Here is a 114,213-nt window from a genome sequence, read left to right as displayed (position 1 = left end):
AACTACCACTGGATTCACATCCCGGTCGGCTATCTGTACTGCATCGACAACCCACGCACCGATTGGCGCTTCCGCACCGAGCCGGACCCCGGCCTGAATGGCCGCTCCCTGATCTACCCGCGGGGCAAGACGCTCGGGGGGTGTTCCAGTATCAACGGGATGCTTTACATTCGCGGCCAGGCCCGGGATTACAACCAATGGGCCGAGATAACCGGCGAGGACGCCTGGAACTGGGATAACTGCCTTCCCGATTTCATGCGTCACGAGGACCATTATCGTCTTGATGATGGCGGCGATGCTGACCCGGAGCACCACAAGTATCACGGCCACGGCGGCGAATGGCGTGTGGAGCACCAGCGCCTGAAGTGGAAAGTGCTGGAGGACTTCGCTACCGCCTGCGTTGAGGCTGGCATACCGCGTACGCGGGATTTCAACCGCGGCGACAACGAGGGTGTTGACTACTTTGAAGTAAACCAGCGCTCCGGATGGCGCTGGAACACATCCAAAGCATTCCTCAGGGACGCCGAAAAGCGCCCCAACCTGACCCTGTGGCACTCAACCCAGGTGCTGGGCCTGGAAACAGAGAACTCCGGCTCAGGGCCCCGCTGTGTCGGCGTCCGGGTCGAGCGCTCCGGCGGCGATGACGTCATCGCCCGGGCAAAACGAGAAGTCATCCTGTCCGCGGGCGCCATTGGCTCACCTCAGCTGCTCCAGCTTTCCGGCATTGGCCCTGCCGACCTTCTGAACGAGCACGGAATTGATGTGGTTACCGACCTTCCTGGCGTTGGGGAGAACCTCCAGGATCACTTGCAGATCCGGTCCGTGTACAAGGTAAAAGGCGCCACAACCCTGAACACCATGGCCAACTCCCTGATCGGAAAGGCCCGAATCGGCCTGGAGTACCTCCTTACCCGCTCCGGTCCCATGAGCATGGCGCCCTCGCAGCTTTGCCTGTTCACCCGCAGTTCCGAGGAGTACAAACACGCCAACATCGAGTACCACGTTCAGCCCCTGAGCCTGGACGCCTTCGGCCAGCCCCTGCACAACTTCCCGGCCATCACCGCCAGCGTCTGCAACCTGAACCCCACCAGCCGTGGCACTGTGCGCATCCGCAGTAACGATCCAAAGCAGGCGCCGGCCATCTCGCCTAATTACCTGAGTACGCCGGAAGACCGCAAAGTGGCTGCCGACTCTCTGAGGGTGACGCGACGTATTGCCGAACAACCGGCCTTCCAGCAGTACCAGCCCGAGGAATTCAAACCAGGCCTTGAGTACCAGACCGACGACGAACTGGCCAAGCTCGCCGGAGATATTGGCACTACGATCTTTCACCCGGTGGGAACAACCCGCATGGGGCGGGCCGATGATGACCAGGCAGTAGTTGACCCGCACCTTCGGGTCCGGGGCGTGGCCGGACTGCGCGTGGTAGACGCGGGCGTGATGCCGACTATCACCAGCGGGAATACCAACTCCCCAACCCTGATGATTGCGGAAAAGGCCGCCCGCTGGATTCTGGCCGGTGAGTGAGTATTGAACTGGTTGCAGTTTCCAGGTTTTTGACGGTGATCAGGCTGCTAGACTTGGCAGCCTGTTTCATTTGCAAAGGACTGACTCATCATGACGCTTGCCACCTGGTTGGCCGTTGTCACCATCTGCGTTCTGGGCGCCATGTCACCGGGCCCGTCATTGGCCCTGGTTCTCAAACAGACGCTTACCGGCGGTCGACGCAACGGCGTCATTACCGCCCTTTCCCACGGCATCGGTGTCGGCATCTATGCCTTCCTTAGCATTCTCGGGCTGGCCGCCATCATCACCGCCTCGCCAACGGCGTTTTCAATCCTGCAGTGGGGCGGCGCCCTGTATCTCGCCTGGCTGGGAATGAAAGGGCTGATGGCAAAACGGCAGCCGGATGACGAACTGCCCGAGCCGCCTACCACCAAGAGTGCCGCCCGCGACGGCTTTCTGATTGCCTTCTTCAACCCGAAAATCGCCGTCTTCTTTCTGGCGCTTTTCAGCCAGGTCGTGGGCACCGACACCAGCCTGATGGCCAAGTTCGGCTACGCCGCAACCGCCCTTGTCATTGATACCAGCTGGTACCTGATTGTTGCCTGGCTTTTCTCCAACCCGAAATGGCTTACCCTGCTCAGGCAGAAGGCCGTGTGGTTCGAGCGTATCTTTGGCGCCATTCTGCTTGGCCTGGCCGGCCGCCTGGTCCTCGGTATTCTGAACGGCAAATAACCGGCTCAACCCGCCAACTGAACAATCTCATCGTACTCGCGAGTCTGAACCACCTGCTCGGCAGCCGGTTGTGAGGCCAGGCTGCAGGCCTCATTGACCATGGCATCGGCTACCGTTTGCGCCTCAATGCCCCTGTACTTATCCAGGGGACCAATCAACAGGCGGTTGACCAGCGGCATCGCTTTTATCCCCAAAGCCTCGGCGGTTCGCTGTTCCTTCCGGTCGCCCAGCAACAGACTGGGGTGATAAATGGACAGGTAGGGATAGTCGAGATCTCTCAGGGCGTCTTCAAGCTCGCCCTTCACCCGGTTATAGAAAATGGTCGACGAGGATGAGGCGCCGATGGCGGACATCAGGATAAACGCCCTCACACCCTGGGAGCGGCCCAGCTCCCCCGCTTTCAGAGGGTACCCCAGATCCACCTTGCGGAACTGGTCCTGCGAGCCGGCTTTTTTGATGGTGGTGCCCAGGCAGCAGATAATCACATCGACATCGAAGAGTTCGGAGTGATCCTCCAGGCGATCAAAATCGACTTCATGCTGTGCCAGTTTGTCATGCAGCGTAGGCAGCTTGTGCCGCACCAGTGCCACCACCTGTGACACCTCGTCCCTGCCCAGCAAACCCTGCAGCACCTTGCCACCGGTCAAACCGGTAGCACCCAGCAACATCACCCGCATATCAGCCCTTCCCCAGATTCATCTGAACCTATCCTACCAAAGACCCATCGAAACGGGTTTATTGTCGTATGTAACACCTGAACGCCCCATGTTGCACTTATTCCTTGCAGACCAACAACAGGAGAACAACCATGACAACAGCCTCCACTACCTTACGGGACCTTAAAGGCCTCGGCCACACTCCCTCGAGCCTTTCCGAATCCGCCCTGATCATGATCGACTGCCAGAACACCTATCGCGAAGGCATCATGAAACTTGAAGGGGTCGAGAACGCTCTGGAAGAAGGGAAAAAGTTGCTGGAACGAGCCCGGGCACTGGGCATCCCGATTTTTCACATCCGGCACGATGCCGGCCCCGGCTCTCCCTATGACATTAACGATCACATCGGGGCCATAGCCGATATCGTGGCGCCCATCGAGGGCGAGCCGGTGATAACCAAGAACTTCCCGAACTCGTTCGTGCAGACGGATCTTGATGAGCAGCTCAAAGCCAAAGGCGTGAAGAACATCATCCTTGCGGGCTTCATGACCCACATGTGCGTCAACTCGACCGCTCACGGCGGCTTCAATCTGGGGTACGCGCCCACGGTCGTTGCCAGCGCGACGGCATCCCGTCCGTTGCAGGCGGCCAACGGCAAGGTACTGTCCGCCCAGGAAGTGCACGATGGCGCCCTGGCGTCCACGCGGGACCTTTACGCGGCGGTGGTCGACAATATCTCCGATGTGCCGGACTGACCACACCTAAAAAAGCACCGGGCATGGCCCGGTGCAAAGACTGACAACAGATCGTCAGGTGGACGTAAATACTGCAAGCTTAATCGCTGACCGGACTCTCTTTCATGGCGGCGCTCATTCGCCGACGCAGCAGTGGACCAATCAGGTAAGGCAGAATCAGTCCCAGGCCTGCAACGATCCAGAGCCCCATTGCCAGCGGGCTTGCCCAGAGCACACTCCAGTCGCCATCCGAGAGCACCAGGGCATGGCCAAGGTTCTTTTCCATCTCCGGCCCCAAGAGCAGGCCAAGGATGATCGGCACCAGCGGTATTTCCAGCTTGCGCAGAAAGTAGCCGGCGACGCCGAAAGCCACCATGAAGTACAGATCGAAAGTGCTGTGGCTGATCGAATAGATGCCAACGAACGCCACCATGGTAACGATTGGCAGCAGATACATCGGCGGCACCGACAGCAGCTTCACGAAAAAGCCCACCAGCGGAATGTTCAGCACCAGAAGCAGGACGTTACCGATCAACAGGGCGGCGATCACGCCCCAGACGATGTCCGCGTTCTGGGTAAACATCAGCGGTCCCGGCGTGATATTCAGGGAAATCAGCATGGCCAGGAGAACCGCCGTAGTACCGCTTCCGGGAACCCCCAGGGTGAGCATCGGAACAAGGGCACCAGAAGATGCGCCGTTGTTACCGGCTTCCGGCGCAACAACACCCCGGATGTCGCCCTCTCCGAATTTGCCCTTCCTGCCAACAACCTGTTTCTCCAGGGTGTAACTGATAAAGCTGCCCAATGAGGCACCGGCCCCGGGCAAAACGCCGGAGATAAAGCCAAGCACACCACCACGCAGCTGGGTCGGGATCGTCATCACCAACTCTTTCATGGTCAGTGTCAGTTTGCCCACGTTCATCTTGTCTCGCCCCCGGCCCATGCGGGATTCCACAAAGAACAGAAGCTCGGAGATGGCGAACAGCCCGACAATGGCCAGAATGAAATCGATACCCTCATACAACTCCAGCACACCAAAGGTGTAGCGCTGGGTCCCGGTCGAGATGTCGATGCCCACTGTGGAGATCATGATCCCCAGGGTGGCGGCGACCACGGTTTTCACCGGGTTCTTGCCGGTGATTCCGCCCAGCGTGGCAAAGGCCAGAAGGAACAGGGCAAAATACTCGGCCGGCCCAAAGGTAAGGGCAAACTTTGCCAATACCGGCGCCAGCATGATCAGACCGATAGTGCCAATCAGACCCCCAGCGAAGGAGGCAATTGCAGAAACTGCGAGAGCGTCGGCTGCCCGGCCCTTCTGAGCCATGGGATACCCATCCAGACAGGTCATCATCGCCGGTTCATCACCCGGAATGTTCAGCAGGATCGAGGAAATCCGGCCACCGTACATGGCACCGGCGTACACTGCTGTCAGCAGGATCATCGCGGTTTCCGGCGGCAGGCCAAGGGTGAAAGCCAGGGGAATAAGAATGGCGACACCATTCGCAGGCCCCAGACCGGGCAGACATCCAATCAATGTGCCCACGAACGCACCGAATAGCGCAAACATCAGGTTGTAAGGGGTCAACGCAACGGCAAACCCCTCCATCAAGAAGCCAAGCGTTTCCATCAGTGCACCTCCAGCAAGCCGGCCGGCAGACTCAGGGACAGGCCATAGTTGAACAGCACGAAGACCACGACGGCACTCAACAGACCGGTGAGAAATGCCGGCCTTGGCGCTGCGCCCATGCGCCAACTGAGGGTACCCACAGCCAGGGTAGTGGCAATGACGAAGCCGAGGGGCTCCAGCAGCAACGTGTAGACCACAAGAACCACCAGCGAGATCACAAGCTCAAAGGCTGATTTGCCGACTGGCCACTGGGCGTCCGGATCCGGCTTGATCATCAGGTAGAGGCTGCCTGCCACCAGAACAACCGCGAGCATGGTGGGAAAGGTTTCCGGGCCCACGGTCTCGGCACCACCGAATGGCTCGGGCCACTGCTGGGCGGCCCAGCCATAGGCAACGGCGAGAACGAGCAGACCCAGACCGAGAATACGATCACCGAGACTGGTCATTTGAGGAGCCCTATTTCACGTGAGAGGTTCTCAATGTCCTGCACCTGGTCGCGAACAAACTCGTCGAACTTGCTCGCCGGCGGGTGGAACGGAATCAGGCCATTGCTCTTCATAACCTTTTTCCACTCCTCACTGGCGTAGAGAGTATCGACAGCCTCAACCCAGTAGGACTTGGCTTCCTCACTGGCGCCTTTGGGCATATAAAAGCCACGCCAGTTTGGACCAACTGCATCAATGCCCTGCTCCTTAGCTGTTGGAAGGTCGCTGAATCTTCCGGGCAGACGTTCCTCGGAGAGCACTGCGACGACCCTCAGGTCACCAGACTCAAGAAAGCCGGTGGCTTCCGAAATATCTCCGGTGAACGCGTCCACCTGTCCACCAACAACCTGACTCATAGCCTCGCCGCCATTGTTGTAGGAGAGGTACGGTATCGAGGGGAGCTTGTCGGCACCCGCTGCCTTGGCAGCAATCAGCACCTTGAGATGGTCCCAGCCGCCACGTGCGCTGCCACCGGCGAACTTCACAGACTTCGGGTTGGCCTTTACGGCATCCATCAGGGCATTGAGGGACTGGTACTCGGAGTCCTTGCCAACGGCAATGATGCCGTAATCGGCACCGAGCGCACCGACCCAGGTCACCATATCGGCGTTCATACCGGGGAACTGCCCCTGGGCGAGGCGGGTGGTGGTGGCAGTGGACGCGGCAACGAGCAGCTTATTATCGTCGGCCCGCTTGCTCACCGTGTGCGCATAGGCGACGCCGCCACCGGCGCCCGCCATGTTGACGGTCTGCACACTGCCATCCACAAGGGCAAGATCCTGCAACACGTTACCGACACTGCGGCAGGTGAAATCCCAACCGCCGCCGGGATCGGCAGGGGCGAGACATTCCACTTTTCCGGAGGGCTGCCAGGCCATGGCAGACATGGAGACGGCCGCAGCCGCCACAAAAGACAGGGTTCGCTTGATCATCATGGTTGTCACCTCATCAACTTGTTTTTGTGATCACTCCTGAGGCAGGACCGTGTTGGCCGGGTCCCTGGCTGTTGCAGGCCAGAGGAGCGATTGCAGGCAGGTTAATAGGTGAAACCCGAGACCCGGAAGCTTGTGCACGTAACGCCTTTAAAGGGCTTAACGGGCATTTTGTTCATATTGATTACGGGCAACCCGGGCGATCATGCAGTACCCTGACAACCAAACGACAACAAGCCATGACCAACCGTGTTTCGAAAAACCAAACTCAAAACCCGAATGATCCTTACACTGGGTCTGCTGGGCGCGCTGCAAACCATGCTCATTGGTGGCTTTGCCGGCTATTACCTCAGCGATTCCCTGTACGATGAGATCGGCCAGCGGGCACTGATGGTCGCGAAGACCGTGGCCGCCACCCCCGCCGTGATTGATGGCGTGCGTTCCCGGGATGTAAACGGACTGAACCGCCTTGCCACGCGCCTGACCGATACCAACCAGGCCTTGTTTATTGTCATTGGCGATCATGAAGCCATTCGCCTGGCCCATCCGGACGCAAGCCGCATTGGCCACTCGATGGGTGACGATGATGGCGACTTCGGCCGCAAGGCCTTGGTGGAAGGAAACGCTTATGTGGCCCTGGCCAGAGGCAGTCTTGGCGAATCCATGCGCGGTAAGGCGCCCGTAACCGTTCCGGAGACCGGAGAGATCGTTGGAATCGTGTCGGTCGGCTACAGCGTTGAGCAGGTCGAAGCTACCATTCAGCGCTACAACCTGGTGCTCTATGGCGTGGTCGGGCTGATGCTGCTGGTCACCATCCTGTCGGCCATTGTCATCGCCGGTCGATTCAAGCAGGCCATCTTCGGGCTGGAACCGGAGGAAATCGCCCGGTTGTTCCGGGAACGGGAGGCAACGCTCCAGTCCGTGCGGGAGGGAATCATTGCCGTTAATCGGGACGGGATGATCACCACAGCAAACCGCGCGGCCTATGAAACACTGGATTTGCCAACCGACGATCCTCTTGCCGGCCGCCCGATTCTGGAGGTTCTTCCGGAAAGCAGCCTGATGTCGGTACTGGAATCCGGTCACCCGGATTTCGACCGGGAGATCTGGCTGCGTGGTCGCCAGATGGTAGTCAACCGGTTACCCGTTCGACAGGGCGACGAGATCATTGGCGTCGTTGCTAGCTTCCGGCTGCGCAATGAACTGGATCAGGTAAGCCGACAACTGACGCGGATTCAGCAATATGCGGATACCCTGCGCAGCCAGACCCACGAATATTCGAACAAACTCCACACCATTGCCGGGCTTATCCAGATCGGGGCTACCGAAGAAGCCTTGAATCTGATTGGCAGTGAAGTGAGTGACCATCAGGCGCTTATTCACCTGCTGCTGGAGGCCGTGCCTGACCCGGTCATCGCCGGTTGCCTGCTCGGAAAATACAATCGCGCCCGGGAAATGGGATTAAGACTGGATATCGATCCCGACAGTCAGATGGCAGATTTGCCCGCCGCCCTGCCCCGGGATCAGCTCGTCAGCGTACTTGGTAACCTCATCGATAATGCCCTGGACGCTACACGTCTGGAGGCAGGTGCCGGTGGGCGAGTGCAACTCTCGATGACTGATCTCGGCCAGGAGCTGATTTTCGAAGTCCAGGATCAGGGACCCGGCATCCCGAAGTCTGAAAGACAGCGGATTTTCGAGAAGGGGGTCAGCAGCAAGGAAGGGGAAGCCCGCGGCTATGGCCTGCATCTGGTGCAACAGTTTCTTGTTTATTGGGGCGGCTCGGTAACCGTCGATAACATCCCGGAAGGCGGCAGTCGCTTTACCCTATACTTACCGAAGAAGCCCGAGCGGAGGTTCGAACATTGACCACCATTCGTCTGCTGATTGTTGAGGATGACCGGAAAATAGCCGAAATACAGCGACGCTTTGTTGAGCGGCTGGAAGACGTTGAGCTGTGCGGCATCGCCCATACGCTTGCCGATGCCCGGGACCAGATTGAAATACTGGCACCCGACCTGATTTTGCTTGACGTTTACTTTCCCGATGGCAATGGTCTTGAACTGCTTCGGGAACTGAGGGCTGAAGACAGCGGTAGCGATGTCATCCTGATTACCGCCGCCAAGGAGGTCGAAACCCTGCGCAGCGCTTTGCGAGGTGGCGTTTTCGACTATATCCTGAAGCCGCTGGTATTCGAGCGCTTGCAGGAGGCCGTGAACCGCTACCGTGAGCACATGGCGCGCTTGTCTTCACTGCATCATGTCGCGCAGAAGGAGGTGGACGCCCTGCTGCCAAGAACGTCCAACGAAACTGTCCAGAGTATGGATCAGCGATTGCCCAAGGGGATTGATGGACTGACCCTGGACAAGATCCGGGCGGTGATGGCGAGCGGTCACCACCTGAGTGCCGAGGAAGTCGGAGCGGCCATCGGCGCCTCCCGAACAACTGCACGTCGTTACCTGGAATACCTGGTGGGTACTGAAGAGCTGTCCGCCGAAGTGACCTATGGTACTGTCGGCCGCCCGGAGCGGCGATACTGTGCCCCACCCCCTTCTTCACGAGTAACAACGGAGTTCTGATTGAAGGCGCTGATTCTCAGTCTTGCAGCACTCATGTTCCTGACCGGCTGTCAGGAATCCCCCACGGGTCGGAACCGGCTGGCCCTGGTTCCCGACGCTGTTCTGGCGGACATGGGGCAGCAGAATTTCGAGCAGATGAAACAGCAGAACGCCTTGATCACACGGCCTGATGTCAATCGGCTCGTCCAATGCATCACGGAAGCCCTGGTGGTCGCCGCCCAGACGGAGTATCCGGAAGCTCCTATGCCCCAATCCTGGGAGGTAACCGTCTTCGATAACCCCACGCCAAATGCTTTCGCCCTGCCCGGAGGGAAAATCGGCGTGCATTCAGGCCTGCTGGAGATCGCGGAGAATCAGGCGCAACTGGCCACGGTCGTTGGCCACGAAATTGCCCACGTTCTTGCCGATCATGGCAATGAACGGCTGACCCAGGAACTGGGTCTGCAAGCCGGCATGCTACTGATCGGCCTGTTCACCGAGAGCGAAATTGCAGAGGACCAGATTCAGCAGGCCCTCGGCATCGGTGCCCAACTGAGCATCACCCTGCCGTTCAGCCGTGCCCATGAGGAGGAGGCGGATCTGATGGGTCTGGAAATCATGGCCCGAGCCGGCTTCGAACCGGACCAGAGTGTTCGCCTCTGGCAGAATATGGCGCGGGCTTCAGGCGCACAACCGCTGGAATTTCTTTCCACCCACCCGAATCACGATACCCGCATTGCCTCGCTGCAGAATCAATTGGCGGCTGCCCGCTCGGTTTTCGAGACCGTTCCGCCGGCCAACTGCCAGATCTGATCAGGTCGCGCTCACCGTATAATTGACTATCATCAAGTCAAGCGGCGCGTTAATACTGAGGCAGATTCCATGGTGGAACGCTTGCCACATCCGGACGGCTTCCGGCTAATTCTCACCCCCAACCGCTCCCTGAGCTGGCATGGCAATGTCAGAATCTGGGCCGCCCTGTTCGTGCTTTCAGCCCTCATAGCCACGGGATTCACGCTCATAGGCGCCTGGGTAATCATCCCGTTTGCCGGGCTGGAACTTGTCGCGCTTGCCTGCGGCATCTACCTCACATCCCGGGCATGCCAGCGGCAGGAGGTTCTCTCCATTAGCCGTGACGACATTCATCTGGAGAAGGGCAGAAAACGCAAGCAGGCAGAATGGACGCTCCCCACCCGCTATGCACGGCTTCGGATCCAATCACCGCCGCATCCGTTCACGCCGGCCAAACTGTCACTCACCCATCGGGATACAGAAGTATCAATTGGCGGCTTCCTGAACATTGAAGACACCGAGAAGCTCATTGGCCTGCTCGAACAGAACGGCCTGATGATCGAACACAAAGAGCCCGATCCGCAGATCGGGCTCTGGTTCTGATATTTCCGCGCAACGCTGGATGTTTACTCGTAGCTGGACGCAATGCGGGCGATCTCTCCGGCTTCACGGGCCTGATCCAGAGCCCGTTGAAGATCTTCGATCACCGCCGGATCGGTATTGTTGCTGAATGCCAGATACATGGGCGTTTCCCGGAACACCAGCACGGGCTTCAGCCCGGTAATCCCGTGCTCCTCTTCCGCCACCAGAGGACCAACCAGACCATCGGTTACCCAGAGATCCGCCTGGCCCAGGGTGAGACGACGGGTATTCACGTCCCCGGAAATACCCATGATTACGTTGAAACCCTGATCGACCAGATACTCGGACATCACATCGCCCTTGTAGCCTGCGATTCTCAGGTCTTTGGCATCTTCCAGAGAATCCAGTGTGATGTCGGAATCCGGTGCAGCAAAGAGTGTCCACTTGATGGATGCCAGAGGCCCCACCCATTGAAACTGGTCTTCCCGCTCGTCGGTTCGTGCGGTGCAGAAAAGTCCATGATTTTCCCTGTCCTGAACCCAGTTATAGGCGTAGCTCCAGTCCCGCATTTTCATGACATAGTCGTAGTCGACCCGGGAAAGCATGGCTTTCACCATATCCGTGCAGATGCCGGTAATGTCCTCTTCGTTGTGGGCAAAGCCTTTTCCGGTTTCAGAGGCGTTATAGGGAGGGTAGTTTTCGGTAAAGATGTACAGACGCTCGGCTGCAAGGAGCGGTTGACCGACGGCAGACAGCGTTAGCGCGATGATGCCGGTTTTTATGCCTTTGATTACCTTCGAGGAGAGCGATGCAGTTTCTGTGGGCATTCTCTAGTCCTTTTCGACGATTCAGCTGGAACGGAAGTCAGGCGGCCGCAACGGGAGGCCAGAAATCAGAAATATGGTTGCAAAAGCGACACTCTGGCATTTAATGTCAGCCATTGTGGTTGATTATGCCAGCAAAGCCCATGATTGCGTTTCCTGCGGGAAAAGTCAGTGACAAAACGTATCTGAAAGCCCGCCGCCTTTTAGCAACCCTTTATGCAGTGCCGGGCATACCTAATCGGTCTTCAGTGTTGGCGGCGGTGCTGACGACCTTCGACCCGATCACACGCAGGCTGCCCTGCTTACACACTACGTTGAGAGGGGTGCGGGAGACCACATCACCATCGGCCGTCACCGTTTTTGGTTTGCCGGTATGCACCAGACAGCGCTGGCTTTTGATATGGACCAGGGTGCTGGTGCGTTGCGGAGCCTGCCTGTTCAGGCGGACCATCAGAAACGTGAACAGAAGCTGAAGAATTGGTCGTGGCCGGATGGCGATGATATCCAGCTGACCATCGCTGGCCGACGCCTCGGGAATCTCGTTGCCGCCCCCGAAAAAAGCGCCACTGGCCACTGCAATGGAAAGCCACCGTCCCTTGACCACACCCCGGTCGCATCGGATGGTTGCCCGGAAACCTCTTTTTGCGTTCAACCGACGCAGCAATTCCACACCGTAGCTGAAACGCCCGAGGATTTTTTTCTCAGCGCCACGGGACTCCCTCGCAGGCAAGGTCCCCATGCCGATATGGGCTACATTCAGGAAGATGCCATCGCCATAGTCTGCAACGTCGACCGTTTGCGTGATGCCGCTGGCAATCAGCTCGCACAGGGCTTGCGGCTGGTCAGGAAGGCCGAGATTCCGCGCAAAGTCGTTGGCCGTTCCAGAGGGCAGAATGGCCAGCGTGGCACCTGTCGCCCGGCAGACGGCAGCCGCACGGTTCACTGAGCCATCACCCCCTGCAACGATAACGATATCCCGGTCACCCAGATTCTCGGTCCAGTCAGCCTCTTCAAAGTCATGGCAGTGAGGATCCCGGATACCCGCGGATGCCAGGTGCTCCAGCCAGAAGTCCCGGCCTCGCTCACCATCACCCGCTCTGGAATTGCAAATCAGCCAATAAGCCATGGCGCTTGTCTCTGCTCTCCTGCTCCAGCACAATCCTTGCGACCATTCCCTCACAATAATGAACAACAAGGCAAGCGCGATGGATTTTGTCAGAACCCCGGAGAAACGCTTTGAAAGACTGCTGGACTATCCCTTTGAGCCCCACTACCTGGAGGTAGGCGGTCTGCGAATGCACTACGTGGATGAAGGTCCCTCAGAGGCAAGCCCGATTCTGATGATGCACGGGGAACCTTCCTGGTCCTACCTCTACCGTCACATGATTCCGATCTGCGCGGCGGCCGGACACCGGGTTATCGCACCGGACCTGATCGGTTTCGGCAAATCCGACAAACCCACGGCGATCAACGACTACTCCTACCAGCAACACATGGACTGGATGCAGTCGTTTTTGGATCAACTGGACCTGAACAATATCACTCTGGTCTGCCAGGATTGGGGGTCTCTGTTAGGGTTGCGGCTGGCCGCAGAGAATCCCGACCGGTTCCGGGCCATCGTGGTCGGCAACGGCATGCTGCCCACCGGCGACCAGAAAGCGCCGCCAGCGTTCAAAATATGGAAGAACTTCGCCCTGCACAGCCCGTGGTTCCCCATCGCGCGGATCATAAACACCGGTTCCTTCCGCAAGCTGGGCCCCGATGAAATGCGCGCCTATGATGCGCCCTTTCCGGGCAAGAAATACAAAGCCGGCGCCCGGGCCTTTCCCCGACTGGTACCGGTGCATCCCAACGACCCCGCCAGCGAGGCCAACCGCAACGCCTGGAAGGTGCTTGAGCGTTGGGAGAAACCCTTCCTGACCACCTTCAGCAACGGGGATCCGATAACCCGGGGCGGCGATGCGTATATGCAGAAGCGGATCCCGGGCGCCAAGGACCAACCCCACGTGACCCTCAAAGGCGGCCATTTTCTCCAGGAGGATTCACCCGTGGCCTTCGCCCGGGCGATCAATGATCTGCTCGCTACCCTGTCCTGAATATTGCAGTCCGGAGAGTGGCAATCTCAGTCCTGGCCAACCGGCACCCGCGGCCGGTAATGCCAGGACGACCAGCTGTACAGGCCCAGTGCGATCCAGATCACCACGAAACTGATCAACTGAACGTCACTCAGTGGCTCGCCGAAAACCAGCAGGGCAATGAAGAACTGCAGGGTCGGGTTTATGTACATCAGAAAACCGACGGTCGCCAGCCGCAGACGTCGGGCAGCACCGGCAAACAGCAACAACGGGATGGCAGTCACAATACCGCTGGCCATCAACAGCGCGCCTATATAAGCGCTATCTCCGAAGTGGGACATACCCTCCCTGGCAAGCCAGCCAAAGGTCAGCAGGCCAACCGGCAGCAGCAACATGGTTTCGACAAACAATCCGGATAATCCATCCAGCATCACCTGCTTTCGAACCAGGCCATAGGTGCCAAAACTGATCGCCAGAGCTAGGGAAATCCAGGGCAGCTCACCGAGGATCACCAACTGGATCAGAATTCCGACGCCGGCAAGTACAACGGCCGCCATCTGCCATGGCCCCATGCGTTCACGAAGCACCAGCATCCCGAGCGCCACATTCACCAGCGGCGTCAGGAAATAACCCAGACTGGCCTGGAGAACATGGCGGGTTTCCACGGAATAAATGTAGATGCCCCAGTTGGCGGCAATGAGCACGGCACAGGCCAGCACCCGCCAGAGCTGGGTGGGATTCGCCAATGCCGCTTTAACCGCTGGCCAGCGACGCAGGCCACTGATAACCACAGCCAGAAAAACGCAGGACCAGATGATCCGGTGTATCAGAATCTCGAAGGCAGGCACGCCCTCGAACAGGGCAAAGAACAGAGGAAAACAGCCCCAGATGGTGTAGGCGCCCAGACCATACCAGACGCCTTTGGTCACTTCCGTCATGTGTCAACCACCCCTGGGAACATTGGCTAAGCCGGTTTTTTCTGGGTGACTACCAATGCCACGCCAACGATGGCGATCAGGCCGCCCATCATGGCGAGCCCGCCCAGACGCTCATCGAACAGCAGATAGGCCTCAAGCGCGGTAACCGGTGGCACCAGATAGAAAAGGCTGGCGACCTGGGAAGCTGCGCCCTGGCGGATCAGCCACATCAACAGAAGAACGGCACCGGTGGACAAACCGATGACAAGCCAGGCCATGGAAAGCTGCAGCTGCAGGCTCCACTCGACTTCCCGGGTTTCGAGAGCAAAGGCTCCAATGGCAAACAGGACGGCCGCTGCCGCAAACTGGATCAGGGTGCCCGCCACCAGATCCGCATTGGTGCCATACCGCTTCTGATAGACGGTCCCCATGGATATACCGGCAAGTGCAAAAACGGCCCAAAGCAGACTCCAGGGGGAATACAACGAGTCTGAACCGTTGACGCCAAATTTTTCCAACAGCACAAGGGCAACACCGACCAGCCCCAGAGTCAGGCCGACCCACTGCCGGACACTCACGGACTCCTTGAGAATCACGACGGCAGCCGCCGCCGTCACCAGCGGTTGCAAACCAACGATCAACGATACAATCCCGGACGCCATACCATCCTGGATCGCGTAAAAGACCCCGCCGAGGTAGCAGCCATGCACCAGCATCCCGGTGACCGCAAGATGCCCGGCTCCCCGCCAGCCCGGCCAACGGGTTTTCATAACCCACGCCAGCGCCCCGAGTACCACCAGCGTCAGCAACATGCGGATCAACAGAAGCGTAAACGGCTCCGCAAACGGCAGGCCGTACTTGGCGCCGATAAAACCGGTACTCCACAACCAGACAAACAGTGCGGGCACGAAAAACGAGAAGAACAGTGAGCGCATGAACCTCAACCGGATTCGATGTATTTATAAGCCTTCTACTTTATAAGTTAGCAGGCAAACAAAACAGATACAGAAATCCGGTTTCGTGACCAGTACAGTTTGTCAGTCTTTCGTGTCCGGCAGCCTTACCTCGATATCAGGTTCCGAGTCATGCCAGCGGCCCTCCCAGGACACATCGGGCGAGGCACCGGGCCTTGGCGTAATGGTGATGGATATGGTTCCGAAACTGGTTGGTGCGGGACCAAACCGGATTGGCTTTTCCTGAGCCAGCCAGCGCGGAGGAATACCGGCCCCGAGAATGAGGCGATCACCTTCCTCCCGGACAAAGCAGTTACGCACCATTAACACCCACTCTGCGGACGCCCAGACATGATGGCCATCGCCCATGCAGCCGCCGCCGGTCGCAGGATGGATCGCTTCCGGCCACTGTCCCGTTGGTGAGGCCAGCCCGGCCACCGCATCCACCAACTCCAGGAACCGCGGATCACCCGCGCGCAGCAGCACCTGCGCCACGTGCAGGGTCAGGTAGGCGTTCAGGCCCGAATGAATCATGTCCTGATAGAAGGCGCCTTTCACAAAGCATTTTTCGAGCAGAAACTCGACGCAGTCGAGCAATCTGCGATCATCCGGTTCACACAATTGCGTGGGATATCCCATCGCCAGAGAGCCGATGGCGCCGGCATCCAGACGGCGATAGGGCGAAGCTGGCATTCCCGGTCGCTTCAGTCGCTGCTCGCAGGTTGCCAGGCTGCGGTCAACGGTCTGGCTGAACTCACGGGCACCGGCACCGAAATGCTCACTGGTTTCCCGGTCAACCGGGGCAAGCATTGCTTCCGCCGCCTTGAGGCCGGCAATGCCCCAGAAATCGTCCCAGTAGTAATAATCATTGGGCCCCAGGTGCTCGGCACTGAATCCGGCGGGCAGCAGACCGGCATGGGGCTCATCAATAGTGTCGCTGAGACGTTTGTTCTCGATCCAGCGGGCGCCCTTGCGCACGGGCTCCTGCCATTCATGGTGCAGCGGCCGACCGGTCAGTTCATGGAACCGTCTGAGAATCCAGAGCACCTCACCGTTGGCGTCCCACTCCCCTTCCTGAGAGCGGAAATAGCCGCTTTTGAGTTGTCGTGCCGGAAACTGGTAAAGCGCTCGCTCGGCCCGGTCGGTCAGACCTGCGCATAGCAAGGCATGGATGATGAAGGCGGCATCGCGAAACCAGAACCGTTTGTAGGTGTAGGGCCCGGGGTAAACATCTTCGGGAGAATGAAGCACCAGTGAGTGAATAGCCGCCTGATAGAGAAACTGCCAGTTCTCGTCCGGACACTCCAGCCGGGCGTACTCCCCAATGGCGCTGTCCCAGCCATCCGAACCGATGGTCGGCGCCGACTCATCCTTCAGCGGAATCCTTACCGTCAGTTCCGACTCTTCGCCGGCCTGAAGCGCGAACAGAGCCGCGGCTGTCACCATTCCGACATCGCATTCGCCCCGGCTCTGGTCTTCCTTATCCTGCAGGTGAATGCGAACATCGCCCCGGCGATAGTCTGACACGTGATGGCTTTCCGCGGGTCGACTGAAAAAGACCGCCTGCCGGCCATCCACGCTCCATGCATCACGTTGGCCTGACAGGCCAACCCGATTGATAAAACTGATCCCCTCGGGGTTGGCCGGACGCAGCGAAAGCACCAGTGACCCGGATGTCTCCGACCGCGCCTTCAGGACCATCTCACACACCGGCCGGCCCTTTTCCACCACCACCCGGGAACGACTGGTCAGGCTCAGACCGTTCAATTCGGATTCGGTCACGACACAGGGGCCATCCTCGAATTCCTGGCGCTGCCGGGCCGTGTTGCTTCGAGAAGGTAAAAGACATCGGCCGTCGTCCGCCAGGACCCAGGCATCCAGTGACCAGCCGTCGTGGAACGGCGTCAGCAATCCACGGGGATCCACAACCGGCAATTCATCCACATCCGGCTGGCCAATCGCCGTCCAGTTGCGGTTACTGAGGTTGATATGAGTGATCGAAAATGCGCGGGGAATGAAGGCCGGATCCATAGGGTCAAACTGACGCTCTACCCAGTAGGGCCAGACCCAGTCCAGGTTGTGCTGGATAACACGGCTGTTGATCAGCCCCCGAGCGTGGAACACCACGCCGGCTCGAAGCAGCTCGATGGGCTCTCCGACTTCCGATGGCTGGGCAAAACTGTGCAGCTTACCGAGCAGCGCAATCGGATCCAGGAAACCATGACGATGGGCAACACGCTTAACCACATAACGCCAGGGCAGCCACTTCATCCAGCTCATTCGTTTGCCTCCTGTTCCTTTGGTTCGGTTTCAACTTTGTAACGGGCCAGGGCCCGGCGCGCGAGACGATTGAGAAACACCACGGCCAATACCGTGCCTACGAAACCGGCACCGTAGATGGCCCACTCCAGGGGCGTACGGCCGGTTTCCCGCACCCCCAGCGTAGAAAGGTCGGCGGCCAGCGAACCCAGGTACACGTTGTGCAAGGAAAAGGGAATCACGCCCAGAAAGGTGCCGGCAACAAACCCGCCGAAGGAAAAGTTGGTAAGACCGAACAGAAAATTGGACAGCTTGCCCGGAAAGAAGGGAATCAGACGGGTGAGCAGCACTATTTTCCACCCATGGGGCGCCATTTCATTGCTCACCACAGACAACCGGGCGCGACTGTGAATATAGACCCGGGCATGCTCGCCCAGAAAATGCCGGGCAATCAGGAAGGCGATGGCCGAGCCCAGGGTGGTGCCCACCACCACATACGCTGTGCCTTCCAGCACACCGAACACGAAACCGGCACCGGTGGTCAGCAGCACTCCCGGCAATAGCAGCACCATGGCAAGCACCATGATGCCAATAAACAGGAAAGCCGCCCACGCGCCCTGGGTATCGAACCAGCGCAACAGGTCAACCACCTGCTGATGAACCCCGAACGCGTAGAGCAGACCGACTATCAGTCCGACACCGGCTATGCTGCCGCCCATCCACAGGAAGGGCGATTTCTTCCAGTTCCTCATGCCCACACCCTACCCTGTGAAGACGCCCGGGCTCAAAGTGCGGGCAGGCTCATCTCCGGGTCAGGCGCTGCTGAGAATCGACTGAAGCTTCTGAGTCAGGTCTACTGCCTCTGCGCCCAGCGGCGTGAGGTAGCCGCCGTCTTTCTGGCTGATCAGCCCCTTGGCGTGCAGGCTTTCGGCCGCCCTCACCGTCTCCGGGGCCGCCGAATGAGCATGTACCTTGAGCCCTTCCTGGGTGGAAGTAGAGGGAAACTGGCCCAGCAGATTGAGTTCGGCAAGATGATCAACAGAGAATGGCATGGCATTTCCTCGTATTATTGTCGGGGTTACCTTCAGCATAGCCGATTCACACCATGAAGCTTTCGAGAATTCTCAGCAACCAGAATGGCGTCAGTCGTCGTCAGGCCAGGCTCCTGATCGCCTCGGGTCGGGTTGCCGTGAATGACGTTGCCTGCGGGGATCCTGCTGCCGAAGTGGACCGCTTTTCCAGTGTGAAGGTCGACGGTGAGATCGTTCAAAAGGCGGAACCCGGCCATTACCTCATGCTGCACAAGCCGGCGGGCTTCCTGAGCGCCACCCTCGATCACACGCACACAACCGTGATGGAACTGGTAGCACCGGAACTGCGCGAAGATTTACACATTGCCGGACGGCTAGACCGGGCCAGCACCGGGCTGTTGATTCTCACCAATGATGGCCGCTGGTCTCGCCAGCTCACCGAACCGCGCATCAAGATCCCGAAAGTCTATCGGGTCTGCACCGCGTACCCGATTTCTCCGGACACGCCTCAACGATTCGCGGAAGGGATCTGGTTCGAGTATGAGCAACTCACCACCTCACCCGCTCAACTCGACCTGTTGGGCCCCTGCGAAGCCAGGGTGACCATCTACGAAGGCCGTTACCACCAGGTAAAGCGGATGTTTCATGCCGCCGGTAACCGCGTAACTGCGCTGCATCGGGAGCGAATGGGGAAGATCCGATTGGACGATTCCCTGGCACCCGGCCAATACCGCCCTCTTACTCCGGAAGAAATCGACTTGATGCAGGCTTGATCTGTCTCACGAGACTTTCGCACGCATCGACTATCCTTGTATGGCGTTCCAGAGAAACAGGGATGGTTCAGAGTAATGCCAAGCCAGACGAACGATTTTTATCCGCGGCCACTTCGTCACCTCAGCAGCTACCTCTCGGGGCTGGTGCAGGGAAAGCTATGGCTGAAGGTTTTGATCGGCATGTTCCTGGGTTTGATCACGGGCACGCTCCTCGGTCCCTCCGTGGGACTGGTGGAACCGGACACCGGCACCTTGATTGGCAACTGGCTGGCTTTCCCCGGGCAATTGTTCCTCGCCACGATCCAGATGATTGTGATCCCCCTGGTGATTGCCTCGGTAGTTCGCGGACTCGCCGCCAGCGAGGACCTGGAACAGCTGCGCAAGCTCGGACTGAGGGTAACCGGTTTCTTCGTAGTCACCACGGCCATGGCGGCATCGATAGGTCTCTGGATCGGCGACCTGATCAACCCGGGCAGGATGATGATGGGCCTTGGCACTCCGGCGGCAACACCCCAGGACAGCGCGCCGGTTGCCAGCATGCCTGGTGTCGACGAGCTGCCCAAGACCCTGATCGGCCTGTTACCGGGCAACCCACTGGACGCGATGGTTGAGGGCCAGATGCTCCAGGTGGTGATCTTCTCGATCATTGTCGGCATCGCCCTGGTAAGCATGGCCCCGGAAAAATCCAGGCCCATGCTGGACCTGCTCGACTCCCTCCAGCAAATCTGCATGACCGTTGTCCGCTGGGCGATGCGCCTGGCGCCGGTTGCTGTGTTCGGCCTCATGGCCCAACTGACAACCACGCTCGGATTCCGCGCAATGCTGGGCATGGCTTCCTATGTCGCAACCGTTATTGTGGGTTTGCTGGTGTTGTTGGGCGTTTACATGCTGATCCTGAAGCTCCTCGCTGGCCAATCCCCCGTTCGCTTTCTGAAAGACACGCGGGATGTGCTTTTGCTGGCCTTCTCCACATCCAGCTCGGCGGCCGTCATGCCCCTGTCCATCAGAACGGCCGAAGACAAGCTGGGGGTGCGGCCCTCAGTTTCCCAGTTCGTGATTCCCCTGGGTGCCACCATCAACATGAATGGCACGGCACTCTATCAGGCCGTGGCTACCATTTTTCTGGCACAGGTCTATGGTATTGATCTGAGTATGGGAAGCATGGCGCTTGTGGTTGCCATGGCCGTGGGCGCTTCAATCGGCTCCCCGGCCACGCCTGGGGTAGGCATTGTGATCCTTGCGATGGTACTCCAGACCGTAGGCATTCCGCCCAGCGGCATTGCGCTGATCATGGGCGTGGACCGGATTCTGGATATGTGCCGCACCGCGATCAACGTGACGGGAGACCTGGTGACCTGCCGGCTAATGGAAAATCTGGCGGGAAAGCGACTTCCGCCCGAACCAGTTCCCGAGGAAACTTAATGAGCGGACGGAAGTGAAATGCTCGACGTATTTCTGGATCAGATACTTTCAGAGCGCTTTCCGGTGTCCTCATCCAGCTCCTTTTCGGTGCTGTTCCATTGCTCTGAAAGCGCTTCATAGGCCTCGGAGAAACCCTTGCGAGCGCGCTCCCAGGCAGATGCAGAACTCTCTTTCAGTTCCTGGTACCAGTTTTGCACACGCGCTCTCTGTTCGCGCAGAGACTCCAGACTCTTCTGGGACCGTTCCCGAGCGGTGTCGCTCATATCGTCCCAGTTTTCGGAAAGCTGTTGTTCCAGTTCCTGGATACGTTTGTCCAGGGCAGACAGTGTTCTATTGATCGAGTCCTCGGCCTGCTCCTTCTGGTCAGAACCATACTCCTGGAGCGCCTCGCCCAACTCCCGGGTTTCCTGTTCAAGCGATTCCACGGAAGAATCCCCCGATGAGGTTTCGGCGAGAGTCGCCGCCGAAAACATGCCGGCAAAAGCAATCGCAAGCGCGTAAATCCAGTTTTTCATCTCTCAGTCCTCCAAATTCATCTCCGGACTGTAGCAGCGAGGTAAAGCCCATTGCACCTTAACTAAACCTAATACTGAGGCTCACCGCTTGCCTGAAAGCAGGCCCTCGACGACCGCATCGCACACCTGATCCTGGTTCAGGCCTTCGCCTTGCACGGTAAGATCCGCATATCGGGAATACAATTCAAACCGCTCTTCGAACAAGGCATCCAGCGATTGATCCGGCCTACGGGAAATACCCCGCATGCTGTGATCCCCTATTCGCTCAACAACCAGCTCGAGCGGGATATCAAGAAACACAATGGTGCCGTTGGCCTTGAGATGTTCCATGGCTCGGGCACTGTAGACCGCACTGCCTCCGGTGCTGATAACCTTGTGCTCCACATCCAGCTTCAGAAGCACCTGCTCTTCAATCCGCCGGAGGGCTTCGTAGCCGTCCTGGTCTACAATAGCCTGGAGGGTACGGCCGGCTTCTTCCTGGATCAGCAGATCGGTATCGACAAACCCGAGACCCAGACGCTTGGCCAGCAGAACACCCACTGTGCTCTTGCCGCTACCGGGCATACCGATGAGAACGAGGTTTCCTGTATCGGTCGGGTTAGCCATGACGCTTGCGTATGCCCCCTGCGGAGAATGAGAACTGGCTGGCAATAAATTCGAAAGGTAACATTTTTACGACAGAGCGCGCGCTTTATTCCGGCCCGCAAGCCCGTATAATTCAGGCAACGGCGGTTTTCAGAGAATACCTGAAGCCGGCCACCGACGGCATCTTTCGCGAGTGAGTAATGACCACCGGCAGATCACTTCTGATCCCATCAATAGCAGCTTTGGTGCTTGCTCTGTCAGCATCCGCTCTGGCAGATGGCATCAAGCGTATTGTGCATCCCGATGGCACCGTCGAATTCACCAACGTAAAAAATGCCGGCCAGCCCAGAGCCTCCAGCGGTAACGATACCGTCTACCGCTACACCGATGACAATGGCGTGATTGCATACAGCAGCGTCCAGCCAACCGCGGCTGAGTTCGACGTTATCCGTTTCCACTGTTACGCGTGCGACCCGGAGTCCAGCGTCGACTGGCGCAAAACGCCACTGTTCACCAAACCGTACCGCTCAGAAATTCAGACCGCAGCCCAGGAATACGGAGTTGATCCGGCTCTTGTCCGCGCTGTGATCCATGCCGAATCGGCATTCAATGAAAAAGCCCTGTCCCCGGTCGGTGCCCAGGGCCTGATGCAGTTGATGCCGGGCACGGCCGAAGAACTGGGTGTTCGGAACGCGTTGGCGGCTGCCGAGAATATCCGTGGCGGCGTCCATTACCTGGCCAAGATGCTCGACCGATTCAATGGCGACATCCGGCTGGCCACCGCCGCCTACAACGCGGGGCCCGGCGCCGTGAGCCGATACAAAGGCGTACCGCCCTATGCCGAAACAAAGGCCTACGTAGAAAGGGTTGGCATCCTTCACAAGCGCTATGCCGCGCTGTAGGCCCCTCAGAGGTCCGTTAATCAATGAACTTCAAGCGTCTGGAGACCTTCATCTGGGTTGCGACGCTGGGCAGCTTTCGCAAGGCGGCCGAGCACCAGCACACCACCCAGCCGGCCATTTCCAACCGTATTGCCGCGCTTGAGGACGAGCTTGGCGTCCGGCTGTTCGAGCGCGAATCCGGGCACAGCAAACTTACTAGCAAGGGGCAGGAACTCCTGCCCTACGCCGAGAAGATTGTTTTTATGGCCCAGCAGCTGCGCAAACGCGCAGACCGTGGAGCCTCTCTATCGGGTATTCTCAGGCTCGGGGTTTCGGAAACCATTGTGCACTCCTGGCTGCCGCGTTTTTTCCGGGAACTGCACGAAACGGCACCCAACCTGGATGTGGAAATCACCGTGGATGTCTCCGGCAACCTCCGGTCCGGTTTGCTGGACCGGAGCCTTGACCTTGCTTTTCTGATGGGCCCTGTATCAGAGCCAAAAGTCGAAAACCGGGCACTCTGTAGCTTCCCGCTGATCTGGGTGGCAAGCCCCGAGTTGAATCTGCCGAACAGGCTCCTGGACCTCAAAGAGCTGGCAGAATGGCCAATCATTACCTACGCCCGAAACACCAAACCCTTCGCGGAAATCAGCCAGAAATTCAGCGAGCTGGATGAACTGCCCGCACGTTTCTACTCGTCAAGCTCGCTCGCAGCCTGTCGGCAGCTGACTCTGGACGGCATTGGCATCTCCACGCTGCCACTGAGCGTAATCAAACATGAACTGGAAAGCGGCCGCCTGATCCAGCTCAATACCTCGTGGACGCCCTCAGAACTTGCCTTCACTGCGTCTTATTCCGGCACTCCTTTTAACCCGATTGCGGAGCTTGCAGCCAACCTTGGCGTGATGGTGTCCGACGAGTATGACCGGACCACACATCACAAAAAATTATCGGAAGATGTAAAAAACGATAATTAGACTTTTTCACCAACCGGTATACCCTGAAATTTAGTTGTAATAATCAATGTCAATCAGGGGTAACCGACATGCACACCGGTGCGTATTCCGAATTCAAAAACAGCGTGCTTGATCAGGCGTCCGAGTTGCGCGCCCGTATCCGGTCCGGAGCCCATACCGGCACCACAAGCGGCACGGCCAGCAGCCTGCTCCAGGGTAATGTCGTTATCCTGCCGTCCGAATGGGCCGGCGATTTTCTCCTATACTGTCAGAATAACCCGGTTGCCTGCCCCCTGATCGGCATGTCTCAACCCGGTGATCCCAGCCTCCCTGATCTGGGGCATGATCTGGATATCAGAACCGATGTGCCCGAATACCAGGTATTCCGGAATGGCGAGCGAGCAGAGACTGCCACAGACCTCAAACGCCTTTGGAGGGACGACCTGGTGACCTTTGTTCTGGGTTGCTCGTTCTCATTTGAAGATGCCCTGATCAGAGCCGGTCTCTCGGTGCGGAACGTGGACGAGGCACGGAACGTTTCCATGTTCCGTTCGAATATCGCTACCCGGCCTGCAGGCCCGTTCAGTGGCAACATGGTGGTCTCCATGCGTCCGTTCAACGGTACGGATGCGATTCGCGCGATACAGATTACCACACGCCTGCCCAAGGCCCACGGCGCACCGGTTCATATCGGTGATCCGTCACTTATTGGCATCCAGGACGTTAACAAACCTGATTTTGGAGATCCGGTAACGATCAGGCCGGGCGAGCTTCCGCTGTTCTGGGCCTGCGGGGTGACTCCGCAACTGGCTCTGGAGAATGCACGCCTGCCGTTTGCCATAACCCATGTACCGGGAAAGATGCTGCTTACCGAGCGGCTGAATGAAGAACTGGCGGTACTCTGAAGCCGCTGTTCAATTGAAACGATAAAAAAGCAGAAACACGGGAGATTCGTTATGTTCAAAAAACTCGCTACAGCCACCCTGGTTACCGGGGCGCTGCTGACCTCATCCGTTCAGGCCCAGCAATGGCACATGCCAACGCCCTATGGCGATGCCAACCTGCCCACCCAGATCGCCTACGGTTTTGCCGAGGACATCAAAAACGGCACCGATGGCGACATCACCATCACCGTTCATTCCGGTGCTTCCCTGGTAAAGCACCCGGAAATTCCCCGGGCAGTGAGAACCGGCCAGGTGCAGTTGGGTGAAATCTTCATCGGCATCATGGGCAACACCCACCCGGTGTTCAAACACGATAACATTCCGTTCCTGGCAACCAGCTTCGAAGACGCCAAGACACTCTGGGAAGCTGCCAAGCCGCAGATCGAAAAGCAGCTGGACAAGGAAGGTATGACCCTTCTGTATACCGTGCCCTGGCCGGCCCAGAGCCTGTACACCAAAAAGCCGGTTAATACACTTGCAGATCTCGAAGGGCTGAAGATGCGGGCTTACAGCCCCTCAACCTCGCGCCTCGCCGACCTGATGAACACCACCCCGACAACGGTTCAGGTTCCGGAGATTCCGCAAGCGTTCAGCACCGGCATCATCGACGCCATGATCACCTCACCGTCAACCGGTGCCAACGGCCAGGCCTGGGATTACCTCTCCCATTACACCGACATAAAGGCGTGGATTCCCAAAAACGTCGTCGTTGTTAACAAGCGCGCTTTCCGTCGCCTGAGCGATGAACAGCGCCAGGTCATCCTGGATGCAGCCGCCGCTGCCGAGGCGAAAGGCTGGGAAGGCGTTCGCAAGACCGCCGCGGAAGACACGGCCACGCTGGCTGAAAATGGCATCACCGTTTCCGAGCCTTCTGCTGAACTGATGGCCGAACTGGAGAAAATCGGCGACATCATGGTGAAAGAGTGGGAACAGGAAGCACCGGAGGAAGTCGGCGCTATTCTGTCCAACTACCGCTAAAAAGTTCACTCAACGGAAGCCTCCCGAGTGCTCGGGAGGCTGTTCCGGGAGGCATCCGTTATGAACTCTCTTCGAAAGAAATTTTATCTGGCATCCGGCTATGCCGCTGGCTTCTGCATAGCACTGATCATGGTCATTATTCTGGCCCAGATCGTCGGTCGGCTGTTCGGTTTTATCATCCCCTCAGCGGAAGACGTGTCCGGCTGGGCGCTCGCCGCATCCACGTTTTTCGGTCTGGCCTACACCTTTCATAACGGCGGTCATATTCGGGTAACCCTGGTGATCCAGAAATGGTCCGGGCGGCCACGCTTCTTTCAAGAGCTGATCGTGCTGATTTTCGGTTTCGGGCTCGCCTGCTACATGACCTTCTATTGCTGGCACATGGTCTGGGAATCCTACGTTTTTGAAGAGGTGTCCCACGGCTATATCCCCATCCCCATCTGGATACCGCAGGTTCCGGTGGCACTCGGAATGACGGCACTCAACATTGCCGTCCTGGATGATCTGGTGGGTATCCTTCGCAAGCGAACGCCCTCTTATCAGCAGCATGAAGACGAACTCAATCTGGAGGAAGTGTAATGGATATTGCGTTTCTCTCCATTGTCCTGGCGGTGTCGATGATTCTGATGCTCGCTGTCGGTGTCTGGGTGTCCCTGACACTCGTTGGCATCGGCGTTCTGGGCCTGTTGCTGTCTGGCAACGATCAGATCGGGCTGCTGTTCGCAACGTCGAGCTGGGGCGCCAGTACCAGTTGGTCCCTGACGGCTCTGCCCATGTTTATCTGGATGGGCGAAGTCCTGTTCCGTACCCGACTGTCCGAGGATCTGTTCAAGGGTCTGGCCCCCTGGATGGGCGGGCTGCCCGGCAAACTTCTTCATGTGAACATTCTGAGTTGTGGCATCTTCGCGGCGGTTTCCGGTTCATCCGCGGCCACTGCTGCAACCATTGGTCGAATGACCCTGCCGGAACTGAAAGCACAGGGTTACAGTGACAAGATGGCGGTGGGCACCCTGGCCGGTTCCGGTACCCTTGGCCTGTTGATTCCGCCCTCCATCATCCTGATCGTTTACGGCGTGGCCGCAGAGGTTTCCATTGGCCGCCTGTTTATCGCCGGCGCCCTGCCCGGCCTGATGCTGGTCGCCATGTTTATGGGCTACACCATGATCTGGGCGAAGCTCAATAAAGACGAACTACCGACCACCAAAAAGGAAAACCTGGCGTTCTCGGTCAAGATCAAAGCGCTGAAGATGTTGCTGCCGATCGTTGGCCTGATCATTTTCGTGCTGGGTTCCATCTATACCGGCTTCGCCACCCCGACCGAGGCAGCCGCCCTGGGCGTTTTTGGCGCCCTTATCATCGCGGCCGCAACCGGCTCTCTGAGCGTTCAGAGTTTCCGCGACAGCCTGCTGGGCGCGGTAAAAAGCTCCTGCATGATCGGCCTGATTCTCGTCGGTGCACACTTCCTGACCCTGGCCATGGGCTTCCTGGGCATTCCACGGGAACTGGCCTCCTGGATCGGCAGCATGTCCCTTTCACCGTTTGAACTTCTGATAGGCCTGACTGTGCTGTTCGTTCTCCTCGGCTGCTTCCTTGATGGGATCTCAGTCGTGGTCCTGACTGTCGCAGTGGTTATGCCGATGGTTCAACAGGCCGGCATTGATTTGCTCTGGTTCGGGATCTTTATTGTACTGGTGGTAGAGATGGCACAGATCACGCCGCCAGTGGGCTTCAACCTGTTCGTCATCCAGGCCCTGACCGGCAAGGACATTCTCTATGTGGCCCGGGCAGCCTTGCCGTTCTTCCTGCTGATCATGGCCGCGCTGTTTTTGATCGGCTGGTTCCCGGAGATTGTCACTTACCTGCCCCAGACCATGAGCCAGGGATGACGCGGGCAACAACGTTTTTTGGAGGTACACAATGAAACTCAACTGCGATATGGGCGAGAGCTTTGGCACCTGGACCAAGGGTATGGATGCCGAAGTCATGCCCTACATTGACATGGCCAGTATTGCCTGCGGGTTTCATGCATCCGACCCGCTGACCATGGACCATACGGTGAAGCTGGCGCTGGCCCAGAACGTGACCATTGGCGCCCACCCCGGCTACCCGGATCTGCTAGGGTTCGGTCGCCGGGACATGGATTGCCGGCCGGACGAGCTCAAGGCCATTCTGGTTTACCAGATGGCGGCGCTGAACGGGATCTGCCAGGTGCACGGCACCTCCATCTCCTATGTGAAGCCCCATGGCGCGCTGTATAACCGGATGATGGTCGATAACACCACCCTGTCCGTGGTGATGTCGGCGGTTCGTTCCTATGCCCCACAATGCCCCCTGGTGGTCATGGCGACGCCGGACTGGCGGCAGGTCAAGGACCGGGCAGACGAGTACGGTATCGAGGTCTGGTTCGAGGCTTTCTCTGATCGCGCCTACAGCGACGAGGGCCGACTGGTAAAACGGTCAGTGCGCGGTGCCGTTCACGAAACCACGGAAGCCATCGAGGCGCAGGTTACCCAGATTATCCAGGACGGAACGGTCACCTCGATTTCGGGCAAACGCATTCCGATCAAAGCGGATACCATCTGCATTCACGGCGACAGCTACCATGCCGTCGACGCTGCACGGCACATGCGACAGGTTGTGGAAGCGCTATGAGGATCGAGTCGGTCAACGAAAACACCTGCATGGTTTATTTTGGCGACCAGATTGGTGCGGAGTCTGCCGGCCTGGTGAAACAGGCCACCGACCGGCTCCGGCGCGATATGTCAGACCTGATCATCGACCTGGTGCCGTCTTACACGTCGATCCTGCTGACCTGGGATCTGGAGCAGGCAGACCGGTTTGCCATGGCCCGCAGGGTGCGCTCAGCGATCGACTCCGACGACCATGGCTCCACCGGGGAGGGTGCTGCCCGTATTGTCGAGCTTCCCGTCTACTATGATCCGGAAGTGGGTCTGGATCTTGAGGATGTCTGCGAGCATGCCGGCCTGTCACGAGACGAAGTCGTTCGCATTCACAGTGAACAGCTTTATCAGGTCTACGCCATCGGCTTCGCTCCGGGCTTTGCCTATCTGGGAAGCACCGACGAACGGATTGCCATTCCACGGAAATCCACGCCCCGATTGAAAGTCCCTACCGGCAGCGTTGGCATCGCGGGCACTCAAACCGCAATCTACCCGAGCTGCACGCCCGGTGGCTGGCAGATCATTGGCCGCACACCGCAGAAAATGGTTGATTGGGACAGCGACTCCCTGGCGCTGGTACAGGTCGGCGATCAGGTGCGCTTTCGCGCCATCAGCCGGGACGAATTTCTCGAGCTGGGAGGGAAGGTCGATGAGCTTTGACGTCCTCGAAGCCGGAATGCTGGCCCTCGTCCAGGACGCTGGCCGCTACGGCTACCAACATATGGGCGTGACCACCGGCGGCCCCATGGACGAGTTCGCGTTTTTCTGGGCAAACCGCCTGCTGAACAACGATCTCAATGCCCCCCAGATCGAAATCACTTTTGGCCGGTTCAGCCTGAAGGCAAACCATGATGCCTGCATTGCCATTACCGGCGGCGACCTGGGCGCCAGGATCAACGATCGAGCCATTGCGCCCTGGCGCACCCATCACATCAGCAAAGGCGACCGGTTGGATTTTAGCGCGCCGGTGAGCGGCCTGCGGGCCTACCTGGCGGTCAGTGGTGGGTTCAGGCCCGCGATGAAACTGGGCAGTTGCGCTACCGTGGCCCGGGAGGGCCTGGGCGGTCTCGATGGCAAAGGCGCGAAACTGGCCAAGGGCGATAAGCTGGAGTTCGACCAAAATGCCCCCTTTGTTGAGGCGTTTCTTCTCGAGCCGGAAATTCCCGATTATCAACAGCACCTGCGCCTGGGTCTGATTCCCGGCTATCAGTATCAGAGCTTCCCCTCGGTTCAACGGATGAAATTTTTCTCGTGTGAATACGAAATCAGCCAGAACATCGACCGCATGGGCTATCGTCTGAAAGGCGATGCCATCCATTCGGATCTGGACGGGATTGTGTCGGAGGGAATTGCCTATGGCGCCATTCAGGTTCCGAAAGATGGCCAGCCAATTGTTCTGATGAAAGATCGGCAAACCATCGGCGGCTATCCGAAAATCGGCTGCCTGAGCGCACTGGATGCGGGGCTTCTGTCCCAGAGGGGCCCGGGATCATCGGTCAGCTTTTTCCTCTCGGACGTTGCCGAGGCCGAAGGCCGCCGAATGCTGTTTAACCAGCGACTCAAAACAGGCGCGCCCGGCGTCAGCACTACCTGACGCCGGGCGCGTTTGGCACCGATTGTCGCCGCTTATTCGGAGGCGGCAATCAGGCTGGCGTTACCGCCCGCTGCGGTTGTGTCGACACACAGGTGGCGTTCGATCACGAAACGCTGATCCAGGGTGTGCTCTGTGATCAGCGGCAGCAAGGCGCCATCACGCTTGGCCAGTGCCTCGCGATAGGCTTTAAGCAGGGGTTGTTCGCCGCAGCTGACCACCGCCTCGAAGCCATCGACGGATGCCAGTGCGTCCGGCTCCAACAGCCCCTCGGCGCCCACAATCGGCAGCCCGGCCTTGTTCGCCTGATCGACCAGATCCTGAGTGCCCGGTGCGATCACCACCACCTTGTTGCCCTGTGACAACGCGGTGCCGGCTTGCTCCAGCGCGGTTTCCTTGTCCGGTCCCAGACACAGCACGACACCACGCGCATGGTTGGACAGCCGGTTGGTCTCACCCGTTGGCCCGGGCAGGGCCTCAACATGAGCGTCCAGCGGCTCTGGAACATTGCCGAAGATGGGCCGGATAGCGTCCATACGAGCTTCCGGCCTGGACGCCTTCAGTTTGTCGAGCTGGCCAATCAGTTTCTGCAACTGCTTGGCGTCCACCTTCTTCGCGCTGGAATCCGCTTCGCGCTCAACCGTTTTACCTTTCAGGAAACGACGGACGTACTGCGGACCACCGGCCTTGGGTCCCGTACCTGAAAGACCCTCACCGCCGAATGGCTGGGAGCCCACGATGGCACCGATCTGGTTGCGGTTTACGTAGGTGTTGCCCACCTTGATCCGGCTGGTAATACGCTCTACGCGGCGATCAACACGGCTGTGGATGCCAAACGTCAGGCCGTAGCCCTTGGCGTTGATATCGTCCACCACCTTGTCGATGTTCTTCGCATCGAACGTGGCCACATGCAGCACCGGGCCGAAGATTTCCTCTTCCAGCTCTTCAATCCCGCTAACACTGAGAACCGCCGGCGAAACAAACAGCCCTTTCTCGGGTACCTTCATCTTTTTCAACAGCTTGCCGTTGCGCTCGAACTTCTCGCAATGGTCGACGATCTTCTTGCGGGCGTTCTCGTCGATCACCGGGCCCACGTCCGTGGACAGCAACCAGGGATCGCCGATGCCAAGCTCTTCCATGGCACCGTAGAGCATTTCCAGAAGACCATCGGCAATGTCTTTCTGCACGTAGAGCATGCGCAGGGCCGAACACCGCTGACCGGCACTCTGGAACGAAGACGCCAGCACGTCACGGACAACCTGCTCAGGTAATGCCGTGGAATCCACGATCATCGCATTCAGGCCGCCAGTCTCTGCCACCAGAGGCGCGTCCGGTGCCATATTCTCGGTCATCACTTTGTTGATGCGCTGGGCGGTAGCCGTAGAACCGGTGAAGCACACGCCGCTCACCCGCGAATCGGAGGTCAGGGCCGCACCTACGGTTGCGCCAGTACCCGGCACCAGCTGGATAGCATCCTTTGGAATACCCGCCTGATGCATCAGCTCCACCGCGCGAATGGCCAGCAAGGAAGTCTGCTCAGCCGGCTTCGCCACCACGGTGTTACCCGCCGCGAGGTTGGCCAGGATCTGGCCGGTGAAGATCGCCAGCGGGAAGTTCCAGGGCGAGATACAACACATCACGCCGCGGGCATCGCCGCTGTCTTTATAGCGAATAGCTTCGTTAGCGTAGTACTGGGAGAAATCGACCGCCTCACGGATCTCAGCAACCGCATCCAGCAGGGATTTGCCCGCTTCACGGGTAGTGAGGGCAAACAGCTCGGCGTAATTCTCTTCGTAAAGGTCGCCCACCTTACGCACGCAGGCCGCTCGCTCTTCAGCCGATTTGGCGGACCAGCTCTCGAACGCAGCAGCCGCTGAGGTAATCGCGGTATCCACATCGGCATCGGAAGCCTGGGTGACGTGGCCCACCAGATCGTCCGGATCGGCCGGGTTGCGCACCACCTGCACCTCGGTGCCGGCTACTTCACCGGCGATTACCGGTCCGCCCTTCCAGCGATAGTCCTTGTAGGCACCACGGCCCTTCTCGATCTCGTTGACCGTAACCGGATCGGTGATGTCCCAGCCCTTGGAGTTACGACGCTGATCGCCAAACAACTTGAACGGATGCACGATCGCCTTGCTGGAAATGTTGTTGCCCATTTCCTCAACGCTGACGATCGGATCCTTGGCAATCTCTTCCGGAGTGATGCGCTTGTCGACAATCTGGTTGACGAAGGAACTGTTGGCACCATTTTCCAGCAGACGGCGCACCAGGTACGCCAGCAGATCCTTGTGGGGACCAACCGGCGCGTAAATCCGACAGGGCACACCACTGACCCTCAGAACCTCGTTGTGCAGGGACTCACCCATACCGTGGAGGCGCTGGAACTCGTAGTTGTCGACTCCCTTGATCTTGGCCATTTCCAGAATGGCCGATACCGAGTGGGCGTTGTGGGTCGCGAACTGCGGGTAGATGCGGTTCGTCATATTCAGCAGTTTGGTGGCGCAGGACAGGTACGAAACGTCACTGCAGGCCTTGCGGGTAAACACCGGGAAGCCGTTGAGGCCCATGACCTGGGCGCGCTTGATCTCGGCATCCCAGTAGGCACCTTTCACCAGGCGCACCATGAACTTGCGATCGTACTTTTCGGCCAGCCCATACAGCCAGTCAAGCACGAACGATGAGCGCTTGCCGTAAGCCTGGACAACCACACCAAAGCCATCCCAGCCGGCAAGCTCCGGATCGGCGACCAGTTCCTCGATGACATCCAGTGACAGATCCAGCCGGTCCTGCTCCTCGGCATCGATGTTGAAGCCCATGTTCGCGGCCGCGGCCTTCTTCACGAGGGTGCGTGCCCGCGGGAGCAATTCGTTCATGACGCGCTCTTTATTCCCGTACTCATAGCGGGCGAGCAGCGCAGAGAGCTTGACCGAGATACCCGGATTCTTGCGGACATCGCCTTTGCTTGCCTTGGCAATGCTGTCGATGGCTGTGGAATACGCGTCGTAATAGCGCTTGGCATCATCATCGGTGCGGGCAGCTTCGCCCAGCATGTCGTAGGAGTAGGTGTAACCCTTCTCCATGTATTCCTTCGCCTCATCCTGGGCTTCATCGATATCGCGACCCAGAACGAACTGGCGGCCCATTTCCTTCATCGCCTGATTGGCCACAGTACGGATGACGGGCTCACCGAAGCGCTTTAGCAGTTTGCGCAGGGTTTCACCAACGGTGTTGCGCTCGGAATCTTTCAAGAGGTTGCTGGTCATCAACAAGGCAACGGTGGCGGTGTTGATCAGCCCAGAGGACGCCTTGCCCACGTGGGTGCCCCAGGCACCGGAGGTGATCTTGTCTTCGATCAGTTCGTGGATGGTGGTGTTGTCAGGCACGCGCAGCAGCGCCTCGGCCAGACACATCAGGGCAACGCCTTCCTTGGTGGTCAGGCCGTACTCTGCCAGAAACTTTTCCATGATCGTGGACTTGGCATTCTTGCGAACGCTGCGTACCAGTTCAGCGGCACGGGCGGAAATAGCATCGCGCTCGGCCTGGGACAACTGGGCACCGGCAATCATCTCGTGGATAACCTTGTGCTCGTCAGCGAGATAATAATCACGAATCGCCTGCCGGCTATCGACAAGCTCGGGCGTCTGTGATTGCTGCGGTCTCATAGTTGTACCCTCTTAGTTGTTTGTCTCTCCCGCATTCTACCGAGATCAACAAAGACAATTTCTCTATAAAATTCGGACAAGCACCCCATTAAGGCTTTTTTAGATAATGAAAATTTAATAATTTTCTTCCAAAACCTCAAAATTAGGGCATTTTGCCTCTCTTGGCTCCCTAAGCTGCTTTCATCGCCAGCTCTCTGAGGACACCATGCGCCACCGAGAAAACGGCGCAATCCACATCATTAGCGGCCTGCATGTCGTTCAGCATCCGCTCCCACCGGCCCAGTAACATCTGCTTGTCTCTGCGCCAGGCCTCGAGGCGTTGTTCCGGCGTTCCTTCGCCTTCGACAGGCTCGGAGAACACGCTGAACGTCAGGTTCCGCAGCTGGTGGTCCAGCTCATCCCGAAAATGAATGGTCGCCAATACCTGCCAGTGGCCATTCGCCCGGAACGCCCGCATCTGCCGGTCAAGCCAGGTCAGATTCAGACTCTCGCCGAGCGTGAAGTAGACCCAGGCCACCGATTCCAGATCCTCCCCCAGCTGACGGGCAATCTCGATCATGTCCATCAACCAGTAGCGGCTTTCTGCGGATGCGCACCACGCCGCCAGGTCCTCGGGAACCTTCCGCTCACAGTATTCAGCATAGCGGTCAAACCACCGACTTGCAGGGATCACCGATTCAAGACGGCTCCTGGAAGCCAAAACATCGGCCATCGGCGCCCGGTAATGATCAATGCAGGACACCGGGTCCAACGCCTGCCGACGGTTCTGCAACAGCCAGCTGGTACTGCGGGTGACCAGGCGAACCGCATCGGCGAAAAGATCTGCCTGAACGGCTGCACTGACATTTCCATCCAGTGATTCCATGGCCTCCCAATGGGCGTCTACGTCATGGATTCGCAGGGAGATCAGGTAGGCCGCGGCGATCCGGCCGGCATCTGCCCCCGTGGCACTGCGAATACGGTCGAACCAGGTAATGCCCATCCGGTTCACCATATCGTTGGCAATTTGCGTGGCCGAGATCTCGGCCCGCAGAGGATGAGACTCGACCGCTTCCGGGAAGGCGGCCAGCAGGGAGGCGGGGAAGGCGGAATGCAGCGCCGAATTAAAACGCTTGTCTTGCACGATGGGCGACGCGACCAGCGCCTGCTTCAGTTCAATCTTCGCGTAGGAAACAAGCACCGCCAGCTCCGGCCGGGTCAGGCCACCACCCTGATCGCGGCGGGCCTGAAGTTCCTCGTCAGAGGGCAGAAACTCAAGATCACGGTCCAGCTTGCCCTCGGCTTCAAGCCTGCGCATCAGGCGATCATACTGGTCAGCGGTGGCAACCGCCGGATTCTGCGCCAGGCTGAGCGCCATGGCCTGCCGGTAATTGTTACGCAGAACAAGCTCGGCCACTTCCGGCGTCATCGCCCTGAGCATCCGGTTGCGCTCTGGAAGCGACATCAACTGCCGATGCACCAGATCGTTGAGCAGGATCTTGATATTTACCTCGTGGTCCGAGCAGTCAACACCACCGGCATTATCGATAAAATCGCTGTTGACCGAGCCACCGCGGCGGGCAAAGTCAATCCTGGCCTTCTGGGTAACACCCAGGTTGCCGCCCTCCCCGAGGGCTTTGCAGCGCAGTTCGGTACTGTCGATGCGCAAAGCATCATTTGTCTTGTCACCCACATCCTCATGGGACTCCGAGGGCGATTTCACGTAGGTGCCAATGCCACCATTCCAGAGCATGTCTACGGGCGCTTTCAGAAGAGCGCTGATCAGGTCCGCTGGCGACAGCGTCCGGGCCTTGATACCAAGCACCTTGCGCATCTGAGCAGATACCTGAATGGATTTCATGGAGCGCGAAAAAACACCACCGCCGTCACTGATCAACCCGGTGTCATAATCGGCCCAGGAGGGGCCTGGCAGGCCGAAAAGCCGCTGTCGCTCACGAAACGATGCCGCGGCATCCGGATTCGGATCAATAAATATGTGCTGGTGGTTGAACGCACCGACCAGGCGAATCCGGTCCGAGAGCAGCATGCCATTGCCAAACACGTCGCCCCCCATGTCACCGATCCCGACCACGGTGAACTCATCCGCCTGGGTGTCCGTGCCTTTTTCCAGGAAATGCCGTTTCACCGACTCCCAGGCGCCCCGGGCGGTAATACCCATTTTCTTGTGGTCATAGCCCTCACTGCCGCCGGAGGCAAAGGCATCGCCCAGCCAGAAGCGGTACTCGGCAGCCAATGTGTTGGCTATATCGGAAAAGGTGGCCGTACCTTTGTCGGCGGCGACCACCAGATAGGTATCATCGCCGTCGTATCGAACCACATTTTTCGGCGGCACCACCTGGCCGTTGTCGAGGTTGTCCGTGATGTCGAGCAGCCCCCTGATGAAGGTCTGATAGCAGGCAACGCCTTCCTCCCGCAGAGCCTCCCGTGAGCCGTCCCGTGGCGGCTGCTTCACCACAAAGCCACCTTTGGCACCGGCGGGCACAATCACCGAGTTCTTCACCTGCTGGGCTTTCACCAGACCAAGGATCTCCGTGCGGTAATCCTCTATGCGATCAGACCACCGGAGCCCGCCTCTTGCCACCGGCCCGGAGCGCAGGTGCACGCCTTCAATACGGGGCGAATAGACAAAAATCTCGAATTTCGGGGTGGGGCGCGGGATATCCGGGATGGAGGACGGATCCAGCTTGAGTGACAGGTAGGACGGAAACCCACCGTCCTCCCGGGCCTGAAAATAGTTGGTCCGGAGCGTTGCCCGGATCAGGGTAAAAAAGCGACGTAGAATTCGGTCGTCGTCCAGGCTTGCCACCGCCTCGAGGGCGTCGCGAAGCTCAGTTTCGATTCGCTCCACCTTCCCCTTGCGTCCTTTTATATCCGGCTCGAAACGGCTGAAGAAGAATGCAACAAGCCGCGAGGTGATCTCCGGATTGCGGGCCAGTGTCTCTGCAATAAAGGGCTGACTGAAACCGAACCGAATCTGCTTGATATAGCGGGCATAAGCCCTGATCAACGCGACTTCACGCCAGCTGAGACCGCACAGCATGATCAACTGGTTGAAATCATCGTTTTCAGCAAAGCCGTTCCATATCTCCCGGAATGCCGACTGGATCAATGGCCTGGCGGTGTCGAGATCGGCGGCACGGCACCGATCATGGAGCTCGACGGTAAAATCACTGACACCAAAGGTTTCGCCATCCCGTCGACGGACCCGATAGGGGTGCTCACCCAGAACACGCATTCCCAAGTTTTCCAGAATAGGGATCACGTCTGAAAGAACAACGGGCTGGCCTTCGCTGTAGAGTTTGAAGTGGAATCCGGTTTCGGCCGGGTCCCGCGGCTGGTAGAAGCGCATGGGGACATCGGTGCTCACGGCGATGGACTGGATCTGCTCGATATCAGCGAGTGCTTCCGATACCGGAAATCTTGCCCGGTAAGCCGAAGGGAAACCGCCGCTGAAAACCTGGGCATAGCGCCCGCCAATCGAGTCGCCGAAACTCCGAACCAGTTCACCATGCAAGTCATCGTCCCAGGATCGGGACTCTTCGACCATTCTGGCCACAAGCTCCCGGAGTTCGAGGGAGTCGTCGTTGTCGGCGGCCTGATTCTGGAGGACATCGGCAAGCTGTTCCAGCAGGGTTTGTTTTTGTAATGCGCGGGAATCGGTCATCGAAACTCTCCGGACTTGGTCAACGTTCTTACTGGACTAATGGAACTACCAGTATACGCAAGCCCAGAAAGTCACTTGGACCATATAGTTTCGGAATAGAGGAGTTTCGATTATATTTGCCACATGATTTAGCCGTTAATTCAACCTGGGACAGACAACATGGCCGATTTGGATCGAATAGACCAATCCATTATTCGCGAGCTGCAGAAGAACTCCCGAATCACGGTAACCGAGCTTGCCTCTCGGGTGGGTCTCTCCAAAACGCCGTGCCAGGTGCGGATGCGCCGGCTTGAAGAACACGGATACATCACCGGGTACACAGCCCTGGTGAATCAGACCAAACTCGGCCTCAGCCACATCGCCTTTGCCCAGGTTACCCTGAACGACACCAGCAGCAGCGCTCTTACCGCGTTCAACAAGGCCGTTCAAAACGTCTCGGCGGTCGAGCAATGCCACATGATTGCCGGCAACTTCGACTACCTGTTGAAAGTCAGGACCCGCAACATGCAGGAGTACCGGCAGGTTCTGGGGGAGGAAATCTCTGCCCTGCCCCATGTGCTGCAGACCAGTACATTTGTGGTGATGGAGAACGTGAAAGACGCCGGCCTGTAGAGGATTCCCCAGACGCCGGCGCTGGCAGTCACTCAGACTGCTCGTATTTAGGCTTGTACCCGCTGGCGTCCACACGGGCCCGGTCGGGCTCGGCTTCCTCCAGTGGCTGGACTTCCTGCAGACTGGCGAGGGAACGAAGCGTCAGTCGCTGGTATTCTTCGGTGCCCTTCTTCTTCCAGGCAATCTCCTTGTCGCTGAGCGTCCGCATCACTTTGGCTGGAGAACCAACGATCAGTGAGCCTGGCTCGCAGGTAAACTTTGCCTTTACGAAAGCGCAGGCGCCTACGATAGAGCGCGGCGCAATATGGGCCTCGTCCATTATCACCGCATTCATTCCTACCATGGCATCCTCGCCGACAATGCAGCCGTGGAGAATCGCCCCGTGCCCGACATGGCCATTCTTCTCGACCACCGTGTCCATGCCCGGGAAGGCATGCATCACGCAGGTATCCTGGACATTGGATCCCTGCTTGAGAACGATCCGACCGAAATCCGCACGCAGTGAAGCCGCCGGGCCCACGTAACAATCCGGGCCAATCCACACATCGCCAATCAGAACGGCTGTGGGATGCACATAGGCAGACGGGTGAACGACGGGAACAACGCCTTCTATACTGTAGCTGGGCATAGCGATCTCCTGGTTGGCAGGGCCCTGCAGCGTTCCGGGATACATCGGAGCAAAACGTGGGACCCGAAAAGTCATTGTGATTCATTTTCTGTATCACATTATCCTTTTCCTGGAGCTTTTTCATAGCCTGCAAGCTGTTTCCAGGGCAGGATTCAACGCTATTCTCCGGCCAACACAAAAGATCTTGATAATTTTTATCGACTTTTCAGCAACATAGAAATTCCACGCTGCCACACTGGACTAAAGTGATACAAAACATGGACAGCACAATCCTTGACGAGTATCAATTCTAAGATATACTCATTTTCCACGATCGATAGCACCGTGCCGATCAAGGACACCTTTCACGCTATCCCCCTACAACAAACAACAGGACAACACCGCCATGACTCAGCCGAGCATTCTTCTTGAAATCGATCAGGGCGTGGCTCTGCTTACCCTGAACCGTCCGGACAACCTGAACAGTTTCAATGTCGAAATGCACGAACGCATGCGCGATGCCATCAGCACCGTGCGCAAGGATGAGTCTGTCCGGGTACTGGTCATCACCGGCTCTGGCCGGGGCTTTTGCGCGGGTCAGGACCTCTCCGACCGCAGCGTCTCTCCGGATCAGGAAATGCCGGACCTCGGCGCTTCCCTTGAGAACTACTACAACCCGCTGATGCGCAGCCTGCGGGATCTGCCAATGCCCGTTCTGTGTGCCGTGAACGGTGTAGCTGCTGGCGCAGGCGCCAACATTGCCCTGGCCTGCGACATCACCCTCGCCGCCCGCTCAGCCAATTTTGTTCAGGCCTTCTGCAAACTGGGGCTGGTACCTGATTCCGGCGGCACCTGGACGCTGCCCCGCGTGGCGGGCATGGCCCGTGCCAAAGGCATGGCGCTTCTGGGCGACAAGATCAGTGCAGAACAGGCCGAAAACTGGGGCATGATCTGGCGCTGTGTCGACAACGAGCAGCTCATGGACGAAACCATGAAACTGGCCCGTCATTTTGCGACCCAACCGACCAAGGGCCTCGCACTGATAAAACGGGCACTGCATGCCAGCGCCAGCAACACGTTCGAAGAGCAGATCAACCTGGAGCGCGATCTGCAGCGCATGGCTGGACAGACCGAAGACTACCGTGAAGGCGTTGCCGCCTTCATGGAAAAACGCACTCCGAACTTCAAGGGGAAATAAGCCATGCCGGCACTGGACACCCAAACCAAAGTTGCCGTCGTTGGGGCCGGAGCCATGGGCTCTGGCATTGCCCAGGTGGCCGCACAGGCTGGCCATCAGGTTTACCTGCACGATCAGAGAGAAGGCGCAGCCGAAGCCGGACGTGACGGTATCGCCAAACAGCTCCAGCGTCGCGTCGACAAGGGCAAGATGCAGCAGCAGGAGCTGGATGATGTGATCGGCCGGATTCAACCAGTCGCGAAATTGGATCAAGTAGCCGATGCCGGACTGGTGATCGAGGCCATCATCGAAGACCTTCAGATCAAACGTCAGTTGCTGGCCAATCTTGAAGACCTGTGTGCCGGCGATGCGATCCTGGCCACCAACACCTCCTCCATTTCAGTGACCGCCCTCGGCGCTGAAATGAACAAACCCGAACGCCTGGTGGGTATGCACTTCTTTAATCCGGCGCCCCTTATGGCATTGGTTGAGGTCGTTATGGGTCTGGCCACCAGCAAAGCCGTTGCCGACACCATCCATGCCACGGCAACTGCCTGGGGCAAGAAGCCGGTTTATGCGACATCGACTCCCGGCTTTATCGTCAACCGCGTAGCCCGTCCGTTTTACGCAGAGAGCCTTCGCCTGCTCCAGGAGCAGGCCACCGATGCCGCCACGCTGGATGCCATCATCCGCGAAGCGGGCCAGTTCCGCATGGGTGCGTTTGAGCTGACCGACCTGATCGGACACGACGTCAATTACGCGGTTACCAACTCTGTGTTCAATTCCTATTACCAGGACCCGCGCTTTCTGCCTTCACTGATCCAGAAAGAACTGGTGGAAGCCGGTCGCCTGGGACGCAAGAGCGGCCATGGTTTCTATCCCTATGGCGAGAATGCGGAGAAGCCGCAACCAAAGACCGAGCCGGCACATCAATCCGATGAATCCGTGGTCATCGCCGAAGGCAATCCCGGTGTCGCTGCACCGCTGCTTGAGCGACTGAAGGCTGCCGGCCTGACCATTATCGAGCGCGACGGCCCGGGCCAGATTCGATTCGGCGATGCCGTACTGGCGCTCACCGACGGAAGAATGGCAACCGAGCGCGCGGCCACCGATGGTATCGCCAATCTGGTGCTGTTCGACCTGGCTTTTGATTACAGCAAAGCAACCAGGCTCGCCCTGGCGCCCGCCGACCAGACGTCCGAGGCAGCGGTTTCCTGTGCCTGTGCTTTACTGCAGAAAGCGGGTATCGACGTCAGCCTGATAGCTGATCGTCCCGGTCTGGTAATCATGCGGACCGTTGCCATGCTGGCCAACGAAGCCGCCGATGCCGCCCTGCACGGTGTCGCGACAGTCGCCGATATCGACCTGGCCATGAAAGCTGGCCTGAATTATCCCGACGGTCCCCTGAGCTGGAGCGACCGTCTTGGCGCCGGGCACGTGTTCAAGGTGCTCACCAACATCCAGAACAGCTACGCAGAGGACCGCTATCGCCCTGCCCTGCTGCTCCGTAAGAACGCATTTGCACAAAAGGGGTTTTATTCATGAGCGAGATGGACCCGCAAGTACTCGCCGAAGAATGCGCGAAAGCCATGTTCGCGCGGGACCGCGCCAGCCAGAAGCTGGGCATGAACATTGAATCTATCGGCCCCGGCAAAGCGGTTCTCACCATGACCGTGACCGGTGACATGATCCAGGGCCACGGCTCCTGCCACGGCGGCTATCTGTTTACCCTGGCTGATTCAGCATTTGCCTTTGCCTGTAACAGTTACGACCGGGCCACCGTGGCTTCCGGTTGCAGCATTGATTACATGTACGGCGCCAAAGAGGGCGACCAGCTGACCGCCACCGCCGAAGAACAGGCCCGCGGCGGCCGCACCGGCGTTTACGACATCACACTCACTAACCAGGACGGCCGCAAGGTTGCCCTGTTCCGGGGCCGCTCCTACGAGGTTCGTGGCACCGTTCGCAACTCGGAGGAAACTGCATGAGCACCGACAACACCTTGAAAGACGCTTACATCGTCGATGCCATTCGCACCCCCATCGGTCGTTATGGCGGCGCTCTCTCCGCAGTGCGTGCAGACGACCTGGGCGCCATCCCCATCAAGGCGCTGACCGAGCGTCATCCCGACCTGGACTGGTCGAAAGTTGACGACGTTCTCTACGGCTGTGCCAACCAGGCCGGCGAAGACAACCGCGACGTTGCCCGTATGTCCCTGCTGCTGGCAGGCCTGCCGGTAGACGTGCCGGGCAGCACCATCAACCGCCTCTGCGGTTCCGGCATGGATGCAGTGGGCAGCGCCGCCCGGGCCATCCGTACTGGCGAAACCCAGCTGATGATTGCCGGCGGCGTCGAATCCATGTCTCGGGCTCCCTTCGTTATGGGCAAGGCCGAGTCCGCGTTCAGCCGCAAGGCGGAGATTTTTGACACCACCATCGGCTGGCGTTTTGTAAACCCGGTCCTGAAAAAGCAATACGGCATCGATTCCATGCCCGAAACCGCCGAGAACGTGGCGGCCGATTTCGGCATTTCGCGGGAAGATCAGGACGCCTTTGCCCTGCGCAGCCAGCAGCGCACAGCGGCCGCCCAAAAGGATGGCCGATTCGCTACGGAGATCACACCGGTCACGATTCCCCGTCGCAAGCAAGACCCACTGGTGGTGGATACTGATGAGCACCCCCGGGAAACCAGCCTTGAAAAGCTGGCCTCGCTGCCGACCCCGTTCCGTGAAAACGGCACAGTCACCGCCGGTAACGCGTCCGGCGTGAACGACGGCGCCTGCGCACTGCTGCTGGCCGGAGCCGATGCTCTCGAGCAATACAACCTTAAACCCCGCGCTCGAATCGTTGCCATGTCAACGGCCGGCGTGGAGCCCCGGATCATGGGCTTTGGCCCGGCTCCCGCCACCCGCAAGGTTCTGGCCACGGCCGGCCTGGAACTGGCGGATATGGATGTGATCGAGCTGAACGAGGCGTTTGCCGCCCAGGCCCTGGCAGTTACCCGGGACCTCGGCCTGCCGGATGATGCCGAGCACGTGAACCCGAACGGTGGCGCCATTGCCCTGGGCCATCCTCTGGGCATGAGCGGTGCCCGGCTGGTCACTACCGCCCTGAACGAACTGGAACGCCGCCACGCCGCGGGCCAGAAAGCCCGGTATGCCCTGTGCACCATGTGCATCGGTGTTGGCCAGGGAATCGCCCTGATCATTGAGCGGACGGATGCGGTGGCCTGAGGCCACCGTGCGGAACTGAACTAAGACCATTACTCGACAAGAACAACGCAGGACAGACTCATGACCTTACCACTGCAAAAACTTGGCAAACTTGACCGCATGGAAACCGCCAGCATCGATGAGCTGCGCCACGAACAGCTGCAACGCCTGCGCTGGAGTGTGGTCCATGCTTACACCAACGTGCCGTTCTACCGCAAAGCGTTTGATGACATCGGCCTGAAGCCCATGGACATCAACTCGCTGGACGATCTGGCCAAGGTGCCATTTACCACCAAGGCGGATCTGCGCGACAACTACCCATTTGGCATGTTTGCCACACCCATGTCGGATGTGGTTCGGGTGCACGCTTCCAGTGGTACCACCGGCAAGCCAACCGTGGTTGGTTACACCCAGAGCGACATCAACACCTGGGCCGACATTGTCGCCCGTTCCATCCGGGCCGGCGGCGGCTACCGGGGTGACAAGGTACATGTTTCCTATGGCTATGGCCTGTTCACCGGTGGCCTGGGCGCCCATTACGGCGCGGAGCGCCTGGGCTGCACCGTCATCCCCATGTCCGGTGGCCAGACTGAGAAGCAGGTACAACTGATCAAGGACTTCGAGCCAGACATCATCATGGTCACTCCGTCCTACATGCTGAACATTGCCGATGAGATGGAACGCCAGGGTATCGATCCCCACAAGCTGCCTCTGCGCCTTGGTATTTTCGGCGCAGAGCCCTGGACCAACGCCATGCGCACCGAGATCGAAGAGCGCCTTGGCATCGAGGCACTGGATATCTATGGCCTCTCTGAAGTCATGGGTCCCGGTGTGGGCATGGAGTGCATTGAAACGAAAGATGGCCCCACCATCTGGGAAGACCACTTCTACCCGGAAATCATCAACCCGGATACCGGCGAAGTACTGCCAGACGGTGAATACGGCGAGCTGGTCTTTACCTCACTGACCAAGGTGGCCCTGCCGATTCTGCGTTACCGCACCCGGGATCTCACGCGCCTGTTGCCGGGCACCGCCCGCCCGATGCGCCGGATCGACAAGATCACCGGTCGCAGCGACGACATGCTGATTATTCGTGGCGTGAACGTGTTCCCGAGCCAGATCGAGGAGCAGGTACTGAAGTGCGACGCGCTGGCGCCCCACTACGAGATCGAGGTTTACAAGGAAGGCAACCTGGACTGTGTGGATATCCGGGCCGAGCTGCAACCGGGCGCGACGGACACCCCCGAAAGTCGCGCCGCAGCGGCCAAGGAACTGACACACCACATCAAGTCCTACATCGGCATCAGCACCCGTGTTGAAGTGGTGGAAACCAATCGTCTGGCCCGCTCAGAAGGCAAGGCCAAGCGGGTCTTCGACCGCCGGAACAAGTAAGTCCCCAGCCAGACAGAGAGCCAGACCGCAGCCATTGCGGCTGGCTCTCTCGCCCTTTCCTGCCTTCTCCTGCACATAATCGTCGATTTAATTTCACTTTCCGTTCGCTGATCTCAATAGCATTTTCACACGTATCATATTTTTTATTATGCAAATCAGCACTATAGGATTCTTTAAGGAAGCTTTTAGATATAACATGACACACAAAGGCAGTTCTTGATATTTATTCAGTATCATATAATATGGACATATTGACCCTCAGCCGTCACTGAGGTCTCTCTTGTTCACGGACAACAGAACAACAAGCCCGATCCGGAGGTATTTGTTTATGTACGCCCAGCTCGTTGAAACCGGCGCCAAGCGCCTGAAGACCAAAGAAGAGATGTCGCCTGAAGAGCGCGAGTTTCAGGAAAAGGTCGACGCCGAAACCAAAATCGAACCCAAGAACTGGATGCCGGAAGGCTACCGGAAGACCCTCATTCGCCAGATTTCCCAGCACGCCCACTCGGAAGTGGTTGGCATGCTGCCGGAAGGCAACTGGGTAACCCGTGCGCCGACCCTCAAGCGCAAGCTCCAGCTGATGGCCAAGATTCAGGACGAAGCGGGCCACGGCCTGTACCTGTACAGCGCCATGGAAACCCTGGGCGCCGACCGTGACGAAGAGATCGAGAAGCTGCATCAGGGCAAAGCCAAGTACTCCAGCATCTTCAACTATCCGACCCTGAACTGGGCCGATATGGGTGCTGTCGGCTGGCTGGTGGATGGCGCCGCCATCGTGAACCAGGTGGTGCTGCAGCGGACCTCCTACGGCCCCTACTCCCGCGCCATGATCCGCATCTGTAAGGAAGAGAGCTTCCACCAGCGTCAGGGTTACCAGATCCTGCTGGACATGATGCGCGAAGGCACCGAAGAGCAAAAAGCCATGGTTCAGGACGCCATCAACCGTCTGTGGTGGCCGGCCCTGATGATGTTCGGACCACACGATGATGAATCCCCGAACTCACAGCAGTCCATGGCCTGGAAGATCAAGCGCAAGAGCAACGACGAACTGCGCCAGATGTTTATTGACCAGACCGTGCCGCAGCTCGAGTTCCTTGGCTGCACCGCACCGGATCCGGACCTGAAATGGAATGAAGAAACCGGCCACTATGATTTCGGTGAAATCAACTGGCAGGAATTCTATGACGTTCTCAAGGGCAATGGTCCCTGCAACCGCGAGCGCATCAAGACTCGCAAGAACGCGATTGATGGCGGCGCATGGGTCCGTGAAGCGGCCGTCGCCTACGCCGAAAAACAAAAACAGCGCGCGCAAGCCGCTTGATACCGGAGGAATAGAACATGGCTGAATGGCGCCTTTACGAAGTTTTCGTGAGATCCAAGCACGGTCTGAACCACAAACACGTTGGCAGCGTTCACGCTGCTGACGCCGAGATGGCCATGGAGAACGCCCGTGACCTGTACACACGCCGCAACGAAGGCGTAAGCATCTGGGTTGTGCCCTCCGACACCATCACGGCGTCCGCGTCCGACGAGAAGGAAGTGCTTTTCGATCCGTCGGAAGACAAGGTTTACCGGCACGCTTCCTTCTACAAGCTGCCCGATGAAGTCGGACACATGTAAGGAGCGGTACCCATGACACAAGCAGAAGCATTACAGGAATACCTGCTGCGCCTGGCAGACTCCGACATGATCCTGGGCCAGCGGCTGTGCGAACTTTGCGGCAAGGCCCCGGCACTTGAGGAAGAGATGGCATTGATGAACGTTGCCCTCGACCTCGTCGGCCAGGCCCGCAACTGGTACGAGTACGCCGCTGAGCTGATCAATGATGGCCGCGATGCCGACAAGCTTTGCTTCCGTCGCGATGCCCACGACTACCGTAACCTGCTGCTCACCGAGCAGCCCAACGAGGATTACGCCGTCACCATGGGCCGTCAGTTCTTCTTCGACGTGTACCACTACTTCACGCTCAAGAGCCTGACCGAGTCGAGTGATGAGCGCATTGCCGGCATCGCTGCCAAGTCGCTGAAAGAGGTGACCTATCACCTGCGTCGCTCCTCGGAGTGGGTGAAGCGTCTTGGCGACGGCACCGAAGAAAGCCATCGCCGCATGCAGGATGCCGTTGATATTCTCTGGCGCTTCACCGGTGAACTGATCACTCCGGACGACACCGATCGTTTGATGGCCGAGGCGGGCATTGGCCCGGATCCTGACCAGCTGGCCAAAGACTGGCGCGGCATGGTCAATGAGGTGCTTACCCAGGCAACCCTGACACCGGGCGCAGAAGACGCCTGGATGTACATGGGCGGCAAGCACGGCGAGCACACCGAGCACCTTGGCTTCATCCTGGCAGAAATGCAGTTCCTGCAGAGGGCCTATCCCGATGCCACAACATGGTGATTCAGACAGCCGGTCAGCTGTCGACATTCTGATTGCCAGCGATCGGGTGCCGGCCAACGCCCGCCCCGATCTGCTGACAGAAGACGACATCTGGGCACTTCTTGAGGAGGTCAAAGACCCCGAAGTGCCGGCAGTCAGTGTCGTGGAGCTCGGCATTGTCCGGGCGGTTCACTGGGATGGCAAAGAGCTGTCCATCGACGTGACCCCGACCTACTCCGGGTGCCCGGCCACTGAACTGATTGAAGAACTGATCGCTGAAGCCCTGCGCGCTGCAGGCTTCCGGGATCCGAAAATCAATCAGGTGCTGACCCCTGCCTGGACCACCGACTGGATCACAGACGAAGGCAAAGAGAAGCTTCGGGCCTTTGGCATCGCGCCACCCGAGGGCAGCTCCAGCAAGATGAGCCTGCTCGGGGAACCGGAGGTGATTGCCTGCCCACACTGCGGCAGCAAGGACACCGAACGGGTCAGCGAGTTCGGATCCACCGCCTGTAAAGCCCTTTACCGTTGCAAGGAATGCCTCGAGCCCTTCGACTATTTCAAATGCATCTAGAGCCGATACGATCATGAACAAATTTTACTCACTGACCCTCAAAGAGGTCAGACCTGAAACAAGAAACGCCGTATCACTAGCTTTTGACGTGCCGGAAGATCTGGCAGACAAATTTCATTACCAGCAGGGCCAGCACCTGATCGTGCGCACCAAGCTGGATGGCGAGGAAGTGCGCCGCTCCTACTCGATCTGCCGCAGCGTCAACGATCAGGAACTGCGCATTGCGGTCAAACAGGTTCCCGGCGGTCGCTTCTCCACGTTCGCCAACGAGCAGCTCAAGCCCGGCCAGACTCTCGAAGTCATGCCTCCCCAGGGCCATTTCTCCATCGATCTGGACCCGGAACGCGAAGGTAATTACCTGGCCGTTGCTGCTGGCAGTGGCATTACCCCGATCCTGTCGATCGTGAAGACCACTCTGGAGACCGAGCCCAAGAGCGAGGTCACCCTGTTCTACGGCAACAAGGCTACCAGCAGCACCATGTTCCGTGACGAACTCCAGGACCTGAAGAACGAGTACATGTCCCGCCTGAACCTGGTGTACATCTTCACCCGTGAAGAGCAGGACATTGACCTCTACAACGGCCGCATTGATCACGAGAAATGCGACAAGCTGTTCGACCACTGGATTGACGCCAAGGAACTGACCGCAGCGTTTATCTGTGGCCCGCAGATGATGACCGAAACCGTGCGTGACTCACTGCTCAAGCACGGCATGGAAAAGAGCAAGATCCACTTTGAACTGTTCACCCCCGCCGGCGGTGTACCACAGTCCCGGAAAGACCGGGATCCGGCTCACGTCGATCCCCAGTCAATCAGCGAAGTGACCGTGATCGCCGATGGCCGCTCCCTGACCTTCCCACTGGTGCGCGATACCAAGAGCATTCTTGATGCCGGAAACGAAGAAGGCGCCGATCTGCCGTACTCGTGCAAAGCCGGCGTCTGCTCCACGTGCCGCGCCAAGGTCGTGGAAGGCGAAGTGGAGATGGACCAGAACTTTGCTCTGGAAGACTACGAGGTGGAAGCCGGTTACGTGCTTTCCTGCCAGTGCTACCCGATCAGCGACAAGGTGGTTCTGGACTACGACGAGATGTAGTTTCCACCCCCAGAACAAGACCAGTGCAAGGCAAGTCCCGCAGCAGCGGGACTTGCCTTCGCGTTTCAGAAACGAATGGAGTTTCCCATGTCAGTCCTGAAAAGTTTTATTGCCGGCCAGTGGGTCGGTGAAAAGCCTGCCAAGGCTCTGCCAAGCGCCGTTAACGGCGAAATCGTCGCCCATACCCACGACGACACCCTCGATTTCAAGAACGCCGTTGAGTATGGCCGCAAGGTAGGCGGCAAGAACCTGATGGCGATGGATTTCCAGGAGCGCGCCCTGGCCCTGAAGGCCATGGCGCTGTACCTCCAGGAGCACAAGAAAGAACTCTACGCCCTGTCGATGCATACCGGTTCCACCAAGGGCGATAACGGTATCGATATTGATGGCGGTTTCGGCACCCTGTTCTCCTACGCCAGCATGGGCCGGCGCGAACTGCCGTCAGGCAACGTGGTTCACGAGGGGCCAGTAACTCCGCTGGGCAAGAACAACCACTTTGCCGGTACCCACATTCTGGTTCCCCGTGGTGGCGTGGCGGTTCACATTGACGCCTACAACTTCCCGGTGTGGGGCATGTTGGAGAAGTTCGCGCCCACCTTCCTGGCGGGCATGCCGTCCATCGTTAAGCCAGCCACCTCTACCTGCTATGTAACCGAACTGGCCGTCCGCCTGATGCACGAATCCGGCGCGCTTCCGGAAGGCAGCCTGCAGTTGATCATCGGCAGCACCGGCGACCTGTTTGACCACCTGGAAGAGCAGGACGTGGTGACCTTCACCGGCTCCGCCGCCACCGCGCGCAAGCTTCGTAACCACCCGAACATCATCAACCGTTCGATTCCGTTCAACGCCGAGGCGGACTCCCTGAACAGTGCAATCCTCGCCCCGGACGTGACCCCCGAGCACGACGAATTCGATGTCTTCGTAAAGGAAGTGGGCCGCGAGATGACCGCCAAGGCCGGTCAGAAGTGTACCGCTATCCGTCGTATTCTGGTTCCAAAAGGCCAGGTCGATGCGATCTGCGACAAGCTCAAAGAGCGCCTGTCAAAGGTTACTGTTGGCGATCCCTCTGTAGAAGGCGTTCGCATGGGTGCACTGGCCTCCATCGACCAGCTAGAAGATGTAAAAGCCAATATCCAGGAACTGCTCAAGACCAGCGAGCTGGTTATCGGTGGTGACGGAAGCTTCAAGGCCACCGGCGAAGGCACCGAGAAGGGCGCTTTCATCGAGCCGCACCTGCTGCTGTGCCGTAACCCGGAAAACGGTTGTGGTGCTCACGACATTGAAGCGTTCGGCCCCGTGGCTACGGTGATTCCTTACGACACCATCGAGGATGCCGTTGAGCTGTGCTCCAAGGGTCGCGGCTCACTGGTTACCACGATCACCACCCGCGATCCCGCCATTGCCGGCAAGGTTGCGCCTCTACTGGCTGCGTTCCACGGCCGTCTGCACCTCCTGGATGCCGAAGCGGCGAAAGAGTCCACTGGCCACGGTTCCCCCCTGCCGATGCTCAAGCATGGTGGCCCCGGTCGTGCCGGCGGCGGTGAGGAACTGGGCGGTATCCGTGCGGTACACCATTACCTGCAGCGCACCGCGATCCAGGGCTCCCCGACCATGCTCGCAGCGGTTACCCGTGAGTATGTGCGTGGCGCAGACGTTATCGAAACCGAAGTACACCCGTTCCGTCGCCATTTCGAGGACCTGCAGATCAACGAGTCTCTGCTGACTCATCGTCGTACGGTGACCGAAGCAGACATCGTGAACTTCGGCTGCCTCTCCGGTGACCATTTCTACATGCATTTCGATGAACTTGCCGCCCGGGAATCCCAGTTCGGCAAACGCATCGCCCACGGTTACTTCGTACTGTCGGCCGCGGCCGGCCTGTTCGTTTCCCCGGGCGAAGGCCCGGTCCTGGCGAACTACGGCCTGGATACACTGCGGTTCATTGAGCCGGTTGCGCCGGGAGATACCATCCGGGCGAGGCTGACCTGCAAGCGCAAGATCGATCAGGGTCGGACATCCCCCGACGGCCACCCCCAGGGTGTGGTGGTATGGGACGTCCAGGTGACCAACCAGAACGACGAGCTGGTTGCTAGCTACGACATCCTGACACTGGTTGCCAAGAAGCCCGAGTAACACCGGGCTTCCCTGCTTTCTCCCTGTCCTGGACCCCAGGGAGAAAGCGTCAGGCAAATAAAAGGGGGACAGGTCGCAAGACCTGTCCCCCTTTTATTGGTCAGAAGAAAATGCCTGGCGGTTACACGCCCAGGTAGGCCTCCCGGACCTTCTCGTTGCTGAGTAGTTCACGGCCGGAGCCTTCAATAACCACCTTGCCGGTCTCCAGCACATAGCCGCGATCGGCCAGCGCCAGCGCCTGGGACGCATTCTGCTCCACCAGGAAGATGGTGATACCCTCTTCCTTGAGCTCTTTAACGATGTTAAAGATCTCCTCAATGATCAGTGGCGCCAGCCCCATACTGGGCTCATCCAGAAGCAGCAGCCTCGGCTTGGCCATCAGGGCGCGCCCCATAGCCAGCATCTGCTGCTGACCACCGGAGAGTTCACCCGCCAGGTTATGGCGTTTCTGGCGCAGTATCGGGAACTTGGTATACATCCGTTCCAGATCGTCCATCACCTCGGGGGTTTTGCCCCGGGTGTAGGCACCCAACAGCAGGTTATCGTGCACACTCAGGTCCTTGAAAACCTGCCGGCCCTCGGGCACCTGAACAATGCCTTCAGCCACTCGCTGATCGGCACTGATCCTGGACAGATCCTTGCCCTCGAAGGTGATAGCACCGCGGTCAGTGGGCTGCAGACCGGAAATGGTCATCAGCAGGGTGGATTTGCCGGCACCGTTGGCACCAACAAGTGACACGATCTCACCGCTGTTGATGTGAATATCCACATCGTGCAGAACTTCGATCTGACCGTAGGACGTCACCAGCCCCTTGATGGACAGCATTTCCTCTTTGGCGTGAGGAGCTGTCACCCGGTCCGCGTGCTTGAGCCCCAGTCCGCCGAACTTCTCCGGGGTGTAGCTGACAATCTGGTGCCGCAACTCCCGGAACTCTTCCCGGACCCGCTCACCGAACAGCGGATCATTTTCAACATCCCGCGCTTCAATGATCTGCTGCCAGTCTTCTTCGGTCAGCAGTTTACGGGCCCGCGGAATGACCACGCCCTCTTCCTTGCGGATATGCTTGCGCAGGGCTTCGGTAAAGCGCGCCAGGGCATGACTGAACTCCTCTCGGCCCTCCGGCCAGTTTTGTTCGCAGTCAGTCAGCAAACGGCGGAGTTCCACCAGCTTTTCATGACCAATGACATAGCCCTTCGCCAGCTTCTCCAGCAGGGGCGCTGTCTCGGGGGACTTCTCACTGAGCCGCTTGTAAAGCTCGATGTCCGTGGGCGTGCTGTGGACCCTCTGGGAGAAGTGCTGAATGTAATCGAAAATGGTGGTCAGCAGCCGCTCATCCGGGCGCTGATCGTTGAGGTTCATATCACTCAGCAACTGGTCCAGCAGATCCAGAATCCGCCACAGTGCCTGGTGTTCATGAACAATAATCCGTACGGCCTGCTCGCTGCGTGACTGGGCAGGCGCCATTTCAGTATTTTGCTCGCTCATGTGAAATGTCTCCTTGCTCAGCCACCCAGGTAGGCGGCGATAACATCCGGGTTCTGGCGGATTTCCTCGGGGGTTCCTTCAGCCAGAACACGGCCGTAGTTAAGCACCAGCAACCGGTCGGATATCCCCATTACCAGTTTCATGTCGTGCTCAACCAGCATTACCGTGGTGCCCTGATCTGCAATCTTCCGGATCAGTTCTTCCAGCGCAGCGGTTTCAACCGCGTTCAAACCGGCTGCCGGCTCGTCCAATAGAATTACCTTGGGTTCTGCCGCCAGTGCCCGGGCAATCTCCAAACGCTTCAGCGCGCCATAGGACATCGCCGAGGCTTCGGCATCAAGGTAGTCACCGCATCCTACATATTCCATGAGTTCCGCCGCACGCTTGCGAGCCGCCGCTTCGTTGCGGCGCAGGGAAGGCAAACGGAACAGCGTGGTAAACAGATTGCTCTTGAGCTGCAGGTGTCGACCCAGCATCACGTTTTCGATGGCGGTCATGTTCATGCAGATCTGCATCTGCTGGAAGGTGCGGCACATGCCCCGCTCAGCCAGCTCATTCGGCTCCAGTTTTGCGGTGCTTTCACCGTTCAGCAGGATCTCACCCTTGGTTGGCGTATAAAGGCCGGTGATCAGGTTGAACAGAGTTGTCTTGCCGGCACCGTTGGGACCGATGACGGAATAGACCTGCCCGGCTTCCACAGAGAAGCTGACACCCTCGACCGCATGCACACCACCAAAGGCTTTATCCAGCCCTTTGACCTCAACAAGTGCTGTCATGCCTCACCTCCGGCTTTTTTCCGCATCTTCTTGGAAACAAAAGCGTTCAGAGTCGGGAGCAGCCCCTTGGGCATAAAAATCATCGTAAGCATCAGGATCAGGCCAAACATCACGTGTTCCAGCTCCTGGAAATCCGCCAGAACCTGGGGCAGCAATTTCAGCACCACGGCACCGAGAATCACTCCGAAAGTCGATCCCATGCCACCCAGTACAACCATGGTGATGAAAAGGATTGAGAATTCGAAACTTGCTACTGCGGGCGTTATGAAGCCCTGGAAATGGGCATACAGGCTACCCATGAGACTGGCGTAAATCGCAGAAATCACGAACACCAGGCTTTTGTACTTCGCTGTGTTCACACCGACAACACTGGCAGCTACTTCCGAGCCATGAACCGAACGCAACGCCCGGCCAATGGGTGACTCGATGAGGTTCAGGGCAAACCAGACCGCCACCAGAAGCACAACGCTGGCAAAGATATACCAGGCCTGGAAGCCTTCAATCTCCATTCCAAACAGCGAATAGCTGCCGAAAGTGCTGAGTTGCCAGCCGAACACCTCAAACGCCGGCACAGGCATGCCGTCTGGCCCGCCCGTCAGCGCCCGCTCGTTGTTGAGGATGATGGCAATAATGAAGCCCACCGCGAGGGTGGCCATGGAAAGATAGTGGCCCTTCAAGCGCAGAATCGGACGACCGACAATCCAGGCAATAGCGCCCACAGCAATGGCACCCACCACCAGTGCGGGCACCGAAGACCAGCCATAGGTGCCGGTCGCGATACCGGTAAAGTAAGCGCCCAGCCCGAAGAAACCGGCGTGGCCAAGACTGATCTGGCCAGCAAAGCCCACCAGCAGATTAAGACCAACCACCGTAGCGGCAATGATCGCCATCTGGGTAACCAGCTCGTAATGGAACGGGTTGCCCAGAAATGCGGGAAGAATGACAAGAATCAGGGCAAGAATAATCAGCCCCCGGAGACGCGACTGCATAAACGTATTCAACATCAGACGCGCTCCACTACCTTGGCACCGAACAATCCACGGGGCATGAAGAAGAGCACCAACAGGATCATGGAGAATGCCACGGCATCCTTGTAATCGGATGAGATGTAGCCGGCCGCCATGGCTTCAACGATACCGAGAGACAGACCGCCGACAACCGCACCGACACCGCTGCCCAGACCGCCAATCGCAGCGGCGACAAATCCTTTCAGCCCGAGAATGATACCGATGTCGTAGGAAGTAAACGTAATCGGTGCCACCACGATTCCGGCCACCGAACCCAATAGTGCTGACACCATAAACGCCAGCATGAGAACCATCTGGGTCCGGATACCAACGAGTCGTGCAGCTTCCTTGTTCATGGAAGTAGCCAGAATAGCTTTACCAATCAATGTCTTGGTAAAGAACAGCACCAGGCCTACCACCAGGATCGCACCTATTCCGAGTACCCAAAGGCTCTGGCTGTTCAACACCGCTCCAAACACCTCGATGGGCTGGTCGGTGCTGAAATTCTGCATCACATGGTATTCCTTGCCCCAGACAATCTGGGCAATACCACGAATGAAGATCGACGCACCGATGGTGATAATAATAAGGGTTACAACATCGGCCTGCTTGGCCGGCGCAATCGCGAAACGTTGCAGGGCAATGCCGAGGATGCCGGCCAGAATCACAGCCAACACGACTGCGAGAATCATGGGCACACCCATGGCCGTCAGGGAAACCGTGGCCATGCCTCCAATCATCAGGAACTCGCCCTGGGCGAAGTTGATGACGTGACTGGCGTTATAGATCAGCGTAAAGCCGAGGGCTATCAGGGCGTAGGTCGCACCGATAGTAATCCCGGTGAACAGGTACTGTAAGAATTCTGCGAGCATAGCGGTGGTTCCGGTCGAACATCGGCTGGCGATTGCCCCAGGGGGAGGAGCATCGCCAGCCGCGAGACAGGTTAAAGGAGTATCAGTTAATCAGCTTCCATTCGCCGTTCTGGACTTCCAGAATGCGGAAGGATTCCGGATCAAGGCCGTTGTGGTCTTCCGGTGACATGTTGAACACACCGGTTACGCCAACATAGCCATTGATGTTTTCCAGCGCGTTGCGAACAGCTTCCGGATCGGTAGAACCGGCTTCTTCCATCGCACGAACTGCCAGCATCAGGCCGTCGTAGGCGTAGGCACCGAAGGTGGATACCCTGGAATCCCAACGGGCCTCGTATTCAGCCTTGTAGTTCTGAACCACTTCTTTCTGGGGATCATCATCCGGCAGGGAATCCGGAACCAGCAGCGGGGAAGCAGGCAAACGCAGACCTTCTGCAGAAGAACCAGCCAGCTCCAGGAAGCTGTCAGATGCAACACCGTGAGACTGGTAGAACGGAAGTTCCATGCCCAGCTGGGCATAGTTGCGAGTCACGATGGCCGGACCCTGACCGAAACCGAAGTTCAGGACCGCTTGCACACCACTTGTGTTACGGATATTGGTCAGCTGGGCGGTCATGTCTGTATCAGATCCGCTGTAGGTCTCATCGGCCACTACTTCCATGCCCATCTGCTCGGCGACTTCCAGAGTCTGGGTGCGGCCGGAGCTGCCGAACCCGCCGGTACCGGAAATGAGGCCAAACTTGGTAATACCGCGGTCTTTCATGTCTGCAAGGATACGCTCAGCCGCCATGCGATCGGTCTGGGGCGTCTTGAAGACCCACTTCTTGACAGGATTGGTAATAACGACAGCACCGGCCAGGGAGATAAACGGTACGCCCGCCTGCTCAACGAGCGGAACGGCCGCCATGGTTGCGCCTGTGGTACTTCCGCCAACGATGATGTCCACCCGGTCAGAACGGATAAGACGGCTGGCGAAATTACGGGCCGAAGAGGCGTTACCAACGTCGTCGTAGTGGATCAGCTCGAGCTGACGACCAAGGACACCACCTTCTTCATTGATTTTTTCAACGTACATTTCGAGCGTTTTCAGCTCGGGATCACCAAGGAAGGATGCCGGCCCTGTGACGGACAGGAACGATCCGATCCTGATGGGATCAGCTGCCTGGGCGCTCATCATCATGAGACTGGCGGCTGCAACGGCTGCGCATTTTCCTGCGCGACGAATCACTGTTTTAAACATTGTTTTTGTTCTCCCGAATTGTGCAGGGGCTTGAGTTTTTGTGTCTTCGCTCCCGGTATAATTCGATACCATTGACGAATATCAAACGAAGTTATTGTATCATAACTCTCGTGTCAACCGATTTCACGGCACTCGGCCACAGCTCTTTCAGTAAAGCCGACACTGGCGCAACGTGCCAGCGCGGTAAATAGAAAGACAAGCCTTTACCTGACACGTAAGAACCGCATAATACGTGCAACGTGTTTCATTGATTCTTATTTGCGAACTCAGGCCATGACTGCAAAAAGCCAGCTAGAATTGCTCGTCAAGAATTTCCAGAAGAAGCGGCCGCTGCGCGCAGGCTCCCTCATCATTACCATCTATGGCGATGCCATTGTTCCCCGGGGTGGCAATGTCTGGCTGGGAAGCCTGATGAAGCTGGTTGAACCCATGGGCATCAGTCAACGACTGGTACGCACGTCGGTGTATCGCCTGGTTCAGGAATCCTGGTTGCAGACAGAAAAGGTGGGGCGCTGCAGTTACTACAGCCTCACGGGACCTGGCCTGCGCCGGTTCGAGCAGGCTTTCCAGCACGTCTATAACCTGGACACCGAGGAGTGGAGCGGGAGCTGGTGCCTGGTGTATCTGAACCAGCTGTCCCCGGAGCTGAGGCAGAAAGTCCGGGAAGAACTCAAGTGGTTGAGTTTCGGCAGCATGGCTCCGGGCCTGATGGAGCACCCACGGTTCACGCGAAGCGAGCTCATACCAATGCTCCAGGAATGGGGCGCCCTGGAGGACACCATCGTCATGCAGACCATGCCCATGGAGCAGAAGAGCCCAAAGGCGCTGAGACTGCAGGTTCGGGAGAGCTGGAACCTTGAAGAGCTGGGCGGTCGGTACCGTCGATTCCTGAGCCAATTCCGTCCGCTGTGGCGGGAGCTTCAGTCTGAGGACACACTGAGCACCGAGGAATGCCTTATTCTCCGGGTACTCCTGATCCACGAATACCGCAAGATCCTGCTGCGGGATCCGCTGTTGCCGGATGAACTACTGCCCGGCGACTGGGAAGGACGCAGTGCCAAACAGCTGTGTCGCAACCTGTACCGGCAGATCTACGCACGCGCCGAGCAGTGGCTCGACGAAAACCTCGAAAACGCCTCTGGCCCCCTTCCCGGTCCTGGCGAAAAGTTCTACAAGCGTTTCGGCGGATTGAGAGACACCGCGCCCACGACAGAACCCAGAACAGAACCGGAAGTGCTATAAACCAGGGCTAATCAGAGGATTGCCCGTCAGCGGACGAGAGCTGTTCTCTGGTTGCCAAACGCCCCTCGCGACGGATTTCCGCATTCTTGAAGCGGCGTTTCTGTTCGGCCGTCTCTGGAATCACTTCTGGCACGTCCACCGGACTGTCATTGTCGTCCAGTGCAACAAAGGTGAAAAAGGCCGAAAGAATATGCCGGGTGTCGCCGGTGTAGCTGTTTTCGGCCTCCACCCTCGCACCGATTTCCATGGAAGAGCCCCAGCTCCGGTTCAGCGAAAGACTGAATAACAGCGTATCGTTTCCCTTTGCCGGCGCCCTGAAATGGATTGAATCCACGGCAGCCGTCACACAAACATGGGCGGAATGGCGCTCCGCAACCACCAGAGCCAGCCGGTCGCACTTCGCCATGATCATGCCGCCGAACACCGTGTTGTGGGAATTCATGTCGTTCGGAAACACCTTGTAAACGTGCTTCTCAATAGCCGATGCTGATACGGGCTTTGAAGGCTTTCCTGGCATGATTTCCTTTTCCTCTTCGAGTGACATTCGATTGCGGAATCAATTCAACCCGCTATCGCGGCTTCGCCCTGACGCTGCTGCGCGCGCCTCGCCAGGTGAAGCATAACTACCCCCAACGCCATCACCACCAGCGTCAGCCACAGACCGTTGGTGTAGTTGCCCTCCACGTCGGCGAGATAGCCAACCACCGCCGGCGCCACCATCTGTGCAATGCCATAGCTGAACGTGAGCCGGCTCATGGGGCGTGATGGATTTTCCGGGAACACCCGCCCCACCATTGCCAGCATCATGCTGACAATACCGATAAAGCTCGCGCCGTAAATAACCGAACTGAGCATCACACTGGCGAGGCTGGTGTTCACGATCAGCATCAGGATGCTGACGGAGTTCAGGATGTAAGCGAGATACAAGGCCAGCCACTGCCCCCAGCGGCGGGAGAACACGTCCCACAACCAGCAGGCGGGGGTGGCCGCAAGACCGGCGATCAGCCAGACCAGCCAGCCCTGCCCCTGAAGCTCGGGCATGGATTCTGCAATGGCTACCAGGAAGGTGGCCGTGACCACATAGCCCACGCCGGCGCAGAAATACGCTAGCTGGAGGATCCGTATGAACCGGCTGCGTTCATCACCTGTTTTGGCCGCACCTGTTTTCGGCAAGGCACAGGCCCTATAGTCCGGCATCCAGCGCCAGGCAGGCACTAAAAGCGCAAGGGCCACGAGGCCGTAGATTACCCACTGCTGATCCCAGGTAAACGGATCCTTGATCAGCTCCGCGGTAACGGCGGTCAGGACAATCCCGAGGCCGATACCGGAAAAGAACACCCCAAGCTCGGACTTCTGGTTGTGCTTGATCAACCAGCTCATCAGCAGGCCGGCGCCAAGCAACATGCCCGCGGAGGTGCTCAGGCCGGAGATGAAACGCAGGATGAACCACAGCCACACATTGGTGGTGTACCCCATGAGAACCGTCGAAACCACGGCAACCACCAGCCCTAGCTGGTAAAGCCTTACCTTGAGACCGAGGTCGCTGATGCGGGTGATGAGCACTGCGCCAGTCAGGTAGCCGGCGTAGTTCACCGTTGCCAGCATCCCAACAACGGATTTGCTTAGCCCCAGTGCCGCGACCATTTCCGGGATCATGGGTGTGTAGGAAAAGCGGGCAATACCCACCATCACCACAACAGCAATGACGCTGGCGACCAGCACCTTTATGGTTTCAATCGGCTTCACGGGTGTCCTTACTTCAGAGTGTCTTCAAATCAGGCGCGGCCAAGGAACTTGCGCTCCTCCACGTTAATGCGAATGCGATCTCCTGTGGAAATGTGCTCGGGAACCTGAACAACCAGGCCCGTGGCAAAACGGGCGGGCTTGGTTCTGGCTGTCGCCGAGCCGCCTTTGACAGACGGATCTGTTTCGTCAATCACCAGCTCAACCGTCGGCGGCAGTGCCAGTGCAACCGGAGCATCCTTCAACAGGATGACCATCACGCCCTGAGTGTCCTCGGAGATGAACAACAACTCGTCGGCGATGGCTTCACGATTCAGGCTGTACTGTGTGAAGTCTTCGGTATCCATGAACACATACTCATCGCCATCAGCGTAGGAGAAGGTGACTTCCCGACGGGTGAGATCGGCCAGGTTGAGCATGTCGGAATCCTTGAAGGTCTCGTCAAGCTTCTGGCCGGTGACCACATCATACATGCGCATGCGGTAGAGACTGCCGCCAGCACGGCCCTGAGGCACTGAACGCTCGATATCCTTCACAAAATACACCCGACCATCGTATTCAACGGCGGAATTCTTTTTGATTTCACTGGCTCTGGGCATGTCTTCTGGTTCCGTAAAAATTGGGGTTTCGGGGCTGCTGATATACCACGACTTCGCCCCGGAATCGATAGCTCTTAGCTCACGAAGGCTCGTACATCCGACAGGAAACGGTCGACCTGTTCAGTGCTCGTAGCCCAGGAACACATCAGGCGGGCACTGCCGCCTATAAAGTTATAAAACCGCCAGCCTTTGGCCCGCAGTGCCGCCTGCAAGGGGTCCGGCATTTCCACAAAAACACCGTTCACCTGCCTCGGATAGCGTAACCGGATACCGGGAAGCCCTTCCAAACCCTCGGCAAGACGCTGTGCACAGGCATTGGCATGGCGGGCATTCTCCAACCAAACATCGCCTTCCAGAAGCCCGCACCAGGGTGCCGAGATATAGCGCATCTTCGAGGCCAGCTGGCCGGCCTGCTTGCAGCGCCATTCGAAGTCCTCCGCCAGAGAACGGTTGAAAAACACCACTGCCTCGCCAAGCGCCAGACCATTCTTGGTGCCCGAAAAACAAAGAACGTCGACACCGGCCTTCCAGGTAATCTCGGACGGGTGCACATCCAGCGCTGCCACCGCATTGGCGAAGCGGGCACCGTCCATATGGATATTAAGCCTGTGGCGATCAGCAACCTCTCGAATAACCCTGAGTTCCTCGGGCGTATACACCGTGCCCACTTCCGTGGCTTGAGTGAGACTGAGCGCCTTGGGCTTGGGGTAGTGAATGTCAGTCCGTTTGGTGACCAGGTGTTCGATACTCTCCGGCGTAAGCTTGCCGTTTTCACCCTGCCCCAGAAGCAGCTTGGCACCGTTGGACGCATACTCCGGGCCGCCGCATTCATCGGTCTCGATGTGCGCAAGCTCATGGCAGATCACGCTGTGGAATGACTGGCCAATCGACGCCAGGGCCAGAGAGTTGGCGGCGGTGCCGTTGAACACAAAGTAAACGTCACAGTCGGTATCGAACAGCTTTCTCAGACCATCCGCCGCTTTTTGCGTCCAGCTGTCCTCGCCGTATGCGGGTTCATCCATGCGGTTGGCCGCTTCCATGGCCTTCCAGGCCTGTGGGCAAACACCGCTGTAGTTGTCGCTGGCAAACTGCTCGGACTGGGACACAACCGCTCCTGAAATCTGAAAGGAAAGCCTTTTACGTTATAGCAACCGCCAGCAGTTGCCAACTTGCCGATACCCAGTTGCCACTGGATTGGCAGTATGACGAAGCCGGATACTTTATACTCTTGCCCCTTAAAGCCAGTAGCACAGGGGCACTCCCGCCATGAGGCGCTTCAACATCGCCAGTATTCCCGGCCGGATCATTACCGCCATCATTGCAGTCGTCTGCCTGGCCGGCAGCTACTACGCGATGACGACAGGCCTTAGCCAGCTCACCGAGGCGCGGCAACTGGAACGGCTACCTGAGACACCCATCGGCGGTTTGACCACGGGCCCATACGTGGTCGCAGGCGATGTCACGGACCAGCTGGGAACGCTCAATACGCCCTATTCCAAAACCAAGGCGGTCTACTATCGCTACAAACTGGAGGAAGAATATCGCGATTCCGACGGTGATTTGCGCATCCGCACCCTGGATTCGGGCGCTCGTGGCGGCAATTTCCTGCTCAGGGACCAGACCGGATCGGTCACTGTGGCAGCGGGCGGCAATCTTGGGGCCGCGGAGTGGGTCTTGGAGCGGACCTATCGCCAGCAATCCGGTCGGCGAATCTATTCGGAGTGGGCCCTCGTTCCGGGCCACACAGCGAGAGTAATAGGCCAATACGATAGCAATACTTCGTCCATCAGCTTTGCAGGCCTGGATGATTTCAGTCTGCCCGCTATGGTCTCCAGGAATACCCTGGCCGCAGACAGTGGCGACAGGTTCTTCGAAGCTGCCATCCGCATTTCCATCGCAACCGGCCTGCTGGCGCTGGGCGTTGCGCTACTGCTGCCCCTCGTAAAGATTCACCGATTCTGGGTCTACGTCCTGGTGATGACGTTTGCGGTGTCAGGAACTCTATCAGTGCTTGGCATCAACAAGCTCCGGCAGGAATGGTCGGCCATCGCCGATTTGTATGAAACCCGCTATCAACAGCTGGATGCAGCCAGCTCCGAGCCACTGGTGCTTGCCGACGTGGCCGCACTGCAGCAACTGATCCGCCAGAGCACCAGTGGCTGGCTGGATCGCTGGATGTTCCGGAGCGTGGTCCAGAATCGCCTGCCCGTTCCCGAGCTGGATGAAAGGACAGCAAACATGGCCCAATCTATCGTGGCCAGCCAGCCCGAAGGCCGATATCAGCACGCCTGGACCAGCCGGGGGCTGGCAGCAGCCAGCATTATTGCTGCCCTCTTGCTCTTGTGGTTGTCGATCCGGACCGTCAAATTCAAGCGCCTGATTGAGGCGGTTCATACCAGCAGCACCCGCGGGCTCAGTTTTGGTCTCTCTGAGCTCAAGGCCATGGTGGATGTTGATGATGACCACCCGCCTCTTCGTGACCCACTGAAAAACGAAAAATGCGTGGCCTTCTATTACAAGGTAGAAGAGAAGCGTGGCTCCGGAAAAAACGAAAAATGGCATGTGATAGAGCACCGTCAGGAAAGCGTGCCTTTCTGGCTTGAGGACATTGAGGGGAAAGTTCTCGTGCAGCCTGACGGAGCAAAGATCGAATACCCCCAATACCATTCAGAACGCGAGGGCGACAGGCGTTACAGCGTGCGTTTCCTCGACACCTTCGTGAACGTCTATTGCCTGGGCTTTGCCGGACTGGACCGCGACAGGCCGGACCGACTCACAATTCAGAAGGATGAAGCGTCACCCTTCCTGATCAGTGGCAACGAAGAAGAGGACATTGTGCTGGACCGCGGCGCACGGGGGTTTGCGGGCATTGCCCTGACCCTCGGCCTGTTCCTGTTCGCCACCACTGCCCTGTTTGCGGCAGACGGCGGTTTCAGCCCGGACAACCTGATTCTGTCAGCGCTGACGGTACCGTTTGTACTGCTAATTTACACCGGCATCCTGCACTACAACGACATTGTTTTTCTGAAAAACCGCGTTGATCGAGCAGCCGCCAATATCGATACCATTCTCCAGCAACGCCATGACCTGTGGCCCAACCTGGAGAAAGTCGTAAAGGCGTCTCTGGCCCATGAAAAACAACTGCTGAAAGCCATTGCCCAGCTGCGTAATGCCGACCCCGCCGAGATGAATTCGAGCGGGCAGGCAGACAAGCTGATCCAGTTCGAGAGGAAGGTAACCAACGCACTTCAGGCCCGGATCGAAGGCTATCCGGACCTGAAGAACAATGAGGTGATTCAGAAATTCATGTCGATCATGGCAGAGACGGAAAACTATCTTTCGCTACTGCGAAACAGCTACACCGAGAGCGCCATGATCTACAACACGCGGATTCAGTCCTTCCCCGACGTAATCCTTACCAAGCTGTTCCGTTTTCGCGAAGCAGCCCAGTTTGGTTCCGAAGCCTGAACTAGCCGTTCAGGCCGAGGTGCTCGGCGTCCTGCTCGATGCAACGATCCAGCAGCGCCAGATAGTCCGCCTTGGCCTTTACCTTGGTTTCACGATGAGCGCGCATGTTCAGGGTCTTGAAGTGGAGCGCCAGCTCGGTGGCTCGCTCAACCAGTTTGTCCTGGGCAACCACCTCATCCAGGAAGCCTGCCTCTACAGCTCCTTGGGGGTCGTAGATCTCCGCGTTCACGACCGAGCGATAGAAGTGCGCAGGCGCCAGTCGATGGCGGGCAATTTCGATCCCGGCGTGGTGCATGGTCATGCCGATTGCAACCTCGTTCAGGCCGAGTTTGAAGGGCCCCTCAATACCAATGCGGTGATCCACTGACAGCAGAATGAAGGCACCCTTGGCAATGGCGTGGCCGCTACAGGCACCAATAATGGGCAAGGGGAACGCCGCCAGTCGACGGGTAAAGGTGGAGCCAGTCTTGACCAGCGTGGCGGCCTCTTTGGGGCCTTTCTGCATTTCTTTCAGATCATAGCCGGCAGAGAAAACGCCAGGCTGGCCAGTCAGGATCACAACGGCCTTGTCCTGCTCCGCCCGATCCAGCGCGGCATTGAGCCCCTCGAACACCTCATGGCTCAGGGCGTTGGCCTTGCCATTGCTGATGGCAATCGTAGCGACACCGTCTTTCAGTTCATAACTTACCAGCTCAGTCACCTGTACTACCTCTCTACCGGAATTAAAGTGAGTGTTTGTTTACTTCACTGAACCTGATTGTGTGGCACACGAGCCCAAGATTCAACATCAATTAGTCTTCTTAGTTAGTTGCAACTGTCAGATCTATTCTCAGGGTTCAATGATAGGAGGCAAGGTAGGTAAGCAGCGGGCCGATCCAAATCGTAAGAGATACGCCGAGTCCGAATTTACCGGGTTTCAACAGCGTGCTTTTCTTGGGATTGTTCGGGTTATAGAAAATCTTAACCAAGTCCCCCTGCCGATCCACGCTTTTAAACTGGTGCTCGAGAATACCCCTGGCGTTTCGATTGGTGACGAAGATCCAAGGTGAAACACGTTTGCCTTGATACCTTTTGCCGTGAACCTCATATTCATAGAGGGCGCTGACAACATAACGCGTATCAGCATCATATCGATCACTTCCACCAAAGGTGCGGGTGCCTCCGTCCAGTAATTTGCCTGTGACTGAAGGCCACTGCCTCATACGCAACTGGCCGAAGAGCGAAATGCTCATGATCAAAAAGCAGTAGAGCGCAATGAAAAACATGACACCCTGCTTTTCACCTGCTCTAGCCAGCTCCCACATCGTAATCAGGTATTCCACGCGGTTTGCTCTTTTGGTTGAGGATGGCCTGCCTATTCTCTTTATCTTTTTGAGGGGGAAGAATAGATTTTTTGATGCTGAGCGTGATTATTTCGCCATGACTAAACTCACGCAACGGTCGCAAAGCGAACATTCAGATTTGGGCATAACGATGTTCTGAGTCGGGCCGCTGGTTCGCCATCGTCAGTCACCAGCTCGGGCGCGCATTTCCCAATACTCAGCGCGCTCGGTGTCCTTCTGCACGCCTTTTCCCGTGCGGTAAGCGCTTTCAACCTGTTCCATGGCAATCCAGTCGCCGATTTCAGCTGCCCGCAGATACCAACGAAAGGCATTGCTGTAACTCTGTTCTACTCCCTTACCCTCCGAGTACATGTTAGCTACGTTAAGCATGCCCTGAGGATTCCCGTCCTCGGCGAGTGTAAGATAGCGCTCGAACGCAAGGTCATACTGACCCATTTTATAAACGGCATAGGCTTCCAGCGTTCTGATCATTTCCCGAGCAACGCGAATCTGGTCATCCGACGCCTGGGCTGTAGTTGCATTGGGTGCCATAAAGACTAACGCCGCGAGTACCGTTGCTTTGAGATCGTGCCTGTATGATTGCATGACAACTTATGTTTCCGGTGTTGTGACTGTGAACTGACGGGCTGCTTCCGTGTTGCCGAAGTGTTTGTAGCGGATGATAGTGCAACACGCTTTGCCCTCCGGATATATTCGACAATGAACGTGTTTAAATGGGTCTTTGGGAGGATGGGTCCTACCCCGTTTTTCGGGCATACCTAAAGAGAGTTTTTTCAATGAAAAGCGATGGCCCGGAACATGCAGAGCACTGAAAGTCCCGAATATCCGCTTTTGTTTAAGAAGCTGAGGCTCTCGACCGGTCACAGAATGACCGTTCATTGTTGGAATAATGCTATGCGGCTGATTTGTGCCATATGGGGGAGGGACTCATTAGAGCCAGTCTGAGTATGAAAGATAAAAACACCACTCTCTTCACCTCTGTGCTGGACCCACAGCGGCCAGATCTTGCACCATTAAAGGCCTGGCCGTTGCAGTCCGGGTAGCATGGCCTCCACATCAATCTTGTAGGTGGTAAAAAAAGCTTCCGCCGCTTCAATCAGTGCCGTCTCGGTTTTGAGTATTCCGAGATAGACCGGCCATTCGGCGTCTATCAGTTCGGTTCTGTAACGGTCCGGGTCGATGGACCCCAGCTGCGCCAGGAACCGGAACTCCATTTCGTTCATGACGATGTAATCGCAGCGGTTGCGCAGAAACATTTGCAGCATTTGCTGGGTGTTGTATGTGTCATGGCGCACCAGCTGGCTCCCGATCCGCTCCTCGAGTCGATCACTGTAGACAAACCATCTGCGAAGGCAGATGCCTCCCTCAAGGTCATCGAAGGAGTCCGTTTTAAGGCCTGGTTGCGCGAACACACGATCGCGCCAGGTCAACAGCGGCCCAACGGCGTGCATTCTGTCCGGCAGAGGCATCCATAGCGGGTTAGCAAAAACCGCGTTGGCCAGTCCTCTTTCCAACGCCCAAGCCTGGCGTTTACGAGCCATCGGGAGGAAATCGGCCGAGATACCAGTCTCCATCGTGAAGTCATTGATCACCTCGACCAGAATGCCCTCTTTGAGGTCGCTGCCGTAATAAAACGGCATAAAGCCCTCGTCCGATCCCATAATCTGAAGCGTTTGGGAAGAAACTGGAAGGAGCCAGACTGCCATTACAAAAAACAGAACTACTCTCATTCGGTCCCCGTCGAAGTGATCAATCGGGTAAGGTCGTCGTTTGCCCAACGCTGCCTTACTGGTTAAAGACAGTTTGGCTCGAATTCCGGCCAGATGCCATGACAGAGTCGATATCGCTGCGAAGTCAGCTTTACCCACAAAAACTGTGGATAACTTTGTGGGAAGCGTTCGGATAGGTGCCTTCAGCCCTGCAATGGCAGGGCCTCAGCAATTGTGGCGTTTTAATGACCGGCCAAAGAACAAACAGTCTCGCCAGGGCTATCGAATACCCTTGGACTGCAGCCACTGACTGATTTGCGCCTGATTCATAGCGCCACTCTGGCGGGCCACTTCCCTGCCATTCTGGAACAGGATCATGGTGGGGATGCTACGAATGCCAAACTGGCTGGCGGGGCCCTGGGCCTGTTCGGTATTGAGCTTGGCAAACCGTACCTTGCCCCGCCAGTCCTTCGCGGCCTGTTCAAACTGCGGTGCCATCATTTTGCAGGGGCCACACCAGCTCGCCCAGAAGTCCACCAGCACCGGCAAATCACTGCGCCCGGTATGGGCTGCGAAGCTCTGGTCTGTGAGTTCCAGAACCTGATCCGGCCACAACGGCTGTTTGCAGGCGCCACAATTTCCGCCGGCTGACAATTTCTCCGCCGGTACTCGATTGACCTTATGGCAGTGGGGACAAACCAGGTGTCGGATGTCGGTCATGATTCATTACCCTCAGAGTGTTTACTGGTAAAGATGATCAGGGCAGACGGCAGGAAATCAAGCTGCAGCGCTCACGCTCGCATCGCCAGACCGGCCGTTTGCGACCATAATGATCAGCAAGAGTGGGAAAGCATCAGGCATACAGGGGTTCAGCATGAGAAGACTCGATGGCAAAACGGCTCTGGTTACCGGAGCGGCCAGAGGCATTGGTGAGGCGATCGCCGTTCAGTTCGCCAAGCATGGAGCGAAGGTCATCGTGTCAGATATTGACGATCAGCAGGGTCAGGCACTCGTTGATAGCTCAGAATTCGACATGCACTATCTCCATCTGGACGTGAGCGATGAAGCCCAGTGGATCGATTGCGCCAGCTTGATCGAAGAGCAGTTCGGGGGCCTGGACATCCTGGTGAATAACGCCGGCATTACCGGATTTCTGGAGAGTAGCGGGCCTCACGATCCGGAAAACCTCGATCTTGATTCCTGGCAGACCGTTCATGCAACGAACCTTAACGGTGTTGCCTTAGGCTGCAAGTATGGGATCAGGCTGATGAAGACCTCCCGGGCCGCCAGCATCGTCAACATTTCCTCAAGATCGGGGATTGTTGGTATTCCCGGGGCGGCTGCTTACGCGTCCAGCAAGGCCGGCGTCCGGAATCACACCAAGACCGTGGCGCTGTACTGTGCCGAAAAAGGCTACGCGATCCGGTGCAACTCCATTCATCCCGGCGCCATTATGAGCCCGATGTGGGAAGCGATGCTTGGGGAGGGGGAAGCCCGGGACGCTGCAATCGCAGAGGTAGAAGCCGGCGTTCCGATTGGCAGGATGGGAAAGCCCGAGGATGTCGCCTATGCGGCTCTCTATCTTGCCTCAGACGAATCAAACTATGTGACAGGCATCGAGCTGAACATCGACGGCGGCATACTGGCCGGAAGCGCCTCCGCTCCGGCCAGACGATAAGGCCCGAACTCAGAATTCGGACATCACATCCTGCAGATCCTGCTTGAGCTCTGCAGGCTCGGTGATCCAAACCGTTTTATCGAGGCCGGGAAACACGCCCACATCAAGGCCATCCTTTGTTAAGCCGGGAACCCACTTCCGGAAGAAATCGGGCAATGAAATGCTTCGAGGCGTCAGCTCTTCGCCGCCGCTGGCATACTCGGAAGCAAAGGCCGCAGTGGGCCAAACCGGCAGGTACTCCACATCGCCGTCATCCGAGGCAATCTTCAGGAAGCGGCTGTCGTTGTTGACCAGAATCCAGATTTCCCGGTCCTCGGCCACCTGGCTCAGGAAGTAGTCGTACCGCTCTTCACCATCCATTTCCATTACCTGATTCTGTTCGTTATTGCTCATGTCGGGTACGCCACTCCTATTAAACATTTCCAACCGGGGCTCAGGATTCCACCACACGGGCCCGGAGTCTCGGTAGCTGGGCCGGGTAGTGTTCCTGGATGAAGGTTACTATGCCCTCCCGAACCGCACATCTCAGGTCCCAGTTCTTGCTGGAATCGGCAGCGCTCATCAGAAACCGCACCTGGATCGCCTGATCGCTGGAATCGGTTACCTGTACTGATGAAAATTCGCCATCCCAGAGTCCCGACTCCTTCAGCAGGCGGGCAAACTCTTGTCTGAGCGGTTCAACCGGCATGGTGTAGTCGACCCAGACAAAGACCGTTCCCAGCAGCTCAGAGGTATTCCTGGACCAATTCTGGAACGGATTCTCGATAAACCATTGCAGTGGCACTACAAGGCGGCGCAAATCCCAGACCCGCAACACCACATAGGTGGCTGTTACTTCTTCCACCCAGCACCACTCGCCCTGCACGTGCAGGACATCGTCTATGCGGAAGGGCTGAGTGAGGGCGATCTGCATACCCGCCAGCAGATTGCTCAATACCGGCCGGGCCGCGAAGCCAAGAATCAGGCCGCCAACGCCGGCAGAAGCCAGCAGGCTCGCGCCCATATGCTGAACGGATTCGAAGGTCATCAGGGCCGCGCCCAGGCCGATAATAACGATCAGGATGTTCAGTGCCCGAACGAGAAAACGGGTCTGGGTTTCGACCTTGCGCGCCCGTTTCCACTGCCCTTCCAGCACCGGATTGAGCGCCACAATGACCTCGCCGATGGCTGAGGTCAGTCGAACCGCCGCCCAGGTAATGGCGAGCACAAGCAACAGGGTTGTCACCTGCTGGACCGCCGCCATCAGGGGCAGATCAGGTGGTGCGGTCTGTAGAGAGCCAGCCAGCGCAAGCAGGCAAAAAACCACACCGAGCGCCCGCGCCGCGGCATCCAGGAACAACCGGATAACCGTTCTGGACTCGGAAAAGTGCCGGAACACAGCGAGGGCAAGACGGTAAACGATATAAGTGACCGCAACCGCCAGAATCGCCGAAAACCCCGGCCACAACCACGCCGTGAAACCGGCTTCAAACGATTCCAACATCAGCCCTCCAGGAGCTTTCGATCAGAAGAGTCCGCGGCGAGCATGTTCCTGGCTCGCCGCGTTCCATAAAAGCCTAGACCAGGCCCTGCTCTCGCGCCATTGCCATGGCCGCTTTCGGGCCGGTCCAGAGCGAGGGAAGGATAATCAGCGAAACCGGAATCGCCGTCAGCACAATGAACTGCTGCAGCACACCAATCTGGCCGGCGCCCATGTACAGGAGAATTGCCGCCATCAGCGCCATGGCACCACCCCAGAACACGCGAATCCACGGGTTTGGTTCGTCATGGCCTGCGCCGACCATGGCAATGGAATAGCTCATGGAGTCGCCGGTGGTGGCGACGAAAATGGTTGTCAGCAGCAGAATCGCAGCCGCCATCCAGGTACCACCGGGCAAGGCTTGGGCCACCGTCAGAGTGGCGACATCAAAGCGGAAGTTATTCAGCGCTTCGGTGAGGTCGAAGGTACCGGCAAGCTGGTGGTAGATACCGGAGCCCCCCAGGAGGGTGAACCAGATAGTAGTGGCGATCGGCGCCAGCACGGCTACCGCCAGGACCATTTCGCGTACCGTCCGGCCCCGGGAGATTCTGGCGACGAAGACCGCCATCAGCGGCGTGTAGCCAATGAACCAGGCGAAGAAGAACACCGTCCACCATTTCATCCACCAGGCTGGCGCCGTCTCGGCAGTCATGGTTGCCATGGCAAAGAAGGAGGTGACGTATTCACCCATGGACTGGGTATAGGTATTGGCCAGGAACAGAGTTGGCCCGAAGACAAAAATGACACCGGCAATCACCAGCGCCAGAATGACGTTAAAACGGCTCAGCAACTGGATACCCTTGTGCAGACCGGTCATGGCAGATGTCATGTAAACGCCGGCTAGTACCACCAGCACGGTCAACTGGGTGCCATAGCCGTCCGCCACGCCAAACAGCTCGTGCAACCCAAAGCTCATCTGGGTGGCGAGAAAACCGATGGGGCCGACGGTTCCGGCCACCACGGCAATCACACAGAAAGCATCAATAACCCCGCCGAGGCGGCCCTGAATCACCTTCTCACCGAAAACCGGGTACAGCAGCGTTCTCGGTTGCAGCGGCTTGCCCTGGCCGTAATGGGCCCGGGTCAGTACCAGCGCGGTAAGGGAACCGAGCACGGCCCAGGCCAGGAACCCCCAGTGAGTAAACGACTGGGCCATGGCCGGGGCGACCGCTGCGGCGGAGCCGGCTTCGGTGTCAAACGCCGGGGGCGTCACGACGAAGTGGTAAACCGGTTCACCGGCGGCAAAGAACACGCCGCCACCGGCCAACAAGGTACACATGATCATCGACAACCACCGGAAACGGCCTATTTCCGGCTTTTCCAGCCCGCCGATCCGTGCGGCGCCAGCGCGGCTCAGGGCTGTGCCAATTGCAATGAAAAACGTCAGAAGTAGCAGCAACTGGAAAAAGGATCCCAGGTAGGTGGCGGTCCACGCAAACCCGGCTCCGATCAGGTCGGCCACGTGGCTGCTGTCGATGATTGAAGCACCCACGAACAGAAGAATGAAGCCGATAGTGAGCACCAGAACGACGGGATCACTGTCTGAAAACGGTCCGCTTCTGGCTCGCGGGAGAGATTGGGATTGAACGGTCATCTGGTCTGCCTCCGGAAGAAAAAGCCGCGCAGGCTACAGGAAGTGAAAGCCTCTTGCACGGGGGATTTCTGAAAATACGCATGGTCCGATGAAAAACATCACCGTATTGTTAGGATTCTATCTTTTTAGGAGGATTCTTTTGTCCCACCTGTACCTGGCGATATTGCTTGGCATGACCGTGGCACTCGGGCCCCTGGCGCTTGATGCCTACTTGCCTGCTTTCCCAGACATCGCCGATGGCCTGGGCATTGACCACGGGCATGTGGGGCTGACCCTCAGCGCCTATGTCACCACGCTGGGGCTGGCCCAGCTGGTTGGCGGCCCCCTGTCTGACCGATACGGTCGCAAGCCAATTCTTTTCGGAGGACTGCTGATCTTCATGGCCGGAGCCGTCATGGTGTCTATGGCCGACAGTCTGTCCGACATGGTGTTCTGGCGGATAGCCCAGGGGATTGGTGGCGCCTTCTGTGCGGTATCGGTTCCTGCCATTGTTCGCGACGAAGTCAGTGGGCAAGACGCCGCAAGGCTGTTTGGCCTGATTGGTCTGATCATGTTCATAGCCCCGGCTGCGGCTCCCTCGCTGGGGTCACTCATGCTGGCGCTTGGCGAGTGGCAGTGGATCTTTCTCATGCTGGCCGGCTACGCGGCGTTTCTCGTGGTAGTTCTGCAGGTGGCGCTTTTCCCGAAGCTGAAACCAAGAGCCCCCATCAAGACACCGGTTCGATCCCTGGTGACCAACTATCTGCTCGTGCTCCGGCACACAACCACCATGCGGTTCATCGGGATACAGGTCCTCTGTTTCAGCACCATGTTGTTATTTATTACCCATTCCTCGTTCATCTACCAGGAGTGGTACGGTCTCTCCAACAGCACCTTCGCCATCCTGTTCGCCGCCAACATTGGCTTCATGGCTGGCCTCAATTTGCTCAACCGCCCCCTGCTGAGACGATTTTCCTCAGTCCAGTTGGTGCGCGCGCAGGTCATCGCCCAATGGCTGGCCCTTGTCGCTCTGGTTACCAGCGTCCAACTCCAGGGACCGCTCTGGTTGGTGGCAGGTTGCATCATTGTTGCCATTGGCTGCCAGGGCGGCATCGTGCCCAACAACATGGCCAACGCCATGGAATTCTTTCCGAACCTCAGCGGCACCGCAGCGGCACTGTTGGGCGCGTCGCAATTTACCATTGCCGGCGCCATCAGCACCCTGTCCTCAATCACGGGGGATCAGACATTGTCCAGCATCGCAATTGCTATGCTGGCTTGTTCAACGGGTGCTGTTCTTTTGGCGCTGGGCGCGCCCCGTGCGGTGACTTTGGCGAAAAAATCCGGCGTGTAACAATTTCAGCACAGGGATCGTCTAAACAGTTTTCGGGGAGGAATGAACCACCTCCTTCCCACAAGACGTATTGCTGTTAGCGAACACAACAAAGGACGTGGCCAGAAATGACAATGCCAATACCGGAAGTAGAATCTCCTACCAGAACACTTGAATCACACGCAGGCTTACTGAGAACACCGAATCTCACAGCCGGGGGCGCCGAGGACAAGCGAGACGAAATCGCTTCCTATTTCACGAATACTTTTGACACCTATACCCGCCTGTTCGATTGCCTGGCCGATGATGCCGGATATTTTTTAAAGTCGATCCCCCTCAGACACCCGTTGATTTTCTACCTGGGCCACACAGCCACCTTCTTCGTTAACAAACTGGTACTGGCAAAACTGCTACCCGAGCGCATTGACCCGCACATGGAGTCTATTTTTGCCGTGGGTGTCGATGAGATGAGCTGGGACGATCTGGACGAGGACCATTACGACTGGCCAACCGTGGCCGAAGTGATGGATTACCGGGCCAAAGTCCGTGCCACGGTTCTGGAGGTGATGGAAACACTGCCGCTCAGCCTGCCGATCAACTGGGAGAGCCCCTGGTGGCCCATCGTTATGGGGGTCGAGCACGAGCGGATACACCTGGAGACCTCGTCCGTGCTGATCCGCCAGCACGATCTGGCACGGGTCCGCCCCCAGCCAGAATGGGCACCCATTCGCGAAACCGGTGAAGCGCCGGAAAATGAACTGATTACCGTGCCCGCCGGCACAGTCTCCATCGGGAAATCCTACGATGACTCCTGCTACGGCTGGGACAACGAGTACGGCGAGCATGACGCCGAGGTAGATGAATTCAGAGCCAGCCAATATCTGGTCAGTAATCAGGAATTCCTTCAGTTTGTCGAGGCCGGCGGCTATCAGGAGGACCGGTTCTGGAGCGAGGAAGGCTGTGCCTGGCGGCAATTTGCCGAGGCCCGGCACCCGACCTTCTGGCGCTGGCAGAATGGATGGTATTTGCGCCTGATGACAGAAGAAGTCGAGATGCCCTGGGACTGGCCCGTGGAAGTGAATTACCACGAAGCCAAAGCCTTTTGTGAGTGGAAAAGAGAACAAACCGGCCAGCCTATCCGCCTGCCCACGGAGGATGAGTGGTACCGACTTTGTGGTGAGGCTGGGATCGAGGAAGTGGGTCACGACCCTGCCAACGCAAATCTCCATCTGGATCACGGGGCATCATCGTGCCCGGTTACCCGTTTCAGGCACGGCAACTGGTTCGACGTTGTTGGCAACGTCTGGCAGTGGACAGAAACGCCCACTTACCCGTTCGATAACTTCAAAGTTCATCCGCTCTACGATGACTTCACGACACCAACGTTCGACGGGCAGCATAACCTTATCAAGGGCGGTTCGTGGATCTCCTGCGGCAACGAAGCCCGGCTATCGGCCCGCTACGCCTTTCGCAGACACTTCTTCCAGCACGCGGGGTTCCGCTACATCGCCTCTGAAAGCGAGGCGGTGCAACCCAACGCCTACTACGAAAGCGACCGGTTGCTGACTGAGTACGCGGAATTCCATTACGGCGACTCCTGGTTTGGTGTCGAGAATTTCCCGAAAGCCATGGCGGACATTGCTCTGGAAGCCATGAGGGGCAGACCGACAGGTAAAGCGCTGGACCTCGGCTGCGCCTGTGGTCGCTCCAGTTTTGAATTGGCGAGAGAGTTCGACCAGGTTGAAGGTGTCGACTTCTCCGCCAACTTTATCCGTCTGGGTGTGGAGATGGCCGAGCAAGGCTCCATCCGCTACGCGCTTGCAGAGGAAGGCGAGTTGGTCAGTTACCACACAAGAACCCTCAAAGAGTTGGCACTTGACGAGCACGCGGCGAAAGTCAATTTTTATCAGGGTGATGCCTGCAATCTCAAACCGCAGTACTCGGACTACGACCTTGTTCTGGCGGCCAACCTGATCGACAGGCTTTATAAGCCCAGACGTTTTCTGGACAGCATCCACGAACGGATAAACGACGGGGGCCTTCTGGTTATTGCCTCTCCCTACACATGGCTGGAAGAACACACACCTAAGGAGGAGTGGATAGGTGGTTTCAAAAAGGATGGTGAAAACCACACCACCCTGGATGGCCTGAAGGAGCACCTCTCAGAGCATTTCCGGTTAGTCAGTGAGCCGAGAAAGGTGCCTTTCGTGATCCGCGAAACCCAGCACAAGTTCCAGCATACCCTCTCGGAAGTGACTATCTGGGAGCGGTTGCCACGCTGATCAGCGCGGTCACCCCCTCTTTTATCGCCTCGTGGTCCACCAACTGATCGAACCAGTTGGTGGCTACTTGACCGCTCGCCAGGCACAACAGCGTCCCCAGCACGATGTCTCTGTCAACGTTATCGCCACCCAGGTTGGTGTTCATGCGAAGCGCCAAAAGCGGTATTTTTGTTGCCGGGACTGGTTTATCTTAACTGTAGGAGACAATGTTTCTATTACGTTCATCACGCAGACACAGAGCTGCTTTGGCTCGGTAATCGGAGAACAATGAATTGAGTGACAACCCCGCTGGACTGGTTGAAGATAGCTCCGTTTACAGAACCTTATTGGAGTCAACCAAAGCGATTCCCTGGAAAATCAACTGGCGAACCATGCGATTCGAGTACATAGGGCCCCAGATTGAAGCCTTGCTCGGCTGGCCCCAGGACAGCTGGCTAACCGTAGACGACTGGGCCACACGCATGCACCCCGAGGATCGGGAGCGGGTCGTCAATTTCTGCGTATCGCAATCCGAGGCCGGGGTCGATCATGAGGCGGACTATCGGGCCCTCACCGAACGAGGAGAATACGTCTGGTTGCGGGATGTGGTGCATGTACTGCGTGACGATAACGGTGATGTCGAGGCTCTGATCGGCTTTATGTTCGACATCAGCGAGCGCAAGAAAACCGAAGACGAAGTGGTCGCTCTGCAGAAGAAATTGGAAGAGTATTCTTACAAGGATGGACTCACCGGCGTCGCAAACCGCCGAATGTTTGATACCGTCATGAACGAGAACTGGAACGACGCCATCCGACACCAGTCTTCTCTGTCAGTCATACTGCTCGATATCGACAATTTTAAAGCGTACAACGATCTTAACGGCCATTTGCAGGGTGATGAATGTCTCAAGCGAATCGCTACGCTACTGGAGAACGCGGCCCAACGGCCCCGCGACTTCGTGGCAAGGTTCGGTGGTGAGGAATTCGTGATCATCCTGCCCGAAACGGACACGCCAGCTGCCATCAGTGTGGCTGAACGTTGCCGTCAGTTGCTTCTTGAGGAACAACTTCCCCAGGGAGGCAGCCCGCACAGTAAACAGGTTACTATGAGCATGGGAATAGGCACTGTGATTCCCTCACGCCACGACCGCATCGCCGATTTCCTGGATCTGGTCGACCAGCGACTCTATAAAGCGAAGCGGGACGGCCGTAATCGAATTGTCTTCGATTAAAATAGAAAAGGCCGCGCAGTAATGTGAGCGGCCTCTATCCCGATTGACTTACTTCTGGACTTGCTCAAAGTAACCGGTCAGACGGTCCTTGTTCGTTGCAGCGGCTGCAGTGAGCTTATCCACGGCGGCTTTCGCAGAGTCGTAGTTGACCGCTTCGCCTACCTGAATGACACCGGCCATGTTCAACGCGGCATGGGGCGTGCATTTATAAACGTATACGCCCTCTTCGTTCAGGGTCACCGTGATGCCCTCATTCATGGCTCCCTGCCAACCTTCAGCACCCTCAGGCACCTCTACGGACACTGAGTTGTGGGCTGGATCGACAAGGACAAATTTGACGGTATCGCCAGGCTCGGCCTTAACAAATCCCGGTTCAAAGACCATGGCACCGTCAGCGCCGGAGTTCTTCATTTCAACGACGTGTTCGGCCGCCATTGCAACGCCAGAAATAAAAGTGAGTGCAACTGCAGCAACGGTGTGTTTCAGCGTTAATTTCATAGTGACTTCACCTCATTGGTTGGTCATTTAAAGCAATAAAAACTACGCGTCCTACCCACATCAGGATCCCTTTCGACTCTAAGGGCATATCCTTATGGGAATGACACCCCTGGTTCGCCAAGGCTCGGCCCTGAGAACCAATGAGGGCCTGTTTCGTACAAATTGGCATCATGTCTTCGGATATTGAATGATGGCGGAACCAAAGATCGACGGCATACACTGCAAGAGCAAGCTCGCTCCTTTGTGCAACAGCAGATCCTGAACGGAGATCGGGAATCGGCGAGCCATTAAGCTAAAAGGGGTTTATGCAACAAAAGACAATTACTGACGAAACCTTGAGAATGGGCGTTGACGTTCTGGCCGAGAGAGATTCCGATTTATACAGGATCCGGGACCGGCTTGGGTACCCGCCACTCTGGGCTCGAGAGCCGGGGTTCGCCTCACTGGTGCATATCATTCTGGAACAACAGGTCTCGATCAAAGCCGCGGCCACCATGTTTCAGCGGCTCGCGTCACATCTGGGATCGGTAACCCCGGAATTGGTCCAAAAGGCTGGCGAGTCTGAGCTAAGGCAAGTCGGGCTTACACGGCAAAAAGCCCGGTACTGCGTCGAGCTCGCCAATCGGATTGCCAGCGGTGCGCTGGAACTCTCAAAGCTTGATACCCTTGACGATGCACAGGGCCGAAGCCACCTTTTGGATATACCGGGTCTCGGTCCCTGGACCGTTGACGTCTATTACATGATGGCGCTCCGGCGGGCGAATGTCTGGCCTCAGGGAGACCTGGCACTGGCATCCGCGATACAGGACATCAAACAGCTGGAGGCCCGGCCAACCAGAGATGAACAACTTGTTTTTGCGGAACAATGGAAGCCGTGGCGAGCTGTAGCCGCTCGCATGCTCTGGATGCATTACCTGGACGCACGAGGTCAATGAAGGAGGCAAAGTGATCTACGAAACCGAAATGAAGCACCTGGCCCGCTGTGTAGAGTTGGCCTCAATGGCAGTGGACAGCGGAAACCCGCCTTTTGGCTCCGTGCTGGTGGATGAAACCGGTGCCGTCAGGTACGAGGGACATAACGAAACTGCAGGTGGGGACGAGACCAGACACCCCGAATTCGAGATAGCCCGCTGGGCGGCTGCCAACATGACCCCGGATGAGCGAGCCGCCTCCACAGTGTATACCTCTGGAGAGCACTGCCCGATGTGCGCGGCTGCACACGGTTGGGTTGGCCTTGGGCGAATCGTTTATGCAAGCTCGTCGGAGCAGCTTTCAGCCTGGCTGGACGAACTGCACGTGGCGCCACCGCCCGTGGCAACCCTTCCGATTAATCAGGTGGTTCCAGGTGTTCCCACCGAGGGTCCCTTCCCCACCCTTGCTGACGCTCTGCGAGAGCTTCACGAGCGCTACGCTTTGGCCGATCGGAACAAAACGTAATTTCCCAGCAGTGCCAGCGTGGCACCCAGTACCGCCGTTGTTGTCCACTCAAAGCCCTCGAGCCAGGTCGAAACGCTCAGGGCAACCACGGGGAAAAGCACCGTCGCGTAGCCGGCCTTGTCGGCACCGAGCGTCTGAATCACCGTAATGTAGCAATAAAACGCGATGATTGAGCCGGGAACGGCCAGAAAGACGGTTGCGCCCCAGAAAGTCGCCGAGGTGGGGACTACCCACTCAACACCCTGCAACAGGCACCAAATGCCAAGAATCACCGCGCCGTAAACCATGGCCCAGGCATTGGCCAGTAACAGCGGTACCTGAGACATCCGCACCTTGATGCTGACCAGGTTACCCATGGAAAACCAGAAGGTGCCGCCAATGGCGAACAGAATGCTGGTGGCTGTGGCATTCCCCAGTTGCAGATCGTGCCAGAACAGCAGTGCCACACCGGTGATCCCCAGAGAGATCGCCGGATAAAGCCGGGCGGTAGGCCGGAGCCGTAACCAAAGCCAGCCATTCAAAGCGTTAAACAGCGCGGCCAGCGAAAACACCACCGCCAACAGACCGCTTGTCATGGATTCTGCCGCACGATAAATCAGCAAAAAGTTCAGGCTGTACAGGGTTGCCCCCTGCAGCACCAGCCAACCGTGCTGTTTCAGGGTCAGCTTCTCCAGCCTGCGCACCATAGCAAGAACCACGAGTGTCACAACAGAAGCCATGACGAATCGGTAGAACACGGAGATATCGACAGGGGCCGCTTCAACCTGCAGGCGAATCGCCGTCCAGGTCAGCCCCCAGATCAGTACCGTCAAACCATAGTGAGCAGAGATGGGCATGCAATTGGGATCCTGTAACTATCGGGAAGAACCGTTGGCTAGTTCACGATTCCTGATCGGGGCACCAGACACGCCATGGCCGTGAGCGAAACATCCCGGAATACCGCCTCCGAGGCAACGACACTCGGGAATCTATCGTAAAGCATCCGCCGACACGTGGAGGTTCGTGCTTCAGCTTTTTCGACGCAATCAGCCTGGGCCGTCGCGCCACTACCCTCGCCTGTAACATCCGAGCAGAAGTCCGGAATCTGCCCGAAAATCCAATCTACTGCAGCACTGAGTTCAACGGGATTGGCCCGCAAGTTGGAAAGGCGGCTTGCGTCGATGGGGTCGGGCTGTTCGCGGGTCTGGTCCCAGAGAACAAACAGCAGGGCGGCAGATACCAGTACAACAGTCACCTTTGGAAACTTCATAGGGGCCTTTTCAATCCGGTGAATCAGATCGCCGATCATAAACGCTCAGGCATGTTCTGTCCCGGTTTCCTATACTACCCGGGGCTCAATGCATTGGGGCCCGCTACGGACAACGGCCCTGACACCCAGGAACCACCCTCCAAAAGCCACAAGGAGTTCTGCAAATGGCCACACTGATTGTTGGTCTGATTCTGTTTCTCGGCGTGCATTCGCTCTCCATCGTAAACGAGCCCCTGCGCAACCGGCTGAATGCCTCTATGGGCGAGGGAGCCTTCAAAGGACTTTATTCCCTGGTATCCCTGATAGGTCTGGTTCTGATCGTCTGGGGTTATGGTGCAGCACGGATGGATCCGACGGTGATCTATGTGCCACCCGCCTGGCTAAAGCACGTGGCCTTCCTGCTTCTGGTACCTGTATTCCCGCTGCTGTTTGCTACCTACTTCCCGGGAAAGATCAAGGCGAAGCTGGGGCATCCCATGCTGGCTGCTGTCAAACTCTGGGCGCTGGCACACCTTCTCGCAAACGGAATGCTCCACGATCTTCTGCTGTTCGGCTCGTTCCTGGCCTGGGCCGTTGCCGACCGGATCTCCATGAAGCGGAGAACCCAGCGAGCCATTCCAACGCTACCAGCAACCAAAGCCAATGACATTATTGCAGTCGCCGGCGGCCTGGCAGTGTATGTGGTTATGGTGGTGTGGGCCCACCAGTGGCTGTTTGGTGTGGCGCCAGCCTGATTGGCCGGCGCAAACTCTCACTAGAGGCCCTGGGCGCCCCGGCGCAACCAGTCGTGCACGAACGCGAGTTTGCGTTGCGCCGTTTCTGACAACACAAACGGGTACAGGTCAGAAAGGCCCATGGAGCGGTTCACATGGTTGACCCGAATGGCCAGCGACGCCGCGACGTTAATCAGCATGGCTGTGTCGGGCTCGGCGTAAGGATCCCAGCCCTGTCTGGGCACTTCCGGCGATGTCAGCCCCGATGACACCAGGCTGTCGGTGATGTCTGTCAGGTGGAGCAGGTGCGCGGCAGTCTCTGCCCAGTCCTCGTGAGGGTGTGCCGAGGCGTAACTGGTCAGGTAGAACAGCCTCCAGTCCTCTGGCGGACCGTTATGATAGTGATGCTCAAGGGCCGCCGGATAATCGGCTCGTTCATCACCAAACATTTCCCGGAACGCATCAAGAAAATCTTCCCGCAAACTCAGACGCCACCAGAGCATATGAGCGATCTCATGGCGCATATGGCCAACCATGGTGCGGTAGGGTTCATCGAGGGCTTGTCGTCGGGTGGTACGAACCACCGGATCCGCCTCTGCAACACTGATGGTAACCACACCATTGGCGTGCCCCATGGCAACCGGGGTCAGCCCCTCCGCCAACATATGAAAAACCGGGCGGGTGCCCGGATCTTCCGGGCGAAACCAGTGCCAGCGCCCAAGGTTATCCAGCACCCACCGCTTCGCAGCCTCAGTCTCGGCCCAGTTCGGCATGGCATTGGGAATGTTCGGGTCCGGCGCCAGCGCTGTCATCGCGCACGACCTGCAGAAAGCCCCTTTCTCAGGCGCAATCCAGTTGCAGCCGATAATGTCCCGATTCACGCAGAAAGGCGGCATGGGGACGAATGCCCTGGCCTGTGGATCGTAAGCGACCGGCGTGCCCTCGGCAGTGGTGAGATTGTCAAACCACAGATTTCCGGAACCAACCGGGTTGGAAAAAACCTTCATAGAGCTGGTGCTCCTTTTATACGGCAGTTTGCTCGAGAATGTGTCGCCGTTCTCCCGAACCTATACCCTATAGCCAAGGAACACCAGCCAGAGAGGCCAATCGGCCCAGCCAAACCTTACATCGTGATGACCAGATCGTCGTAATCAAAACGCACTTTCGGCAAGCCAGAACTCCGGTCACGGGTACTGCGGTAACCCAGGGCAACAATGGCCGAACTCTCCAGCCCCAACTCTGCCAACCCCAGCACGTCATCATAGGCGTTGTGGTCAAAACCGGTCATCGGGCAGCTGTCGATCCGCATGGAGGCGGCCGCGGTGAGCAGCGTGCCCAGGGCAATATAGGTTTGCTGGTGCGCCCACGCCTGTTTCTCTGATTGCGACTTGGATGCGAGTGCCTCTTTCATGTGAGTCACATAGCCCGAGATCTCCGCCGCGGGTACGCTCCGGGTTTTCTCAAACTGAGTGACATACCTGTCGACGGTGTGATCACCAATGTCTGTCTGCGCTGCAAAAACAATCAAATGCGAGCAGTCCAAAACCTTCTGCTGGCCATACGAATAAGGCAGCAAATCCTTCCGGACCGACTTGCTCTCAACAATCAGAATTTTGTATGGCTGCAGTCCATAGGAAGACGCGCTCTTGCGGGCTGCATCCACCAGTGTTTCCACCGTTTGGCCATCAAGCTTTTCTGGTGAAAACTCGCGGACGGCGTAACGCCAGTCCAGGGCTTCGTGTATGTTCATAGGGTTGCCTCCTTCAGTTTGAGGTAACCACTCTATGGAACCGGCGAACCCTAAAAAACGGATGAAATAGAACTACATATTTTCCAAAATGGAAATAGCCAGAAGTTAAGCCACGGGATCAGCGCTATTCCCAATAAGGCTTCTCGCCCAGATGCTGGTCCAGATGGTCAAGCAGCAGGCGAACCTTGGTGGGTTGCTTGCGCCCCGGCGGAAACAGGGCGAATACGGTATAGGGCTTGGGCGGGAAATTGGTCAGCAAGGGAACCAGGACGCCCTTTTCAATATCGCCCTGCACCAGAAAGCGCGGTAATAAACCAACGCCAGCTCCCCTCAACAGGCTCTGACGGATCGCCAGGCTACTGTCCGTTCGGTAGTTGCCACTGACTCTCACCTCCCCATCGCCCAGTTCCCAGACTCCCGGTCTGTCATGCAGTGAAAACGTCAGACAGTTGTGCCGTGTCAGGTCTTCCGGACCAAGAATTCCCGGGGCGTTTTTCAGATAGTCTGGTGATGCGCATACAATATTTCTGGACGTTCTCAGTGGCCTGACCATAAGGGTTGAATCAGCCAAAGAGCTTCGAACCCGAATGGCGATGTCTACGCCCTGCTCCACCAGATCAACCATTCGATCACTGAGCTGAAGGTCGATATCGATTTCGGGATAGTCGCGCAGAAAACTGTCGATAGCCTCTGTTATGTGGGTCAAGCCGAACGACATGGGTACGTTCAGCCTGATCGTGCCTCGAGGCTCTGCCTGCAACCTTCTTGCCTCAAGCTCTGCCTCTTCCAGATCATCCAACAACGCCTGAGTACGTTGCAGAAAGGCGAGCCCGGCACCAGTCAGGTTCATGCGGCGGGTGGTGCGGTTTATCAGCCTGGTATCCAGATCCCGTTCCAGAAAGGCAATATGCTTACTCACCGTTGCAGCGGTTATATCCAGGTCATCCGCAGCCCGGGTGAAACTACCCAGCTCTGCAACGCGCCTGAAAATTTTCATTGCCACCAGCTTGTCCGTAGCCACTTAAAACTCCTGATTATTTCTGATTTGGAAGGAGTATTGTTCGCCCAGACCCAATTATCAATCCAATCGATTGCTGCACACTGAGTATCAACAACCCGCCTCACCAACCGGAGCATTCAGTGATGATAGCGACAGCGCAGCGTTCCTTTATCCCTCCCCAAGCCCTGATCTGGGGCCTACTGCTGGCCAACGGATTTCTGATTGCACTGATGCTGGCACTGGCGAAAGCGGCAACATCCCAGGGTATGCCTGCCGTCACCTATGCCTTCTGGCAAACGCTCATTGCAGGAGCCGTTCTACTGTTGTGCTCCCAAAAACGCCGTTCTCTGCTGGAACGTCGCCTGACCCGCTATTTCCTCATCAGCGGCTTGACCGGTATCGCGATCCCGAATGTGATCGGATTTTATCTGGTGACCAAACTCGGAGCCGGTTTCACGGGAATCATGTATGCCCTCCCCCCAATCTTTACGTTCCTGCTCGCCACCAGCATCGGCCTGGAAAAACGAAGCTGGATCAAACTGGCTGGGTTGTCTATTGCGGTCGTCGCCTGCGCCTGGATTGTGCTGCAACGTCATTCGGAGATCAGCAGCCCGAACATAGCCTGGTTCGCCATGGGCCTGATTATCCCGGCGATGCTATCCATCGGTAACGTCTATCGCTCAGTCGCCTGGCCTGATGATGTAAAACCCATGGTCCTTGCATCGGGTACGCTGCTGGCGTCGGCCTTCACGCTTGCCCTGGTCGCCAGCCTGACGGACACCCCTATTTTTCCGAAGGGCACGGGATCGGATCTTATTGGCATTGTGGTTCTGCAGGGACTACTAACCGCGCTGACCTACCTTTGCGCCTTTGAGCTTCAGCGTCGCTCCAACCCGGTTTTTTACAGTCAGCTCGGTGCAGTAGCAGCCATGTTCGGATTGCTAATCGGGGTTATCTGGTTCAGGGAAAACTATTCGTTAACCATCTGGCTGGGAGCCTTCATGGTGATTGTTGGGCTCAGGATCAGCAACAGGAAGAGCGCACGAACCGAAGCATCGTGAGGACCATCAATCAGATTCATACCCAATGCTTAAACAAATTCATTTGCCTCATCCCGGGGTCGTTCCTAGGATGGTGACTTCTGTCACCCACAAGAAGAACGATACCCGGGGAACCAGCCACCATGACTTTCCACTCCGTACTGATTGCCAATCGCGGAGAAATCGCGATCCGTATTGCCAGAGCATGCAGCGAACTGGGTTTGCCGGCAGTCACGGTATTCTCTGAAGACGACGCCTCCAGCCTGCATACCCGTATGGCCGACGAGGCGGTGGCTCTCACGGGCAGTGGCGTTAAGGCCTATCTTGATGGGGCACAGCTGATAGACATTGCAAAGACCCATGGCTGCGATGCGATCCATCCGGGCTACGGGTTTCTGGCGGAAAACGCCGGTTTTGCCCGCGAATGCGAGCAGGCCGGTCTGGTCTTTATTGGCCCGTCACCAGAGGTATTGGAAGGGCTTGGCGACAAATCGGCAGCCCGGGATCTGGCCGAGAACTGCAAGGTTCCTTTGATCAAGGGAATCAACAAGCCGGTGAGCCTTGGCGAAGCCCAGGCTTTTCTGAGGGAACATGGCCCTCTGATGCTCAAGGCCATTGCCGGTGGCGGCGGCCGGGGCATGCGGGCCGTTCACGCCGAGACAGAGCTCGAGCAGGCTTTCCGGCGCTGCCAGTCCGAGGCCCAAGCGGCGTTCGGCAACGGATCGCTCTACATTGAACAGCTCATCGGGCGGGCGAGACACATTGAAATCCAGGTAGTTGGCGATGGTACCGGAGCCGTCAGCCACCTCTGGGAGCGGGACTGCAGCCTCCAGCGGCGCAACCAGAAACTGATCGAGATTGCGCCGAGTCCTTCACTGGACGCCTCGATCCGTGATGCCATGATCGACTGCGCCCTCAGGCTGGCCAGCTCCGTTAACTACCGCGGCCTGGGAACCTTTGAGTTTCTGGTGGACCAGGACCAGCCTGGCCGTTTCTATTTCATGGAAGCCAACCCCCGTATCCAGGTTGAGCACACGATCACCGAAGAGATTACGGGGGTTGATCTGGTGCAAACCCAACTGCAGTTACTCGCAGGCCACAGCCTTGCGGATCTGGGTCTTGAGTCGGCACCGACGGTGCGGGGATTTGCGATCCAGGCGCGAATCAACACCGAGACGCTTCACTCCGATGGGCGTGCCAACGCGGCAACTGGCACACTCGGCACCTACGAGCCGCCCTCAGGCCCGGGTTTACGGGTCGATGGCTATGGTTATGCCGGTTACACCATCTCCCCATCGTTTGACTCCCTGCTCGCCAAGCTGGTGGCCCAAGGCAGCGATTATCCTTCAACACTTCGGCGACTGTATCGCGCCCTGTGTGAGTTCCGGCTAACCGGGCTCAGCTCCAATATTGGTCTGCTGCAGAATCTGGTTCGCCACTCCGGCGTCGAAACCTGGACGGTTTCCACCCGCTTTGTTGAAGATAATCTGAATACCCTTGTTCCGGTAGAGACCAAAAACGCCCATCCGCACCTGCACTTTGGCAACACATTCAGCGCGGAGGAAGCCAGGAGACCGGACTCCTCACTCGCACCGGCGGGTACCATCGGCATTGAAGCGCCCAGCTCAGGCACGGTCGTCAGTATTGATGTTTCACCCGGAGATTCCGTCGCCATCGGCGACCCGATCGCGGTGCTTGAAGCCATGAAAATGGAATTCGTGGTCAAGGCAAGCGAGTCCGGCATCGTCCACACGCTTGCCGCAGAACCGGGAACAACGGTGAACGAAGGCCAGGCACTGGTCTATCTGGAACCCGCTGAAGTAGACGCCAGTGGCATGCAGAATGAAGAGACGGTCGATCTGGAGTACATTCGAGCCGATCTGGCCGAGGTTCTGGAGCGACACGACCTGCTGACTGATGAGCGCCGACCGGAGGCCGTCGCAAAACGGAACAAAACGGCCCAGCGAACCGCCCGAGAAAACGTTGAAGACCTGCTCGACCCGGACAGCTTCAATGAATACGGAGCCCTGGCACTGGCGGCACAGCGCCGCCGACGTTCGGTGGACAAACTGGTTGAAATGAGCCCGGCGGATGGGCTGATTACCGCTATCGGCACCGTGAACGCGCCGATGTTTGGCCCGGAAGCCGGCCGTTGTGCCGCCATGGCTTACGATTACACCGTGTTCGCCGGCACCCAGGGGCTGGCCAATCACCGCAAGGCAGACCGTATTCTTGCTCTGGCGGAGCAATGGCGAATCCCGCTGGTTCTGTTCTCAGAAGGCGGCGGTGGTCGCCCCTCCGACACAGATACCAACGGCGTATCCTTTCTGGACTGCCATACGTTTGTCAGTATGGCCCGGCTATCCGGCGTTGTGCCCACGCTAGGTATTGTGTCCGGCCGTTGCTATGCGGGCAACGCGGCGCTGCTTGGCTGCTGCGACACCATCATTGCCACCGAAGACGCCAATCTGGGTATGGCCGGGCCCGCGATGATCGAAGGCGGCGGCCTTGGGCGCTTCAGACCGGAAGAGGTAGGGCCGGCTTCCGTCATGGCGCCCAACGGGGTGATTGATGTCCTGGTCAAGGATGAAGCCGAAGCTGTTCGCGTTGCGAAGCAGTACCTGTCTTACTTCCAGGGCAGCGGGAAGGACTGGCAGTGCGCCGATCAACGACGGCTCCGCCACCTGATTCCGGAAAACCGAATGCGGGTCTACGATATCCGCCAGGTCATCGAAACCCTGGCCGATCAGGACAGCGTTCTGGAACTGCGCAGGCAATTCGCGCCAGGCCTGATCACGGCCCTGGTCCGTATTGAAGGCCGCCCCATGGGGCTGATCGCCAACAATCCCGCCCACCTGGGAGGTGCGGTTGATGCCAGCGCAGGCGACAAGGCCGCCCGATTCATGCAGCTGTGCAACGCCCACAATCTTCCGCTCCTGTCATTGTGCGATACGCCAGGATTTATGGTGGGACCTGAAGCGGAAAAACAGGCCACCATTCGCCATGTCTCGCGCATGTTCGTGGCAGCAGCCGGGCTCAATGTGCCCTTCTTCACCGTGGTTCTGCGCAAGGCCTACGGCCTTGGCGCCCAGGCCATGGCTGCGGGCAGCATGCTAACGCCGTTCTTTACGGCTGCCTGGCCCAGTGGCGAGTTCGGCCCCATGGGCTGGGAGGGCGCCGTGCGTCTGGGTTTTGCCAAGGAGCTGGCCGCCCAGCCCGACGAAGAATCGCGAAAAACCATGTTCGATACGCTGGTTGCCAAGGCCTATGAGCAGGGCAAAGCACTCAATGTGGCCAGCTACCTGGAGATTGATGCGGTGATTGACCCGCAGGAAACACGGGCCTGGCTGGTCCGGGGGCTGAATTCCACTGCCGGCACGCACTCTGGGGATCACGGAAAATTCATCGATACCTGGTGACCCGGAGGGTCAGAACTGGCTTCGACCCCGCAACAGTATCTGAAAATCATCAATACTGTCGTCGCCGTCCAGCGGGAAGGCAAAGTCGAGGTGCAGCATCCGTTGCACCTCGATGCGGCTGGACGCCAGCCTCATGCCAAAGCCGACATCTTTCAGCACCCCTTCGTCAGGACCACTATTCCGGTCGTCGGTGAACCAGGCCCGGCCGACGTCGGTAAACACCACGCCGCCCACCCGGAACAACTGGAACGGATGCCAATCCGGGAAGTAGCGCCTCTCCAGGGTCCAGAGCACCCGGCGATTGCCCTGCTGGTACTCACTTGGGTAACCGCGCAGCCCGTTCTCGCCCCCGATGAGCAGCTGCTGATCAGCCGTCAGATTGTGCGCTGCGGTGAACGCCAGGTTGGTGTACCAGCTGTTCCAGCGTTCCGAGCCGCCATGAAAGTACTGAACGCTTGCTGTACCCAGCAGGTTTTCCACCCGGTCCTCGTCGAGGCGGTAGGTGCCGCTCTGGCTGAGGGTATAGCTGGCATAATTAGTCTGGGTTACGTGCAGCACATCCCGAAAATCCATATTGAGAACCACACGGTCCTCAGTGGCGCCCAGCCCGCTGCCGGAATAACCCAGCTCGGTACGCCACACGAAGCCATCCCGCACATCTTCGACCCTCTGAAGCCGGGTCAGGTTGGTCATTTCCCGGAAGCGATTCTGGCGGTAATCGAAGCCAATCCAGGGATAACTCAGGGTTCTGTCTTCCGGCAGGATGTCGAGATTGGGTTCGTCGGGTAAACGGTCGAATACCAGCGCATCGTAGCGGTAGCCTGCAAGCAATCTCAGTTGCCGGTCGTCCCTCTCAGCGAGGCGCCAGCCTCCATCAATGCTGAAAAATTCGTGGCTGCGCCGATAATCGGCAATGGCCTCCGCCCCTACGTAGCGGGATTCCTCCCGGACATCGTCGATACCACTCAGGCCAAATCGCCAGTTGGTGGTTTCGCTGAAGAAAGGTCTTTCCAGGTAAGCGCCTCGGCCCCGGCCGTCGCTCCGTTCATCGAACGAGAACCCGGCCTGCCAGTGCGAGCCCAGCAAGTTCGGATCATCAAAGTAGAGACTTGTTTCCGTACGATCGGGGTCCTTTGCATAGCCGATACCAAGGCTCTTCCCTGACCCCGCAAAGTTGGGATCAGACAGCCCGAAGTTGGTGGTGTTCTCACCACCGGATCGCGACACACCAACGCTGGGGAAAAGCGTCCAGGTATCCCGCGTCAGAACACTTACCTCAAGTTCGTCCCCACAAACCCGGGTAACGCCCACCCAGGCCGCGGTCAGATACTCCCGCTGGCGCAGCACCCGCTCGGATTCGGAAATAAGCTCGGGCTCGTAGACGTCGCCTTGCTCGAACACCAACTGGGCCCGCAGCGCGGATTCCCAGGTAGGCATGTTGAGGGCGTTAAGGGTTCGATACAGCGCGTTGTTCTGCTCCGGATCGGTGGTGTCAAAGATCGGACGGCGAAGAATGCGGATGCTACCAATGCGCGCGCCCTCCGGAATGACCAGATCGTTCTGCCGGGCGAGTTGGTCCCTCGGTTTGTCCAGATCAATGGCTTCCGGCTGAATGCTGCTGGCAATGCAGTTGTATCTGTCCGATTCGGCCGCAGCGCAGGACCCTGCGAAAACCAGGCCTGAAACAACAAGCGCTTTCCTGAACACCACACTCACCTCAACAGCCGTACCGACACTAATCTAGCCCAGCGTTGTTTCACTGTCAGCGGTCGGGCGGTCGCCATACAGGAACATCCTCCTGTTTCGGCTCTTCCCAGTCACGGTGCATGGCGCTACTGAGCGCTTCTTCCAGCTTCATGAACAGTTCACCATAACGGGGGCTGAACCGGATACCTTCCTCGATTTCTTTCCAGGCTTCGAACAACTCATCCTCGTGGGCTTTTTCGTTGTCGAGAAATGCCCAGGTCATCTGGCGGGCACGCATCGGATGCACCCCCATGGCGGTCAATGCATGACCGCCGAGCTCAAGTGCCGAATGATAGGTTTCACTCACGACATCATCGGCACCTGCTTCCCTCAACCGGTAGCCGTGCCCCCGGTCGAAAGCCCGTGCCAACACCCAGACACCGGGGAAAAACTGCTTTACGTGCTCCACCATCTGGACCGAACGGTCCCGATCGTCGATAGCCACCACAAGCAAGCGGGCCTGTTCGATGCCGGCGGTCTCCAGCAAATCCGGCCGGCTGGCGTCACCGAAGAAACTCTTGATATTGATTTGCCGGAGGTTCTCGATCTGTTCAATCTCATGGTCCAGCGCAACAATCGGGACATTGTTGGCCCGCAACAACCGGCAGACTATCTGGCCGAAGCGACCAACTCCGGCGACGATAACCGGCGCCTGCTCGTCGATGGTATCCGCCTCCCGCTCATCGTTCTGGGATCGCCGGTAGCGCGGCAACACCAGCCGGTCATAGACAATAAACAGCAACGGTGTCAGGAACATGGACAGCGCGACTACCAGGGACAGAATCTGGGAGGTTTCCACAGGAATCACGTTGTTCTGGACGCTGTAGGTCAGAAGCACAAAGCCAAATTCACCAGCCTGAGCCAGAGATAGCGTGAACAGCCAGCCATTACTGCCATGAACCCTGAACAGCAACGCCAGGCCCAGCAGAATCGCGGCCTTGACGACAATCACGGACACCGCAAGGGACACCACCGTGCCCCATTGCTCAGCCAGAACGTCAAAATTGATGCCCGCGCCCACGGTAATAAAGAACAGGCCCAGAAGCAGTCCCTTGAACGGCTCAATATTCGCTTCCAGCTCATGCCGGAATTCACTGTTAGCCAACACCACACCGGCCAGGAAGGCCCCAAGCGCCGGAGACAGATTCACCAGGCTCATCAGGGCCGCAATTCCGATCACCAGCATCAACGCGGTGGCAGTAAAGACTTCACGCAAACCGGACTGCACCACATACCGAAACAGGGGCCTGCTCAGGTAATGGCCACCCACAACCACGGCGGCGATGGCCGCCACCACAACCAGCCCATGGGCCCAGCCTGGCAGGCTGTCTACCAGGCTCAAGCGGCTTCCATGGTCTTCAGCAGCCCCACCGGCCGCCATCAGTTCCGGCAACGCCAGCAGCGGAATCAGTGCGAGCATGGGAATGACCGCAATATCCTGGAACAGCAATACCGAGAAGGCACTGCGACCGCCTTCAGTTTTAACCAATCCCTTTTCGTTGAGTGTCTGCAGGACAATCGCCGTGGACGACAGGGCGAAAATCAGGCCGACCGCAAGCGCTGTCTGCCACTGAAGCCCGAGCCAGGCAGCCACTGCCATACCGGCGGCCGCAGTCAACACCACCTGCAGTCCGCCAAGACCGACCAGACGGACCCGCATGGCCCACAGCGCCTTGGGGTCGAGCTCCATGCCTACCAGAAACAGCATCATAACGACGCCAAACTCGGCAAAATGCTGGATGGTGTTGGCTTCCTGCCCTACCAGCCCGGTGACAGGACCAATCACCACACCCGCCACCAGGTAGCCGAGGACCGAGCCGAGCCCCAGTCGTTTTGCCAGGGGCACAGCAATTACCGCTGCGACCAGGTAGATAAACGCCTGGACGAAATATACTGTCATCTATGGTTTCCTTGATTGAAAATCGGGGGCCAGGGGTGCGCAACGGTCCATTCGTGGCGCCTTCATTTAGCGTAGACCCTGGAACGCTTCTTTCACATGAGACGCGAGCGCATCATTCAGGGGGTTTGAACCCCGCCGTACCAAAGCCAGCTGATAGAATCCGATTTGCGGGAGGGTATCACCGGCTACCTCTTTCAGAGGCGGGCGGATCAGGCTTTGCGGAAACGGGGCCACGGCCAAGTCCGCCAGCATTGCCGCCTCCTGGCCGGAACAATGCTCACAGGTGTAGGCAATCCTGTAGGGTATGCCCGCCCTGTCCAGTGCCCTGAGTGTCATGCGCCGCCAGGCACATCCTTCGTGGGCCATGGCAATCGGCAGCGGAGAACGTTGATAGGCCGATGAGCCCTCTCTCCCGGCCCAAACCAGCGGTTCTTCGTGAACCACCTCGCCACGGGGGATTCGTCCCTCATCGGCCACGGTCACCAGGGTCATATCGAGTTCACCGGCATCCAGACGCGCCAGATTCTGTTTGCTAGAGCCAACCACAACGTCAACCAGCACGGCAGGGTAGGATCTGGCAAATTCCGCCAGAACGTCCGGCAGAATCCGGGTGCCAACATCGTCGGAAGTGCCAATACCCACTTTCCCCTCGAGGGTTGGCGCAAGGAAATGCTGCACGGCCTCTTCATTAAGGCGTAACAGCCGGCGCCCGTAATCCAGGAGAACCTCACCTTCCGCCGTCAGAGAGACTCTCCTGGGCTCCCGGATAAAGAGAGTTTTGCCGAGGTTCTGTTCAAGCTGTTTGATCTGCATGCTGAGGGCTGACGGCGTTCGGTGCACAGCTTTGGCGGCACTGGTGAACGTGCCGTGTTCCGCAATGGCAATGAAACTCCTGAGCACGTCGTTATCAAGCAGAGGCATATTCATGTGCGGACCTTTCGGTTGGATTGATGACCGGCAACTCCCTTAAGCATAACTGAACGAGATCTTAAATTCTTTTCGTTTGATTGAAGGCAAAAACAACACCAGAATATTGGTTACAGGCACCCGTTAGCGAGTAACACAACACCTCTAAACGAGCTGCGGCAAGCCATTCACCAACACTCGGGGCCGTAGACATGTTGAAGCACACAGAGCATCACGCAAACGCCGCAATGCAGTGGATTGAAGGGTACGCAAGGCGTCAGAAATTCCGGCGTATGGCGCAGTCACTGCTTAAAGAAAAAGACGATACGCTTTCCGATCTTGGTTACGAACGCCTTGATCTGGAAGGGGCACTGCACCTTCCTATCCGGAATGATGCAATGCAATACATCGAGGCACGCCGCTCCAAACGTGCCATGGAAGCGCGCAGGACGAAAAGCCCTCGACTCGCCGGTTAACGGCGGGCCAGTTCCGAGAACTTTATAAGGCGATACTCGTCTGTCAGCACATCGGCCAGATGGCTGATGTGCTCCGGCGTGATTTCACAACAGCCGCCAACGACGGCTGCGCCGTCCTCCAGCCACTGCTTCACCTGAAGCGCATATAGCCCGGGAGAAACGTCCGGTCTGGCTTCCAGTTCATCCACCAGCGCTCCGCCGGCCATCGGCTCAACGGTTTTGAACGCGTTAGCGTAACCGCCCGTGCATTGGAAAAGCCCCGCCAGCTCAGGCATTGCCTGGGAAATTACCTCCGGATCGCAGCAATTGAGCATGATGGCCGTTGGCCCTGTCGGCTTCACCGCCTGGACAGCCTCTGCGAGGGTCTCTCCGGACCGGAGCTTGCCATCGGCCTCCAGCCTGAATGCCACGCCGAAAGGCTTACCTGATTCACTGGCGGCAGCACAAGCGGCGCTCGCCTCCAGCGAGTTGGTCATGGTTTCGATAAGGAAAACGTCCGCGCCACCCTGCAATTTCACGAGCACATCGAACTCTGACTTCAAGTCCTCGAACGTCCGGGCAGGTTGTTCACGGTAGCTACCAACCAGCGGTGGCAGACAACCGGCGATATCAACCTCGGCGCCTGTTAACGCGATGGCTCGCTCCAACACCTCGAAAGCGCGCTGATGGATTGCACCAATCTCGTCGCCGAGGCCCTCTCTGGCCAGTCGCGTTGGCGTCGCGGCATAGGTGTTCAGTGTAAGGGTCCGGGCGCCCGCCCTGATGAAGTCAGCGTGGACATCGGTGACAACCTCCGGTTGCTCCCGCATGACCGCCACCGACCACAGCAGTGACGTAACATTCATGGCCCTGCGATAGATTTCCTGGCCCAGGCCGCCGTCGAGAAGTGCAACAGGTTTCATAAAGTACCCATCAAGGTGTAACGATATTGAACCGGCCCTCGGGCTTGTCCAGCATGCTGAAAAAGCCTATCAGGTCGAGCCGGCTTCCCTCAAAGCTGATCTCGTCGCTGAACAGAAGTTCCTTCAGGCCAGCCCGGCCGATCAAGAGATCGACAAACAGCGGCCGGGTCAATCTAAGGGTAGCGTCAGCCGGCGTGTCCTCACTCACCAGACGGTTATGCAGTACCGAATGTTTCAGCGACAACAAATAACTTTCCTGAAGATCCGTAAACGAAATCTTGATAGTGGTGCTCTCGCCTTCTGCGTCCTCGGCGTTCAGCCGAACCGCCATGCTGTCAAAAAAGAGCGACACCGGCGTGTTCAGCAGCACCTCTCTCATCATCGCCGGTTTGATGCCTTCTTCCGGAGAGCCATGACGTAATTCATAGGCGCCGGTCAGGTAGAAGTCCCGCCAGGGGGCAGATTCTGCCTGATAGCCGAGCTGGTCATAGACGCGGGCCAGCAGTTGCTTTGCGTCATCGTTGTCGGGCTCGGCAAAAACAACATGGTTGAGTAACTCCGCCAGCCAGCGGTAGGTGTCGCGCCCATCGGTCGTGCTCATATCTGATGCCGCTTCGAATTCCTCGTGGGCTTTTTCCAGCACGTTGTCCGCACCTCCCATCATCGCCACATAACGTCTGGCGGATTCGCTTTCCGGCAACGGATTGAGCTGAGCCGGATTGGCGGTAAACCAGCCCAGGTAGTGCTGATACACCGCTTTGGCATTATGAGACACGGTGCCGTAATAGCCCTGGTTGTGGAAAGCCTGATTCAGCTCCGGCGGCAGCGTGAGCTGGTCGGCAATTTCTCGAGGCGTGGCGCCCTGGTTCATCAAACGCACTGTCTGATCGTGAATGAACTTGTAGGTATCCCGCTGGACCGCCAGGAAGTCCTGGATATTCTCCTGCCCCCACAACGGCCAATGATGGCTGGCGAAGTAAATATCGGCATCGGCAAACAGGGTCTTTGCCTCATCGATAAAGCTGCTCCATAGCCGGGCATCTCGAACTTTCGCACCCCGCAAGGTGTATATGTTGTGCATATTGCGGCTGACCAGCTCGGCACCGCAAAAGGCTTTCTGCTCGGGGAGGTAGAAGGTGAACTCGGCAGGCGCTTCGGAGCCGGAAACAATCTGGAACACCATGGGCACGCCGTCAACTTCCAGCTCTGCACCGGTTTCGCTGATCAGATCCGTAGCGGGGGCAAAGCCAAAGGTGCCGAACGCCGGCCCTTTTCCCAGCCCAGTGCCGACATGGCCGCGTTCGTCCCGCTCCAGGCGCTTGCCATACATGAACATGGCGCGCCGAGTCATGGCGGGGCCGGCAATGATGTTCTCGCTGGTTGCCTCTTCCTCAAAACCGGCCGGCGCGATAATTCGCAGGTTGGCTTTTTCGTCGTCCGACAGGTGCTTGAGAATCCCCTGCACGCCACCGAAGTGGTCAATGTGGCTGTGGGTAAAGAGAATGGCCCGCACCGGCTTTTCGCCGAGGTGTTCCCGAGCAAACAGAAAGGCTTTGCTGGCCGTCTCGCTGGCGGTCAGCGGGTCCACCAGTATCCACCCGGTATCGCCCTCGATAATCGACATGTTCGCCAGATCGTAACCCCGGATCTGGTAGAGCCCGTCGGTGACCTTGAACAACCCGTGAATGTTGTTGAGGGCTGCCTGGCGCCACAGGCTTGGATTGACCGAGGCCGGGGCATCCTCTCCATCCTCATCGATAAAATCGTAGGCTGGCATGTTCCAGACCTCGCCGCCTTCAAGATGATCAATGACCAGTTCAGGGTCTTGAGCAATCAGTCCGCGTCGCGCGTTCTCAAAATCATCACGATTATCGAAGGGTCGCTGGTCCAGCATCTGCCGATTGGCCTCACCGGTGCTAGCCGTCGGCGCAGTGTGTCCGGCACTGTTTGCTGCCAATGAATCCGGTCCCGAATCACAGCCGGTCAAGGCCAGTGCTACCGAAAAAAGAGGGAGAATCAGGGTCTTCAGGGGCAGGAACATTCGGGAACCTATCGAGCTGTTGTTATTGGTTCCCGTGAGTTTACTCCAGAGTGTGCGTAAATCTGCGCAAGTCAGCCAAAATAGTCCTGAATCCACTCGAACAGTTTGGTGGTTGTCATGTCGCCAAGTGCCATCTGTTGAAAGTCATTGCCCACCTCATCCTCGATGGTCACAAACTGATATAGCAGAACGCCAGGCTGTTCATCGTGAAGAATCAGCGTAATTCTTCGCCGGGTGCGCAAACAGTCAATGGTCATCACATCCGCCGGTATACCGGCGTCGCGCATACCACGGCGAACTTCCACCACCGGATTGATGTGCTGATGGGCTGCCTGGATGCGGGCATGGGCATCGCTGGCAAGGTCGGACAGGGTTTTGAGGGGATCTTCAGACATTGGCTGCGGTGGACTCCAGATTTTGACGTATTCGCTCAGCAGCAACCATGGTAGCCCAATACTCGACGACGGCGGAACCTCACGCCCCAAAACAGGCACCAGGCCAGACAGCGTAAAAAACTCATTAACAGAGAATGAGCAAACCTTAAGTGAAATCAGGCTCTACCGGGAGTAGCCTGCGCCTGAATCGATCAACGCGGGGGATTAAACACTATGATCAACATGCTGGCCGCGATTCCAGTGCGGGCCCTTTTCGCCCGGCTGTTTTCGCTGGTTTTCTTTGTGTTGGCTTTTACTCTCGTCAGCGCAACAGTCATGGATGTGATCAGTGACCTTCAATCTGGCCAGCAACTCATGCAGGCCCTGATCAAAGGCGTCAACGGAAGCATCATCGCTCTTGCCGTATACGAGCTGGCAATGGTTATTCGTTCCGAATACAGCGGACGTTCAGAGTCGCACGATGTCATCACCATGATGCGGCGAACACTGCCGCGTTTTATAGGCACGGTTTGTGTTGCGATGTCTTTGGAAGGCCTGATCATGATCATCAAGTACAGCCAGCTGGAGCTGGCTGGAAATCTCTATTATCCGGTCGCTATTATCGCGAGCACTGCTCTGCTCCTTGCATCGTTGGGTGTATTCCTCCGAATGGCTCCAAAAGACCAGACCTCACCCGAAGAGCCGTCATAATCCGGCTGGCAAAGTCCCATGCCACAACGGCAACCCGAGATCTTCCGGATCGTCATTCGGTCCGCCGGTGCGGCTTTTGAACGCCCCCTCTTCAATCGGTATCCGGAATAACGCCGTTGCTTTTCGCTCCTTGTCATTTGGTGACCTGACCTGTTCCCACCGTCCTGGCTCAATCTGGTTGATAATCGCGCGGAACGCGGCATCAAAGTCGGCATGGTCCGTGACCGGCAACGCCCTGCCATACAACACCAGTGACTCATAGTTGGCACTGTGATTGAAAGCCGATTTGGTCATCACCCATTCATTTGTCACGGCGAAGGAAATGCAGAGCAATGCGCCAGATTCCAGACGTCGGGACAACCGTCCGCCATTCAGCGTATGCACGAAGAGATCATCACCAAGTCGCCAGGCGGTGATCGGGATGATCCGGGGCTCACCTTCTTCCACAAATCCCAGGTGGGCCGTTTTTAGTCGATCAATCAGTCTGTAGGCTGTTTCCCGGTCATAACTGGCTCTCTTGGCTGCCCTCTGCACCCTACTGCGCGGACAGGAAGTCAGCGGGGACGCTCCAATACGGGCCACATCAGTCGTTGTCATCAAAAGCTCCTTTCTGGTCTTGCACTTCAAAAAAACGTACTTCTATTGAAAGGCACTTCTGATACCATCAAAAGATCCAGATTGTGAATTTTAATAGGACCAGTTGACGTGATTGACGATCTCCGGCTGGATGGTGAGCATCCACTGCAACACCAGCTGTATCAGCAACTGGCCGAACGGATACTCGACCAACGATATCCGGCCGGGCGCCAAATGCCGCCCAGCCGTCAGATGGCCCAGGACCTGGGCATCAGCCGCAACACGGTGAACGCCGTATACGAACAGCTCAAGGCCGAGGGCTTTCTTCAAAGTCGTCCCGGCAAGGGTATCTTTGTCCACGAAGACATCAAATCAGTCGTCAAGCCATCCGGACCAGGCGTGGACAAAGCTGTCGGGGTTGGCATGGAGCTGCCGCCGCTTCCTGCGCGGCCCTCTGGAAAAGCAAAGCCCGTGGAAGACGCCAGCTTGCCTTTCCAGCCGGGCCTGCCGGACCTGGACGCGTTTCCGATCCGGGCCTGGAACCGGATCATGCACCACCAGGAAAGCCGCCGATCACTGCGGGGATATGACAGCATCCAGGGCTATCAACCCTTGAGACGCGCCATCGCCGCTTATCTGCGAACCTCCCGCGGTGTTCGTTGCCAAGAGCATCAGGTGATCATAACCAACGGCGCCCAGCAGGCGCTTTCACTGCTAGCGGAAGTGTTTCTGCAACCGGCCGACAGCATCCTGTGTGAAAACCCCGGTTACCGTGGTGCACGGAACGCGCTGGGTCGCTTGGGCAATCCACTGATTCCAATACCCCTGAAGAATCAGGTACTGGATGTGGAGGCGTTGCCCGGCCTTGAGTCCGCCAGGGCCAGGCTCCTGTTCTGCACACCCACGCACCAGTACCCCATGGGCGGCATCCTGGATCTGTCCCAGCGGATGGCGCTTGTACAGTGGGCCCAGCGAACCGAATGCTGGATCATCGAGGACGACTACGACAGCGAGTTCCACTTCTACAACAAGCCCTTCGCCGCCATTCAGGGCCTGTTCGAGAATGCGCCCGTGCTCTACATGGGCAGTTTCAGCAAGACCCTCCTGCCCGCATTGCGCGTCGGCTATCTGGTGATCCCGGAAGCGGTGGTTGAACCCCTGCTCTGGGCCAAGCAGATCAGCGGTGGCGAGACTCCGCTCCTTACCCAGGCCACCATCGCCGAATTTATTGAGAGTGGTCAGTTCACACGTCATCTCAGGCGTATGCGCCAGCTCTACCGTGACAAATGGCAACTATTCCAGCATGAGGTGATCGAAAAGCTCGGTGGACTTGCCCAACCAGTGGCGGAAAGCGCGGGAATGCATCTGGTGCTGGAAGGGGCTTTTGATGATGTGGCTCTCAGCCAATGGTTGAAAGCCAGAGGCTTTGGCAGCACGCCGCTCAGCGCACACTTCCTGGGGAAAAACGCGAAAACGGGCCTGGTAATGGGCTTTGCCAGTGCCAACGAGCGTGAAATCACAGAATGCGTTACCGACCTGAGGGACAGGCTAGCAAACCAATCTCTCTCGAATTAACGTTCAGACTTCCCAAAGTACCCAGACAGTTCAGCAGCCAGAAAATCAAAGACCGTCCGAACCCGCAGGTTCATCCTGAGTTCCCGATGTGATACCAGCCAGACATCGCCGCCGAAAACCTGATCCTCGAAGACCCTCTCAACGTCAGGCTCTGCATCACCCAATTCGACGGGCATCATGCCAATACCGATACCCATGCGAGTCAATTGCCAATGAACCAGATGGCTGTCCGTCCTGGCAACAAATTGTTCCTCCTGCAGCTTGAGGCCACGTTGCGCCAAGGCTTCCATATATCTCTCATTGTTTGAGAGAAACCCGATGAATGGGGCCTCACAAAGATCGTCGGTCAACGGCGATGGCAGATCAGCCAGGATTTCCGCTGTGGCGAAAAGAGTCGCAGAGAATTTACCTACCTTTCGGGCGATAAGATCAGGTTCGGTAGGCCGAAAATTACGGATGGCAATGTCTGCTGCGCGGCGGCGAAGATCGCTGGCTTCGTTGGAGGCAACAAGATTAACGCGAATTCCGGGATACTGGTCCCGCAGCTTGTGCAGAATAGAGGGCAGAACGTAAGCGGCCGTGATTTCTGACGCCGAAATAGCGATCTCGCCTTCAATGGACGTTGCCTGACCGGTTGCGGCAAGTGATAGGCTGCTGGCAGCCTCTCCCATCGCTCGAACGTAGGCAAGCAGATCCAGGCCATTCCGAGTCAGTTCCAGCCCTCGACCACCCCGCTCGAAAAGCGCTGTAGAAAGCTCTTCTTCCAGTGCCGCAACCTGTCTTCCCAGGGTTGGTTGCGAAACGCCCAACGCCTTTGCGGCAGCCGAGAGAGATCCCTCCTCCGCAGTCACCAGGAATGCGCGTGCTCGGTTCCAGTCAAATTTAACGGCTCGCCAATCCATTCAGAAATGCATACCTGAAATAATTTTTTGTCGATATTACCAACAAAAGTGAAGATATAGAATCCGTTCCAGGTATTGAATCAACTACCCTAAGAGCCGAAATCATGAATTCTTCCATCAGTTTCTGGAACCGCAGCGCTGCACGCTACGCCCAACGGCCAATCGCGGACCAGAATGCCTATCTGCGAAAAATCGCCCTCACCCAGAAATATCTCAATCCGGAAATGGATGTTCTGGAGTTCGGCTGCGGTACCGGATCGACGGCACTTATTCATGCTCCCAGGGTGCGTAGCTACCTGGCAACCGATGCCTCGCCCCGGATGATAGACATTGCCCGAAAGCGAAAGACAGAAAAATCCGCCGACAACCTCCGCTTTGTGGTTGCCACACTTGACGACATGCAACATCGACAGCAGGCGTTCGACGCAATTCTGGGGTTGAACATTCTGCACCTGCTCCGAGACCCCGAAGGTGCGATACAACAGGTTTCAAGCATGCTGAAACCTGGCGGAGTATTCATTAGCAACACCGCCTGCCTTCAAGATACCTGCCCCTATTTGAAACCAGTCGCTGCCCTGGCTCGAGTGCTGCGACTCGCGCCCTATGTTAATTTCTTGTCCCGTGCTCAGCTGGAGCGGCATCTGGAGCATGCCGGATTTCAGATTGATTACCGCTGGGTGCCTGAAACCTCGAAAGACGTTTACTTCCTGATTGCCAGAAAACCAGAATAGGACGGGGTTTATCCCCAACAGAGTAATAAGAACGGTTGGAAAAACCGGAATCGGATGGCAAGCTTCCCTGACCCACGGCACGCTGTATTTCAGCGCCAATCAAAAAGGAGAACAGAATGGGAAGTTCAAAGCTGGTCGGTATCGTTTTACTGGTTGTTGGCATCGGATTGCTTTATTTCGGCTATCAATCAACCCAGTCCCTCGGAAACCAGCTAACCGAGACGGTCACAGGCCGATTTACCGACGACACCATGTGGTACCTGATCGGCGGGGCGGCCGCTGCTGCAGCCGGCGCTTTCCTGACATTCTTCAAGAAATAACCCTGCCTGTTTTTCACCGCTCGGGCCTGACCACAAACCAGCTGGCCAGGACGAGCGCTCCGAACACCGTGTAAGCCACGATAAACACCCAATCCGGAGCGCTGTAGTAGAGGATTGACTGCAGCCAGTGCTGGATAAATGAGCCTTCATAGCCCGCCTCCCCGGCCTTGGCCCGGAGCGCCATTTCCCAGCTTGTGAGCGGGCATAACACGCCCAGCCAGGATTGAAGAACCACAACGGCAATAACCGCCAGGTGGCTCAGGCGGAACCAGAAATTGCGTACCCACCGCCACTGAAAGAAATGACCAGCGAAAGTTGCCACCAGCCCGAGGATCACGAAGGCCACCAGCATCGTGTGCAGGATCAGGAGCGCATCAGCAAAGACCAGGAACCAGGAGGTATCCATCGCTCATCTCCGACCGCTAACCCATCACGTAGCGGGCTCTGCCCTGTTTTTTAGCGCAATACAAGGCTTCGTCGGCCCTTCTGATCATGTCCTCGATTGAATCGAATTCGCTGGCCAGGCCCTGACAGATCCCTATGGAACAGCTGAGCATCTTGCTATCCGGACTGTCCTCGTTTGGCACCGCATGTCGCTTCCACTGTTCGAGAATATCGGCAGCAAGCCGTTCAAAACGTTCAGCATGTTCCCCTTCGATCACAGCCATGAATTCTTCGCCGCCGTAGCGCCCGAGGATATCCGTCTGCCGCTTGAGTACCTGTCTCATGATGTCGGCCTGGATGCGGATGGCTCGGTCGCCCTCCTGGTGGCCATAGCGATCGTTGAACTGCTTGAAATGATCCAGATCCATCATGAACACGGCGAGTCGATGATTGGCACGCCGCTTCAATGCAAACAGGCGTTCAGATTCGCTCATCAGAGCACGCCGGTTGAACAACTCCGTGAGACCATCCACGGTGCTCAGGCCAACCAACTGCTCGTTGGCATCTTCAAGCTGCCCCAGCAATCGATCAATCCTGTGCCTGCCAATAACACCGACAAACAATGAACCAGCCACGAACCCGGCATTCATCCATGTTCGCTCGCCGTAAACTGAATCCAGCAGCATCAACCCGACAAAGCCTGCCGAACTGATCAGCATCGCAGCCAACGCATAATAGAATTTCATTCCGAAAACAAAGAAACCAAAGAAGGCATACAGCAGCGTACCTTCATAGGGAAAACTGAAGGCCACCTGTTCCCAGGCCACATGGATAAGGTAGTAATTCGCGTAGGTAATGCTGATAACGGTTGCCAGGAATGCTGTCTGGGCAAAGCGCAGAAATTGCGGAGCAAAGGTGAAAACCAGCAGGCCAGCAAGAATCGGAAGTTGGATAAGAGCCCTGTTGGTGATGTAGGCGTCTGCCAGTTCCGGCGGGATCAGTTGAAGGTCACCAATCATGAACAGGGAGATCAGAATCCCGCCAACCACGATTGAGAGTCGCAGCATAAGCAGATCGCGGGAGGACACGGTATTCAGTTCAACCGAAGGAGTCGGCATAAAAGTAAAATCCACAACGCACTTGATTCCCTGTACATGCCGAGTCTAAACAAATTCTCGCCCTGACCACCAGTAAATAGAAGGTTCAAAAGACGTACCACTGTTAGGTTTTTAGCGCAGGCCTCACTCAACCATCAGCATTTTCACCATTCGACGCACCAAAGGAGCAACTTAGCCACCAAATCGCACCATGTTGAAGCAAAGGGATTCCTGTCAACGGCTCTTCAACAACATTATTGTGCAGCATGCACAATAACTGATCGACCAGGCCACAAGATTCGCCCCGAAAAACCCCTATGGCACAAACGTTGCCAACTCTCCTTGTGTTAACTACGACTCGGAGAGATCGCCATGACCACTGAACCAACACCTAAAGAACAGGATTACCCCTTAAGCCCCGTCCCCATGGATCAGCGTAAAAGCGTCTGGTCCATGGGGCTGGTACTCCTTGGCTTTACCTTCTTTACCGCCACCATGTGGGCCGGTGGCAGCGTTGGCGTTGCCTTCGACTTTTCCACCATGCTTATGGTGCTGGCGGTCGGCAATCTGCTGCTGGGGCTTTACGCAGCAGGGCTGGGTTATATTGCCGCAAAGACAGGCCTGAACACTGCCCTGATGAGCCGGTTCACCTTTGGCGAGATGGGCAGCAAGCTTTCAGATTTTATTCTGGGCTTCACCCAGATTGGCTGGTACGCCTGGGGCACCGCCACCATGGCAATTCTGCTGGTTAAACTCACGGGGATGCCGGAGGGGATGACAACACCGCTGATGGTGTTGTTCGGTTTCGCCTTCTGTGTTACCGCGTTTATCGGTTATCAAGGCCTCGAGTGGCTATCCCGGGTTGCTGTGCCCGCCATGATCATTCTGGTGGCCGTCAGCATGTCCATCGCCACGTCCGATGCCGGCGGCCTGTCCGGGCTCCTGGCCATTACCCCGACCAATGAGATGACCGTTGCAGCGGCAATCACGCTGGTATTTGGCACCTTTGTCAGCGGCGGCACCCAGGCCACTAACTGGACCCGCTTCGCGAAAACCGGCAAAACCGCGGTGATTGCCACATTGCTTGCTTTCTTCCTCGGTAACGGACTGATGACACTGATCGGCGCCTTTGGTGCTCTCGTCTATCAGCAGGCCGACATCGTCGACATCATGGTCGCCCAGGGTCTGGCCACACTCGGTATCCTGATGCTGTTCCTGAATCTCTGGACCACCCAGGACAACACGGTTTACAACTTTGCGGTGGCAGGCTGCAACCTGATCCGTACCCGCCGCCGCAAGTCAGTGACCATTGCTGGTGCCGCGATCGGAACCGTACTGGCGGTGCTGGGTATGTACGAATGGCTGATCCCGTTTCTTGTTCTGCTCGGCACCTTTATCCCGCCGATCGGTGGCGTCATCATGGCCAGCTACTTTGTCGGCTATAAACGCAAGTATCCGGACCTGACCAAGGTTACATTGCCAGCCTTCAACCTCCCGGGGCTCGCGGCCTACGCCATCGGATCCGCAGCCGCCTATACTTCTCCCTGGATTGCACCCATCGTGGGCGTTCTCGTCGCGGCCCTGAGCTACAGCCTCATTCTGGTCGTCAGCGAAGCAGTCCGTGAGCGCAAAGCACAGGTAATGGGAGCAATCTGAGTGACGCTGCGATGCCGGGACGTGCCACTTCTCCCCGGCCTGGGCGCCATTCGGCTCCGGGGCGGGGAGTCCGCCGGGGATAACCCGGTACGCTGGCCCTATGTGGCGGAAAACCGCTCCTTCAAGAACTGGGTCAAAGGTGGCGAGCTGGTATTTGTTACCGGCATCAGCCGGCATCGCAGCCCACAGAATCTGGCGGAATGCCTTTATGAGGGTAAGGAGTGCAATGTTTCCGGGCTCGTCGTCCTGACCGGAGATGCTTACATCGGCCAACTGCCCAACACGCTCTATCGGCTGGCCGACGAGCTTGAGATACCTCTGTTCGAACAGCCGTATTCGCTGCCCATGGTGGAAGTCACGGAGGCCCTCGGCAGGGCCATTGTCTGGTCCGAACATACATCGATTGAGCAGGTGGATCCGTCCATTCTGGCCGAATCTACCGAATTGCTCGACGCCTGGATCGCCTGCCGGGGGAACCAGAGTGCCATGGCAGAAGCATTGGATTGTCACAGAAACACGATACGCAACCGAATGAACCAACTCAGTGAATCGTTACCAGGCCCGGGCAACACCACTGAAAAATTCAGAACACTCTTAAAGGCTCACCTGCTATTGAAACCATAAAGGTTGGTGAGCGACTTACCGGAGACAATATGACTACACCATTGAATGCCATAGCGAACGCACGTTTACAGGGCCAGGATGGGCTGTACAGGCTGGAGATCACCAACGGACGCTTTTCAGGTATCACGGCCCAACCCGACAAGGCCACCACCAGAGACGGTGAACTGGATGCCGCGGGCAACCTCGTCACAGCCCCTTTCGTGGAGCCACACATTCATCTTGACGCCGCCATGACAGCCGGGGAGCCGCGCTGGAACAAAAGCGGCACCCTGTTTGAAGGCATTGAATGCTGGTCCGAGCGCAAGACAACCCTGAGCCACCAGGATGTCATCAACCGCGCCACCCAGACCCTGAAGCTTTTTGCCGCCCACGGCATCCAGTACGTCCGTACTCATGTGGACGTAACGGATCCGAGCCTGACAGCCCTCAAGGCCATGCTTGAGGTTCGCGAACAGACCGCAGCCTTTATAGACCTGCAGATCGTCGCGTTTCCCCAGGAGGGCATCTGGTCTTTCAAAAACGGGCGTGAGCTTATGGAGGAAGCCGTGCGGCTCGGCGCTGATGTGGTTGGTGGCATCCCACACTTCGAGTTTACCCGGGACTACGGCGCGGAATCCGTTCGCTGGCTGATGGAGCTGGCCCACAAGAACGACCGGCTGGTGGATGTCCATTGCGACGAAATTGACGATCCGGAATCCCGGTTCCTGGAAGTTCTGGCCGCCGAGGCCCTCAGACTGGATTACGGTTCCCGGGTATCCGCCAGCCACACCTGCGCCATGGGCTCCTATAACGATGCCTACTGCAGCCGCCTGTTCCGATTACTGAAAAAGTCCGGGCTGCGCTTTCTTTCCATGCCTACGGAAAGCCTGCATTTGCAGGGTCGGTTCGACAGCTACCCCAAACGCCGCGGCATCACCCGGGTCCCCGAGCTGCTTGATGCCGGACTGAAGGTTGCCTTCGGCCAGGATTCGATTCGCGACCCTTGGTATCCGATGGGCAATGGCAACATGCTCCGCACCCTCGATGTCGGCCTGCACGCCTGCCATATGCTGGGAATGAGCTGGATTGACCGGTCGCTGGAACTGATAACCGACAATGGCGCGGCTGCGCTGGACCTTGATGAGTATGGCGTTTATGAGGGGATGCCAGCACGGTGCGTGGTGCTTCAGGGAACCACACCCTATGAAGTGCTGCTCGGACAACGACCGGTGCTGGCTTCTGTACGAGACGGGCAAGTGCTGGTCCGGCGGGAGGCATCCCACCCGGAATCCGGCCTGATTCTTTAAGAGAGTTGCCCGATTCAGAACAAAAGCGTGAGGCCACCTGTCACCACAGCAAACAGAACCGACAACCCGATGACAGTCATCCAGGGGAAGGGCGGTGGAGGTGGCTCAATGGCCAGTTCCTTCTCCAGGTAATTTCGGAGCAGGCGGGTGTTCCGCGTGTTGGCTTTGTAGACCGCATCGAACGCATCACCGACCACCGGCAAGAGCCCGCCCAGAAAATCAATGCCCATGTTGCGCAGCATGCGAAGCTTAACTGTCTTACTGGCGCCCGCCCGCTGCGCCTCCACCAGCACGTAGCTTGCCAGCACCAGGCCGGCCATGTCTCCCACCACGGGCAACAGGCCAATCACTGCCTCCGCACCAATCCGTACATTGGTGAACGGAATCGCGATGTTGCTATCGGTAAAGCGGCTGAATTTATCCAGCCGTGCCAGAATGGCCCGCTGCCGGGCTTCGGAAGGTTTCGGCATTTCTACTCCAGTTCAGGCGCTCACTCAGGCTTTGCGCTGATTTCTTCAAATGCCTGCACCAGCGTATCCGGTTCCTGGGCGCCGGAGATCAGGTATTTCCCGTTCACGATGAGTGCCGGCACCGCAGACACGCCCGCCTGTTGGTAGGTGGCTTCGTCCTCGCGAACTACACTGGCGAATTCATCAGAATCCAGAATCTGCTCTGCCCTCGCGCGATCCAGCCCAAGGCTCTCGACACAGCCCAACAACACGTCCCGATCTGAGACGTCTTCTGCCTTTCCAAAATAGGCGTCGAACAACGCCTGTTTCATCTCCGTCTGCTTGCCCTGCTGGCCGGCCCACTTCACCAGCCGGTGAGCATCGAAGGTATTGCAGGTGAAACGCTCCTGCATTTTTTCAAAGTTAAGGCCCAGATCCTTCGCAATTGTCATCATCTGGTCCTGAGTGGCACGCATCTCTTCCTCGCTCCGGCCGTACTTGCGGGCCAACGCCGGCAGGATTGGCTCACCTTCCCCAGTGTGATCCGGGTTCAGTTCAAAGGCATGCCACTGGACGCCGAATTCGTATTCAGGCGCCAACTGTTTCATGGCCTGCTCCAGCCGCGCATAACCAATCGCACACCAGGGGCAGGCAATATCTGAAACAATGTCGATGTGAATCTTTTGCATGGGGAATCCTTTCAGCTGGTTGAATACATCATTCCTCAGACTAACACGGACACCGATCAGCAATCTCCCGCAAGATGCCCGGGGTCAATTGCTTTTCCATGGCTGCCTGTCGGCCTTTCCCCAATGACTTGCGTATACTCTTCATCTATCAATCAAACCGCATGAGGAGTATGCCAATGGTCGACGAAGATACACTCACCGCTCTGAAAACCGCCTTTACCTTCATGCCCCAGCCGGTCGAGATCAACCGGTTTGAATACGGGGATGACGCGGACAGAATCCTCGCCCAGGTGAGCTTCGTACGTGAAGTGCTGACCAGTCACGGCATTGACCCGGAAGAAGTCGCCGGCGAGATCAACCCTGACTCGTCACCCAATTCCTGTTACTGAGCCAAAACTGTTTCCAGGAGCAAGCATGCCTTATCAGTTCGAAGACCTGAAAAAGAGCTGCCAAGAAGAATGGCAGGCCTATATCGAGCACAGTTTCGTGAAGCAACTGGGTCATGGGGTGCTCGCGCCTGAAGCGTTCCAGCATTACCTGAAGCAGGACTACCTGTTTCTGATCCAGTTTGCCCGAGCATTCGCCCTGGCCGCTTACAAAAGCCCGACATTATCCGACCTCCGCCAAGCGAAAGAGGGTTTGCAGGCCATCCTGGATGTGGAGCTGGATCTGCACATCAGCTACTGCAAGGAATGGGGAATCTCTGAACAAGAGCTGGCGGAATTGCCGGAAGCCCGGGCCACTTTGGCCTACACACGCTACGTTCTGGATACTGGTAACCGTGGCGACCTTTTGGACCTGCACGTCGCCCTATCGCCGTGCATGGTGGGCTACGGTGAGATCGCCAACTGGCTGAACAGCCGGGCGGAGACTATCCGTGGCGACAGCAACCCCTATGATGCCTGGATCGCCATGTATGAGAGCAAGGAGTTCCAGGAGGCGATGCAAGCTGAAATTTGCTGGCTCAATGAACGATTGGCCGATGTCTCCCCTGCCCGCTTCAAAGAGCTGACCCGGATTTTCAGCGATGCCACCCGGCTTGAGATCGATTTCTGGGAAATGGGCCTGAAGCAGAGCGACTGACCTAGGCTACAGTTGTTGCAGTTGACGCGCAGGTTTGAGTTCAAACCTGCGCTGCCCGCTCCTCTCGCAACCTGGCCCGTACATTCATCAACACCTTTCCGTACCGGTTTTCACCCCGCCGATCCCGGCCACAACCCCAGAAATAATCGAAGTTGCTGTTCTCAACGATTTTCGTGTCACCGGTATCCAGCAGAGCCTCCGCCAGTTCTGGATAAGTTCGGCAACGCACGTAGATTCCCCGCGTCATAACGGTTTCGCGCACCTGCTTCCAGTCCCGCCGCAGGCTCTTGTGGCGTTTGCGCCCAAGCTTACCTGCCTTGGCCGGCGTATCGGCATTGCGCACCTTTTCCTGGCGGTTGTCATCAGTGAATTTCATGCCTTGGAAATAGTGTTCCACGGTTGGCCAGATCTTGCCTTCCAACTCGAAACTGTAGGGGGCATGGGTGCCCAGCGGGTTGTCCGGGTCGGTTCGCGACATGAACAGGTCGTTCTCGCCGTTGTCATCGGGGAAGAGAGACATTGGTACAATCCTTTAACAATAAGTGGTCCTGCAATATCTGCAGTATCAACGAGTCTGCGCCAGGGGTCACGCCAATAAACCTGCTCCTCTTGCAAGACTAGAGATCCTGCAGATATCCAACACCAAGCTGTGCGATCTGCCCCTGAATCCAGACCACTCGCTCCCGCACATAAGTGGACGGTGCGTTGACACGCAAAACCTTCGGATTTGGAAGCACGGCCGCGAGCAGCGCTGCCTGGTACTCAGTGAGGTGACGGGCAGGCTTATCGAAGTAGGCCTGACTTGCCGCTTCGACCCCATAGATACCGGGTCCGAACTCAGCAACGTTCAGGTAAACTTCCAGTATGCGCTGCTTGGGCCAGAGGCCGTCTATGACAACGGCCAAACCTGCCTCAACAGCCTTGCGGACGAAACTGCGCCCGTTCCACAGGAACAGGTTTTTAGCCGTTTGCTGGGTGATGGTGCTGGCCCCTCGAAGCCCCTCGCCCGCCCTGTACTCCGAGAGGGCTTGGCGTATAGCCTCAAAATCCACGCCCGCGTGATGCGGGAAGCGTTGATCCTCGCTGGCAACCACCGCCAGCGGCATCCAGGCAGAGATCTCATTTATGGGCACCCATTCGTGAGCGAGGGATCTGTTCGCGCTTTGAACCTGATACCCCAGCATGAAGGCCGAGGTGGGTGGATTTACGAACCGGAACATCAGCACCACCAACAGGACCAGCACGATAGCGCCAGCGCTTAGCAGCAAAAACCATCGCAAAAGCTTGCTACCACCTGATGCTCTGGTCATACGTTCAAATCCTCATCTCTCTACGAGCCAGTTTCCGGCCGTAATTGACCAATGGACCGCACAGCGCGCAAACTGCCCATAGTGATTCTGCGAGAGCGTATGCCACTACCATGCCTGAAAAAGTAAAAACCCGGATTCTCTTTCATTCCAGACGCCTGAATATATACCTGGTCCGATATCCAGAAGGGCACAAGGTAGGGCCGCACGTGGACATGGTTTCCGAGGGCCGGCTTTACAAACTCAATTGCGTTCTGGCCAAGCCCAAGGCGGGCGGCGAATTCATTTGCGAGAAAAACATCTTCAACCTTCTTGGAAGAGTGTACCTCTTCCGCCCGGACCTGTATCAGCATCGGGTATCGAAGATCGAGCGCGGAAATCGATGGCTACTGAGTTTTGCGTTGACTTCCGGCCTCCATAACTCCAGCAGGACAATGCCATGATGTATTTTGCCCATGAAATGAGCCGCGCAGCGCTGATGCCCTTGCGCATGATGACAGACACACAGAGCAAATTGCTCAGGCATCCTCTCAGCCCCCTGTCCCGCTTGCCGGGCGCTCGCAGTATTGCCTCAGCCTATGGTGTATTTGGCGATTTGACCCGACGCTACCCGAAACCGGCGTTCAACCTGCATTCAACCGTGTGCGATGGCGAGGAAGTAGACGTCAGTGAAGTCATTGTCCAGCGAAAACCCTTTGCCCAGCTCAAGCACTTCCAGCGCAGCGTATCGCGGTCAAATGATCCGAAACTCCTGATCGTTGCGCCCTTGTCCGGACACTTTGCCTCGCTGCTGCGGGGTACCGTCAAGGAAATGCTCCCAGACCACGACGTCTACATTACCGACTGGCGCGATGCCTGCCGGGTCCCATTGTCCGCTGGAGATTTTGGGCTGGACGACTATATCGACTACGTTATCGATTTTATTGAACAGCTTGGGCCAGACACCCATGTATTGGCGGTTTGCCAACCCGTTGTGCCGGTGCTTGCGGCCACCGCCCTCATGGCCGAAGATAAAAACCCGGCAACACCCCGCTCACTTGCCCTCATGAGCGGCCCCATCGACGGACGTATTGATCCCACCGCACCCTGCGAACTGGCCACCAAACATAATCTTGCCTGGTTCCGACGCAATCTGGTCCATCCGGTACCCGCTCCCTATCCGGGCGCCATGCGTAAGGTTTATCCAGGATTTCTGCAACTGTCCGGATTCGTGAGCATGAACTTCGACCGGCACGTTGACGCCTACCGGGGCCTGTTCAAGTCCATGCGAGACAGGGAAGTCGACAAGATCAGACGTCATCGTGAGTTCTACGACGAGTACCTCGCAGTTATGGATCTACCGGCCACCTTTTACCTGGACACGATCAAGCGCGTCTTTCAGGAATTCCACCTTGCCCGCGGTTGCTTCACGCACCGGGGCAGGAAGGTGAACCCCGCCGCTATCGAGAAGACGGCGCTGATGACGATCGAAGGCGAGAAGGACGACATTTCCAGCCCCGGACAAACGCGGGCCGCTCACGACCTTTGCGTGAGTATTCCCGATGCCAGGCGCCTGCACCACCTCCAGGAAGGGGTTGGCCACTACGGCGTCTTCAACGGCAGTCAATGGCGCGAATCCATTGCGCCTCGCCTCAAGACATTCATTGGCCAAGCGTGACAGGCGTCACATTTTCTTGTCGCCACTCAGGTGCTCTGCTAGCTTAAATGAGGTGATGAATAATAAGGAATAACAATCAGAGCGGGCCACCGCTCCAGGGAGGATGTCATGCAGGACCTCAAGGGCAAGGTCGCCCTGGTAACCGGAGCCTCACGAGGCATCGGTCGTCACATCGCACTGCAACTTGCTCAACGCGGCGCTGACGTCGCCATCAACTACCGCTCCCGCCAGTCCGAAGGCGACGAAGTTGCCAGGGAAATCGAGGCAACTGGCGTCCGGGCACTGTCCTTCAAAGCAGACCTTTCCAAGATGCCGGAAGCGCGCAGCCTGGTCCGTCAGGTTCATGATCAGTGGGGCCGCATAGACATTCTGGTGAACAACGCCGGCATCACCAAAGACAAGTCCATGAAGAAGCTTACTGACGATGACTGGAACGACGTCCTGGATACCAACCTGGGCAGCGTCTACGCCACCTGCTCGGAAGTGTTGAAAATAATGATGGACCAGAAGTACGGCCGTATCATCAACATCACATCGTTCGTCGGGCAGGCCGGCAACTTCGGGCAGGCCAATTACGCAGCCAGCAAGGGCGGCATTATCGCCTTTACCAAGACCCTCGCGCTCGAAATGGCCAAATACAACATCACCGTCAATGCCATTGCCCCGGGCTTCACCGAAACCGAAATGCTCGCCCAGGTTCCGGAGAATATCCGGGAGCAGATCATTGCCCGGGTTCCGATGGGGCGTTTCGGCAAACCGGAGGAAATTGCCCGCGCCGTGGTTTTCCTGGCCGCAGAGGGGGATTACATCACTGGCCAGCAGATCAATGTGAACGGCGGCGTCTACATGTGACACGAACAAAGCAGAAGGCGAGAAAATGGCTGATAAACCAATAAAAAAGCAAACAACGCCTGACTTCGAACCCAATGTGGTAAGCCGCTCTCTGGCACGAGTAGGTATTCATGGTGGCCGTCTGCTCAAGCGCTCTGTCATGCGCCGATTACGCGGTGGCCCGCCGAACCCCGCCAGCGTGAGTAGCATGGCCAGGCCCTTCGTTACCCTGACTGGCAAGCTTGCAACCCAACCCGACACACTTCTGTTCGCGCAGATGCGACTGTTCAAGGACACCAGTCTGTTCTGGTCCGGCCTTCTCGCCAGCGGTATTGGCAAGAAACCTTTGACCGTAGCAGAACCAGAGCCTGGCGACGGTCGGTTCCGTGACCAGGCCTGGAACGACGTCATCGCCTTCAACGCCCTCAAGCAGGCCTATCTATTAACAACACGCTGGGTAATGGACACCATTGATGATGTCCGGGACATGGACGATCACGAGAGACGGAAAGTCCGCTTTTTCACCAGCCAGATGACCGACGCCCTCGCCCCCAGCAACTTCGTTCTGAGCAATCCGGAAGTGTTGCGAACTACTGTCAAGACACGCGGTAAAAACCTGCTGCGTGGACTGGCGAACCTGTTACGTGATCTGGACGAGGGAAAGGGCCCGATGCCGTTTCGCATGTCCGACCCGGACGCCTTTGAGGTGGGCGACAATCTGGCCAACACACCCGGCGACGTGGTGTTACAGAACGATCTGATGCAACTCATCCAATACCGGCCTACCACCGAAACTGTACATCGTCGGCCTCTGTTGGTGATTCCGCCCTGGATCAACAAGTACTACATCCTCGATCTTGGCGAGAAAAAATCCTTCATCCGCTATTGGGTTGAGAAGGGACACACTGTGTTTGTGGTCTCCTGGGTCAATCCCGGCCCAGAGCTGGCGCACAAGACCTTTGAAGACTACATGCTCGAAGGTCCGGTCGCCGCCATGGATGCTATTGAGCAGGCAACGGGTGAGCGCGAAGTCAACACCGTAGGTTACTGCATCGGCGGCACCCTGCTGGGTTGCACGCTCGGTTGGCTGGCCGCTCGTGGCGACGACCGGGTCAAAAGCGCGACGTTTCTCAACAGCATGATGGATTTCTCAGATGTTGGCGATCTCGAAGTCTTCATCGACGAGGATTCTATTGCGAAAATAGAAAAGGCTATGAACAAACAGGGCTATCTTGAAGGCGCCTCCATGGCAACGGCCTTCAACATGCTTCGGGCCAACAGTCTGATATGGTCGTTCTTCGTCAACAACTACCTCCTGGGTCGTGACGCTGCGCCCTTTGATCTCCTTTACTGGAACTCGGACGCCACGCGCATGCCTGCGGCCATGCACAGTTTTTACCTGCGCAATATGTATCTGAACAATCGGCTGCGTGAGCCCGGCGGTATCACGCTGGCACGCACCCCGATCGATTTGAGAAAGGTAAAGGCCCCGGCCTACTTTGCATCCGCTATTGAAGACCATATCGCACCCTGGATCTCCTGTTACAAAGGCGCCCGTAACTTGGGCGGCCCACTGCGTTTTGTTCTCGGCGGTTCCGGGCATATTGCCGGCATCATAAATCCACCCGAGAAGAAGAAGTACGGTTATCGCCTCAACGAAGACAATCCAGCCAATCCAGAGGAATGGCTCAAAGGTGCCGAGCAGTTTGAAGGTTCCTGGTGGCCAGATTGGGTGGCTTGGGCCGAGCAGTTTGGTGGCGGTGAGGTTAAGGCTCGCATTCCGGGAGAGGGCAATCTGCCGGTGATTGAACCGGCGCCCGGGGCCTACTTGCGCAATGAACCCGCACCGCCCACCCCGATAGCCAGGAAACCAAGGCAACCATCAAAAAGGAAATCGGCTTCCGATAAGCCGAAAGCGAGATCTCCCGAAAAAGTGACGCACTAAAACCATTGCGACGGTTTTGAATCGCCAGGCTCCTGTCTTCAGGAGCCTGTCCTTAACGCCCCAGGTATCTGAAGCGCAGGACATTCTGGTACTTGTCGATGTATTTCTGATTTATTTCGTCAATCACACCCGCCAGCCGCAAATCATCAAAGCAAATGTCGAACGCAGCGGCCTGTTCAAGGTTTCGAAAAACCATCTTATGCGGCGCCGGGTTAAAGATTGGCGCGAAACGAAAAGCATCAGACTGCGAGGGCCAGCTCTCACCACGGCGCTTTTCGCTGAATATTCGGCGATTCACCTCCGCGACCACGAATCCATCAGCCAGAATCGCATCGACCCGCCCCATGAAGAGGAGCCGCGAGTGAATAGTCTGATCGGCAATCTCGGTAAGAGAGGCGAATTCCGGAACATCGCTGCTGATTCCCAGAACATCAACTCCCTGGCGGAAAGTCAGCACATCAAGGCCTGCGAGGTCATTGATCCCCTCAACTGGCCCGATACGGGAATAATTATAGAAGGCCCCGTTCTGGTACCAGATGTAGGCAGAAGTAGAATACCCGGGAAGACGCCAGTGCAGGGGCACAGTCATGATGGCGTCGAAGTCCTCACGTTCCCGGTAGGTACGAGCATGCCGCTCGAAGGGCTGGAAAACGAACTGGGCGTCAAAACCGCACTCGTTGAAGCTTGCCAGCACAAGTTCAATATCCCGGCCGTTGAGACTTGGCTCGGCCGCGCCCGGGATTTCGGGCGCCAGCACTTTCAGCCGCTTTATTGACTCGGCGAGCCCGGACTGGGGCAAACCGAATATAAAAAGCAAGATCCACGAGACCAGCGTTGACGTCTTCAACCGCGGCACTCTCCCCCGGGCCCAGAAAAGTTCATTTTTTGAACAATATCGCTAACCGTCAGAACAGGCAACCGACTATGTCAAAACGCCTGCGAACCGGGCCGCCCTTCAGCCCAGCAAACACTCCTTGGCCTCATTGATGCGCGCCGCCAGATAATTGCTGCCACCATGATCCGGGTGCAGCTTCTGCATCATCCGTCGATGGGCCTTGATAATCTCGTCGCGGCTCGCGCCGGGCTCCAGCCCCAGGATATCCAGCGCTTCGCTTTCGGTCAGAGGACCTCCAGCATTGCCATTTCCGCCTGACTCCGTGCCTTCGGAGGCAGCCTCATCATCCTGTCGCCAGGAATCACCGAACCGGCGATCCAGATAGCTTTCCAGGAGCCGGGCCGAGTCTTCGTCCTGCGCCCGGCAATAGCGCAGCAGTTCCAGGAACTCGCTCTCGCTCAAATCTGACAACTCACGGCCCTCCATGGGCCCTTTTATGATTCTGCCACTCATGGTTCCGGAATCGTGGT

112 protein-coding genes and 1 pseudogene (2 of these 113 only partly in view) are annotated in these 114,213 nt (G+C 57.5%); 56 read left to right on the top strand and 57 right to left on the bottom strand.

Going from position 1 to position 114,213, the window contains the following annotated elements:
- A protein-coding gene (locus WA411_RS10390) for a GMC family oxidoreductase (RefSeq protein ID WP_291906152.1) crosses the window boundary here: on the top strand, positions 1 to 1,527 show its 3' portion. 144 nt of this gene lie to the left of the window's left edge; 1,527 of the gene's 1,671 nt are visible here — the last part of the coding sequence; the start codon falls outside the window, past its left edge; the stop codon is at positions 1,525 to 1,527.
- A 90-nt stretch (positions 1,528 to 1,617) separates the two neighbouring features.
- Entirely contained in the window at positions 1,618 to 2,238 is a 621-nt protein-coding gene (locus tag WA411_RS10385; protein ID WP_069182908.1) for a LysE family translocator, read from the top strand.
- 5 nt (positions 2,239 to 2,243) lie between these two features.
- On the opposite strand, the gene WA411_RS10380 is transcribed toward WA411_RS10385, so the two are convergent.
- Positions 2,244 to 2,915, bottom strand: a complete 672-nt coding sequence (locus WA411_RS10380) for an NAD(P)H-binding protein (RefSeq protein ID WP_069183656.1) — start codon at positions 2,913 to 2,915, stop codon at positions 2,244 to 2,246.
- Positions 2,916 to 3,046: 131 nt separating this feature from the next.
- Here WA411_RS10380 and WA411_RS10375 point away from each other — a divergent pair, with 131 nt between their 5' ends.
- Positions 3,047 to 3,649 carry a cysteine hydrolase family protein gene (locus WA411_RS10375; protein WP_291906157.1) on the top strand — a complete coding sequence of 201 codons (603 nt, stop codon included), beginning with the start codon at positions 3,047 to 3,049 and terminating at the stop codon, positions 3,647 to 3,649.
- 79 nt (positions 3,650 to 3,728) lie between these two features.
- Here WA411_RS10375 and WA411_RS10370 read toward each other — a convergent pair whose 3' ends face one another.
- Genes WA411_RS10370 through WA411_RS10360 form a run of 3 tightly spaced genes read right to left on the bottom strand, consistent with a single transcriptional unit; the run spans position 3,729 to position 6,675 of the window.
- Positions 3,729 to 5,255, bottom strand: a complete 1,527-nt coding sequence (locus WA411_RS10370) for a tripartite tricarboxylate transporter permease (RefSeq protein WP_291906159.1) — start codon at positions 5,253 to 5,255, stop codon at positions 3,729 to 3,731.
- Positions 5,255 to 5,701 carry a tripartite tricarboxylate transporter TctB family protein gene (locus WA411_RS10365; protein ID WP_069182906.1) on the bottom strand — a complete coding sequence of 149 codons (447 nt, stop codon included), beginning with the start codon at positions 5,699 to 5,701 and terminating at the stop codon, positions 5,255 to 5,257. The genes WA411_RS10370 and WA411_RS10365 overlap by 1 nt, the downstream gene beginning before the upstream one ends.
- Positions 5,698 to 6,675 carry a Bug family tripartite tricarboxylate transporter substrate binding protein gene (locus tag WA411_RS10360; protein ID WP_291906161.1) on the bottom strand — a complete coding sequence of 326 codons (978 nt, stop codon included), beginning with the start codon at positions 6,673 to 6,675 and terminating at the stop codon, positions 5,698 to 5,700. Before WA411_RS10360 ends, WA411_RS10365 begins: the two co-directional genes overlap by 4 nt.
- A gap of 246 nt (positions 6,676 to 6,921) precedes the next feature.
- On the opposite strand from WA411_RS10360, the gene WA411_RS10355 reads away from it, so the two are divergent.
- The 4 genes from WA411_RS10355 to WA411_RS10340 all read left to right on the top strand — a co-directional run bounded on the left by WA411_RS10355 (position 6,922) and on the right by WA411_RS10340 (position 10,625).
- Positions 6,922 to 8,541 (top strand): ATP-binding protein, encoded by a 1,620-nt coding sequence (locus WA411_RS10355; protein ID WP_227514469.1) that lies wholly within the window; start codon positions 6,922 to 6,924, stop codon positions 8,539 to 8,541.
- Entirely contained in the window at positions 8,538 to 9,251 is a 714-nt protein-coding gene (locus WA411_RS10350) for a response regulator (protein WP_069182904.1), read from the top strand. The genes WA411_RS10355 and WA411_RS10350 overlap by 4 nt, the downstream gene beginning before the upstream one ends.
- Entirely contained in the window at positions 9,252 to 10,043 is a 792-nt protein-coding gene (locus tag WA411_RS10345; protein ID WP_291906165.1) for a M48 family metallopeptidase, read from the top strand. It abuts the gene before it with no gap.
- Between the two features lie 69 nt (positions 10,044 to 10,112).
- Positions 10,113 to 10,625 (top strand): DUF2244 domain-containing protein, encoded by a 513-nt coding sequence (locus WA411_RS10340; protein WP_291906167.1) that lies wholly within the window; start codon positions 10,113 to 10,115, stop codon positions 10,623 to 10,625.
- 23 nt (positions 10,626 to 10,648) lie between these two features.
- Here the strand turns inward: WA411_RS10340 and WA411_RS10335 are convergent, their stop codons facing one another.
- Together WA411_RS10335 and WA411_RS10330 are read right to left on the bottom strand one after the other, a co-directional pair.
- Positions 10,649 to 11,431: a substrate-binding periplasmic protein gene (locus WA411_RS10335; protein ID WP_136631422.1), complete on the bottom strand. Its 783-nt coding sequence runs from the start codon at positions 11,429 to 11,431 to the stop codon at positions 10,649 to 10,651.
- A 211-nt stretch (positions 11,432 to 11,642) separates the two neighbouring features.
- Complete coding sequence (locus tag WA411_RS10330) at positions 11,643 to 12,554, bottom strand: diacylglycerol/lipid kinase family protein (RefSeq protein ID WP_291906169.1); 912 nt, start codon at positions 12,552 to 12,554, stop codon at positions 11,643 to 11,645.
- Between the two features lie 79 nt (positions 12,555 to 12,633).
- On the opposite strand from WA411_RS10330, the gene WA411_RS10325 reads away from it, so the two are divergent.
- Positions 12,634 to 13,524 (top strand): haloalkane dehalogenase, encoded by an 891-nt coding sequence (locus WA411_RS10325; protein WP_291906171.1) that lies wholly within the window; start codon positions 12,634 to 12,636, stop codon positions 13,522 to 13,524.
- Positions 13,525 to 13,550: 26 nt separating this feature from the next.
- Here WA411_RS10325 and rarD read toward each other — a convergent pair whose 3' ends face one another.
- The 5 genes from rarD to WA411_RS10300 form a co-directional block, all read right to left on the bottom strand.
- On the bottom strand, positions 13,551 to 14,441 hold the full coding sequence (gene rarD / locus WA411_RS10320) for an EamA family transporter RarD (RefSeq protein WP_222465088.1): 891 nt from the start codon (positions 14,439 to 14,441) through the stop codon (positions 13,551 to 13,553).
- Positions 14,442 to 14,467: 26 nt separating this feature from the next.
- Complete coding sequence (locus WA411_RS10315) at positions 14,468 to 15,355, bottom strand: DMT family transporter (protein ID WP_291906174.1); 888 nt, start codon at positions 15,353 to 15,355, stop codon at positions 14,468 to 14,470.
- A 102-nt stretch (positions 15,356 to 15,457) separates the two neighbouring features.
- Complete coding sequence (locus WA411_RS10310; protein ID WP_291906176.1) at positions 15,458 to 17,653, bottom strand: hypothetical protein; 2,196 nt, start codon at positions 17,651 to 17,653, stop codon at positions 15,458 to 15,460.
- Positions 17,650 to 18,384 carry a TVP38/TMEM64 family protein gene (locus tag WA411_RS10305; RefSeq protein ID WP_291906178.1) on the bottom strand — a complete coding sequence of 245 codons (735 nt, stop codon included), beginning with the start codon at positions 18,382 to 18,384 and terminating at the stop codon, positions 17,650 to 17,652. Before WA411_RS10305 ends, WA411_RS10310 begins: the two co-directional genes overlap by 4 nt.
- 60 nt (positions 18,385 to 18,444) lie before the next feature.
- On the bottom strand, positions 18,445 to 18,684 hold the full coding sequence (locus WA411_RS10300) for a TIGR02647 family protein (protein WP_069182895.1): 240 nt from the start codon (positions 18,682 to 18,684) through the stop codon (positions 18,445 to 18,447).
- Positions 18,685 to 18,737: 53 nt separating this feature from the next.
- On the opposite strand from WA411_RS10300, the gene WA411_RS10295 reads away from it, so the two are divergent.
- Both WA411_RS10295 and WA411_RS10290 read left to right on the top strand, forming a co-directional pair.
- Complete coding sequence (locus WA411_RS10295; RefSeq protein ID WP_291906181.1) at positions 18,738 to 19,436, top strand: pseudouridine synthase; 699 nt, start codon at positions 18,738 to 18,740, stop codon at positions 19,434 to 19,436.
- A gap of 75 nt (positions 19,437 to 19,511) precedes the next feature.
- Positions 19,512 to 20,858: a dicarboxylate/amino acid:cation symporter gene (locus tag WA411_RS10290; protein WP_291906183.1), complete on the top strand. Its 1,347-nt coding sequence runs from the start codon at positions 19,512 to 19,514 to the stop codon at positions 20,856 to 20,858.
- Between the two features lie 38 nt (positions 20,859 to 20,896).
- Here the strand turns inward: WA411_RS10290 and WA411_RS10285 are convergent, their stop codons facing one another.
- Together WA411_RS10285 and WA411_RS10280 are read right to left on the bottom strand one after the other, a co-directional pair.
- Positions 20,897 to 21,373, bottom strand: a complete 477-nt coding sequence (locus WA411_RS10285) for a hypothetical protein (protein ID WP_136631430.1) — start codon at positions 21,371 to 21,373, stop codon at positions 20,897 to 20,899.
- Positions 21,374 to 21,454: 81 nt separating this feature from the next.
- Positions 21,455 to 21,979 (bottom strand): shikimate kinase, encoded by a 525-nt coding sequence (locus tag WA411_RS10280; RefSeq protein WP_291906186.1) that lies wholly within the window; start codon positions 21,977 to 21,979, stop codon positions 21,455 to 21,457.
- Between the two features lie 179 nt (positions 21,980 to 22,158).
- On the opposite strand from WA411_RS10280, the gene WA411_RS10275 reads away from it, so the two are divergent.
- The 9 genes from WA411_RS10275 (at position 22,159) to WA411_RS10235 (ending at position 29,992) form a co-directional block, all read left to right on the top strand.
- A complete protein-coding gene (locus WA411_RS10275) occupies positions 22,159 to 22,860 on the top strand; it encodes a lytic transglycosylase domain-containing protein (protein ID WP_291906188.1) in 702 nt (233 codons plus the stop codon).
- Positions 22,861 to 22,883: 23 nt separating this feature from the next.
- Positions 22,884 to 23,816: a LysR family transcriptional regulator gene (locus WA411_RS10270; protein ID WP_136631432.1), complete on the top strand. Its 933-nt coding sequence runs from the start codon at positions 22,884 to 22,886 to the stop codon at positions 23,814 to 23,816.
- A gap of 68 nt (positions 23,817 to 23,884) precedes the next feature.
- The gene (locus tag WA411_RS10265; protein WP_291906190.1) at positions 23,885 to 24,700 is read left to right on the top strand and encodes a putative hydro-lyase; all 816 of its coding nucleotides are present in this window, start codon (positions 23,885 to 23,887) and stop codon (positions 24,698 to 24,700) included.
- Between the two features lie 51 nt (positions 24,701 to 24,751).
- A complete protein-coding gene (locus WA411_RS10260; RefSeq protein WP_136631434.1) occupies positions 24,752 to 25,717 on the top strand; it encodes a TRAP transporter substrate-binding protein in 966 nt (321 codons plus the stop codon).
- A gap of 60 nt (positions 25,718 to 25,777) precedes the next feature.
- Positions 25,778 to 26,296 carry a TRAP transporter small permease gene (locus tag WA411_RS10255; RefSeq protein WP_136631435.1) on the top strand — a complete coding sequence of 173 codons (519 nt, stop codon included), beginning with the start codon at positions 25,778 to 25,780 and terminating at the stop codon, positions 26,294 to 26,296.
- On the top strand, positions 26,296 to 27,603 hold the full coding sequence (locus WA411_RS10250; RefSeq protein ID WP_069182885.1) for a TRAP transporter large permease: 1,308 nt from the start codon (positions 26,296 to 26,298) through the stop codon (positions 27,601 to 27,603). Before WA411_RS10255 ends, WA411_RS10250 begins: the two co-directional genes overlap by 1 nt.
- 31 nt (positions 27,604 to 27,634) lie before the next feature.
- The gene (locus WA411_RS10245; RefSeq protein ID WP_291906193.1) at positions 27,635 to 28,369 is read left to right on the top strand and encodes a 5-oxoprolinase subunit PxpA; all 735 of its coding nucleotides are present in this window, start codon (positions 27,635 to 27,637) and stop codon (positions 28,367 to 28,369) included.
- Entirely contained in the window at positions 28,366 to 29,058 is a 693-nt protein-coding gene (gene pxpB / locus WA411_RS10240; protein WP_291906195.1) for a 5-oxoprolinase subunit PxpB, read from the top strand. Before WA411_RS10245 ends, pxpB begins: the two co-directional genes overlap by 4 nt.
- Positions 29,048 to 29,992: a biotin-dependent carboxyltransferase family protein gene (locus WA411_RS10235; RefSeq protein WP_291906197.1), complete on the top strand. Its 945-nt coding sequence runs from the start codon at positions 29,048 to 29,050 to the stop codon at positions 29,990 to 29,992. The genes pxpB and WA411_RS10235 overlap by 11 nt, the downstream gene beginning before the upstream one ends.
- Before the next feature lie 32 nt (positions 29,993 to 30,024).
- Here WA411_RS10235 and putA read toward each other — a convergent pair whose 3' ends face one another.
- Positions 30,025 to 33,654, bottom strand: a complete 3,630-nt coding sequence (putA, locus tag WA411_RS10230) for a bifunctional proline dehydrogenase/L-glutamate gamma-semialdehyde dehydrogenase PutA (protein ID WP_069182881.1) — start codon at positions 33,652 to 33,654, stop codon at positions 30,025 to 30,027.
- Positions 33,655 to 33,823: 169 nt separating this feature from the next.
- Positions 33,824 to 37,318 (bottom strand): NAD-glutamate dehydrogenase, encoded by a 3,495-nt coding sequence (locus WA411_RS10225; RefSeq protein ID WP_291906199.1) that lies wholly within the window; start codon positions 37,316 to 37,318, stop codon positions 33,824 to 33,826.
- Between the two features lie 159 nt (positions 37,319 to 37,477).
- Between WA411_RS10225 and WA411_RS10220 the strand changes: the two genes are divergently transcribed.
- Entirely contained in the window at positions 37,478 to 37,930 is a 453-nt protein-coding gene (locus tag WA411_RS10220) for an Lrp/AsnC ligand binding domain-containing protein (protein WP_291906201.1), read from the top strand.
- Positions 37,931 to 37,958: 28 nt separating this feature from the next.
- On the opposite strand, the gene paaY is transcribed toward WA411_RS10220, so the two are convergent.
- Positions 37,959 to 38,558, bottom strand: coding sequence for a phenylacetic acid degradation protein PaaY (gene paaY, locus WA411_RS10215; RefSeq protein ID WP_291906203.1), 600 nt, complete (start codon positions 38,556 to 38,558; stop codon positions 37,959 to 37,961).
- A 385-nt stretch (positions 38,559 to 38,943) separates the two neighbouring features.
- Here paaY and paaG point away from each other — a divergent pair, with 385 nt between their 5' ends.
- The 11 genes from paaG (at position 38,944) to paaZ (ending at position 50,493) form a co-directional block, all read left to right on the top strand.
- Entirely contained in the window at positions 38,944 to 39,735 is a 792-nt protein-coding gene (gene paaG, locus WA411_RS10210; protein WP_136632088.1) for a 2-(1,2-epoxy-1,2-dihydrophenyl)acetyl-CoA isomerase PaaG, read from the top strand.
- A gap of 3 nt (positions 39,736 to 39,738) precedes the next feature.
- Positions 39,739 to 41,259 carry a 3-hydroxyacyl-CoA dehydrogenase PaaH gene (paaH, locus tag WA411_RS10205; protein WP_291906208.1) on the top strand — a complete coding sequence of 507 codons (1,521 nt, stop codon included), beginning with the start codon at positions 39,739 to 39,741 and terminating at the stop codon, positions 41,257 to 41,259.
- Positions 41,256 to 41,702: a hydroxyphenylacetyl-CoA thioesterase PaaI gene (gene paaI / locus WA411_RS10200; RefSeq protein ID WP_222465100.1), complete on the top strand. Its 447-nt coding sequence runs from the start codon at positions 41,256 to 41,258 to the stop codon at positions 41,700 to 41,702. The genes paaH and paaI overlap by 4 nt, the downstream gene beginning before the upstream one ends.
- Positions 41,703 to 41,716: 14 nt before the next feature.
- Positions 41,717 to 42,946 (top strand): 3-oxoadipyl-CoA thiolase, encoded by a 1,230-nt coding sequence (pcaF, locus tag WA411_RS10195; RefSeq protein WP_418766810.1) that lies wholly within the window; start codon positions 41,717 to 41,719, stop codon positions 42,944 to 42,946.
- A gap of 60 nt (positions 42,947 to 43,006) precedes the next feature.
- Positions 43,007 to 44,317 (top strand): phenylacetate--CoA ligase PaaK, encoded by a 1,311-nt coding sequence (gene paaK, locus WA411_RS10190; protein ID WP_291906213.1) that lies wholly within the window; start codon positions 43,007 to 43,009, stop codon positions 44,315 to 44,317.
- 328 nt (positions 44,318 to 44,645) lie between these two features.
- The gene (gene paaA / locus WA411_RS10185; RefSeq protein WP_069182873.1) at positions 44,646 to 45,638 is read left to right on the top strand and encodes a 1,2-phenylacetyl-CoA epoxidase subunit PaaA; all 993 of its coding nucleotides are present in this window, start codon (positions 44,646 to 44,648) and stop codon (positions 45,636 to 45,638) included.
- Positions 45,639 to 45,655: 17 nt separating this feature from the next.
- The gene (gene paaB, locus WA411_RS10180; RefSeq protein ID WP_069182872.1) at positions 45,656 to 45,937 is read left to right on the top strand and encodes a 1,2-phenylacetyl-CoA epoxidase subunit PaaB; all 282 of its coding nucleotides are present in this window, start codon (positions 45,656 to 45,658) and stop codon (positions 45,935 to 45,937) included.
- Between the two features lie 12 nt (positions 45,938 to 45,949).
- On the top strand, positions 45,950 to 46,714 hold the full coding sequence (gene paaC, locus WA411_RS10175; RefSeq protein ID WP_136632167.1) for a 1,2-phenylacetyl-CoA epoxidase subunit PaaC: 765 nt from the start codon (positions 45,950 to 45,952) through the stop codon (positions 46,712 to 46,714).
- A complete protein-coding gene (gene paaD / locus WA411_RS10170) occupies positions 46,698 to 47,267 on the top strand; it encodes a 1,2-phenylacetyl-CoA epoxidase subunit PaaD (RefSeq protein WP_069182870.1) in 570 nt (189 codons plus the stop codon). The genes paaC and paaD overlap by 17 nt, the downstream gene beginning before the upstream one ends.
- Before the next feature lie 13 nt (positions 47,268 to 47,280).
- Entirely contained in the window at positions 47,281 to 48,360 is a 1,080-nt protein-coding gene (gene paaE, locus WA411_RS10165; protein WP_153633831.1) for a 1,2-phenylacetyl-CoA epoxidase subunit PaaE, read from the top strand.
- An 87-nt stretch (positions 48,361 to 48,447) separates the two neighbouring features.
- Entirely contained in the window at positions 48,448 to 50,493 is a 2,046-nt protein-coding gene (gene paaZ, locus WA411_RS10160) for a phenylacetic acid degradation bifunctional protein PaaZ (protein WP_291906222.1), read from the top strand.
- Positions 50,494 to 50,614: 121 nt separating this feature from the next.
- Here the strand turns inward: paaZ and WA411_RS10155 are convergent, their stop codons facing one another.
- From WA411_RS10155 to WA411_RS10130, 6 genes and pseudogenes are all read right to left on the bottom strand, one after another.
- A complete protein-coding gene (locus tag WA411_RS10155; protein WP_291906677.1) occupies positions 50,615 to 51,319 on the bottom strand; it encodes an ABC transporter ATP-binding protein in 705 nt (234 codons plus the stop codon).
- A gap of 210 nt (positions 51,320 to 51,529) precedes the next feature.
- A pseudogene (locus WA411_RS10150) lies at positions 51,530 to 51,958 on the bottom strand (hemerythrin domain-containing protein); the annotation flags it as partial.
- Positions 51,959 to 51,996: 38 nt separating this feature from the next.
- The gene (locus WA411_RS10145) at positions 51,997 to 52,755 is read right to left on the bottom strand and encodes an ABC transporter ATP-binding protein (RefSeq protein ID WP_291906224.1); all 759 of its coding nucleotides are present in this window, start codon (positions 52,753 to 52,755) and stop codon (positions 51,997 to 51,999) included.
- A complete protein-coding gene (locus tag WA411_RS10140) occupies positions 52,752 to 53,759 on the bottom strand; it encodes a branched-chain amino acid ABC transporter permease (protein ID WP_291906226.1) in 1,008 nt (335 codons plus the stop codon). The genes WA411_RS10145 and WA411_RS10140 overlap by 4 nt, the downstream gene beginning before the upstream one ends.
- Positions 53,759 to 54,634, bottom strand: a complete 876-nt coding sequence (locus WA411_RS10135; protein WP_291906228.1) for a branched-chain amino acid ABC transporter permease — start codon at positions 54,632 to 54,634, stop codon at positions 53,759 to 53,761. The genes WA411_RS10140 and WA411_RS10135 overlap by 1 nt, the downstream gene beginning before the upstream one ends.
- 82 nt (positions 54,635 to 54,716) lie before the next feature.
- On the bottom strand, positions 54,717 to 55,874 hold the full coding sequence (locus WA411_RS10130; protein WP_291906230.1) for an ABC transporter substrate-binding protein: 1,158 nt from the start codon (positions 55,872 to 55,874) through the stop codon (positions 54,717 to 54,719).
- 273 nt (positions 55,875 to 56,147) lie between these two features.
- Here WA411_RS10130 and paaX point away from each other — a divergent pair, with 273 nt between their 5' ends.
- Positions 56,148 to 57,116: a phenylacetic acid degradation operon negative regulatory protein PaaX gene (paaX, locus tag WA411_RS10125; protein WP_291906232.1), complete on the top strand. Its 969-nt coding sequence runs from the start codon at positions 56,148 to 56,150 to the stop codon at positions 57,114 to 57,116.
- 7 nt (positions 57,117 to 57,123) lie between these two features.
- On the opposite strand, the gene WA411_RS10120 is transcribed toward paaX, so the two are convergent.
- The 4 genes from WA411_RS10120 to WA411_RS10105 form a co-directional block, all read right to left on the bottom strand.
- Positions 57,124 to 57,633, bottom strand: coding sequence for an acyl-CoA thioesterase (locus WA411_RS10120; protein WP_291906234.1), 510 nt, complete (start codon positions 57,631 to 57,633; stop codon positions 57,124 to 57,126).
- A gap of 44 nt (positions 57,634 to 57,677) precedes the next feature.
- Positions 57,678 to 58,862, bottom strand: a complete 1,185-nt coding sequence (locus tag WA411_RS10115; RefSeq protein WP_291906236.1) for a YbfB/YjiJ family MFS transporter — start codon at positions 58,860 to 58,862, stop codon at positions 57,678 to 57,680.
- A gap of 29 nt (positions 58,863 to 58,891) precedes the next feature.
- Complete coding sequence (efpL, locus tag WA411_RS10110; protein ID WP_069182860.1) at positions 58,892 to 59,458, bottom strand: elongation factor P-like protein EfpL; 567 nt, start codon at positions 59,456 to 59,458, stop codon at positions 58,892 to 58,894.
- A 74-nt stretch (positions 59,459 to 59,532) separates the two neighbouring features.
- Positions 59,533 to 60,564 carry a threonine aldolase family protein gene (locus WA411_RS10105; RefSeq protein WP_291906238.1) on the bottom strand — a complete coding sequence of 344 codons (1,032 nt, stop codon included), beginning with the start codon at positions 60,562 to 60,564 and terminating at the stop codon, positions 59,533 to 59,535.
- Between the two features lie 160 nt (positions 60,565 to 60,724).
- On the opposite strand from WA411_RS10105, the gene WA411_RS10100 reads away from it, so the two are divergent.
- On the top strand, positions 60,725 to 62,926 hold the full coding sequence (locus WA411_RS10100; RefSeq protein ID WP_291906240.1) for a LemA family protein: 2,202 nt from the start codon (positions 60,725 to 60,727) through the stop codon (positions 62,924 to 62,926).
- Between the two features lies 1 nt (position 62,927).
- On the opposite strand, the gene WA411_RS10095 is transcribed toward WA411_RS10100, so the two are convergent.
- The 5 genes from WA411_RS10095 to trxC form a co-directional block, all read right to left on the bottom strand.
- Positions 62,928 to 63,626 carry a crotonase/enoyl-CoA hydratase family protein gene (locus WA411_RS10095; protein WP_291906242.1) on the bottom strand — a complete coding sequence of 233 codons (699 nt, stop codon included), beginning with the start codon at positions 63,624 to 63,626 and terminating at the stop codon, positions 62,928 to 62,930.
- A 136-nt stretch (positions 63,627 to 63,762) separates the two neighbouring features.
- Positions 63,763 to 64,248, bottom strand: coding sequence for a DUF3592 domain-containing protein (locus WA411_RS10090; RefSeq protein WP_291906244.1), 486 nt, complete (start codon positions 64,246 to 64,248; stop codon positions 63,763 to 63,765).
- A 183-nt stretch (positions 64,249 to 64,431) separates the two neighbouring features.
- Positions 64,432 to 64,854, bottom strand: coding sequence for a tetratricopeptide repeat protein (locus WA411_RS10085; protein ID WP_153634822.1), 423 nt, complete (start codon positions 64,852 to 64,854; stop codon positions 64,432 to 64,434).
- Between the two features lie 428 nt (positions 64,855 to 65,282).
- Positions 65,283 to 65,909, bottom strand: a complete 627-nt coding sequence (locus WA411_RS10080) for a polar amino acid ABC transporter substrate-binding protein (protein ID WP_291906249.1) — start codon at positions 65,907 to 65,909, stop codon at positions 65,283 to 65,285.
- A gap of 348 nt (positions 65,910 to 66,257) precedes the next feature.
- On the bottom strand, positions 66,258 to 66,698 hold the full coding sequence (trxC, locus tag WA411_RS10075) for a thioredoxin TrxC (protein ID WP_209400588.1): 441 nt from the start codon (positions 66,696 to 66,698) through the stop codon (positions 66,258 to 66,260).
- Positions 66,699 to 66,852: 154 nt separating this feature from the next.
- Between trxC and WA411_RS10070 the strand changes: the two genes are divergently transcribed.
- Positions 66,853 to 67,656, top strand: a complete 804-nt coding sequence (locus tag WA411_RS10070; protein ID WP_291906254.1) for an SDR family oxidoreductase — start codon at positions 66,853 to 66,855, stop codon at positions 67,654 to 67,656.
- A 9-nt stretch (positions 67,657 to 67,665) separates the two neighbouring features.
- Here WA411_RS10070 and WA411_RS10065 read toward each other — a convergent pair whose 3' ends face one another.
- The 3 genes from WA411_RS10065 to WA411_RS10055 all read right to left on the bottom strand — a co-directional run bounded on the left by WA411_RS10065 (position 67,666) and on the right by WA411_RS10055 (position 70,769).
- Positions 67,666 to 68,049 (bottom strand): DUF2750 domain-containing protein, encoded by a 384-nt coding sequence (locus WA411_RS10065; RefSeq protein ID WP_136630505.1) that lies wholly within the window; start codon positions 68,047 to 68,049, stop codon positions 67,666 to 67,668.
- A 40-nt stretch (positions 68,050 to 68,089) separates the two neighbouring features.
- Positions 68,090 to 69,139: a mechanosensitive ion channel family protein gene (locus tag WA411_RS10060; RefSeq protein WP_136630507.1), complete on the bottom strand. Its 1,050-nt coding sequence runs from the start codon at positions 69,137 to 69,139 to the stop codon at positions 68,090 to 68,092.
- A 73-nt stretch (positions 69,140 to 69,212) separates the two neighbouring features.
- Positions 69,213 to 70,769 (bottom strand): BCCT family transporter, encoded by a 1,557-nt coding sequence (locus WA411_RS10055; protein ID WP_291906255.1) that lies wholly within the window; start codon positions 70,767 to 70,769, stop codon positions 69,213 to 69,215.
- Between the two features lie 139 nt (positions 70,770 to 70,908).
- Between WA411_RS10055 and WA411_RS10050 the strand changes: the two genes are divergently transcribed.
- A complete protein-coding gene (locus WA411_RS10050; RefSeq protein WP_291906256.1) occupies positions 70,909 to 72,102 on the top strand; it encodes a multidrug effflux MFS transporter in 1,194 nt (397 codons plus the stop codon).
- Positions 72,103 to 72,209: 107 nt separating this feature from the next.
- Positions 72,210 to 74,363, top strand: a complete 2,154-nt coding sequence (gene ovoA / locus WA411_RS10045; protein WP_291906258.1) for a 5-histidylcysteine sulfoxide synthase — start codon at positions 72,210 to 72,212, stop codon at positions 74,361 to 74,363.
- Here the strand turns inward: ovoA and WA411_RS10040 are convergent.
- Positions 74,338 to 74,508, bottom strand: a complete 171-nt coding sequence (locus tag WA411_RS10040; RefSeq protein WP_291906259.1) for a hypothetical protein — start codon at positions 74,506 to 74,508, stop codon at positions 74,338 to 74,340. The two genes, ovoA and WA411_RS10040, sit on opposite strands and share 26 nt — an antisense overlap.
- A 127-nt stretch (positions 74,509 to 74,635) precedes the next feature.
- Between WA411_RS10040 and WA411_RS10035 the strand changes: the two genes are divergently transcribed.
- Positions 74,636 to 75,574, top strand: a complete 939-nt coding sequence (locus WA411_RS10035; protein ID WP_291906260.1) for a GGDEF domain-containing protein — start codon at positions 74,636 to 74,638, stop codon at positions 75,572 to 75,574.
- A 48-nt stretch (positions 75,575 to 75,622) separates the two neighbouring features.
- Here WA411_RS10035 and WA411_RS10030 read toward each other — a convergent pair whose 3' ends face one another.
- Positions 75,623 to 76,072, bottom strand: a complete 450-nt coding sequence (locus WA411_RS10030) for a pseudoazurin (protein ID WP_053112809.1) — start codon at positions 76,070 to 76,072, stop codon at positions 75,623 to 75,625.
- Positions 76,073 to 76,377: 305 nt separating this feature from the next.
- Between WA411_RS10030 and WA411_RS10025 the strand changes: the two genes are divergently transcribed.
- The gene (locus tag WA411_RS10025) at positions 76,378 to 77,007 is read left to right on the top strand and encodes a DNA-3-methyladenine glycosylase family protein (RefSeq protein ID WP_291906263.1); all 630 of its coding nucleotides are present in this window, start codon (positions 76,378 to 76,380) and stop codon (positions 77,005 to 77,007) included.
- Positions 77,008 to 77,017: 10 nt separating this feature from the next.
- Positions 77,018 to 77,509, top strand: coding sequence for a nucleoside deaminase (locus tag WA411_RS10020; RefSeq protein WP_227514571.1), 492 nt, complete (start codon positions 77,018 to 77,020; stop codon positions 77,507 to 77,509).
- On the opposite strand, the gene WA411_RS10015 is transcribed toward WA411_RS10020, so the two are convergent.
- Both WA411_RS10015 and WA411_RS10010 read right to left on the bottom strand, forming a co-directional pair.
- The gene (locus WA411_RS10015) at positions 77,479 to 78,345 is read right to left on the bottom strand and encodes a DMT family transporter (protein ID WP_136630510.1); all 867 of its coding nucleotides are present in this window, start codon (positions 78,343 to 78,345) and stop codon (positions 77,479 to 77,481) included. The two genes, WA411_RS10020 and WA411_RS10015, sit on opposite strands and share 31 nt — an antisense overlap.
- A 38-nt stretch (positions 78,346 to 78,383) precedes the next feature.
- The gene (locus WA411_RS10010; protein ID WP_291906266.1) at positions 78,384 to 78,797 is read right to left on the bottom strand and encodes a hypothetical protein; all 414 of its coding nucleotides are present in this window, start codon (positions 78,795 to 78,797) and stop codon (positions 78,384 to 78,386) included.
- Positions 78,798 to 78,922: 125 nt separating this feature from the next.
- On the opposite strand from WA411_RS10010, the gene WA411_RS10005 reads away from it, so the two are divergent.
- Positions 78,923 to 79,492: an NnrU family protein gene (locus WA411_RS10005; RefSeq protein ID WP_291906267.1), complete on the top strand. Its 570-nt coding sequence runs from the start codon at positions 78,923 to 78,925 to the stop codon at positions 79,490 to 79,492.
- Positions 79,493 to 79,512: 20 nt separating this feature from the next.
- On the opposite strand, the gene WA411_RS10000 is transcribed toward WA411_RS10005, so the two are convergent.
- The 3 genes from WA411_RS10000 to WA411_RS09990 form a co-directional block, all read right to left on the bottom strand.
- Complete coding sequence (locus WA411_RS10000) at positions 79,513 to 80,478, bottom strand: zinc-binding metallopeptidase family protein (protein ID WP_069184301.1); 966 nt, start codon at positions 80,476 to 80,478, stop codon at positions 79,513 to 79,515.
- A 116-nt stretch (positions 80,479 to 80,594) separates the two neighbouring features.
- Positions 80,595 to 81,221, bottom strand: a complete 627-nt coding sequence (locus tag WA411_RS09995; protein ID WP_291906272.1) for an NAD(P)H-dependent oxidoreductase — start codon at positions 81,219 to 81,221, stop codon at positions 80,595 to 80,597.
- 124 nt (positions 81,222 to 81,345) lie between these two features.
- Positions 81,346 to 82,242, bottom strand: a complete 897-nt coding sequence (locus WA411_RS09990) for a LysR family transcriptional regulator (protein WP_291906274.1) — start codon at positions 82,240 to 82,242, stop codon at positions 81,346 to 81,348.
- Positions 82,243 to 82,364: 122 nt separating this feature from the next.
- On the opposite strand from WA411_RS09990, the gene WA411_RS09985 reads away from it, so the two are divergent.
- Entirely contained in the window at positions 82,365 to 83,282 is a 918-nt protein-coding gene (locus WA411_RS09985; protein ID WP_291906276.1) for a DMT family transporter, read from the top strand.
- A 122-nt stretch (positions 83,283 to 83,404) separates the two neighbouring features.
- The gene (locus tag WA411_RS09980) at positions 83,405 to 86,680 is read left to right on the top strand and encodes a carboxyl transferase domain-containing protein (RefSeq protein WP_291906277.1); all 3,276 of its coding nucleotides are present in this window, start codon (positions 83,405 to 83,407) and stop codon (positions 86,678 to 86,680) included.
- Between the two features lie 9 nt (positions 86,681 to 86,689).
- Here WA411_RS09980 and WA411_RS09975 read toward each other — a convergent pair whose 3' ends face one another.
- From WA411_RS09975 to WA411_RS09965, 3 genes are all read right to left on the bottom strand, one after another.
- Positions 86,690 to 88,387, bottom strand: a complete 1,698-nt coding sequence (locus WA411_RS09975) for a BamA/TamA family outer membrane protein (RefSeq protein ID WP_291906278.1) — start codon at positions 88,385 to 88,387, stop codon at positions 86,690 to 86,692.
- 55 nt (positions 88,388 to 88,442) lie between these two features.
- Entirely contained in the window at positions 88,443 to 90,326 is a 1,884-nt protein-coding gene (locus WA411_RS09970) for a monovalent cation:proton antiporter-2 (CPA2) family protein (RefSeq protein ID WP_291906279.1), read from the bottom strand.
- Between the two features lie 66 nt (positions 90,327 to 90,392).
- The gene (locus WA411_RS09965; protein ID WP_153637238.1) at positions 90,393 to 91,253 is read right to left on the bottom strand and encodes a LysR family transcriptional regulator; all 861 of its coding nucleotides are present in this window, start codon (positions 91,251 to 91,253) and stop codon (positions 90,393 to 90,395) included.
- A 191-nt stretch (positions 91,254 to 91,444) separates the two neighbouring features.
- Here WA411_RS09965 and WA411_RS09960 point away from each other — a divergent pair, with 191 nt between their 5' ends.
- Positions 91,445 to 91,708: a hypothetical protein gene (locus WA411_RS09960; protein WP_227549436.1), complete on the top strand. Its 264-nt coding sequence runs from the start codon at positions 91,445 to 91,447 to the stop codon at positions 91,706 to 91,708.
- On the opposite strand, the gene WA411_RS09955 is transcribed toward WA411_RS09960, so the two are convergent.
- The 3 genes from WA411_RS09955 to WA411_RS09945 form a co-directional block, all read right to left on the bottom strand.
- Positions 91,705 to 92,610: a homocysteine S-methyltransferase family protein gene (locus WA411_RS09955; protein ID WP_291906282.1), complete on the bottom strand. Its 906-nt coding sequence runs from the start codon at positions 92,608 to 92,610 to the stop codon at positions 91,705 to 91,707. The two genes, WA411_RS09960 and WA411_RS09955, sit on opposite strands and share 4 nt — an antisense overlap.
- Before the next feature lie 10 nt (positions 92,611 to 92,620).
- Positions 92,621 to 94,567, bottom strand: a complete 1,947-nt coding sequence (locus tag WA411_RS09950) for an alkyl/aryl-sulfatase (RefSeq protein ID WP_291906284.1) — start codon at positions 94,565 to 94,567, stop codon at positions 92,621 to 92,623.
- A 155-nt stretch (positions 94,568 to 94,722) separates the two neighbouring features.
- Positions 94,723 to 95,046: a hypothetical protein gene (locus tag WA411_RS09945; RefSeq protein ID WP_136630526.1), complete on the bottom strand. Its 324-nt coding sequence runs from the start codon at positions 95,044 to 95,046 to the stop codon at positions 94,723 to 94,725.
- A 213-nt stretch (positions 95,047 to 95,259) separates the two neighbouring features.
- Between WA411_RS09945 and WA411_RS09940 the strand changes: the two genes are divergently transcribed.
- Entirely contained in the window at positions 95,260 to 95,736 is a 477-nt protein-coding gene (locus WA411_RS09940) for a hypothetical protein (protein WP_209400533.1), read from the top strand.
- On the opposite strand, the gene WA411_RS09935 is transcribed toward WA411_RS09940, so the two are convergent.
- Positions 95,731 to 96,333, bottom strand: a complete 603-nt coding sequence (locus WA411_RS09935; protein WP_291906287.1) for a pyridoxamine 5'-phosphate oxidase family protein — start codon at positions 96,331 to 96,333, stop codon at positions 95,731 to 95,733. The genes WA411_RS09940 and WA411_RS09935 overlap by 6 nt on opposite strands.
- Positions 96,334 to 96,441: 108 nt before the next feature.
- On the opposite strand from WA411_RS09935, the gene pdxR reads away from it, so the two are divergent.
- On the top strand, positions 96,442 to 97,887 hold the full coding sequence (pdxR, locus tag WA411_RS09930) for a MocR-like pyridoxine biosynthesis transcription factor PdxR (RefSeq protein WP_291906289.1): 1,446 nt from the start codon (positions 96,442 to 96,444) through the stop codon (positions 97,885 to 97,887).
- Here pdxR and WA411_RS09925 read toward each other — a convergent pair.
- The gene (locus WA411_RS09925; RefSeq protein ID WP_291906291.1) at positions 97,884 to 98,789 is read right to left on the bottom strand and encodes a LysR family transcriptional regulator; all 906 of its coding nucleotides are present in this window, start codon (positions 98,787 to 98,789) and stop codon (positions 97,884 to 97,886) included. The two genes, pdxR and WA411_RS09925, sit on opposite strands and share 4 nt — an antisense overlap.
- Before the next feature lie 104 nt (positions 98,790 to 98,893).
- Between WA411_RS09925 and WA411_RS09920 the strand changes: the two genes are divergently transcribed.
- Both WA411_RS09920 and WA411_RS09915 read left to right on the top strand, forming a co-directional pair.
- Positions 98,894 to 99,520: a class I SAM-dependent methyltransferase gene (locus tag WA411_RS09920; protein ID WP_291906293.1), complete on the top strand. Its 627-nt coding sequence runs from the start codon at positions 98,894 to 98,896 to the stop codon at positions 99,518 to 99,520.
- A gap of 116 nt (positions 99,521 to 99,636) precedes the next feature.
- Entirely contained in the window at positions 99,637 to 99,840 is a 204-nt protein-coding gene (locus tag WA411_RS09915) for a DUF3185 family protein (RefSeq protein ID WP_069184313.1), read from the top strand.
- 13 nt (positions 99,841 to 99,853) lie between these two features.
- Here the strand turns inward: WA411_RS09915 and WA411_RS09910 are convergent, their stop codons facing one another.
- Both WA411_RS09910 and WA411_RS09905 read right to left on the bottom strand, forming a co-directional pair.
- The gene (locus WA411_RS09910; RefSeq protein ID WP_291906295.1) at positions 99,854 to 100,246 is read right to left on the bottom strand and encodes a DUF2784 domain-containing protein; all 393 of its coding nucleotides are present in this window, start codon (positions 100,244 to 100,246) and stop codon (positions 99,854 to 99,856) included.
- Between the two features lie 16 nt (positions 100,247 to 100,262).
- The gene (locus WA411_RS09905; RefSeq protein WP_291906297.1) at positions 100,263 to 101,342 is read right to left on the bottom strand and encodes a GGDEF domain-containing protein; all 1,080 of its coding nucleotides are present in this window, start codon (positions 101,340 to 101,342) and stop codon (positions 100,263 to 100,265) included.
- Positions 101,343 to 101,693: 351 nt separating this feature from the next.
- On the opposite strand from WA411_RS09905, the gene codB reads away from it, so the two are divergent.
- Genes codB through codA form a run of 3 tightly spaced genes read left to right on the top strand, consistent with a single transcriptional unit; the run spans position 101,694 to position 104,887 of the window.
- Positions 101,694 to 102,977 (top strand): cytosine permease, encoded by a 1,284-nt coding sequence (gene codB, locus WA411_RS09900; RefSeq protein WP_291906299.1) that lies wholly within the window; start codon positions 101,694 to 101,696, stop codon positions 102,975 to 102,977.
- Positions 102,978 to 103,601 (top strand): PucR family transcriptional regulator, encoded by a 624-nt coding sequence (locus tag WA411_RS09895; RefSeq protein ID WP_291906301.1) that lies wholly within the window; start codon positions 102,978 to 102,980, stop codon positions 103,599 to 103,601.
- Between the two features lie 29 nt (positions 103,602 to 103,630).
- Entirely contained in the window at positions 103,631 to 104,887 is a 1,257-nt protein-coding gene (gene codA / locus WA411_RS09890) for a cytosine deaminase (RefSeq protein ID WP_291906303.1), read from the top strand.
- Between the two features lie 14 nt (positions 104,888 to 104,901).
- On the opposite strand, the gene WA411_RS09885 is transcribed toward codA, so the two are convergent.
- Positions 104,902 to 105,357, bottom strand: coding sequence for a DUF4112 domain-containing protein (locus WA411_RS09885; protein ID WP_291906304.1), 456 nt, complete (start codon positions 105,355 to 105,357; stop codon positions 104,902 to 104,904).
- A 20-nt stretch (positions 105,358 to 105,377) separates the two neighbouring features.
- The gene (locus WA411_RS09880) at positions 105,378 to 106,025 is read right to left on the bottom strand and encodes a DsbA family oxidoreductase (protein ID WP_291906306.1); all 648 of its coding nucleotides are present in this window, start codon (positions 106,023 to 106,025) and stop codon (positions 105,378 to 105,380) included.
- A gap of 176 nt (positions 106,026 to 106,201) precedes the next feature.
- On the opposite strand from WA411_RS09880, the gene WA411_RS09875 reads away from it, so the two are divergent.
- Positions 106,202 to 106,414 carry a penicillin-binding protein gene (locus tag WA411_RS09875; protein ID WP_222465166.1) on the top strand — a complete coding sequence of 71 codons (213 nt, stop codon included), beginning with the start codon at positions 106,202 to 106,204 and terminating at the stop codon, positions 106,412 to 106,414.
- 25 nt (positions 106,415 to 106,439) lie between these two features.
- Entirely contained in the window at positions 106,440 to 107,108 is a 669-nt protein-coding gene (gene tenA, locus WA411_RS09870) for a thiaminase II (RefSeq protein ID WP_291906309.1), read from the top strand.
- 40 nt (positions 107,109 to 107,148) lie between these two features.
- Here the strand turns inward: tenA and WA411_RS09865 are convergent, their stop codons facing one another.
- Entirely contained in the window at positions 107,149 to 107,628 is a 480-nt protein-coding gene (locus WA411_RS09865) for an NADAR family protein (RefSeq protein ID WP_291906311.1), read from the bottom strand.
- Positions 107,629 to 107,725: 97 nt separating this feature from the next.
- Positions 107,726 to 108,418 carry a monofunctional biosynthetic peptidoglycan transglycosylase gene (gene mtgA / locus WA411_RS09860; protein WP_291906313.1) on the bottom strand — a complete coding sequence of 231 codons (693 nt, stop codon included), beginning with the start codon at positions 108,416 to 108,418 and terminating at the stop codon, positions 107,726 to 107,728.
- A gap of 110 nt (positions 108,419 to 108,528) precedes the next feature.
- Here mtgA and WA411_RS09855 point away from each other — a divergent pair, with 110 nt between their 5' ends.
- The 4 genes from WA411_RS09855 (at position 108,529) to WA411_RS09840 (ending at position 112,848) form a co-directional block, all read left to right on the top strand.
- Positions 108,529 to 108,858, top strand: coding sequence for a 2OG-Fe(II) oxygenase (locus WA411_RS09855; protein WP_153633835.1), 330 nt, complete (start codon positions 108,529 to 108,531; stop codon positions 108,856 to 108,858).
- Positions 108,855 to 110,072 carry a polyhydroxyalkanoate depolymerase gene (locus WA411_RS09850; RefSeq protein WP_069184327.1) on the top strand — a complete coding sequence of 406 codons (1,218 nt, stop codon included), beginning with the start codon at positions 108,855 to 108,857 and terminating at the stop codon, positions 110,070 to 110,072. Before WA411_RS09855 ends, WA411_RS09850 begins: the two co-directional genes overlap by 4 nt.
- Positions 110,073 to 110,180: 108 nt before the next feature.
- A complete protein-coding gene (gene fabG / locus WA411_RS09845; protein ID WP_069184328.1) occupies positions 110,181 to 110,924 on the top strand; it encodes a 3-oxoacyl-[acyl-carrier-protein] reductase in 744 nt (247 codons plus the stop codon).
- A 25-nt stretch (positions 110,925 to 110,949) separates the two neighbouring features.
- Positions 110,950 to 112,848 (top strand): PHA/PHB synthase family protein, encoded by a 1,899-nt coding sequence (locus WA411_RS09840; RefSeq protein ID WP_291906316.1) that lies wholly within the window; start codon positions 110,950 to 110,952, stop codon positions 112,846 to 112,848.
- A 52-nt stretch (positions 112,849 to 112,900) separates the two neighbouring features.
- Here WA411_RS09840 and WA411_RS09835 read toward each other — a convergent pair whose 3' ends face one another.
- Positions 112,901 to 113,695, bottom strand: a complete 795-nt coding sequence (locus tag WA411_RS09835) for an amino acid ABC transporter substrate-binding protein (protein ID WP_291906318.1) — start codon at positions 113,693 to 113,695, stop codon at positions 112,901 to 112,903.
- Positions 113,696 to 113,803: 108 nt separating this feature from the next.
- Positions 113,804 to 114,213, bottom strand: the 3' portion of a protein-coding gene (locus tag WA411_RS09830) for a DnaJ domain-containing protein (protein ID WP_291906319.1). It continues 310 nt past the right edge of the window; the window shows 410 of its 720 coding nt (coding positions 311–720); its start codon lies off the right edge, out of view — the gene reads right to left on this strand; the stop codon is at positions 113,804 to 113,806.

Origin of the sequence: Marinobacter sp. CH_CUG1437-1 (assembly GCF_037029655.1) — a bacterium.
GTDB lineage: Bacteria > Pseudomonadota > Gammaproteobacteria > Pseudomonadales > Oleiphilaceae > Marinobacter > Marinobacter salsuginis.
This window is presented reverse-complemented; position numbering and strand designations above follow the sequence as displayed.

Bases quoted from the DNA above. Each gene is read 5' to 3' on its own strand.
- WA411_RS10280 (WP_291906186.1), bottom strand. From the start codon at position 21,979: ATGGCTAACCCGACCGATACAGGAAACCTCGTTCTCATCGGTATGCCC.
- WA411_RS10375 (WP_291906157.1), top strand. From the start codon at position 3,047: ATGACAACAGCCTCCACTACCTTACGGGACCTTAAAGGCCTCGGCCAC.
- WA411_RS10275 (WP_291906188.1), top strand. From the start codon at position 22,159: ATGACCACCGGCAGATCACTTCTGATCCCATCAATAGCAGCTTTGGTG.
- efpL (WP_069182860.1), bottom strand. From the start codon at position 59,458: ATGCCCAGAGCCAGTGAAATCAAAAAGAATTCCGCCGTTGAATACGAT.
- paaK (WP_291906213.1), top strand. From the start codon at position 43,007: ATGACCTTACCACTGCAAAAACTTGGCAAACTTGACCGCATGGAAACC.
- WA411_RS10220 (WP_291906201.1), top strand. From the start codon at position 37,478: ATGGCCGATTTGGATCGAATAGACCAATCCATTATTCGCGAGCTGCAG.
- WA411_RS09840 (WP_291906316.1), top strand. From the start codon at position 110,950: ATGGCTGATAAACCAATAAAAAAGCAAACAACGCCTGACTTCGAACCC.
- WA411_RS10260 (WP_136631434.1), top strand. From the start codon at position 24,752: ATGTTCAAAAAACTCGCTACAGCCACCCTGGTTACCGGGGCGCTGCTG.
- WA411_RS10380 (WP_069183656.1), bottom strand. From the start codon at position 2,915: ATGCGGGTGATGTTGCTGGGTGCTACCGGTTTGACCGGTGGCAAGGTG.
- WA411_RS09865 (WP_291906311.1), bottom strand. From the start codon at position 107,628: ATGTCTCTCTTCCCCGATGACAACGGCGAGAACGACCTGTTCATGTCG.
- WA411_RS09905 (WP_291906297.1), bottom strand. From the start codon at position 101,342: ATGCCGACTCCTTCGGTTGAACTGAATACCGTGTCCTCCCGCGATCTG.
- WA411_RS09875 (WP_222465166.1), top strand. From the start codon at position 106,202: ATGGTCGACGAAGATACACTCACCGCTCTGAAAACCGCCTTTACCTTC.
- paaG (WP_136632088.1), top strand. From the start codon at position 38,944: ATGACTCAGCCGAGCATTCTTCTTGAAATCGATCAGGGCGTGGCTCTG.
- fabG (WP_069184328.1), top strand. From the start codon at position 110,181: ATGCAGGACCTCAAGGGCAAGGTCGCCCTGGTAACCGGAGCCTCACGA.
- WA411_RS09885 (WP_291906304.1), bottom strand. From the start codon at position 105,357: ATGCCGAAACCTTCCGAAGCCCGGCAGCGGGCCATTCTGGCACGGCTG.
- paaX (WP_291906232.1), top strand. From the start codon at position 56,148: ATGACTGCAAAAAGCCAGCTAGAATTGCTCGTCAAGAATTTCCAGAAG.
- pxpB (WP_291906195.1), top strand. From the start codon at position 28,366: ATGAGGATCGAGTCGGTCAACGAAAACACCTGCATGGTTTATTTTGGC.
- WA411_RS10250 (WP_069182885.1), top strand. From the start codon at position 26,296: ATGGATATTGCGTTTCTCTCCATTGTCCTGGCGGTGTCGATGATTCTG.
- WA411_RS10065 (WP_136630505.1), bottom strand. From the start codon at position 68,049: ATGAGCAATAACGAACAGAATCAGGTAATGGAAATGGATGGTGAAGAG.
- WA411_RS10315 (WP_291906174.1), bottom strand. From the start codon at position 15,355: ATGCGCTCACTGTTCTTCTCGTTTTTCGTGCCCGCACTGTTTGTCTGG.
- mtgA (WP_291906313.1), bottom strand. From the start codon at position 108,418: ATGACCAGAGCATCAGGTGGTAGCAAGCTTTTGCGATGGTTTTTGCTG.
- paaB (WP_069182872.1), top strand. From the start codon at position 45,656: ATGGCTGAATGGCGCCTTTACGAAGTTTTCGTGAGATCCAAGCACGGT.
- WA411_RS10255 (WP_136631435.1), top strand. From the start codon at position 25,778: ATGAACTCTCTTCGAAAGAAATTTTATCTGGCATCCGGCTATGCCGCT.
- WA411_RS10140 (WP_291906226.1), bottom strand. From the start codon at position 53,759: ATGTTGAATACGTTTATGCAGTCGCGTCTCCGGGGGCTGATTATTCTT.
- WA411_RS09940 (WP_209400533.1), top strand. From the start codon at position 95,260: ATGATCAACATGCTGGCCGCGATTCCAGTGCGGGCCCTTTTCGCCCGG.
- WA411_RS10000 (WP_069184301.1), bottom strand. From the start codon at position 80,478: ATGAAGGTTTTTTCCAACCCGGTTGGTTCCGGAAATCTGTGGTTTGAC.
- WA411_RS09850 (WP_069184327.1), top strand. From the start codon at position 108,855: ATGATGTATTTTGCCCATGAAATGAGCCGCGCAGCGCTGATGCCCTTG.
- WA411_RS10040 (WP_291906259.1), bottom strand. From the start codon at position 74,508: ATGAACACCAACCTGGGTGGCGATAACGTTGACAGAGACATCGTGCTG.
- WA411_RS10335 (WP_136631422.1), bottom strand. From the start codon at position 11,431: ATGCCCACAGAAACTGCATCGCTCTCCTCGAAGGTAATCAAAGGCATA.
- paaA (WP_069182873.1), top strand. From the start codon at position 44,646: ATGTACGCCCAGCTCGTTGAAACCGGCGCCAAGCGCCTGAAGACCAAA.
- WA411_RS09945 (WP_136630526.1), bottom strand. From the start codon at position 95,046: ATGTCTGAAGATCCCCTCAAAACCCTGTCCGACCTTGCCAGCGATGCC.
- WA411_RS09955 (WP_291906282.1), bottom strand. From the start codon at position 92,610: ATGAAACCTGTTGCACTTCTCGACGGCGGCCTGGGCCAGGAAATCTAT.
- WA411_RS09915 (WP_069184313.1), top strand. From the start codon at position 99,637: ATGGGAAGTTCAAAGCTGGTCGGTATCGTTTTACTGGTTGTTGGCATC.
- WA411_RS10305 (WP_291906178.1), bottom strand. From the start codon at position 18,384: ATGAGGAACTGGAAGAAATCGCCCTTCCTGTGGATGGGCGGCAGCATA.
- WA411_RS10100 (WP_291906240.1), top strand. From the start codon at position 60,725: ATGAGGCGCTTCAACATCGCCAGTATTCCCGGCCGGATCATTACCGCC.
- WA411_RS10300 (WP_069182895.1), bottom strand. From the start codon at position 18,684: ATGCCATTCTCTGTTGATCATCTTGCCGAACTCAATCTGCTGGGCCAG.
- WA411_RS10015 (WP_136630510.1), bottom strand. From the start codon at position 78,345: ATGCCCATCTCTGCTCACTATGGTTTGACGGTACTGATCTGGGGGCTG.
- WA411_RS10130 (WP_291906230.1), bottom strand. From the start codon at position 55,874: ATGTTTAAAACAGTGATTCGTCGCGCAGGAAAATGCGCAGCCGTTGCA.
- WA411_RS10385 (WP_069182908.1), top strand. From the start codon at position 1,618: ATGACGCTTGCCACCTGGTTGGCCGTTGTCACCATCTGCGTTCTGGGC.
- paaH (WP_291906208.1), top strand. From the start codon at position 39,739: ATGCCGGCACTGGACACCCAAACCAAAGTTGCCGTCGTTGGGGCCGGA.
- WA411_RS09985 (WP_291906276.1), top strand. From the start codon at position 82,365: ATGATAGCGACAGCGCAGCGTTCCTTTATCCCTCCCCAAGCCCTGATC.
- paaZ (WP_291906222.1), top strand. From the start codon at position 48,448: ATGTCAGTCCTGAAAAGTTTTATTGCCGGCCAGTGGGTCGGTGAAAAG.
- WA411_RS10145 (WP_291906224.1), bottom strand. From the start codon at position 52,755: ATGACAGCACTTGTTGAGGTCAAAGGGCTGGATAAAGCCTTTGGTGGT.
- WA411_RS10055 (WP_291906255.1), bottom strand. From the start codon at position 70,769: ATGACCGTTCAATCCCAATCTCTCCCGCGAGCCAGAAGCGGACCGTTT.
- WA411_RS09980 (WP_291906277.1), top strand. From the start codon at position 83,405: ATGACTTTCCACTCCGTACTGATTGCCAATCGCGGAGAAATCGCGATC.
- WA411_RS10225 (WP_291906199.1), bottom strand. From the start codon at position 37,318: ATGACCGATTCCCGCGCATTACAAAAACAAACCCTGCTGGAACAGCTT.
- codB (WP_291906299.1), top strand. From the start codon at position 101,694: ATGACCACTGAACCAACACCTAAAGAACAGGATTACCCCTTAAGCCCC.
- tenA (WP_291906309.1), top strand. From the start codon at position 106,440: ATGCCTTATCAGTTCGAAGACCTGAAAAAGAGCTGCCAAGAAGAATGG.
- WA411_RS10295 (WP_291906181.1), top strand. From the start codon at position 18,738: ATGAAGCTTTCGAGAATTCTCAGCAACCAGAATGGCGTCAGTCGTCGT.
- WA411_RS10025 (WP_291906263.1), top strand. From the start codon at position 76,378: ATGCAACAAAAGACAATTACTGACGAAACCTTGAGAATGGGCGTTGAC.
- WA411_RS09920 (WP_291906293.1), top strand. From the start codon at position 98,894: ATGAATTCTTCCATCAGTTTCTGGAACCGCAGCGCTGCACGCTACGCC.
- WA411_RS10120 (WP_291906234.1), bottom strand. From the start codon at position 57,633: ATGCCAGGAAAGCCTTCAAAGCCCGTATCAGCATCGGCTATTGAGAAG.
- WA411_RS10270 (WP_136631432.1), top strand. From the start codon at position 22,884: ATGAACTTCAAGCGTCTGGAGACCTTCATCTGGGTTGCGACGCTGGGC.
- WA411_RS09960 (WP_227549436.1), top strand. From the start codon at position 91,445: ATGTTGAAGCACACAGAGCATCACGCAAACGCCGCAATGCAGTGGATT.
- WA411_RS10080 (WP_291906249.1), bottom strand. From the start codon at position 65,909: ATGCCGTTTTATTACGGCAGCGACCTCAAAGAGGGCATTCTGGTCGAG.
- WA411_RS10290 (WP_291906183.1), top strand. From the start codon at position 19,512: ATGCCAAGCCAGACGAACGATTTTTATCCGCGGCCACTTCGTCACCTC.
- WA411_RS10285 (WP_136631430.1), bottom strand. From the start codon at position 21,373: ATGAAAAACTGGATTTACGCGCTTGCGATTGCTTTTGCCGGCATGTTT.
- WA411_RS09855 (WP_153633835.1), top strand. From the start codon at position 108,529: ATGCCTGAAAAAGTAAAAACCCGGATTCTCTTTCATTCCAGACGCCTG.
- WA411_RS10085 (WP_153634822.1), bottom strand. From the start codon at position 64,854: ATGCAATCATACAGGCACGATCTCAAAGCAACGGTACTCGCGGCGTTA.
- trxC (WP_209400588.1), bottom strand. From the start codon at position 66,698: ATGACCGACATCCGACACCTGGTTTGTCCCCACTGCCATAAGGTCAAT.
- WA411_RS10340 (WP_291906167.1), top strand. From the start codon at position 10,113: ATGGTGGAACGCTTGCCACATCCGGACGGCTTCCGGCTAATTCTCACC.
- WA411_RS09935 (WP_291906287.1), bottom strand. From the start codon at position 96,333: ATGACAACGACTGATGTGGCCCGTATTGGAGCGTCCCCGCTGACTTCC.
- WA411_RS10235 (WP_291906197.1), top strand. From the start codon at position 29,048: ATGAGCTTTGACGTCCTCGAAGCCGGAATGCTGGCCCTCGTCCAGGAC.
- WA411_RS10005 (WP_291906267.1), top strand. From the start codon at position 78,923: ATGGCCACACTGATTGTTGGTCTGATTCTGTTTCTCGGCGTGCATTCG.
- WA411_RS10310 (WP_291906176.1), bottom strand. From the start codon at position 17,653: ATGAGCTGGATGAAGTGGCTGCCCTGGCGTTATGTGGTTAAGCGTGTT.
- WA411_RS09965 (WP_153637238.1), bottom strand. From the start codon at position 91,253: ATGAATATGCCTCTGCTTGATAACGACGTGCTCAGGAGTTTCATTGCC.
- WA411_RS10370 (WP_291906159.1), bottom strand. From the start codon at position 5,255: ATGGAAACGCTTGGCTTCTTGATGGAGGGGTTTGCCGTTGCGTTGACC.
- WA411_RS09995 (WP_291906272.1), bottom strand. From the start codon at position 81,221: ATGAACATACACGAAGCCCTGGACTGGCGTTACGCCGTCCGCGAGTTT.
- paaC (WP_136632167.1), top strand. From the start codon at position 45,950: ATGACACAAGCAGAAGCATTACAGGAATACCTGCTGCGCCTGGCAGAC.
- codA (WP_291906303.1), top strand. From the start codon at position 103,631: ATGACTACACCATTGAATGCCATAGCGAACGCACGTTTACAGGGCCAG.
- WA411_RS09880 (WP_291906306.1), bottom strand. From the start codon at position 106,025: ATGCAAAAGATTCACATCGACATTGTTTCAGATATTGCCTGCCCCTGG.
- WA411_RS10325 (WP_291906171.1), top strand. From the start codon at position 12,634: ATGGATTTTGTCAGAACCCCGGAGAAACGCTTTGAAAGACTGCTGGAC.
- WA411_RS10360 (WP_291906161.1), bottom strand. From the start codon at position 6,675: ATGATGATCAAGCGAACCCTGTCTTTTGTGGCGGCTGCGGCCGTCTCC.
- putA (WP_069182881.1), bottom strand. From the start codon at position 33,654: ATGAGACCGCAGCAATCACAGACGCCCGAGCTTGTCGATAGCCGGCAG.
- WA411_RS10070 (WP_291906254.1), top strand. From the start codon at position 66,853: ATGAGAAGACTCGATGGCAAAACGGCTCTGGTTACCGGAGCGGCCAGA.
- WA411_RS10030 (WP_053112809.1), bottom strand. From the start codon at position 76,072: ATGAAATTAACGCTGAAACACACCGTTGCTGCAGTTGCACTCACTTTT.
- WA411_RS10155 (WP_291906677.1), bottom strand. From the start codon at position 51,319: ATGCTGTCCATCAAGGGGCTGGTGACGTCCTACGGTCAGATCGAAGTT.
- paaI (WP_222465100.1), top strand. From the start codon at position 41,256: ATGAGCGAGATGGACCCGCAAGTACTCGCCGAAGAATGCGCGAAAGCC.
- paaD (WP_069182870.1), top strand. From the start codon at position 46,698: ATGCCACAACATGGTGATTCAGACAGCCGGTCAGCTGTCGACATTCTG.
- WA411_RS10365 (WP_069182906.1), bottom strand. From the start codon at position 5,701: ATGACCAGTCTCGGTGATCGTATTCTCGGTCTGGGTCTGCTCGTTCTC.
- paaE (WP_153633831.1), top strand. From the start codon at position 47,281: ATGAACAAATTTTACTCACTGACCCTCAAAGAGGTCAGACCTGAAACA.
- WA411_RS10135 (WP_291906228.1), bottom strand. From the start codon at position 54,634: ATGCTCGCAGAATTCTTACAGTACCTGTTCACCGGGATTACTATCGGT.
- WA411_RS10330 (WP_291906169.1), bottom strand. From the start codon at position 12,554: ATGGCTTATTGGCTGATTTGCAATTCCAGAGCGGGTGATGGTGAGCGA.
- WA411_RS09910 (WP_291906295.1), bottom strand. From the start codon at position 100,246: ATGGATACCTCCTGGTTCCTGGTCTTTGCTGATGCGCTCCTGATCCTG.
- paaY (WP_291906203.1), bottom strand. From the start codon at position 38,558: ATGCCCAGCTACAGTATAGAAGGCGTTGTTCCCGTCGTTCACCCGTCT.
- WA411_RS09970 (WP_291906279.1), bottom strand. From the start codon at position 90,326: ATGACAGTATATTTCGTCCAGGCGTTTATCTACCTGGTCGCAGCGGTA.
- WA411_RS09925 (WP_291906291.1), bottom strand. From the start codon at position 98,789: ATGGATTGGCGAGCCGTTAAATTTGACTGGAACCGAGCACGCGCATTC.
- WA411_RS10010 (WP_291906266.1), bottom strand. From the start codon at position 78,797: ATGATCGGCGATCTGATTCACCGGATTGAAAAGGCCCCTATGAAGTTT.
- WA411_RS10060 (WP_136630507.1), bottom strand. From the start codon at position 69,139: ATGTTGGAATCGTTTGAAGCCGGTTTCACGGCGTGGTTGTGGCCGGGG.
- ovoA (WP_291906258.1), top strand. From the start codon at position 72,210: ATGACAATGCCAATACCGGAAGTAGAATCTCCTACCAGAACACTTGAA.
- WA411_RS10245 (WP_291906193.1), top strand. From the start codon at position 27,635: ATGAAACTCAACTGCGATATGGGCGAGAGCTTTGGCACCTGGACCAAG.
- WA411_RS10265 (WP_291906190.1), top strand. From the start codon at position 23,885: ATGCACACCGGTGCGTATTCCGAATTCAAAAACAGCGTGCTTGATCAG.
- rarD (WP_222465088.1), bottom strand. From the start codon at position 14,441: ATGACGGAAGTGACCAAAGGCGTCTGGTATGGTCTGGGCGCCTACACC.